Genomic DNA, 111,578 nt, shown 5'->3' on the forward strand with positions numbered 1-111,578 from the left:
CCCCCCCCTCCCCCCCCCCCCCCCCCCCCCCCCCCCCCCCCCCCCCCCCCCCCCCCCCCCCCCCCCCCCCCCCCCCCGCGGTCCGTCAGCCCTTGGCGGTGCCGTTCGCAGCCGTCAGCCGGGTGTCGGCGAGGCCGAGCTCACCGGCCTTGCTCAGCAGCTGCTCCAGAGCCCCCGAGTCGGCGCCGCCCGTCTTCATGAGCTTCATCAGCAGCGCGGACACGGTCAGGTTCTGCACGTCGGCCGTGGAGACCGAGCCGAGGACGCGGCCGAGGTCGTCGGTGAAGCTCGACGTGCCGTCCAGCCACGGCTTCGCCAGTGCCTGGGCGGTCTCGGAGTGCTGGACGAAGCCGTCGACGCTCTTGCCGAGCGCGATGGAGGACATCAGGCGGTCGAAGAAGACCGACTCCCCGCCGACGATGTTGATGTCGGCGTTCTCCAGTCCGGTCGCCAGCACCGTCGCCTGCGCCTCGGCCACCTGCCGCTGCACGTCCAGCCCGGCGAGCCGGATGTCCTTCTCCGTCTCCAGCCGCAGCCGGTACTCCTCGTGGCCACGGGACGCCTCGTCCAGCGCGGCCATCGCCGCCGCCTTCTCGGTGAGGCCGGCGGCCTCCGCCTTCAGCTTCTCGCCGACGGCCGCGGCCTCCGCGAGCGCCTTGGCCTTGGCGCCCTCGGCCTCCGCCCGCAGCCGGGCCTCGGTGGCCCCGGCCTCCGCACGGCCGGACTTCTCGATGACCTCGGCCTCCTTGTCGCGGACCTGGACGGCGGCCAGCCCTTCGGCCGCGCTCTCGGCCTGGATGCCCTCGGCGAGCCGCAGCTTGGCCCGCGCGTCGAGGTCGGCGCTCTTCAACCGGGCCTCGGCGAGCGTGAGTTCCTCAGCGGCGCGGTGGGTGGCGGCCTGTTCGGCGGCCTCCGCCGCCTTGATGTCCTTGACGAGCTTCTCCTGCGCCTCGGCTTCGGCGGCGATGATCACGGTCTGCCGCTGCCGCTCCGCCTCCTCGACCGCGCGCAGCTTCTTGATGGACTCCTCCTGCTCGGCGACCGTACGGTCCACGGCCACCCGTTCGCGGATGACGTCGGCGATCTCCCGCTTCTCCGCCTCGACCTCCTTCTCGGCGGCGATCCGCGTCAGCTGCGTCTCCCGTTCCCGGGCGATGACCTCCAGGAGGCGGTCCTTCTCGATGCGCTCGTTCTCGATGGCGATGACCCGCTCGCGGTTCTTCTGCGCGACCGCGACCTCGCGGCCCTGGTTCTCGCGCTGGATGCCGAGCTGTTCCTCGGTCTTGAGGAACGCGGACTGCGCCCGCAGCCGCTCCTCCTCCACCACCCGCGCCGTCTCGGCCTCCTCCCTCGCCCGGACGGTCTCGATCTCCCGCTTCTGCTTGGTCTCCGCGTCGACCTGCCGGCGCTCCAGCTCCAGGATCGCCTCCCGGGCGTCGACGTTCTGGCGGGTGATCTCCTTCTCCTCGGTGCGCTGCGCCTCGTTGGTGCGTACGTGCTCCACGGCCGTCAGTTCGGTGATCTTCCGGATGCCCTGCGCGTCGAGGACGTTGGCGGGGTCGAGCTGGGTCAGCGGCGTCTGCTCCAGGTAGTCGATCGCCGCGTCCTCCAGGTGGTAGCCGCTGAGGTCGACGCCGATGACCTCGATGATCCGGTACCGCAGCTCCTCGCGCTTGGTGTAGAGGTCGGTGAAGTCCATCTGCTTGCCGACGGTCTTCAGCGCCTCGGAGAACTTCGCGTGGAACAGCTCCTGCAGCGTGTTCCGGTCACTGGCCCGTGCGGTGCCGACCGCCTGGGCGACCTTGACCACGTCCTCGGCGGTCTTGTTCACCTTGACGAAGAACGAGATCCGGATGTCCGCGCGGATGTTGTCCCGGCAGATCAGCCCTTCCTTGCCGGCCCGGGTGATCTCGATGGTCTTCACCGAGATGTCCATCACCTCGGCCTTGTGCAGCACCGGCAGCACGACCTGCCCGGTGAAGGTCACGTCGACCTTGCGCATCTTGGAGACGATCAGGGCCTTGCCCTGCTCCACCTTGCGGAACAGTCGGGCCACGACGAGCAGCACGGCGGCTGCGATCAGGATGCAAACGAGCACGCCGATGCCCAGGGTGCGGTAATCCATAGGAAGTCCTCGTGGTCTGCGGAGAGTTGGCGTCTTCGCGAAGCGGCGGGGCGGCCCGTTCGGAGCGGCGGCGGCCCGTTCGGAGCGGGGGCGGCCCGTTCGGAGCGGGGGCGGCCCGTTCGGTGCGGGCAGGCACGTCCGGTGCGGGCAGGCACGTCCGGTGCGGTGTGCGTCGGCTACGGGTCAGCCGTGGTTGCGGCGACTGCCGGGGTCGTACGGGGAACTGCTCGCCGCGCCCGGTCGTCGTCGCCTGCGGTATGCGTGGCCCGGCCCGGCGGGAAGGGCACCCGGCCGTGCCGCTTTCCGGCCCGGCAGCAGCGTCGACGCTGCGCGGGGACCGGACACCGGGTGCGTGATGCCGGGGAAGGGGAGGAGCTGTACGACGGCGACGCCGACCCGTGCCATGCCCTCACCCCCGAACCGGACCGCTGGCCCCCACGCCGACGCCCGTTGCCGGGCCCTGGCATCGAGGTCATCCCCTGTTTCTGCCGCACTCATCTTGGCCCGGGCACGCTTCGCCCCGCATTGCCGTAACACGGCAATCTTTACGCCTTGTTGATGCCGGACGGCGACGCTCGCGCAGCGCCCTGGCTCAAGGGCAGCACCGCCCGCCTCAGCCGGCCGAATCGCCGCCGTCACCGCCGGAACGGGATCGGCACCTCTCCGCGACGCCTGGCCCACGCCGTCCCCCGCGTCGGGCAGCCACGTACGCGCCGCCGTCGAGCAGGCGCACGACCCGGGGCGGCCGACCGGTTCGCGTCGCACCCGGGGGCCAGGACGACGTGCTGGGGTTCTTCGCCGTCAGCAGCCGCCGGAGGGGGCCTGGGCGCCGGTGCCGATCCGCAGCGTGGCCGGGGCCGCGCAGCAGCCGCCGCCCTCGTCGCTCCGCGCGGCGTCGGGCTCGTCGAACAGGCCGGCGCCGCCGCACACGCCGGTCTCCGGCAGGGTCAGCTCGACGCGCTCGGCCGCCTCGTGGTCGCCGGCGAGGGCGGCCGTGATGGAGCGGACCTGCTCGTAGCCGGTCATGGCGAGGAAGGTGGGGGCGCGGCCGTAGGACTTCATGCCGACCAGGTAGACGCCCTGCTCCGGGTGGGACAGTTCCCGCACGCCGTGCGGGTAGACCGTGCCGCAGGAGTGGACGTTCGGGTCGATGAGCGGGGCGAGCGCGGTCGGGGCCTGGAGGCGTTCGTCGAGGCCGAGACGGAGTTCGGAGAGGAAGGAGAGGTCGGGGCGGAAGCCGGTCAGGACGATGACCTCGTCGACCGGGTCCAGGCGGCGGCCGTCCTCGGCGACCAGGACCAGCCGGTCGCCGTCCCGTTCGGCCGCTTCCGTACGGAATCCGGTGACGGCGCTCGCGTGCCCCTTCTCCACCGCCGCCTTGGCGCGCAGGCCGAGGGCGCCGCGGGCCGGGAGCTGGTCGGCCTCGCCGCCGCCGTACGTGGCGTCGCCGATGCCCCGGCGCAGGATCCACACCGCGTGCGTGTCCGCCTCTTCCCCGGCCAGGTCGGCGAGCAGGGCGAGGGCGGTGAAGGCGGAGGCGCCGGAGCCGACGACCGCCGTGCGCTTGCCGGCGTAGCGGGCCCGCACGGCCGGATCCTTGAGGTCGGGGACGCGGTAGGTGATGTGGTCGGCCGTCTTCCTCTCGCCGAGGGCGGGCAGGCCGTTCGCGCCCATCGGGCCAGGGGTGGTCCAGGTACCGGAGGCGTCGATGACGGCGCGGGCGGTGATCCGCTCCTCGACGCCGTCCGCCGTCTCGATGTGCACGGTGAACGGCTGCTCCTCGCGGCCGGAGTCGACGATCCGGTCGCGGCCGGCGCGGGCCACGCCGGTGACGGTGGCTCCGTAGCGGACCTTGCCGCCGAGGACGTCGGCGAGCGGCTGGAGGTACCGCTCGGCCCAGTCGCCGCCGGTCGGGTACGCCGTACCGTCGGGGCGGACCCAGCCGGTCGGGGCCAGCAGCTTCTCGGCGGCGGGGTCGGTGACCTCGGCCCAGGGCGAGAACAGGCGGACGTGCGCCCAGTCCCGTACGGCCGTCGCGGCCGACGCGCCGGCCTCCAGCACCAGCGGCTCGATGCCGCGCTCGACGAGGTGTGCGGCGGCGGCCAGGCCGACCGGGCCGGCTCCGACGACCACGACGGGCAGGTTCTGCTTCTCCATGGCGGTGCTTCCTTCGGTTCGTTGCTCGGGCGGTTCGTTGCTCCGGCGGTTCGTTGCCGGGCGGGCGGAGTCGGAGCGGTGGACGGCTCAACGGAGGGGGCTCAGCGGAAGGGGACGTGCGGTGCCGGCGCGAGCCGTGCACCGCGGCGCTGAGCCCGGGCCCGGCAGGCGCTGTCGCACGCCTGTGCGCAGCTGTCGCAGCAGCGGACGCCGACCAGGTGCCGGGCGGCAGAGCGGGTGAGGACGCTGCGGATCCGGGCGGCGGCCATATCCGGCTCCTTGCTTCGATATTCGTCAATGACCTGTACCGCCAGCATGGCACCTGATTCGATGACCGTCAAGATAGACATCCATCGAAACTGGGAGGTCGCGAACTATGGAACACGCAGAGGTCGCAGGGCCCTCGGACCCCCTTCGCGGGACCGGCGGGGACGCCGCACGCATCACCGGCCGGATCGCCGCCCGGCTTCGCGCCCACCGAGGCCGGTCGCCCTGGTTCGACATGTGTCAACATAGACGCATGTCGAACGTCAAGGCACTGCCGCTTATGGAACCCGAGGCCCCCGACGCCGCGGTGCCGTGCTGCCCGCCGCTGAGCGAGCGCCCCTTCACCGCCGAGGAGGCCGAGCGGACAGCCCGCATGTTCAAGGCCCTCGGAGACCCGGTACGGCTGCGTCTCTTCTCGGCCGTCGCCTCCCACGAGGGCGGCGAGGCCTGCGTGTGCGACATCTCCGACGTCGGAGTCTCCCAGCCGACCGTCTCCCACCACCTGAAGAAGCTCAAGGAGGCCGGCCTGCTGACCTCCGAGCGCCGCGGCACCTGGGTCTACTACCGGGTAGAGCCGTCGGTACTGGCGGCCATGGGACAGCTGCTGACCGTCCGGTAGCCGGCTCCGGGCGCGGCCGCCGGCCACCCGTGCGACGGCATCGGCACCCCCGCACGACAAGGGCGCGTGGACACGGCGCTGAGCGGCGTTCTCGACCGGGCGTTAGTCTGAAGGCCGGCTGCGGTGTCACTCGCAGCGCGGCGGTGGGGCTCGCCGTACCCGAACCGCGGCATCGGTGCCGCCAACAGTCCCTACTTGCGATGGTGCGTGCCCGCGTGTCCGGGCCCCGGCGAGTAGGAGACGTACGTTCATGACAGCCCGCCCGCGCTCCCAGGTGGACGAGCCCATGGATCCCGATGCCGGTCTGCGCGTACCTTCCCGACGACGCCGGACCTGGCGGGACCAGGGGCCGGTCGTGGCGGTCGTGGCTCTCGGCGGAGGCACGGGAGCGGCGGCCCGTTACGGAGCGTCACTTCTGTGGCCGGTCGCGGCCGGCGGTTTCCCCTGGACCACTCTGTGCGTGAACGCGGCCGGATGCGCGGTCCTCGGCATCTTCATGGTGGTCGTCAGCGACGTATGGGCCGCGCACCGGCTGGTACGGCCGTTCTTCGGCACCGGCGTACTCGGGGGGTTCACCACCTTCTCGGCCTACGCCGTCGACATCCAGCGGCTCGTGGACGAGGGCGAGGCGCGGAACGGACTTCTGTATCTGGCCGTGACGCCGGTGGCAGCGCTCGCGGCTGTGTGGCTCGCGGTGACGGCGACGCGCCGCGTACTCGCGCGGAGGCAGGGATGACGAGGCTGACGGGTACCGCACTGCGCGTGACGGTCTTCATCGGGGGAAACGCAACCTGGCACCACGAACCGCTCCACAGCGGGATCCGGGTGCTCCTCGACGACTGCGGGGTCATCCGGTACGTGGGCAGGGAGCAGGGCGCGTGAACTGGGTCCTGGTGATCGTCGGAGGCATGGTCGGCGCGCCGCTGCGCTATCTCACGGACCGGGCGGTGCAGCGACGGCACGACACCGTCTTCCCGTGGGGGACCTTCACCGTCAACGTCGTGGGGTGCTTCGTCCTCGGGCTCCTGTCCGGCGCCGTGCTGGCGGGCGCCGCCTCCTCCCACCTCCAGCTGCTGCTCGGCGTCGGGCTGTGCGGGGCGCTGACGACCTACTCGACGTTCTCCTACGAGACGCTGCGGCTGGCCGAGGACGGGGCGAGGTTCCTCGCCGCCGCCAACGCCGTCGCCGGTGTGGCGGCGGGGCTGGGGGCGGTGTTCGTCGGGGTGTCCTTCGCGGACGCGCTGTGGGCGTGAGTGCCGGGACGGCCCCGTCACCGTCCCGGACGTCGTCCCGGACGTCGTCGGGCATGGCCTCGGCCCCGGCCGTAGGCGTCGTCACGGGCGCCGGTGAGGCCGCGGCGACGGGCCCGTCGCCGATGTCCGGTCCTGCGGGCCGAAACGGAAGCGCAACCGACCCGGAGTTCACGGAACAAGCCGATCAGCCATGGCGAAGATCGCTACGGTAAGAGTCCGGGCGCGAGGGAGGGGACCCCAAGCCATGAGAGCGGACACGGTCGACCTGCGGCGGATCTTCGGCAGGGACGTGCGTTACACGGTGCCACTGTTCCAGAGGCCGTACGTGTGGAACCGGGACGACAACTGGTCGGCGCTGTGGGAGGACATCCGCCGCACCGTGGAGCGGGCCGAGCAGGCGGCTCTGACCGGGGAGACGGTGGCACCGCATTTCCTCGGAGCGGTTGTCTTCGACGAGACCCCGTACCTTTCGTCCAGCCTGGAAACGCGGCAGGTCATCGACGGTCAGCAGCGCCTGACGACGTTACAGCTGTTCCTGTTCGCGGCCCGCCTGTCCGCGGCGGCTCTCCACCACGAGCGCTCGGTACGGCTGCTGAGCAAGTTCCTGGAGAACGACGAGGACCTGTTCGACCGCGCCCAGCACCCCGACCACCTCTACAAGGTCTGGCCGACCAATGCGGACCGCGACGATTTCCGCGCCGTCATGCTCGGTCAGGGAGGGGGAGGCCGGCTCGCCGAAGCCGTCGCCTACTTCCAGCAGGAGATCGACGTATGGCTGGCGGAGGCCGCTGAGCCGAACGAGCGGCTGGGGATGCTGGTGCAGGCGCTGCGGGAGCAGCTTCGTCTGGTCATCATCGACCTGGAGGAGCACGACGACGCGCAGGTCGTCTTCGAGACGCTGAACAGCCGTGGCACTCCGCTGGAGCACGCGGACCTGATCAAAAACCTGCTGTTCCGCGACGCCGAACGTGCCGGCGCGGACGTCGACCGGCTCTACAAGACGTACTGGGCCTCCTTCGACCAGGACGAATGGCGCATGGAACAGACGACCGGCCGCATCACGCGAAGCCGCCTCGACGTGTTCCTGACGTACTGGCTCACGATGCGTACGCAGCGCGAGTTCACCGCCTCCGCGCTGTTCAAGGAGTTCGAGCGCTGGCTGCTCTCGTCCGCCGTGCCCACGGAAGAGGTCTTCGCCGAGCTGACGCGGTACGCCGAGATCTACAACTTCATCGACGACCATCCGCTGCACGGCGTCGAGGGACGGTTCCTGTACCGGATGAAGGTCCTTCAGACCTCCACCCCGATGCCCCTGCTCCTCTTCCTGTACGGCCTGGACGAGTCCGTGCTGCCCCTGGAGCGCCGACGGCGGGCGATCCGTGCCATCGACAGCTACCTCGTTCGCCGGGCGGTGCTCAATCTCAGCACCCGCGACTACAACAACGTCTTCCGTGACCTGGTCGCGGCCGTGTCCCGGCAACCCGACCGCGCGGACGAGGCCGTCGTCGAAGCCCTCTCGGCCATGCAGGGCCACCACCGTCACTGGCCGAGCGACCACGACTTCCGTACCTCGTTGGAACAGGACCCCCTCTACTCCCGCCTGGTCCGCCGCAGCGTACGCATCCTCCTGGAAGCTCTCGAGGACGAGCTGCGCACCGACCACACGGAACAGCTCACCGTTCCCGTCGGCGAGCAGGCCGGTGCGAAGTTGACCATCGAGCACGTCATGCCGCAGAGCTGGCGCGACAACTGGCCGCCACTCGAGAACGATCAGTCCGAAGGAGCCGACCGCGACGAACTGGTCCACACACTCGGCAACCTGACCCTGGTCACCGCCCGCCTGAACCCCACCCTGGGCAACATGGCCTGGGAGGACAAGCGGCAGTGGCTCGGCCGGCACAGCCTGCTGCGCCTCACCCACGGCACCCTGCTCAGTGCTCCGCCGGACACTGACATCAGCGAGTGGGCGACCACCTGGGACGAGCATCGGATCCGTACGCGGAGTGCGTACCTCGCCTCACTGTCCTTGCGCATCTGGCCGCATGCCGCCGCTCTGCGCACCGCGCCGTGGTCTGCCGAGCACGACAAGGAGTGACACGCGCGGTCAGTGGCCGTCGCAGGGACATCCACTCGGCCTTGCTGCCCGGTCGCAGAGGCCTGCGGGGATCACTCGGGGGCGGCCTTCGCCGACGACGAAGACGATGGAGACGACGGAGACACCCTCACCGGCGGTAGGCGGTTGCGGCGACGGCGGGCAGGAGGGCGAGGGAGAGGGCTCCGCCGGCGAGGGCGAGGACGGGGTAGCTCGCCGCGGCGACGACGAGGCCGGAGGCCATGCCGCCGGTGGCGCCGGCGATGGCGATGGAGACGTCGACCAGGCCCTGTGTCCTGGCGCGGGTGGCCGGCGGCACGGTGTCGGTGATGATCGCGGTGCCGGACACGAGGCCGAAGTTCCAGCCCAGCCCGAGCAGGGCCAGCGCGAGAGCGAGCAGGAACACGGAGTCGCCGGGGGCCGCGGCGGCGAGGATCCCGGCGGCCAGGAGGGTGAGGCCCGAGGCAGCGACGATCTTCATGCGGCCGACGCGGTCGACGAGCCAGCCGGTCAGCGGGGAGGGCAGGTACATGGCGCCGATGTGGATGCCGATGACCAGGCCGGACGCGGCGGTGGAGTGGCCGTGGTCGTGCATGTGGACCGGCGTCATCGTCATGATCGCGACCATGACGAGCTGGGTCAGGACCATCACCAGCGCCCCCAGGACGACGCCCCCCGGGGCCTTGCCGGCGGCTTGCTCCCCGGGCGACGACGCGCCGGCCGTGCTCTTCTCCCGTGCCGCGGCGACGGTGCGGGCCAGGAGCAGCGGGTCGGGGCGCAGCCAGAGGGCGAGGACGAGGGCGGCCAGGGCGTAGGCGGTGCCGGAGAGCAGGAAGAGGCCGGCGAGGTGCGGGATGCCGAGGTGTTCGGCGAGGGTGCCGGCGGGAGCGGCGAGGTTGGGGCCGGCGACGCCGCCGAGGGTGGTGGCGACCAGGACGGTGGAGACGGCGCGGGCGCGGTGGCCGGCCGGGGCGAGGTCGGCTCCGGCGTAGCGGGCCTGGAGGTTGGTGGCGGTGCCGGCGCCGTAGACGAACAGGGCGATGAACAGCAGGACGGGGTTGTCGAGGACGGCGGCGGTGATGACACCGGCGGAACCGATCGCGCCGGTGAGGTATCCGGTGGCGAGGCCGGGGCGGCGGCCGCGGGCCTGGGAGATGCGGCCGACGGTGACGGCGGCGAGCGCGGAACCGGCGGTGAACAGGGCGCTGGGCAGCCCGGCGAGACTGGTGGTGCCGAGCATGTCCTGAGCGAGCAGGGCGCCGACGGTGACGCCCGCGGCGAGACCCGCGCCGCTGAGGACCTGGGAGGCGACCAGGACGCGCAGGATGCGGCGCTGCGCCGGGGCGGGATCGGGTATGCCGGAGTCTGTGGCCGGACCGGCGTGGGCGGGAGTCGTCACGGGAGCCTTTCGCGGGGCGGGGCGGGGGGCGGGGCAGGCAGGGCGGGCGCGGCTTCCCGGCTCTCGACGGCCGGGAACCCGGGGCCCGGGCCCCGGCCGCCTCCGGACGGTGCGACGGTCCACGGGGAGGCGAGGGCCTGAGCGCGGTCGGCGATCAGGTCGGTGGCGTGCTCCGGGCCGACGGGCACACGGACCACACTGTCGGCGAAGCCGCGGCCGCCGTGATGGCCGCCGTCGGGGTCGCGGTGGTGGCCGCCGTCGGGGTCGCGGTGGGGGCCGCCGTCGGGGTCGCGGTGGGGGTCGCCGTGGTCACCCCCGCGGTGGTCGCCGAAGAAGGCGGCAGCCGGTCGGCCGGAGCGTTCATGCCAGGTCCGCGGCGTCGACGGGCAGCTCCGACAGGCGCCACTCCAGCATGCCGTCGTTGAGGCGGACCGCGCGGCGGCCGAGGTCCGTCAGCAGCCGTACGGCGTCGTAGGCCAGGACGCAGTACTCGCCACGGCAGTACACGACGATCTCGGCGTCCTGGGGCAGCTCGTCGATGCGCTCGGCCAGCTCCTCGACCGGGAGGGAGAGCGCGCCCGGAATGTGCCCCGCCCGGTACTCCTCCACCGGTCGCACGTCCAGTACGACGACGCCTCCGGCCGCCACCCGGGCGCGCAGCTCCTCCCGCGTCACCTCGGCGGCGGCGTGCTCGCCGAGGTGGGCGTCACGGGCGGCGGGGACGGTGGCCTGGTGGGCTTCGGCGACCTTGCGCAGCAGGGCGAAGAGCTGCGCGACGTCGTCACCGGCGAGCCGGTAGTGGATGCGGACCCCCTCGCGGCGGGTCGAGACGAACCCGGCCTGCTTGAGGATCTGCAGGTGCGCCGACGCGGTCGTCAGGTTCAGCCCGGCCGCCTTCGCGAGCGCGTCCACGGTCCGCTCGCCCTGGGCCAGCAGGTCCAGCAGCTCCAGCCGCTTTCCGCTGGCCAGCGCTTTGCCGCTGGCCGCGAACGCCTCGTACAGCAGCGTCTTCGTCCCGCTCTTCGTGCTCTCCGGCATGGTCATCCTCCATATATCCATGGAATACCGTAGATGAATGCGGGCGCGGTGACCACACGCCCCCACCCCCGGGCCCCGGGCCCCGGGCCCCGGGCCCCGGGAGGACGCCGTCGTGCTGATCGGGTACGGCGTCAAGGTCGCCGACACACGCCCCTGACGCTCGTCAGCGACTCCTCCCGGGCACCCCGAAGGTGCGGCCGGGCGCGGCGTACTCCACGGGGCCGGTGCAGCGCGCACCCGCCCGGGTCACCGCCTCCGCCGGTTCCAGGGACGGCCCGAGGTGGGTGACGACCAGGCGCCGCGCTCCAGAGGTGGCCGCGCTCTCGCCCGCCTGCTCCGGGGTGTGGTGCACGGCCTCGGTGCCGGCCTGGGGCGCGCGTGCGTAGTCCGCCTCGCACAGCAGCACCGTGCAGTCGTCGGCGAGCGCGGTGAGCGCCTCGCACGGGGCGGTGTCGCCGGAGTAGGCGAGGCAGGCCCCGGCCTCGGTCTCGATCCGGACCCCGAACGCGGGCATCCCGTGCGTCATTGCCCGGCTGGTCAGCGCGAGCCCGCCGACCAGGGCGCGGTGGTGGTCGCGCAGCTCGACGACCTGGAAGGCATCCTCGACCGGGCTCCGCCGGGGCCCGTTGGTGAGGAAGCCGGCGAGCCGGTCCGCGATTCCCGGCGGGCCGAAGAGGGGGACGGGCGCGCGGAGTTCGATGTCCGCGTACAGGAGGCCGTAGTACGCGGTCAGCAGGTCGGCGCAGTGGTCCGCGTGCAGATGCGAGATCCAGATTCCGTCGAGCCGGTCCAGGCTTGTGTGTTCGCGCAGCGCGCCGAGCGTGCCGCTGCCGGCGTCCATCCACAACCGGGCGCCACCGCCCTCGACCAGGTACCCCGAGCACGGGTTCCCGGCCCGGGGGTAGGGGCTCGCGCTGCCGAGGACCGTGAACCGGAGATCGTCCGTCATGTGCGCGGAGTCTACGGGCGCCGCCGCCCGGGGCCCGGCGCTCGGGCGTCCGGCGCCGCAGCGGCCGCTTCCGCCCGCGTCGTCCGGGCGGAGAGGTCGCGGGGCGCGCCTCTGACCGGGTCCGTCACATGTGTGCAGGCCTTGTGGCCGGTTTGCTCCTTGCCCCCCTCACCGGTGTCACATGTCATGGGCTGGAGCGTTGAACGAGCAGCAATCGGGGGCCGTAAGCGTGCTGGAAGGAAGAGCCGACGGCGACGGAGCCGGGAGCGAGGCCCGCATTCGGGTGCTTCTGGCCGAGGACGCTCCTTTGATCCGTCAGGCGCTGGCTGCACTGCTGTCCCAGGAGCCCGACATCGACATCGTGGCCGCGGTCGACCACGGAGACCTCATCGTCCCCACCGCGCTGCGCACACCTCCGGACGTGGCGGTGCTCGACATCGACCTGCCCGGGACGGACGGGATCACGGCGGCCGTGGAACTGCAGGCCGAGCTGCCCTCCTGCCGCACGCTCCTGCTGACCAGCGTGGCGCGGCCGGAACACGTACGTCGTGCGCTGGCGGCCAAGGTCGCCGGATTCATCCGCAAGGACGCGCCGACCGCACGGTTGGCGGAGGACATCCGTCAGGTGGCGCAGGGCCGTCGGGTGGTCGACCCGGAGTTGGTCCTCGCGGCCGCGACGGCGACGGACAATCCGCTGACACCCCGTGAGGTCTCCGTGCTGCGGCTGACGGCACAGGGGGCGTCGACCCGGGACGTGGCCGCGCAGCTCTACATCTCGGTCGGGACGGTACGGAACCATCTGGCGTCCGCCGTGGCCAAGACGCAGGCACGCAGCCGGGTGGACGCGATCAGGATCTCGACCGAGGCGGGGTGGCTCTGACCGCCGCTTCGTTTCCTACGGGCGCCTCCTCGCACCCCGCGTCGGCCTCGGACGGGTCGTGCTCGTCGTCGCTCCAGTGCCCCACCAGGTCGCGGTAGAGGGGCGACCGTTCCAGGACCTCGTGGTGTACGCCGCTCACCACCCGGCCGCCGTCGAGGACGAGGACGTGCCGGGCGCGTCGCGCGGAACTGATGCGGTGGGCGATCACGACCAGTGATCCGGGCCGCCGCGCGAACGCCTCCTCCGCACGGGCCTCGGCCGCGGGGTCGAGGTGACAGGTCGCCTCATCCAGCACGACGAGGGGGGCCGGTGACAGGTACGCGCGGGCGAGCGCGATCTGCTGGCGCTCGCCCGAGGACAGCGTGGCAGGGTCGATCAGGGCGCCGATCCCGCCGAGCCGGCTGACGAGGGGAGCCGCCCCCACCTCGTCCACGGCCGCCACCTCGGCGTGCGGCTCTAGGAACTCCGGCAGCGTCACCCAGTCGGGGACGTGGAAGCCGGGCCGGCGCCGGTCGGGTACGAGCGTGCCGTCGGGCCGCTCGACGGCGGGCTCCAGGACGCCTTTCTCCGAGACGACGTGACGTTCGACGAAACCGCCGTAGCGCACGTACAACGGGCCCTGGTTCCAGCGCAGATCGCTGAGAATGTAGGCGCCGGGCTCCCCGCCGACGACGGCATCGACACCGTCGAGCACCTCGCGCAACTCCGCCTCGTCCGCCGGATAGACGGTGACGAATTTTCCACTGCCGCCGCGGGGCGCGTATTTCATGTTCCGCAGCTGGAGGATGTGCCGGCCGCGCAGGAACTTGAACGGTATTCCCCGGGGAACGCAGAAGTCCCAGACCGCGTCGAGGATCTTCTCGGCGTTGTCCTGGCACCCGGAGGCGTGGATCTTCCAGCCCTGGGACGGCCGGCGCGTGCCTTCCGGGGTGCAGACCAGCCAGTCGTCCTGGACGACCTTCCGCCACCCTTCGGGCAGCTCCCGGTCCGCGGCGGCGAAGGAGTACTCCCCTTCGCGCACCTGCCACGGTGAGTCGAAGAACGTGCGGTCGGCCATGCAATACGCGTCGTACCGCATCCCTGTGTCCCCCCGGATCCTCGTACTCCCGCATTCGGTTTCCTCGAACGACTGGAAAGATTTCACACCCCGCACCACCGCACCAGTACACAACGCCCAAGTTGAACCGTGAAAAACGCATGGTTCGAGGTGCGCGAATCGGCCAAACTCCTTGCCCCGCAGAAGATCTGTCATCCGCAGCCGGGGCCTTCGATACGCTTTCCACGCCCGTTCAGGGAATTCCGTCCGCTTCGAGAGGCACCCGTGATACGACTCGCATGGCGGACCCTCTCGGGCCGCAGGGCAGGCTGGGCGGCTGGTTTCGTCGCGCTCGTCCTGGCACTGGTCATGACGACGGCGTGTGCCGTGCTCCTCGAGTCGAGCACCCGCGCAGCCTCCCCCACCGAGCGGTACGCGGGAACGGACGTGGTCGTCGGCGGGCAGCCCTTCGTGCCCAGGGCACAGGCACTCCTCACGGCGTTGAACGCCCTGCCGTCCGCCGAGCGCGCCGTTCCGGAGCTGTCGTTTCCCACGACGGCGGTGGACGCGTCCGGCGATCCGGTCGACGCGCCCTGGGACGGACCGTCGCTCGGGCACTCGTGGGAGAGCGCCGCCCTCGGTTCCTTCGCCCTGCGGCAGGGCCGCGCACCCGCCGACGACGCGGAGGTCGTGCTGGACGGCACCCTCGCCGGACGCCTGGGCGTCGGTGCGGGCGACAGCGTACGGCTGGCCGGCCCGGACGGGCCGCGCACGTACCGCGTCTGCGGCGTCGCCGACCCGCCCCGCCCGCTGGACCGCCAGTACGCGGTGTTCCACACACCCCGTCAGGCGGAGCGGCTCGCGGGTTCCGCCCAGCCGGTGCGTGCCATCGGCGTGCTGGCGAAGCCGGGAACGGACCCGGCGGCACTGCGGCGGCAGGTGGAGCAGCGGGTCACGGCCCTGTACGGGGAGGCCGGCGCGCCGGTCGTGGTGGCCTCCGGCGCCGGGCGGGCGGGCGCGGAGTTCTGGAACGTGCCGTCCCCGGCGTCGGTGCTCTCTTCGCTCGTCGGCACGTTCGGGGCGCTCTCGCTCTTCGTCGCGGGCTTCGTCGTCTCCGGCACCCTGTCGCTCGCGGTCGCCGGGCGGTTGACGGAGATCGGCCTGCTGCGGGCCGTGGCGGCCACCAAGGGCCAGGTCCGGCGGATGATCGCCGTCGAGGCCCTTCTGGTGACCGCGGCGGCGGCACTCGTCGGTGTACCGGGCGGCATCGGCGTGGCGCTGCTCCTGCACCGGGTGCTGCTGGACGGGGAGGTACTGCCCCCGTCGTTCGACCTGTCCGTGGGTCCGGTCGCGCCCTGGCTGACGGTCGTCCTGGCCGCGGTCGTCGCCCAGTTCGCGTCGTTCGCCGCTGCCCGGCGCGCTTCCCGGGTGCGGCCGGTGGAGGTGCTGCGCGAGTCGGCGGCGCCCGAGCCGAGGACCGGATGGCGGCGCGTGCTGCTCGGCGTGTGCGTGCTCGCCGGGGCGGGCGTCTGCCTGGGCGCGGTGGCCTCGGGTCGCCTGGACGGGGGCGGCGGGACGGCCGAGAGCATGGTGCTGGTCCTGATCCTGGGCGTCGCACTGCTGGCACCGCTGATCTGCCGCGCCGCCGGCGCCGTCCTGCTGGCTCCCGCGCAGTCGCTCCTGCCCGGGGAAGGCGCACTGGCGGCCCGCAACCTCCGGCGGCAGAACGCCCGGCTGGCGTCCGTCGTGACGCCGCTCGTGCTGGCCGTCTCCCTCACCGGCACCCTGCTCTGCGTGCCCCTGATCACGGCGGACGGTGCGCAGCGGGCGGAACGGCAGCGCGTTCTCGCCGACCATGTCGTGACGTCCGCCGGGCCGGGCATCGCACCGGGTTTCGCGGAGCGGGCCGGCCGGCTGCCCGGGGTGGTGGCGGCCTCCGGGCAGCTGTCCCTGGACGGCGAGCTGAGCCGCGCCGACACAGACACAGACGCCGACGCAGACGCAGACGCAGACGCAGACGCAGACGACACCGAGGCGCTCATCGGCGCGGGCCTGGTCGCGATGCGGGCCGACGCGGTGCCCGAACTGCTCGACCTGGGGGTCCGCGCGGGCTCCGTAGCCCGGCTCGGCGCGGGCTCCGTGGCGCTCGGTGACAGCGCCGCCCGGAACCTGGACGTGGCGGTGGGCGACCGGGTCCGCGTCGACTGGGACGACGGCACCCGGGACACGTTCCGCGTCGCGGCCGTCTACTCCCGCGACCAGGGGTTCGCCGACGCGCTGCTGCCGATCGCCCCGGCGGCCCGGCACGCGGCCGATCCGCTGCTGGACACCGTTCTCGTACGGGTCGCTGCCGGAGCCGATCGTGACAGTGTCGGACGAGGACTGGAGGCCTTGGCCGCGGAGTTCCCGGGAGCGCGGGCCGGCGGCGGGGACGCGCAGAACCCGGGCAGTGCTTCGGGCTCCACGGAGGCGGCCGGCCTGTTCGTCCTGCTGCTGCTGATCATGATCAACGCGTTCACCGCCATCGCCGTCGTCAACACCCTGGGCATGGCGACGGCGAGCCGCCGACGGGAGTTCGCCCTGCTGAGGCTGGCCGGCGCCCAGCCCGCGCAGGTGCTGCGGATGCTGGCCTGGGAGGCCGTGCTCACCTGCGTGGTCGCCCTGTCGCTGGCCACGCTGGTCTGCGCGGCGGTGCTGATGCCGCTCAGTACGGCGCTCACGGGTTCGGCCGTCCCCGCCCTGGCCGCCGGACCGTTGACCGCGCTGGCCGTCGGCACGCCCGTCGTGGCCGTCCTGACGGTCGTCCTGGTCGGCAGAACAGCCATGCGTCGTGCCTCCGGCGCGCCGGGAGGGCTGGCCGGGGCCGTCTCGTGAGCCGTTCCTCTCCTCCGCCAGGCCCGCACGCCTCCAGCCTCCGGCCCGCCAGGCGCCTCACACCGGGGCCGGCGCGGCGGCCGGTTGGGGGGCGGCGTCGAGGGACCGGACTGCGGCGCCGGTCACTGACGTCCGGAGCTCCGGTCCGGCATGGTGGCAGGCGTGGCAGGCACCGTGGACACTCCCCCGGGCGTGTCGTGGCCCGTGCACGGCAGGGCCACCGCGATCCGGAACCCACCCGTGCCGTCCGCTCCGGCACTCAGCCGGCCACCCAGCTCGGCGACCCGCTCGCGGAGGTTGCGCAGACCGCTGCCGCCCAGGCCCTGCGGTTCAGGGGGGCCGGTGTGCTCTGTCACACCGAGAGACTCCAGCAGCGCGGCAGTCGTCCGCGCCTCCCGCTCCAGGGACAGCACGCGGTACCCGGCGGACACGGCCCGTACCTCCGTCAGGGCGTGGCGTGCCAGCGCCTGCGTCCGCACCAACTCCTCCTCGGCGCGCTGGGGATCGCTTCGTACGAGCCACTGGATCCCCTCGCACTGGAGCGCCACCGCCGTCAGCGAGTAACCGCACAGGTCGTGCAGGTCGCGGGCGAAGCGCAGCCGTTCACGGTCGACTGCGCGCCGGGCCAGTTCGGCACGGGCGGCCTGCAAATCCTCGGCCAGGTCTGCGAGTCGCACCACACCGAACAGGGCCAGCCCGCCCACCGCGTGGGACACCGCCGAGTTGAGGCCTTGGCCTGTCGTCTCGCCGATGGCCAGGACGAGGGGCACCTGGAGACCGATCAGCACGGCGAAGGCGATCCACGCGTGCGGTACCGGAGTCGTCAGGAGCACCGCGGCGGCGAGCGATCCGGGGATGCCGACCCAGGTGTCCTGGAAGAAGCCGTACGGCACGTAGGTCAGGGCTCCGTGCGCGACGAGCGACCACGGCCACCACGGCTTGCGACGGCGCACGGCCGGGCGGGCGGAATGACGCAGGTGCAGCCCCAGGGTCGCCGTCAGAATGGCCGACGCCACCACCAGGTGGCGAAGTCCGTCGCGGTTGGCGGACGTTGCCGCCACCGACGCGACGAAGAACCCGACGGAGACCAGGCAGACGATGACCCGCGCGACCCGCGGGCTGTTCCCTTCCTCCCGCATGTCCCCCCTCTTGAGATGTCGCCTTGCACCTCACAGGCGAGGATACGCAACCGGCCTCCGCGGTGGAGGCGGGCTCGTCACGTCGTGGAGCCGCGCGACCGCGGTCGATGACGCGGCCGTGACGTGCACGTGCTCCCGGTCGCGTCAGCGTGGTGCTCGTGCCGTGGACCCGGGTGGCGAGGTGCCCGGTTCCTTCTCCGGTTCCGGGGCGCCGTGTTCCCCGAGCCAGCGGGCGAGTTTGCCGCGCCGGCCGATGGCGCGCAGGCGGCGTTCCGCGGCCTCCCGGGTGTGGAGGGTGGTGATGAGCAGCAGTTCGTCACCGGCGCGCAGCACGGTGTCGCGGTCGGGGACGAGGGTGGTGCCGTCGCGCACGATCAGGGTGACGACGGTGGGGGGCGGCAGGCGCAGTTCGAAGACGGCGACGCCGTGCAGGCGGGAGCCCTGCGGGATGGCCACGGTGAGCAGGTCGGCGTCCAGGACGTCGAGGGGCGCGGTTTCGACCTGGATCTCGCGCAACGCGTCGGAGCGGGTCAGCCGGAGGCGCCGGGCGGCGGCGGGCAGGGTGGGGCCCTGGACGAGGGTGAAGAGGACGACGAGGACGAACACGATGTTCAGTACGTCGCGGGCGCCCGTGACCCCTTCGACGATCGGGAAGGTGGCGAGCACGATGGGCACCGCGCCGCGCAGGCCCGCCCAGGAGATGAACGCCTGCTCGCGCCAGGGGACGCGGAAGGGGAGGAGGCAGAGGAGGACGGAGACGGGGCGGGCGGCCAGCAGCAGGACCGTGCCGACGACGAGCGCGGGGAGGATCGCGGAGGGCAGTTCGCTCGGGTCGACGAGCAGGCCGAGCATGACGAACAGGCCGATCTGGGCCAGCCAGCCGGCGCCTTCGGCGAAGGAGCGGGTGGCGGCGCGGTGCGGCAGTTCGGCGTTGCCGAGGACGAGGCCGGACAGGTAGGCGGCGATGATGCCGCTGGCGTTCACCGCTCCGGCCGCGGCGAAGGCGACGATGCCGAACCCGACCGTGGCGAGCGGGTACAGGCCGGTGGCGGGCAGCGCGATGTGCCGCAGCGCGGCGGCGCCCAGGCGGCCGGTCAGTACCCCGAGCGTGCCGCCGGCCACGAGCTGGTAGAGCAGGTTGCCGACGACCGGGCCGGGGCCGGGCAGGTCGCCGGCGGTGGTGGTGGAGAAGATCAGGACCAGGATGATGGTGGGGGCGTCGTTGAACCCTGACTCGGCCTCCACCAGCCCCGTCACCTTCTGCGGCAGGGGGAGCGAACGCAGTACGGCGAAGACCGCCGCGGCGTCGGTGGAGGACACGATGGCGCCGAGCAGCAGAGCCAGGTGCCAGTCCATGCCCAGCAGCCAGTGCGCGCCGGCGGCGGTCACCGCGACGGAGACGGCCACCCCCGCGGTGGCGAGCACGCCGGCGGGGGCGAGCAGGCGCCTGACGTCGCTCCACCGGGTGGTCAGGCCGCCCTCGACGAGGATGACCGCCAGGGCGGCGGTGCCCAGCGCCTGGGCCAGCTGCGCGTCGTCGAAGTCCAGGCCGAGCCCGTCCTCGCCGGCGACGACGCCGACCGCGAGGAACAGCAGCAGGCTGGGCAGGCCGACACGGTGGGCGGCGCGGGCGGCGGCGATGCTGGCCAGCAGCACCGTGCCGCCGATCAGCAGGGTCAGGTAGAGCTCGGGCAGGGTCATCGGCCGGGCCCCGAGCCGTCCGGGGCGGGCTGACGGGCGCCGGGGCCGCCACCAAGGCCGTCTCCGAGGCCCCTGAAGTCGACACCGAAGCCGAGGCCGAGGCGGTCGCCGAAGCCGAGGCGGTCGCCGAAGCCGCCCCCAGAGCCGCCCCCCGCATCAGGCACGCGGCGGAGGGCGCCGGTCGCCGCGTGACCGCCGGTGCGGGTCGAGGAGTTCCCCGGCGATCCCGGCGAGGACCAGGCCGGCGGCGATGAGCAGCCCGTGGGCCAGGGCGATGCCGGCGCCCAGCGCCGCCAGGGCGGTGGCGAGCAGCAGCCAGACCCGGACGCGGCGGTACTCGCGTGGCCGGAGGGGTCGGCCGGCGCCGAGGGCGCGGGCGAACCGGGGGTCGTCGCGGTGCAGGCGGGACGCGATCTCGCTGAGGCGCTGGTCGTCGGATCCGGGCACGGCGTCCTCCTCCCGGCGCGGGGCCCCGGGCAGGCGACGGTCGGGCGGGCCATCTGCTCTCCTTGCGAGGTGGGAACGTCACGATCACACCAGGGCGAAGTGGCGCAGCCGCGCATACGTGGCCGACCCGGCCCGGCCTGTCCGGGAAAGGGTGGGCGGGCCGACTCCAGCGTCGCCTCCGTCGGGCGGTGGGCACTATCCGGTACGGCACCCAAAAGCGACCGGATGCGACCTGTAGCAGCGCGGAGCGCGGGCCGTACGCGTCGTGCTCGCCGCCCCGCCGGTCACCGTCACCTTGGCCCGCCGCTTTGCCCCCACCTTGCCCCCACCTTGCCGAACCTATCGATTCTCGATAGTTTTCCATCGTGAAACGATTGAAGGAGAGGCCATGGGACAGCTGACGGTGGTCGCGCTGCGCGGCGTGGTCGGGGTGCTGCTCGCCGGCTCGGTGTTCATCCAGGCGGTGCTGATCCGGCTGCTGGCGTCCGGACCGGGTGATCCCGACGCCGCTCTCGCGGCCGTACGCACGCCGGTGTTCCTGATCGTCGTCCTGGGCGCCGCGGCGGCCCAGGTCGTCCTGGTCTGCGTCTGGCGGCTGGTGACGATGGTGCGACGCGGCACCGTGTTCTCCCTCGACGCCTTCCGGTACGTGCATGTCGTCATCGGCGCCTTCGTCGCGGCCGCGCTCCTGGTGTTCGCGCTCGGGGTCGTCCTGGCGCCGGGTGAGGCGGTCGCGCCCGGCGTCGTCCTCCTGCTGGGCGGGGTCGTCGTGGCGATCCTGGGCGTCGCGCTGGTCGTGCTCGTCCTGCGGATGCTGCTCGCCCAGGCCGTCGCGCGCGACGTCGAAGCCGCACGGATGCGGGACGAGCTGGCAGAGGTGATCTGATGCCGATCGTCGTCGACATCGACGTGATGCTGGCGAAGCGCAAGATGTCCGTGGGCGAGCTCGCGGAACGTGTCGGCATCACCCCCGCCAACCTGGCCGTACTGAAGAACGGCCGCGCCAAGGCGGTGCGCTTCACGACGCTCGCCGCGCTCTGCGACGTGCTCGAGTGCCAGCCGGGAGACCTGCTGCGTTGGGAGGGCGGGGGCGCGGACACCGTGGAGTGACACGGGTCGCGGGTGGCCTCCCGCCCCCGCCCCGGCGCAATCTGGGAGAGGATCTGCGTGCCTGTGCCCTGCGTGCCCGCGGGGGACCGACCCGGGAAGGACCGTCTCGTGATCATCTTCGGCACCAAGGGATACCTCTACCAGCTCGCGATACTGACGCTGGTGTGCGGCCAGTGCGGCAACCCCTCCGCGCACACTCTGCGCAAGCGCGTCACGAAGTTCACGCTGTTCTTCGTGCCGCTGTTCCCGTTCTCCACGAAGTACCTGACGCAGTGCACCTTCTGCGGCGCCGAGCAGAAGGTGACCAAGGAGCAGGCGGAACAGCTCCAGACGCAGGCTGTGAGCGGCGGCCAGGGAGGTCAGGGCGGCCAGACGTACGGGCAGTCGCAGCAGCAGCCGTATCAGCGGCCGTGAGGCCGGCAGCCGGTGCGCCGGCGGTCGGCTGCCTGCGCCGACAGCCGGTGCCGAGCGGCCGGCGCCGGTGACCGGTGCACGAGTGGGCCGGCGCCGGTGACCGGTGGCCGGTAGCCGGTGGCCGGTGGCCGGGTGAGTGGACGACCGACGGAGGGCAGCCGCTGAACAGGCCTTGACGCGTTGCCGGTTTCCGGCAGCCTTGACTACTCTCACGTTGCCGGACACCGCGCACGGGGCGTGAACGGCAGGGGGAGGCGCGGGGTGACGGACCAGTTGGCCGATCGGCAGGAGACGTACCTGACCGGGTACTCCGAGATCCTCGCGGAGGTCGCCGACACAGGGCGCCGGCTCAATCGGGGCGAGCTGGAGGAACGGCGGCTCTACGGTGAGCAGGCCGCGGAGGCGGGACACAGTCTGCGCAGTCTCGTACGGCTGCACCTGGACGCCACGCGCGCGTCCTGGCCCGGCGGTACGGCGGCCTCCACCACCGGCGTCGCGGACAGTGTGCTCGCCGCCGTCGCCCAGGCCGTCGACGCCTTCGCCGAGGGATACGAACGTGCCCAGCGTCTCGCTGTACGGCAGGAGGAGGCGGCACGGCGTGAGTTCATCGACGACTTGCTCTACGGGCGCAGCGATCTGGGCCGGCTCGCCGAACGGGCCGAGCGTTTCGGACTCGTCCTCTCCCGCGCCCACGCGGTCGCGGTGGCGGAGGGGCCGGAGGCGTACGACGACACCGCCCTGGTCACCCGGCTCGTCGAGACCGCGCTGATCTCCCGCTTCGGCGACCGCCGCATCCTGATCACCACCAAGAACGGGCAGCTCATCTGCATCGCGCCCGGTGACCAGGACGACGTCCTCACCTTCTTCGCCAAGCAGGCGTACGCCGCCACGGACGGCAGCCGGGTGGCCATCGGACGCCCCCAGACCGGCGCGGGCGGCGTGGTGCACAGCTACGAGGAGGCGCTGAGCACCCTGGAGCTCGCCGAGCGGCTGGAACTCGACGAGCCCGTGCTGCACGCCGCCGACCTGCTCGTCTACCCGGTACTCACCCGCGACCGGCAGGCCATGGCCGACCTCGTGCTGAGCGTGCTGGGTCCGCTGCGCGAGGCCCGCGGTGGTGCCGAGCCGCTGCTGCGGACCCTGGAGGCGTACTTCGACACCGGCTGCACCGCGGCCGCGGCGGCCCGGCGGCTGGCGCTCAGCGTCCGGGCCCTGACCTACCGGCTGGACCGCATCCACCAGCTGACCGGGGCCAACCCCGCCGACCCGGTGCACCGCTACACCCTGCAGACCGCGGTCATCGGGGCCCGGCTGCTGGGCTGGCCCGCCCAGGAGATCTGAGCGGTCCGGCCCACGCGGGGACCGGCGCCCGCCCGGGGACCAGCCCGCACGGGGGCCAGCCCGCACGGCGGCCCTCCCGGCGGTCAGCCCGGCGGTCAGCCCGTGATCTCCACCTTGCCGTTGAGCTGCGGGCCCGGCCGGTCCGCCCGGTCCGCCTGCTCCGGCCCGGCCGCCTGCTCCGGCGGCCCGTCCGTCGCCTTCGCGTCCTGCCCGGTGATGTTCTTCAGCAGGGCCGCCAGGTCGACGCCCGTGGTGGATCCCAGGAGTTCCATGCCCTGCGCCACGTTGTCGGCGACCGTGCGCGACAGCCGGCTCGCGCCGTCCGTCGAGATGACCGTCATCTTGTCCACGGCCGCGAGCGGCTCGGCCGCCTTGGCCACCACCTGCGGCAGCACCTCGACCAGCATCTGGAGCACGGCCGCGTCGCCGTACCGCCCGAACGCGTCGGCCTTCTGCCGCATCGCCTCGGCCTCCGCCGCGCCCTTGGCGCCGATCGCCGCGGCCTCCGCCTCGCCCTCCAGCCGTACGGCCTCCGCGATCGCCGCACGCCGGGAACGCTCGGCCTCACCCTGCCTGAGGCCCTCGACGGCCTCCGCCTCGGCCAGCGCGCCACGCCGCTGCTTCTCGCCCTCACCGGTGAGCCGGGCCCGCTCGGCCTCGGCCTGGGCGGCGGCGATCTCGGCCGCCCGCTCGGCCTCCGCCTGCTTCACCCGCGCCACCCGGCGGGCCTCCGACTCCTGCTCGGCGGCGTACCGCTGGGCGTCGGCGGGCTTGCGCACCTCGGTGTCCAGCTGCCGGTCCTTCAACGCGGCCTGCCGCTCGGCGACCTTCTCCTGCTCGGCGAGGATGTCCTGTTCACGGGCCGCCTCGGCGAGAGGTCCCGCCGCGTTGGCACGGGCCGACGCCTGATCGGTCTCGGCCTTGATCTCGGCCTGCTTCAGGTAGAGGGTCCGCTGCGCGACCGCGATCTCCTCCTCGGCCTTCAGCCGCGCCTGCTCGGCGGCCCGCCGGGCCACGGCCTCGGCGATGTCGGCCTCCTGCCGGGCCCGCGCCGCCTCGGGACGGCCGAGGTCCTCCAGGTAGGAGCCTTCGGTGGTGATGTCCTGGATCTGGAAGGCGTCCAGCACCAGGCCCTGCCCGGACAGGCTCGCCTCCGCCTCCTCGGCGACCTGCCCGGCGAACGCGGCCCGGTCCCGGATGACGTCCTCCACGGACATCCGGCCGACGATCGCGCGCAGCGCGCCGGACAGCACCTCCTGGGTGAAGCCGACGATGCCGTCCTGCTGCATCAGGAACCGCTGCGCCGCCGCGCGGATCGCGTCCTCCGTGCCGCCGACCTTGACGATCGCGACGCCTTCCAGGTTGGCCTTCACCCCGCGCAGGGTCACCGCGCCACGCACGGCGACCGGGATGTGCCGCGAGGAGAGGTCGAGCGTGAACCGCTGCTGCACGAACGGCACGACGAACACACCGCCGCCGACGACGACCTTCTGGCCGCTGTTGTCGGTGAACACACGGCCCGTCTCCGGATCGGTGGACTTCTTGCCGCGCCGTCCCGTGACGATGAACGCCTCACTCGGGCCGGCCACCTTGTAGCGGCTGACCACCACCAGCGCGAGCAGCACCAGGAGTACGACGACTCCCAGCACCGCGATGACGACAGGACTCATGGCAACGCCCCCGAATCACAGAGCACGGAAAGAAGGAACGGAGAGGAAGGAACCCAGAGGAGGGAACCGATCGGAGGGAACTGGGACGACGGAGCAGAGAAGGGCGGGGCCCACTCAGCGGTCCACCGGCCGCACCACGACCGACGTACCGGTCGGCACCGCCTCGACCCACACCTCGGCGCCGCGCGCCACCGGCTCCGCACTGCGCGCCGCGCACTTCAGCGGCTGGCCGGCGAGCCGGAGCAGCACCTCACCGAAACCGTCCGCGGGAATCGCGGTGACCACCTTGCCGGACGTGCCGAGCAGGTCGTCCGCACGGGGTGTGACCGCCGTCCGGTCGCGCATCAGCGCTCGGCTGAAGCGGTACGTCAGCCAGCCGGCCCCCGCTCCGGCGACCGCGCCGGCGCCGGCGGCCCCCGCGGGGCCGGTCCAGCCGGTGCCGAGGGCGATGGCGCCGCCGAAGCCGGTCATCGCCACGAACCCGGCGACGACCGGCAGTGACAGCCACCCCTCCAGGACGCCGTCCAACGCTGTGTCGAACGCGCCTTCCAGCAGTCCGTCGAAGACCAGCGACAGGGCGAGCAGCACGACCCCCGTGACACCCAGCCCGAGAAACCAGGCCATCCGTGCCGTCCCCCTCTCGCCCGTCGCTGAGCTTCGGTGAAACGAATCGTCACACGCGCCGGAGGATCGCGTCATTGCCGTGTTCCGGCAATCTTTACGCGTCTTTAATGCCGCCCTTCGCTTCTCTCCCATCTCCTCGGGGACTCCTGGAACCGCACCCGGCGCCGGTACTGTCCTCTTTCAAATGGGGACTCGAACGGGGAGCGTTCCGCACCAGGTTCCGCAGGGTGACGCGTACGCGCACATGGTGGTGTGCGGCGACGACGGACTGGCCCACCGGCTGGCCGCCGAACTGCGCGGCGTGTACCGCGAACAGGTCACCCTCGTCGTCCCGCCCTCCGGGAGCCAGGTGCGGCAGCCGGTGGTCGGGCGGGCCCGCGCGGCCTCGGCGGTGCTGCGGGGCATGGTCAGCGCGGCCGTCAACCGGTCGGGCAACGCGGACCCGGCCGGCGGCGAGCCGAACGGCACCGGCCGCGAACTGGAGGCCGCCGAGCCGACCGACGCCGTACTCGCGGAGGCCGGCGTGGACCGGGCCGCCGCGCTGGCCCTCGTGTACGACGACGACGAGACCAACATCCGCGCCGCCCTGACCGCCCGCCGCCTCAACCCCCGGCTGCGCCTGGTCCTGCGCCTGTACAACCGGCGGCTCGGCCGGCACATCGAGGAACTCCTCGACCAGAGCGCCGCGCTGGCGACCGGCGACGCTCGGTCCCCGGGGCTCGACGGTGCCGGAACCTCCACGACCGTGCTGTCCGACGCCGACACGGCCGCCCCCGCGCTGGCCGCGACCGCGCTCGTCGGCACCAGCAAGGTCGTCGAGACGGACGGGCTGCTGCTGCGCGCGGTGGAACGGCAGCCGCCCCGTCCCGGCGAGGTGGCCGATCCCGGTCTGTGCACCCTCGCGCTGCTCTCCGCGACGAGCAACGACCCGGCCGGTGCGGACGGTTCGGAGGGCAGTGGCGATCAGGGCCCGCAGCTGCTGCCCGACGCGGCGGCGGTGGAGGCGGCCACCGGGCGCGGCACCGTCGCCCTGGAGCAGGTCTCGTACTCCGGTCCCCCACTGCCCACCGCGCGTGCCGGCGTGCCCCCGTTCGGCGAGCTGTTCTCGCGGCGGCTGCGGTGGTCGCTGGCGGGCCTGGGGGCCTGCGTGGTCGCGCTCGCGGTGGCGCTGATGCTGGTCACCGGGGACCATCCGCTGCACGCCACGTACGTGACCCTGCTCGATCTCTTCTCCATCAACGAGCCCGCGCACAACGACGACACCGGCCGCCAGATCCTCCAGCTGCTCTCCGGCTTCGTCGGACTGCTGTTGCTGCCGGTACTGCTGGCCGCCGTGCTCGAGGCCCTCGGGACCTTCCGCAACGCCTCGACGGTGCGGAAGCCGCCGCGCGGGCTCGGCGGGCACGTCGTCCTGCTCGGTCTCGGCAAGATCGGCACGCGCGTGCTGACCCGGTTGCGGGAGATGGACATCCCCGTGGTGTGCGTCGAGGCCGACCCCGAGGCGCGGGGCATGGCGACCGCGCGGCGGCTGCGGGTGCCGGTGGTGCTCGGGGACGTCACCCAGGAGGGCGTCCTGGAGGCCGCGAAGATCCACCGCGCGCACTCCCTGCTCGCCCTGACCAGCGTGGACACCACCAACCTGGAAGCCGTGCTGTACGCCCGCTCCGTACGGTCCGGACTGCGGGTGGTGCTGCGCCTGTACGACGACGACTTCGCGACCGCCGTGTACCGCACCCTGCGGGCCGCGCATCCGGACGCGCTCACCCGGAGCCGCAGTGTGACCCACCTGTCCGCGCCCGCGTTCGCCGGGGCGATGATGGGCCGCCAGATCCTCGGGGCGATCCCCGTCGAGCGGCGGGTGCTGCTGTTCGCGGCGGTGGAAGTGGCCGGGCATCCGCAGCTGGAGGGGAAGACGGTCGGTGAGGCGTTCCGCGCGGGGGCGTGGCGGGTGCTGGCGCTGGAGGTCTCCGGTGAGCGCGGCGCGGCGGACACGGGGCTGGTGTGGGAGCTGCCCGACACGTACGTGCTGCGGGCCGAGGACCGGGTGGTGCTGGCGGCCACGCGGCGGGGGTTGGCGGAGCTGCTGGGGCGGCGGACGCGGCAGCGGACGGACGTGTAGGGGCGCTGCCCCCTACGGGCGTAGACCCTCTACGCCCGCGCCAGGGCTCCGTCCCGGCCCCGCCCCTCCCTCGGGGGTCCGGGAGGTCGGACCCCCCGGGCCCCCGGCCCCTGTCCACCCGCCACCCACTCGGCCGGCCGGCAGCCCCACGGACGGCTTCGGCCGACCGAGCATCTGGAACTAGCTCTGGGGCAAGTGCCTCGCCGCGAAGTCCAGTTCCAGCCGGACCTGCTTGATCCGCTCCTCCACCACCAGTGACCCGTGCCCCGCGTCGTACCGGTACACCTCGTGGACCGCGTTCCTGGACTCCAGGCGCTTGACGTAGTTCTCGACCTGGCGGATCGGGCAGCGCGGGTCGTTGACCCCCGCCGAGATGTAGACCGGGGCCTTGACCTGGTCGACGTAGGTCAGCGGGGAGGACGCCTCGAAGCGGTCGGGGACCTCTTCGGGGGTGCCGCCGAGCAGGGTGCGGTCGAGGGCCTTCAGGCCCTCCATCTCGTCGTGGTACGCGGTGACGTAGTCGGCGACGGGGACGGCGGCGATGCCCAGCGTCCACGCCTCGGGCTGGGTGCCGATGCCGAGGAGGGTGAGGTAGCCGCCCCAGGAACCGCCGGTGAGGATCAGGCGGGCGGGGTCCGCGAGGCCGGAGGTGACCGCCCACTCGCGCACCGCCGCGATGTCCTCCAGCTCGATGAGACCCACCCGGTGCTTGAGGGCGTCGGTCCACGCGCGGCCGTACCCGGTGGAACCACGGTAGTTGACGCGGACCACCGCGTACCCGTGGTCGACCCAGGCGGCGGGGCCGGCGGCGAAGGAGTCGCTGTCGTGCCAGGTGGGGCCGCCGTGGATGTCGAAGACCGTCGGGAGTGGTCCGGTCGTGCCGGCGGGCTTCTGGACCAGGGCGTGGATGCGGCCGCCCGGCCCTTCCACCCACACGTCCTCCACCGGTACCGAGCCGGGTGACTTCATGCCGGGCGGGTCCAGGACGACCCGGCCGGTCGTCGAGCGCACCGCCGACGGCTCGGCGGCCGAGGACCACAGGTACTCCACGCTGCCGTCCGGGCGGGCCGTCGCCCCGGAGACGGTGCCGGCCGGGGTCTCGATCTCCACCAGCTCGCGTTCGGCCAGGTCGTAGCGGAACAGCTCGCTGCGGGCCTCGAAGCCGTGCACGATCAGCAGGCCGCTGCCGTCCGGGTACCACTCGGCGCTGACGTCGCCGGGCAGCTCCAGGGCGAGGTCGGTCTGCTCGCCCGTCGCCACGTCCCACACCAGGGGCTCCCAGCGGCCCCGGCGCTGGTGGCCGATGAGCAGGCGGGTGTCCCCGTCGACCGGCGCGAAGCCGAGCACCTCCAGGCCCAGCTCCTCCTCGCCGCCCTTCGTGTCGTCCAGCTCGGCGACCGTCGTGCCGTCGGGGCGCAGGACGCGCAGCGCCGAGTGCATGGCGTCGCCGTGCTCGGTGTGTTCGATCGCGATCAGCGTGCCGTCGTGGGAGAGGTCGCCGACGCCCGCGGACTCGCGGTGCCGGTAGATCTCCGCCGGGGGCCCGCCCGCGTACGCGAGGTGGATCGTCGTACCGTCCTCGTCGGTCGAGCGGCCGATCACCGCCGTACGCCCGTCCCGGCCGAGGGCGAGGCCCGCCGGGTAGGAGGGGTCGAGGCCCGGTACGGCCAGCTCGTCCTCGCCGCCGGGGAAGGGCTGCCGGCGCCAGACGCCGAACTCGTCGCCGTCCTTGTCGTCGAACCACCAGATCCAGTCACCGTCGGGTGAGAGCACCCCGTCCGTAGTGCCGTTGGGCCGGTCCGTCACCTGGCGCTGCTCGCCGGTCGAGCGGTCCCAGGCGTACAGCTCGTACGTCCCCGTCGCGTTCGACACGAACAGGGAGTGGTCCGGGGCGTCCTCGGCCCAGTCGGGCAGCGACACCCGGGGCGCCCGGAACCGCCTCTCCCAGTCGGGCATGTGCTCGGTGCTCTCGTCCTGCCGGCCGTTCCGTCCCCGCCGCTGGTCCGACGACGCGGACCCGTTGCTCTCAGTCATGGCCCCATACTGCCCCGACCCGGTGGTGACGTGCGGACCAGATCCCCAGCCTGTGGAAAACTTCGCCCGCCCCGGCCCGCTCCGACGCTTTTCCACAGCCCCGCGGCCGGGTCGCGGGGCCGCGCCCCGTACCGTGGGGGGCGTGTACCGGTTTCTGCTGACGCCCCGATGGTGGGGGATCAACGTCTTCGTCGTCCTGGCCATCCCCTTCTGCATCTTCATGGGTTCGTGGCAGCTCGGCCGGTTCGAGGACCGGGTGCAGGACCACGCGACCACGACCACCGAACAGGACCCGGCCCGCCGCGAGGCGGCCCGCCCGCTGGCCCAGATGCTGCCGGTGGACAAGGCGACGGTCGGCGAGCAGACCACCGTGAGCGGCCGGTACGCCGACCAGCTGCTCGTCCCGGAGCGGAAGCTGGACGACCGGGACGGCTTCTACGTCCTCACGCTGCTGCGCACCGACTCGGGTGAGGCGCTGCCGGTCGTGCGCGGCTGGCTGCCCGGCGAGCCCGACCCGGCGAAGGCCCCGGCCCCGCCCACCGGCGAGGTCACCGTCACCGGAGCGCTGCAGGCGGCCGAGTCGCCCGGCAGCAACGGTGTCAGCGGACGTTCCGGGTGGCCGGCCGGGCAGACCGGCGCGATCAGTGCGGCGACGCTGCTGAACCTCGTGCCGTACGACGTGTACGACGCGTGGGTCACGCTCAACGAGGGCGACTCCGGGATGCGGGCCGTGCCCGTGAGCGCGCCGCAGGGCACGGGGCTGGACCTGAAGGCGTTCCAGAACCTCGGCTACACCGCCGAGTGGTTCGCCTTCGTCGGCTTCGTGATCTTCATGTGGTTCCGGCTGCTGCGCCGGGAGGTCGAACTCGCCCGCGACGCGGAACTCGGCCTGGCCCCGGAGGATGAACTGGACCCGAAGCCGGAGTCGGAGTCGGAGCCGCACCGCAGCCCGTCCGGCGTCTGACACCGGCCGCGCCGCGGAGCCGGAGCGCGGTCCCGCCGGCGCGCCACAGGCCGGGCGTGGGGGTGCAGGCCGGGCGCCCTACTCCGTAGCCGCCAGCACGCCCGTCCAGTACACCGTTCCCGCACAGGCGTTGGACACGGTGGCCGTCGCCGAGCCCGAGCCGCCCTCCGGGGTGTACGTCACCGACACGCTTCCCTCGGCCGGGCCGTCCTCGGTGACCAGCTGGGTCGTGGTGCCGGTGTCGTCGGCGCCGGTGGGGGTGCCGCCCGTGGCGGCCGTGGGCTGGGTGGGCGAGGGGTCGGGCGTGGGTCCGCCGGTGCCGCCTCCCGTGGTGCCGCCGGTGGTGGGACAGGTCTCCGAGGGCACCCAGGCGAACTGCACCTCGTACGCGGAGCCGGACGGCAGTGTCAGTGCGGCGTTCTCCAGGGACGGGTCGGGCAGTCCCGCCGCGGCGTCCCCCGCGACATGCCGTGCCGTGCCGATGTCGGCGGCGTCCGCCGCGCCCTGCGCGGTGGCGACCACGCTGCCGGGGCCGGCGACGGTGCAGCCGTCCGCGGAGACGTTGGTGACGCGGAAGGAGCCGTAGACCACACCCGTCGAGTCGGGGGCGGCGCTGCTCGCGACGGCCGCGCCGAGCTGCTTCGCCGTGCATGTGGGGATGTCGGCGGCGGCGCTGGCGGAGGGGCCGGTGCCGGGGGCGGAGCCCGTCGCGGCACCGCTCGCCCTGTCCGTGGGCTTGTCCTCGGGGCCGCTCTTCTCCTTGCCCTCGGCCGTGCCCGCGGAGCCGGCGATGCCGCTCTGCCCGCCGGCCGGGTCCTTGCCCTGGCTGGTACCGCCCTGGGCCTGTGAGGCGTGTCCCGCGACGGACGGGTCGGCCCCCGGCCCGGTGGCGTTCGAGACGTGCACGAGGGCCGGGACCGCCGTGCCGATGAAGAGTGCGGCGGCGGCCATACCGACGACGGCCTGGCGCTTGCGGGCCCGCCGTGCGGGGACCGCGCGGCGCAGGTGGTCCAGGGTGCCGTCGCTCGGCTTCACGTCCTGGACGGCCTGGTGGAGCATCCTGCGCAGGGCCAGCTCGTCGGAGCCGAGGCCGTCGAGCCTGTCAGGCCCCTGAGTGTCGGGGCCCTGTTCGGCGGGGCCGTTGTTCACAGTTCCGTTCCCAGCGTGCGTGTACTTCGAGGGTTCTTGCCCGGCGGGTCCGGCCGGCCCGGACGGCGGCTCGGCGGGTCCGGTCGGTGCGGTCCCTTCCCGGGGCCCGTGCTCGTCGCGGGCGGCGCGCCGTTCGTCGTCGCCGTCGCTCATGCCGGTGCCTCCATGGCCACCCTGAGCGCCGCGATGCCGCGTGATCCGTACGCCTTGACCGAGCCCAGGGATATCCCGAGCGTCTCGGCGACCTGCGCCTCGGTCATGTCGGCGAAGTAGCGCAGGACGAGCACCTCGCGCTGGCGGCGCTGCAGTCCCTTCATCGCCTTGATCAGGGAGTCGCGCTCCAGCTGGTCGTAGGCGCCCTCCTCCGCGCTCGCCATGTCCGGCATGGGCTTGGAGAGCAGCTTGAGGCCGAGGATGCGGCGGCGCAACGCCGAGCGCGAGAGGTTGACGACGGTCTGACGCAGGTACGCCAGGGTCTTCTCCGGGTCACGGACGCGTTTGCGCGCCGAGTGGACGCGGATGAAGGCCTCCTGGACGACGTCCTCGCAGGAGGCGGTGTCGTCGAGGAGGAGCGCGGCGAGGCCGAGCAGCGACCGGTAGTGCGTCCGGTACGTCTCGGTGAGGTGGTCGACGGTGGTACCCGCCGCCACCGTGTCCCCGTCCGCGCCGTCGCGCTGGTTCGGAATGCGGGCCGGCCGCGCTGCGGGCATCGGCGCGATCACCGGCATGCCACCGGCCGGACCGGCCACACGGGGACGGACGGGCCGGACGGGTGGCCGCACAGCGGGGCCACGCGTCGCCGCGGGGAAATCGAGTACCTCTGCCACGCCAGTTGGACACGCCCACCCCCATGAGGGTTGTACGTGCCGGGCGTCACGTTCCCGCGTCTGCCGGGCGGCCACCCGGCAGACGGTGCGTCATAGGCCCTCATCGTCCCGCTCTTCCCCTATGTCCCATGTGAACGAGCGTCCCCACGCCCGTCCTCGGCGTCCCCACGCCGACCACGCGGCACCGCGCCCTGAATGGGTGACCGCAAAGACGCTCCCCGCCCTTCGCACGGTTGCGGAGGGCGGGGAGGAAATCCTCTGATGCCACAGGTGCCGGGTACAAGTAGTCCGGACCGATTTCCGGATCACATCTCGTTCATGGATCCTACAAACGAAGTCCACAGCGGCCAGAGTTCTTCACCCTGCTTTTTCCACCCGGCGGTTTCCCAGCGCCGGTTTCCCAGCGCCGGCTTCCCACCGGCGGCTTCCCGTACGGCGTTTCCCACCCGGCGCTCCACCGGCCGTCCTGTGGTCAGACGAACTCGGCCGCCACCAGCTCCGCGATCTGCGCGGTGTTCAGCGCGGCGCCCTTGCGCAGGTTGTCCCCGCAGACGAAGAGTTCGAGCGCCGTCGGGTCGTCCAGGGCCCGCCGCACCCGGCCGACCCAGGTCGGGTCGGTGCCGACCACGTCGGCGGGGGTCGGGAACTCCCCCGCGGCCGGGTTGTCGAAGAGGACGACCCCGGGCGCGGTGGCCAGGATCTCCCGGGCCTTGTCGACGGTGACCTCGTTCTCGAAACGGGCGTGCACGGTCAGGGAGTGAGTGGTGACCACCGGCACCCGGACGCACGTCACGGCGACGGGGAGGGCCGGCAGCCCGAGGATCTTGCGGGTCTCGTCCCGCACCTTCATCTCCTCCGAGGACCAGCCGTCGTCCTTCAGCGAGCCGGCCCACGGTACGACGTTCAGCGCGACCGGTTCCGGGAACGGCCCGGTGTCGTCGCCGACGGCCCGCCGCACGTCACCGGGGCTGGTGCCCAGCCCGGTGCCGGCCACCAGGGACAGCTGCCGGCGCAGCGTCTCGACGCCTTCCCGTCCGGCACCGCTCACCGCCTGGTACGAGGAGACGACCAGCTCGCGCAGCCCGAACTCGGCGTGCAGCGCACCCAGCGCCACGATCATGGACAGCGTCGTGCAGTTGGGGTTGGCGACGATGCCGCGCGGCCGCATCCGCACCGCGTGCGGATTGACCTCGGGCACGACGAGCGGCACGTCCGGGTCCATCCGGAACGCGCCGGAGTTGTCGACCACCACCGCGCCCTTGGCGGCGGCGACCGGCGCCCACTGCGCGGCGACCTCGTCGGGCACGTCGAACATGGCGACGTCGACCCCGTCGAAGGCCTCCTCGTTGAGCGCCACCACCTCGACCTCCTCACCGCGCACGGCCAGCTTGCGGCCGGCCGAGCGCGGGGAGGCGATCAGGCGGATGTCGCCCCAGACGTCCGCGTGCTGGGACAGGATCTGGAGCATGACCGCACCGACGGCGCCGGTCGCTCCGACGACGGCCAGGGTCGGCCGCCCGGTGCGCCCGGCACCCGCGATGTCGACCATCAGCGCCCGGTGCCTCCGTAGACCACGGCCTCGTCGCTGTCGGAGTCCAGTCCGAAGGCGGTGTGCACGGCGCGGACGGCCTCGTTCACGTCGTCCTTGCGGGTGACGACCGAGATGCGGATCTCGGAGGTCGAGATGAGCTCGATGTTCACCCCGGCCTCGGAGAGCGCGGTGAAGAAGTCGGCGGTGACGCCCGGGTTGCTCTTCATGCCCGCGCCGACCAGGGAGATCTTGCCGATCTGGTCGTCGTAGCGGAGCGAGTCGAAGCCGATGCCGGAGCGGTTCTTCTCCAGCGCGTCGATGGCCTTGCGGCCCTCGGCCTTCGGCAGGGTGAAGGAGATGTCCGTGAGGCCGGTGGATGCCGCGGACACGTTCTGCACGACCATGTCGATGTTGACCTGGGCGTCGGCGATCGCCCGGAAGATCGCGGCGGCCTCGCCCGGCTTGTCCGGGACACCGACGACGGTGACCTTGGCCTCGGAGGTGTCGTGCGCGACACCGGAGATCATGGCCTGCTCCACGTGCTTTTCCCCTTGCTTGATCGGCTCGCTGCTGACCCACGTGCCCTGCAGTCCGCTGAAGCTGGACCGGACGTGGATCGGGATGTTGTACCGGCGGGCGTACTCCACACAGCGGTGGAGGAGCACCTTGGAACCGGAGGCCGCGAGCTCCAGCATGTCCTCGAAGGAGATCCAGTCGATCTTCTTCGCCTTCTTCACCACGCGCGGGTCGGCGGTGAACACGCCGTCGACGTCGGTGTAGATCTCACAGACGTCCGCGTCGAGCGCGGCGGCGAGGGCGACGGCGGTGGTGTCGGACCCGCCGCGCCCCAGCGTGGTGATGTCCTTGCTGTCCTGGCTGACGCCCTGGAAGCCGGCCACGATGGCGACGTTGCCCTCGTCCACCGAGGTGCGGATGCGGCCCGGCGTCACGTCGATGATCCGGGCCTTGTTGTGGACCGAGTCGGTGATGACTCCGGCCTGGCTGCCGGTGAACGACTGGGCCTCGTGGCCCAGGTTTTTGATCGCCATGGCCAGCAGCGCCATGGAGATACGCTCTCCGGCGGTCAGCAGCATGTCGAGTTCGCGCCCGGCAGGGATCGGCGATACCTGCTCGGCGAGATCGATCAGCTCGTCCGTCGTGTCGCCCATCGCGGAAACTACGGCGACCACCTGGTTGCCGTTCTTCTTCGCTTCCACGATCCGCTTGGCGACGCGCTTGATGCCCTCGGCATCGGCTACGGAGGAGCCTCCGTACTTCTGCACGACAAGGCCCACGTGCGCTCCTCGCTCAATCAGTCTCTTTCCGCACGTACGTATATGTACTGCGGTCGGCTCATTTTACCGAGCGTCCGGATTTCCCCCCTGCGGTATCGCATGGTGAGACCCGGGTACTCGCTCAGGCTGGCTCATGCCCATCGCGACGCGGGTCACTCGGGAAAGTGCGGTGTGTCACACGTTCACAAGCGGGACGGGTCAGTCGGCGAGCTCTTCGAGGGACTCGGTGTCGAGAGTGATGTCGACGGGGGAGGGGAGGTGCACGGGGGCGCCGAAGGCGCTGTTCGCCTGCTTGCGGTAGCGGCCGTCCTTCGGCTCGGTGAACACCGTGACCGAGCAGTCGTCCCGGTCGACGAGGAGATACACGGGGATACCGGCGGCGGCGTATGCGTCGGGCTTCTCGACTCGGTCGCGCTGGTTGGTGTCGGAGTCGTACGACGTGACCTCAACGGCCATGAGAGCTCCCTCAGCCTCGGACCATTCACCGTGGCCCTTCAAGCCACCCACCCGCACCAGCACACCGTCCGCGCGGGCTCGTCCCTTTCGGTACTTCTCCGTCTGCAGCCCACTCTCCGCGTGCAGCCACAGGTCCGGCCGCTGCTGCACGCACACCCGTTGCAGCCACGCGATCATCTCGCGGTGGTTGCCGTCCGCCATGGGCTTGACCACGACCTTTCCGCGAATGAACTCCAGCCACACGGACTCCGGGGCATGGCGTTCGAACTCCTCGAACTCCTCGACTGACATCTGGGGCCGGTGCTCGGTCCTAGGCCTAGGGCTCATGGCGTCGCCTCCTCGGCACCATGGTGCCCCGACCGGCGCCTCCTGCACGCTCACAGCGCCCGCTCCGCCCTCGGCGGCAGGCCGGCCGCCGAGCGCACCTCCGCCGCTCGGCGGGGGACGTCCACGACCTCGTACACCGCGTCGGGGACGGCCAGGAACGTGTCCGGCACGTAGCCGACGTCCAGCAGACCTGCCTCCTCGGCGGCCACGGCCGCCTCGAACCCGGCGCGGCAGTCGGGGCACATGCCGCCCTTGATCTCCGTGGTCCGCTCGTCCGCGTCGCAGTCCATGCAGGCCATGACCGCCCGGGTCACGCGGGCCCGGCGCGGGGCGGCCTTCTGGCGGATCTTCGCCTTCTTCGGGGGCATCTTGTTCTCCAGTCGGTTGCGGGCGAGTCCGCCCGGGTTGTTCACGGTCACGGGAAGGCCCTCGGTCACCGCGCGGGTGATGTCCCCGGGCGTCGCACCGCGCGACAGCCACTCCCCCGCCAGCGAGGCGAGGGACCGGCAGTCGGATTCGGACAGGGACATACGGGGGTCCGCCTCGCGGATTCCGGCGAGGGTGAGGTACGAGGTGGAGGCCTCGGAGTCGGGCTCGGACCCGGGCTTGGGCCCGGGCTTGGGCCCTGCCTGCGGGTCGGCCTCCGGTTCGGGCTGCTCGGGCTCGTCGGTGCGGGCCAGACCGGGGCGGAGGTCACCGGGCACGATCCGGCCCTTGCGCTCCCGCGCGAACTCCTCCCACCACGCGCCCGACCTGCGCGTACGCGACCAGTACGTCCGCGTGACCCACCGCATGGTGTTGTCCTCGACGGTGATGTGCTCCCTGATCCAGCGCAGGTGGCCGGCGTCGGCGAGGCGGTTGAGCGACGTGCGCACCGCCTGCTGGCCGTAGCGGGGGTGCTGTGCCGCGAGCACCTTGTGGCCCATCGCGTGACCGTCGTCGAGGTGGTCCACGAAGACGGCGATCTCCGCCTCACGCGGGCTCAGGTGTGCAAAGTCCGGGTCCGCGTGCGGGTCTTCGTCGCCCGCGAGGTGTTTTCCGTAGCCCGGATTGGCCATGGGGTGGGACGGGGAGGGCAAGGCGGGACTAGGGTTGGCGTAAGCCACGGTCGAACCCTCGATTCGTTCCGTAGGTCAGGTCCCGGATTGGTGTTGGCGCACCGCCGGGACCGACTCATTTGCCGGTCATATGCCGCGAACCTAGAGCGGCTTTACACAGCGACGCAAGCTGATCACAGACCGTCACCCTTACGAGGTACGGCGCGTCAACTCACGTACAGACTTGGTTGGTTGGGTATTTCAACCAGACCAGGAAACCAGGGGAAGAGCTCGGATCCCGAGGCTCAAGCTCCGGGCTGAACTGCGGCGATGAAGGCCGACCAGGCCGGTGCGGAGACGTGGAGTTCGGGGCCGGTGGGCGCTGTCTTGGAGTCGCGGACGCGGAGGCTCGGAGAGAACGTGACTTCGAGACAGTTCGCGCCTTCGGGATCGCTGTAGCTGGACTTGAACCACGTCGGCTGGTCAACCATGGTGATCATTAGCCATCCGCTCGATGAAGTGGGCCGACTCAGTGGGGCTGAGAGCCTGGGCGCGAATCAGGGTAAGTCGCTCGGTCACGCGCCGGACAATGGCCGAGTCGGCCGTCAAATCACTGATGAATACGCACTCCGTGTAGGCAGACCGCTCGTGGTCGCTGGTCTCCAGCAGCACCATAGGCCCCATGAGCGCGCTGGGGATGGACCGTTCGAAGGGAAGCACCTGCAAGACGACGTTGCGCAGCTCCGACGCCCTCACCAGGTGACGAAGCTGTTCGTCGTCCACCAGCGGAGAACGCAGAGCCGCCTCGTAGACGACGAAGGCGAAAGCCACTGGCACCTTGCGGTCCGTGAGCATGGACTGCCTTTCCAGCCTTCCGGCGATCCGGTGCTCCAACGTCTGTTCATCCAGTGGCGGCACGTAGCCCTCGATCAGAGCGCGCGCGTACGCCTCGGTCTGCAACAGCCCGGGAATCAACCCGACCTCGTAGGACCAGTAGCTGATCGCCTCTCGCTCCCGCTCCATGAAATTCTGCGCCCGCTTGGGGAACTTCTCCCGCTGCAAGTAGTCCTTCGCCGCGCTCAGCAACCCCTCCGCCCCGCACAACTCGTCCGCCACGTCGAGCACGCGCGACGTCGGCATCCGTACGCCCTGCTCCATCGACTTGATGGTGTCCGGCGAGTAGTTCGCGGCCTCGGCCAACTGCTCTCTGCTCACGTTGGCCTTGGTGCGCCAGCGCTTCATCTGGTTACCGCTGTAGCGCCAAGCAACAGGCGATTGAGACACAGCACGCACCTCCGACCGATACACCCCGGCGTGTATCACCCCAGTCACTACCGAGCGTAGCCCCGTCGACACCACCGTGTGACCATGACGGAGACACTGCACCGCCCCTCCTGGGTCCCGGCCACCGGACACCGACTGCACCTCGCCGGCGTGCATTTCGACGCCGTACGGATCGACGGCATCCGTGGGGAACTGGTCGCCGACTGGCTGGTCGACGCGTCGGGCGACGACGCGGGGCCGATCGTGTGCGAGGCGGGCGGCGGGCGGTGGGTGTACTTTCTGCTCGCGCCCGGTGAAGTCGCGGCGTACGACTGGCCCCTGGGTGTGCAGCACTTCGGCGGTCGTACCCGAACCGTCACGTACGTCGGCATCCCGGCGCTGGAGGGCAACACCTGGCCGCTGCGCTGGTACAGCGCGCCCACGGTGACCGCGCCGTACGTGTCCGCGACGAAATTGCGTGCGGCGCTGACGCCGAGCGTCGCATGATCGCCGTATGTCGAGACCCTCTAACGGACCACGCGCCCCGCGTTCGAACGAACTGCCCGGGGCCGCGCAGGCCGGCGACGTGGAAGGGGTGGCCCGGCTGCTGGACTCGGGAGTCCCGGTGGACGCCGTCAACGACCAGGCGCGGTCCGCGCTCGACCTGGCGGTGCAGGAGAACCACGTCGACGTGGTACGGCTGCTCCTCGCGGCCGGTGCCGATCCGGCGCTGCACGCCGGGTACTACCACGACCACACTCCGCTGACCTATGCGGCGTCGCTCGGGCACACGCCCGTCGTCGAGGCGCTGCTGGACTCCGGGGTGTCCATGCGGGCGCAGGCCGACAGGATTCCGTACACGCCGCTGGTGACGGCGGCGAGCTCGAACCACACCGGGACCGTCGACCTGCTCGCCGAGCGTGGCGCGGACCTCGAGGACAGGGCCATGAAGGGGAGGACGGCCTTGGAGTGGGCGTCCTGCTTCGGGCACGTCGAGGCGGTACGCCGGCTGCTCGGCCACGGCGCCGAGGCAACGCCCCGGGCGCTCGACTGCGCGCGTCGGCACGCGGGCCGGGACGAGGAGAAGCGGCACCGCTACGAGCGGATCGCGGACGACCTGCGCGCCGCGGGGGCCGACGGCTCCGCTACGTGACCGGCCGCAGCCCCAGCGGGCCCGCGATCTCCTGGACCATCACCCGGCCGGCCTCCGTCTCCAGGGTCTCGTCGCCGAGGTCCTGGTCGGTGTCCAGGCCGTCCAGCTCCTCCAGGGGCTGGTTCAGGCGGACGTGGGCGACGACGGACTGGAGGGCGCGCAGGGTCGCGGAGGCCGTGGAACCCCAGTTGGAGAAGTAGGAGAACTGCCACCACCACAGGGCCTCCGTGGTGCGGCCCGCCTTGTAGTGGACCATGCCGTGCCGGAGGTCGGTGATGACGTCGGTGAGGTCGTCGGAGATACGGGCCGGGACCCGGGCCCTGCGCGGCTCGTAGGGGTCGAACACCTCGGAGTAGACGTCGATCGGTTCGAGGATGCGGGCGAGGTTCTCGCGCAGGTCGTCCACGTCCAGCTCGGGGCCCGGGTCGGGCTCGTAGCGCTCGTCCGGGACGATGTCCTCGTGGGCGCCCAGCCGGCCGCCGGCCAGCATGAGCTGGGAGACCTCCAGGAGGAGGAAGGGGACCGCCGAGTCCGGTTCGTCGCCCTTGGCGACCTCGGTGACGGCGACCAGGAAGCTCTCGATCTGGTCCGCGATCTGAACGGCGAAGTCGTCGGGGTTCTGGTTGGTCGCGTGCAGAGTGGCGTCAGACATCTAGGAGTCGTCTCCCCTCGAAGGCGCGGCCGAGGGTCACCTCGTCCGCGTATTCCAGGTCGCCGCCCACCGGGAGGCCGCTGGCCAGGCGGGTGACCTTGAGGCCCATGGGCTTGATCATGCGGGCGAGGTACGTGGCCGTGGCCTCGCCCTCCAGATTCGGGTCCGTGGCCAGGATCAGCTCCGTGACCGTGCCGTCCGCGAGGCGGGCGAGCAGTTCACGGATACGGAGGTCGTCGGGGCCGACTCCGTCGATCGGGCTGATCGCGCCGCCGAGCACGTGGTAGCGCCCGCGGAACTCGCGGGTGCGCTCGATGGCCACGACGTCCTTCGGCTCCTCCACGACACAGATGACGGAAGGATCACGCCGGGTGTCGCGGCAGATGTTGCACTGCTCCTCCTGCGCGACGTTTCCGCAGGTCGCACAGAAGCGGACCTTGGCCTTCACTTCCATGAGGGCCTGGGCCAGCCGCCGTACGTCGGTCGGTTCCGCCTGAAGGATGTGGAAGGCGATCCGCTGCGCGCTCTTGGGACCGACGCCGGGCAGCCGCCCGAGTTCGTCGATGAGGTCCTGGACCACGCCTTCGTACAACGGACTGCCGTCCTTCCTGAGGTTCCTGCACTACGTACGGTAGAGGGCTTCGGCCGGTCTGAGAAAGGCGAACTCAGAAAGGCAGGCCGGGGATGCCGCTGCCACCGCCCATGCCCTGGGCGAGCGGACCCAGCTTCTGCTGCTGGAGGGCCTGCGCGTTCTCGTTGGCCGCCTGGACCGCGGCGACGACCAGGTCGGCGAGGGTCTCGGTGTCCTCCGGGTCCACCGCCTTCGGGTCGATCTGCAGGGCGCGCAGCTCGCCGGAGCCGGTGACCGTCGCCTTCACCAGACCGCCGCCCGCCTGGCCGTCGACCTCGGTCCTCGCCAGCTCCTCCTGCGCCCGGGCGAGGTCCTGCTGCATCTTCTGGGCCTGCTGAAGCAGCTGCTGCATGTTGGGCTGGCCACCACCGGGGATCACGTTCAGCTCCTGTCGCCGCTGTCGCCGCGGGGTCACCGCGGGATTTTTGCCGTTCGGCACGAGCCTACGTGGTCCGCGCGGCCCCCGCTCCAGCACTCTTTCGAGTGATGCCGAGGGGAGGCCTATATCTGATTAACGCCCCCTTCCGGGCGGAAAAGCGGCCGAACCCGGGTCTTCGCCACCCATTGGGCGGTAGGAAGGATTCCGCGCACGAGGTCTTCAGGGCGTCTTGGGGTCTTCACGGACGGCGACAGTAGGGAGTGCCGGGTGGGTCAGCCGGGGATGCAGCCCGAGGGGCCGCCGCAGGACGGGCGGGGTGGTGAGGGGGCGGCCGGGCCGCGACCGGGCGACCTGACCGGGCGGGCGTTTCCGCTCGGGGACTGGGCACTGCCCGCGGAACGGCTGGACGAGCTGTACCGGTGGGTGGAGCGGGGCGCGCTGGACACGGCGGCCTGGTACCTGGCGGACCGGGTGTGGAAGCGGCGGAGCGCCGTCGCGCTGCGGACCGGGGCCGCGGCCGGGGCTCTCGCCGGGGCGGCGCTGCCGCTGCTGGACATGTCCGGGACGGTGGGCAGGGGCGCGCCCTGGGGGTATCTGGCGCTGCTGGTCGCGGTGGCGTGCGTGGCCGCGGACCGGTACTTCGGATTCACGTCCGGCTGGATGCGGGACGTGGCGACGGCGCAGGCGGTGCAGCGGCGGCTTCAGGTGCTCCAGTTCGACTGGGCGTCGGAGAGCGTGCGCGAGGTGCTGGGACCTGCGGACGGAACGGCGAGCGAGGCGGCCGAACGGTGTCTGCTGGTGCTGCGGCGGTTCTCCGAGGACGTGACGGAGCTGGTGCGGGCGGAGACAGCGGACTGGATGGTGGACTTCCGGACCGGGTCGGCACCGCTGGAGCTGCAGGCGGGGGCGTCCGGAGGGGGACGCCCGGAAGCGGGGGCAGGGGGGCCGGGACGGTTCTCGGTGTCGTCGAACGGGCCCCGGCCGAACATGCCCCGGCAGCGGCCGCCGGAGCCCCGGTGACGGACGTCGCGGTGCGAGCAGGGGTGCGGCCGGCCCTCAGGGACCGGGGGTGTGTGCCGGCGGCGACGGCGGACGGGAGGCGGTTGCGCGGGCGGCGGGCGGCTACCGGCGTCGGTAGGTCAGCTTTTCGCCGTTGCCGGTGTTGGTGCGTTCCAGGGTGCCGTTCGGCAGGAGGGTGACCCGGGTGGGGTCGCCCGGGCGGCAGGAGGTGGCCGGGCCCGCCGTCACCCTGGACGGGCCGATGTCCAGGGGGCCGTCGGAGCCCGGGGCACCGGCCAGGTCGGCCTCGAAGACGCAGTGGTAGGTGCCGTTGCCGGCGGGGCCGTCGGCGACGAGGGACAGGACCGTGTCGCCCACGTCGCCCTGCCGGATGGTCAGCCGCCGGGGGTGGACGCCGGACTCGTTGTCGATGGTCGTCGCCCAGGTGCCCAGGTAGGCCGCCGGGATCGTGCCGTCCTCGGCCGCCGACGACGTGGGCGCCGCCGGCCGGTCGTCCCCGGTCGTCGGCGCCGGGCTGCCCGTACCGGGGCCCGGGTTCTGGGACGCACCGACCGTCGAGGGGCTCGAGCGGTCGTCGTCGGCCCGGCTCGCGCCGTCGCCGTCCCCGCTCATCAGGGCGTAGACCGAGCCTCCGGCGCCCAGCGCGACGACCAGGGCGACCACGATCAGCAGCGCGGTGGACCGGCCTCTTCGGGGCGGCTCGGCGGGCGGGCCGTACGGAGGGGGCCCGTAGGGCGGGGTCGAGCCGAGGCCGCCGTACGGCGGGTGGTACCCGGGAGGCGCGGTCCAGGCCGGTGCCGGTGCCGGGGCGTAGCCGTGGGCGGGCGGCTGGGGATGGGGGTGGGGTTGCGGGTGGGGGTGTTGCGGCTGGGGGTGTTGCGGGTGGCCGTGGGCGGGCGGAGGAGTCGGGGGGCTCTGGCCCGCGACCAGGGTGGGGAGGTGGTTCAGCGGGGTGCCGCTGCCCGGCTCACGCGGTGGCGGCGGGCCGCCGTCCGGCGGCGTCGTGCCCGGTTCGGGCCCCGGGAACCGGTCCTGGGGCCGGAGCGGGTTCCGGAACGGGAGCGGGCTAGCGTCCGCGTCCGGAGCGTCCCGCTCCGGGCCGGCCGCCGCGTCGTCGCCCCCGGCGGTCCCGGCCGCGCCCGGTGACTGCGGGTCCTCCGTGTCCAGCAGCAGCACCGCGTGCCGGCCCAGCTGGGCCACCAGCACGCCGGGCAGCCAGGGATCACGGGAACGGCCGTCGGCGACCGTGTCGTGCGCCCCCGTGCGCTCCAGGACCTCGGCGAGGGCGGGCCGTGCGGCGGGGTCCTTCCTCAGGCAGTCGCGGACGAGGTCGGCGATGCCCTCGGGCACACCGTCCAGGTCGGGTTCCTCCTGCGCGATGCGGAACATCAGCGCGTGCACGCCGCTGTCGGTGGTGCCGAAGGGCAGCTTGCCGGTGGCCGCGTAGGCGAGGACCGAGCCGAGGCAGAAGACGTCGCACGCGGGCGTGACGCGGTCGCCGCGCACCTGCTCGGGCGCCATGAAACCGGGCGAGCCGACGAGCGCGCCGGTGCGGGTCAGCCCGCCCTCGGTGACCGTCTCCAGGGCCCGTGCGATGCCGAAGTCGATGACCCGGGGGCCGTCGATGGTGACGAGCACGTTGGACGGCTTGAGGTCGCGGTGCACGATCCCGGCGGCGTGGATGTCCTGGAGCGCGTGGGCGAGCCCGGCGGCCAGGGTCCGCACCGAGCGCTCCGGCAGAGCGCCGTGGTCGTGCCCCACGACCTGCTGGAGGCTGGGGCCCGCGACGTACCCGGTGGCGACCCACGGGACGGCGGCCTCGGTGTCGGCGTCCAGCACGGGTGCCGTCCAGTACCCGCCGACCCGCCGCGCGGACCCGACCTCCTGCCGGAACCGCTCCCGGAACTCCTCCTGCGCGGCCAGCTCCTCGCGGACCAGCTTGACGGCGACCGTGCGTCCGCGGTCCGAACGGGCCAGGTAGACCTGGCCCATGCCGCCCGCACCGAGCCGGCCCAGCAGTCGATAAGCGCCGATGTGCCGCGGGTCCCCGACCCCGAGCTTCTCCATGTCGCGCCGCCTTCCCCCGCACGTGAATCCACGTGAGCAACACCACAACGATAGTGCGGGGCGGCCGTTCGGTGAGCCGGTCCGGTTCTACGGTTCCGTAACAGGCGGGCCGAGGGAGCCCAGCACCTTCGACAGGCGTTCGAGGGCCTCGACCGCCTCCGCCGGCGCCGCCTCGGACCCGTAGGAGACGGCACTGGTGCGCGTGGTCGTCGAGCAGGCCCTCCCGGGCCAGCCCGGCGGTGGCGCCGCAGAGGGCGGCGACGGGCACACCGGCGTCCAGGACGGCGCGGGCGGTACGGGCGAAGGGGGCGAGGTCGGCGGAGGTGTCCCACCGATCGGCGCCCGGCAGGATCAGCAGGGAGCTGTCCTCGGGGCGCAGGCCGGCCAGGCCAGGCCGGGCTGGACGCGCAGGCCGCCGATGCTCGTGACGGGGGCGGTGGTGGGGCCGACGGTACGGACCGCATGGACGTCGACAACCTGTCGTGGAAAGGCTCCGACCGCAGACAGGACGCCGATTCCGTTTCCGCATCGCGGACATCTACCCTCGGCCGCATGACCCCTCAGCCCAACCCCCAGGCCGGCGCCGCCGTGAAGGCCGCGGACCGCGCGCACGTCTTCCACTCCTGGTCCGCGCAGGAGCTCATCGACCCGCTCGCCGTCGCCGGCGCCGAGGGGTCGTACTTCTGGGACTACGAAGGCAAGCGCTACCTCGACTTCGCCAGCGGGCTCGTCTACACCAACATCGGCTACCAGCACCCCAAGGTCGTCGCCGCGATCCAGGAGCAGGCGGCACGGCTGACGACCTTCGCGCCCGCGTTCGCCGTCGAGGCGCGCTCGGAGGCGGCCCGGCTGATCGCCGAACGGACACCCGGCGACCTGGACAAGATCTTCTTCACCAACGCCGGCGCCGACGCCGTGGAGCACGCCGTGCGCATGGCGCGGCTGCACACCGGGCGGCCGAAGGTGCTGTCGGCGTACCGCTCGTACCACGGCGGCACCCAGCAGGCGATCAACCTCACCGGCGACCCGCGCCGCTGGGCCTCGGACAGCGGCACGGCCGGTGCCGTGCACTTCTGGGCACCCTTCCTGTACCGCTCGCGCTTCTACGCCGAGACCGAGGAGCAGGAGTGCGCGCGGGCGCTGGAGCACCTGGAGACGACGATCGCCTTCGAGGGGCCGGGGACCGTCGCCGCGGTCATCCTGGAGACGATCCCGGGCACGGCGGGGATCATGACGCCGCCGGCCGGTTACCTGGCCGGGGTCCGCGAGATCTGCGACAAGTACGGGATCGTCTTCGTCCTGGACGAGGTCATGGCCGGCTTCGGGCGGACCGGCACGTGGTTCGCGGCCGACCTGTACGACGTCGTGCCCGACCTGATGACCTTCGCCAAGGGCGTGAACTCGGGCTACGTCCCGCTGGGCGGTGTCGCGATCTCCGCGCGGATCGCCGAGACGTTCGCCGAGCGGCCCTACCCCGGCGGGCTGACCTACTCCGGGCACCCGCTGGCCTGCGCCGCGGCCGTCGCCACCATCAACGTGATGGCGGAGGAGGGCATCGTCGAGCACGCCGCCCGGCTCGGGGCCGAAGTCGTCGAGCCGGCCCTGCGGGAGCTGGCCGCACGCCACCCGAGCGTGGGCGACGTGCGCGGCACCGGCATGTTCTGGGCACTGGAACTGGTGAGGAACCGGGAGACCCGGGAGCCGCTGGTCCCCTACAACGCGACCGGGCAGGCCGCCACCCCGATGTCCGCGTTCGCCGCCTCGGCCAAGGCGCACGGTGTGTGGCCGTTCGTGAACATGAACCGGACCCACGTGGTGCCGCCGTGCAACATCTCCGAGGCCGAACTGAAGGAGGGCCTGGCGGCCCTGGACACCGCACTGTCCGTGGCGGACGAGTACACCGAGTAAGAGCTGCCCGCATACGGGCAGGGTGGGAACCCGAGCGCGTAAGGTGGCGTGCTCGTACGCAGTGGACACGCGTACGAGCATGCCCCGAACGCGACGAGGAGACGCCCGACCATGCCCGGTCCCAGCGGCACCGGTGCCGTCACGCGCAGCACCCTGCGCCAGCAGATCGCCGACGCACTCCGCGACGAGGTGCTGGCCGGGCGGCTCCAGCCGGGGCAGGAGTTCACGGTCAAGGAGATAGCCGAGCAGTACGGGGTGTCCGCGACGCCCGTGCGCGAGGCCCTGGTCGACCTGTCCGCGCAGGGACTCCTCGACGCCGACCACCACCGCGGCTTCCGCGTACACGAGTACTCGGTCGACGACTTCCGCGGCATGATCGCGGCCCGCTCCCTCGTCACCGACGGAATGTTCCTCGTCCTCATCGACGACCGCCGGGGCGGCCCGGACCCCGACGACCCGCGGATCGTCGCCGCCCTCGCCGGGGTCCGGCGGCGCGGCGAGGAGGCGCAGCGCGCCGCCGCGGCCGGCGACCTGCCCGTCCTCATCGGCTACGACCTGCGGTACTGGCGCGAGCTGGCCGTGCTCTTCGGCAACCGCTACCTCTCCGACTTCCTGCACCGGCTGCGCGTGCAGAGCTGGGTGTGCACGGTGCAGCACCTGCGCCGGCTCAGCGATCTGCGCGGCGCCCTGTGGTCCGGGCACACCGAACTGGTCGACGCCCTCGCCCGCCGCGACGCCGCGGGGGCGCGCTCGCTCGTCGACGCGTACAACGCCCACTCGCTCGCCCTCATCGAGCGACTCGCCCGGCAATGACCGGGGATGACCAACGCCCGGGGTGTCGTGGTCCGGCCCCAGATGGGTATGGGATCTGCACACAACCCGCGCCGCCCCGTACCGACACCCACCGACTACGCTTCGCTTCGCTGACCACCGTGCTGTGTGAGGAGCCCTCTTTTGGCCTGTGACCTGTGGCTGGTACCGCTCGTCGACGTCTTGTGCCACACGCCGGACAACCCGTTCGCCGAGGAACTCGCGCAATACGACAAGGTGCTCGCCGAGGCCGGACTGCCGCCGGTGCCGGTGTACCAGTACATGCCGGGACTCTCCGGCGAGGTCGCCCCGGTGGCCGGATTCGACTACGACGCGCTGCACTTCCTGCGCCGCGCCTACCTGCTCCAGGTCTGCGGGCTGCCGGTGACGCCGGTGGACGAACTCGGCGGCGACTACGAGCAGTTGCTGGAGATGTTCGAGACGACCGCCCAGCAGTCGCACCTGGTCTGGCACTACGACCACGCGGGCGCCTACGTCCCCGTCGACTTCCCGCACCCGCTCGCGAGCGATGAACTCCTCGCAGGCGGCGGCCCCTTGGGCTCCTCGCACACCCTGCTCCGGGAACTGGAGGCCGTCGGCCCGGCCCTCGGTATCGATCCGGCCAACCCTCCGGCACCGCCGCATCCGCCGCTCGCCCCGACGGAACTGGAGGAACCGGCCGCACCCGTACCGTACGAGTCCGGCCCCTTCGCCCGGGAGCGCCATGTGTGGCTGGGGCTGCACGCGGGGGCCACGCGGAGCCTGGCCCAGGGATCGATGATCGTCTTCAGCTGACCGGCCGGTCAGCGCGGCTGGGAGAGACCCGGGCGGAGCGGACCGACCGGCTACAGGACGACGTCGGCGTCCTGGAGCCCGACGCACTTGCGGTCCTGCGGGAGCCACTCCACAGCGGGTTCCAGCGCGGTGAGGACGCCGCCCACCTCCTCGCGCGGCCCGGTGTACGTGAACTCGACGGCCGGGGAGCGCCCGTACGTCCGCAGCACGCTCACGCCGTCGCGCTTGAGCCGCTCCTCGTCCAGGACCCAGTCGACACCGTCGACGGTGACGCAGAGGTTGATGTTCGGCGGCAGTTCCTCGGCGCCGCAGCGGAACACCGCCTTCTGGCCGCCCCAGGAGGCGACGCCTTCACCGAGGGCCCAGTCGCGCGTGGCGCCGGGGAGGTCGTCGGGGAGGCGGTCGACCACCTTGTCGCACTGGGCGTCGTCCGCGTGCGGGGCGGCGGAGACGCGGTGACTGTCGACATAGAGGAGCCCGCCGGTGACGGCGACGACCGCGACGGCCAGCCAGATCCACATCCGGGTGGTGGGCTTCCGCATGTTCCGATCCGCTCCGCGCTGTCCGTCCGCTGCTGGCACCCGCCAGCGTATCCGTCGGGTGGACGGCGGCGGCCGGGGCCCCGCTCGGACCCCGGCCGCCGCCGTCCACCCGCCGTTCCTACAGGAACGAGTTGATCTCGATCGTCTCGTCCCGGCCCGGGCCCACGCCGATCGCGGAGATCGGAGCGCCGGACATCTCCTCCAGCGCCTTGACGTACGCCTGGGCGTTCTTCGGCAGCTCGCCGAAGGTCTTCGCCTTGCTGATGTCCTCGCTCCAGCCCGGCAGCATCTCGTAGACCGGCTTCGCGTGGTGGAAGTCGGACTGCGAGTACGGCAGCTCCTCGACGCGCTTGCCGTCGATCTCGTACGCCACGCAGACCGGGATCTGCTCCCAGCCGGTGAGGACGTCGAGCTTGGTGAGGAAGAAGTCGGTGAGGCCGTTGACGCGGGTCGCGTAACGGGCGATCACCGCGTCGAACCAGCCGCAGCGGCGGTCACGGCCGGTGGTGACACCGCGCTCGCCGCCGATGCGGCGCAGCGCCTCGCCGTCCTCGTCGAACAACTCCGTCGGGAACGGTCCGGCGCCGACACGGGTCGTGTACGCCTTCAGGATGCCGATGACCCGGCTGATCTTCGTCGGGCCGACGCCGGCGCCCGTGCAGGCACCGCCCGCGGTCGGGTTCGACGAGGTGACGAAGGGGTACGTGCCGTGGTCGATGTCGAGCAGCGTGCCCTGGCCGCCCTCGAAGAGGACCACCTTGTCGTCGTCGAGGGCCTGGTTGAGGACCAGGACGGTGTCGGCGACGTACGGGCGGAGCTTGTCCGCGTAGCCCAGCAGCTCCTCGACCACCTGGCCCGTGGCGATCGCACGGCGGTTGTAGAGCTTGGTGAGCATCTGGTTCTTGGCGTCGAGCGCCGCCTCGACCTTCTGGGTGAGGATCGACTCGTCGTAGAGGTCCTGGACGCGGATGCCCACACGGTTGATCTTGTCGGCGTAGGTCGGGCCGATGCCGCGGCCGGTGGTGCCGATCTTGCGCTTGCCGAGGAAGCGTTCCGTCACCTTGTCGACGGTCACGTTGTACGGCGTGATGATGTGCGCGTTACCGCTGATCAGGAGCTTGGACGTGTCGACGCCGCGCTCGTTCAGCCCGCTCAGCTCGGAGAACAGGACCGACGGGTCGACAACGACGCCGTTTCCGATGACCGGCGTACAGCCGGGAGACAGGATTCCGGAAGGGAGCAGGTGGAGGGCGTACTTCTGGTCGCCCACGACTACCGTGTGGCCGGCGTTGTTGCCGCCTTGGTAGCGCACCACATAGTCGACGGAACCACCGAGCAGGTCCGTCGCCTTTCCCTTGCCTTCGTCACCCCACTGAGCACCGAGCAGCACAAGTGCGGGCACGCGCGTACACCCCTTCCGGGCGGGGCATGTCCAAGGTCGAGGGCGTACGCGGTGGGTTTCCGCCACGTACACCGCGACCGTCGTTGGCCGCCAACCGTCGGACCGGATGCCCCGGAATAGACGAAGCCCCTGGCGCAATAGCGCAAGGGGCTCTTGCACAAGGATGCTACCCGAGGAAGCGAGGCATGGCCGAGGTGGCGACTTCCGCGACATCTTCCGGAACATCTTCCGCGGTGCCCGATCAGCTCCTGGTGGTCGTCGATCCGGTCGCCCGGCGGACGGACGGAGAGTCCGTCCGGATCGCGAAAGACGTGCTCAGCGCGGGTGCGGCGAGCACGAAGGTGTGTCTGCCGGACGGTCCGGAGGAGTTCGCCCGGGCACTGCGGCGAAAGGGTTCGCGACGGCCCGTCGTGATCGGTGACGACCGCGCGCTGCTGCGGGCCGTCACCCTGCTGCACCGGCAGCGGGAGCTGGCGGACTGCGCGCTGTCGGTGGTGCCGGTGGGAGCGGTCCTGGGCCTCACCCGGGCGCTCGGTCTGCCGTCGGGCGCGGTCGCGGCGGCCCGGACGGTGCTGGACGGTGCGGAACGCCGGCTCGACCTGCTCGTCGACGACAGTGACGGGGTGGTCCTGGGAGCGGTGAGGATTCCGCCGGTCCCGGCACACGGGGGTGCGCAGGCGGGGCCGGGAGCGCCGGCTCACCCCTGGCTGCGGACCTGCCAGTCCCTCGTCCGGTCGCTGGCGTCCTCACGGCCGGCCAGGATCACGGCGCCCCTGGGGGCGGCCGGTCCGGAGCGGCTGCGGGTGGAGGTCGACGGGGTGATCCTGGTCGACCTGGACCAGCCGGTCGAGGCGGTGTCGCTGATGCCGGGTGCCGGCGGGGTGGCCGTGGTGGAGGTGCGGCCGCTGTCGGTGGGCGCGGAGGCGTCGCCGCTGACGGCGCGGGGGCGGACGGTGACCGTGTCGGGGGCGCACTTCCGGTACCGGGCCGACGCGGTGGTGTCGGGGCCGGTGGGAACGCGGACGTGGACGGTGCGGGAGGGGGCGTGGGGGCTGACGCTGCCGACGAGGTAGGGCTGGTCAGGCGGCACGGGGAGGGCTGGCCAGACGGCACGGGGAGGGCTGGTCAGACGGCACGGGGAGGGCTGGCCAGACGGCACGGGGAGGGCTGGTCAGACGGCACGGGGAGGGCTGGTCAGACGGCACGGGGAGGGCTGGCCAGGCGGCACGGGGAGGGCTGGCCAGGCGGCAGGGCTGGTCAGGGCCTCGCCGTCCGGCCGGTTGCCGGACGTCTCGCATACGCGCCCGGGTGCGGCGTGGAGGCCGGGCCCGTACGCCGCTCGTCCCTGGGAAGACGCACAGGAACGGGCCACCGCCGACGCGGTGCTCCGAGCCCCGCTCATCGTCGGTCGCTCTGCCATGACGGTCACGGTGCGCCTCCCAGCGGTGCGGGCCGGCCGCACCTCGGCGTAGTCGGCCGCACACGCGGACGTGCCCGTTCCCGGCGCCCCCGGCCGCCCCTCAGCCCCGCCCGAACCGCTCCGCCCGGTGCACGCGCCAGCGCTCCATCATCGCGGCGATCTCCCCGTCGACGAACTCGAAGAAGGCCAGCGTCTCGGCCATGCGGCGCCCCGCCGGGGTCTCGGCGCCGAGGCTGGCGACGCCTTCGCGCAGCGCGCTCCCCCAGCTCTTCAGGACGGCCTCGCGGTTGGTGAGCGCCTCGTACCACTGGTCGCTGTGCACCCGGTACCGCTCCCGGCGCGAGCCCGGTTCCCGCTCGCGCGAGACCATGTGCTGCTGCGAGAGGTAGCGCACGGCCCCGGAGACGGCGGCGGGGCTGACCCGGAGCTGCTCGCCCAGTTCCGCCGAGGTCAGCGAGCCCGAGTCGGAGGCCAGCAGCGCGGCGAAGACCCGGGCCGGCATGCGCTGCATCCCGGCCTCGACGAGCTGGGCGGCGAAGCCCTCCACGAACTTCGACACCGCCTCGGGGTCACGATCCCGTTCCGCCGGCTCCGTTGCTTCCCTCATCCTTCGATCATCCCTCACATCCTGACGCTTCCTTAACTTCACAAATTTCTGAAGGAAGCGTACTTTCGGAACCATGACGAAGGCCATCAGTGTCTCCGGGCTCCACAAGTCGTTCGGCCGGACGCACGCGCTGGACGGGCTCGACCTGGCCGTCGAGACCGGCGAGGTGCACGGCTTCCTCGGCCCCAACGGCGCCGGCAAGTCCACCACCATCCGCGTCCTGCTCGGCCTGCTGCGCGCCGACGCGGGCGCCGCGCAGGTACTCGGCCGCGACCCGTGGACGGACGCGGTGGAGGCGCACCGCCGGATCGCGTACGTCCCCGGCGACGTGACCCTGTGGCGCAACCTCTCCGGCGGCGAGGTCATCGACCTCTACGGCCGGCTGCGGGGAGGCCTGGACACCGGGCGCCGGGCCGAGCTGATCGAGAGGTTCGAACTCGACCCGACCAAGAAGGGCCGCACCTACTCCAAGGGCAACCGGCAGAAGGTGGCCCTGGTGGCCGCCTTCGCCTCCGAGGTCGACCTGCTGATCCTCGACGAGCCCACCTCGGGACTGGATCCGCTGATGGAGGGGGTCTTCCGCAGGTGCGTGGAGGAGGAACGCGAGCGCGGGCGGACGATCCTGCTCTCCTCCCACGTCCTCGGCGAGGTCGAGGAGTTGTGCGACCGGGTCAGCATCATCCGCAAGGGGCGGACCGTCGAGAGCGGCTCGCTCGCCGACCTGCGCCACCTGACGCGGACCAGCGTGAGCGCCGAACTCGCGGGCGTCCCGGGCGGGCTGGAGCTGCTGCCCGGCGTGCACGACCTCGAGGTCCGGGGACACCGGGTCCGGCTGCAGGTCGACACCGACGGGCTGGACGCCGTACTCAGGTCGCTGAGCGAGTCGGGCGTGCGGTCGCTGACGTCGACGCCGCCGACCCTGGAGGAGCTGTTCCTGCGGCACTACCGGACCGGTGAGGCCGGCGAGGCCGGTGGCACCGGTGGGGTCAGTGGGGCCGGCGAGGTGACGGTCCGATGAGCGCCGCGGCCTCCCTCGGGGTACGGACGGGCGGCGCGCGGCCGCTCGCCGGCACCGGCACGCTGCTGCGCTTCGCCCTGCGCCGCGACCGGGTGCTGATCCCGGTATGGACCGCGGTGAACGCGCTGATGGTCCTGTCCATGCCCGGCACCATCGAGGGCCTGTACGGCACCGCCGCCGAACGCGCCGACCTGATGCGGCAGACGGAGACGAACTCCTCGCTGCGCGCGATGGTCGGCCCCGTCTTCGACGACTCCCTCGGCGCGCTCACGGCCTGGCGCGTCGGTGTGTACGCCGCCGCGCTCGCCGCCGTGACGAGCCTGCTGATCGTCGTACGGCACACCCGTGACGAGGAGGAGAGCGGCCGGCAGGACATGGTCGCCTCCGGGATGGTGGGCCGCCGGGCCCCGCTGACGGCGGCCCTGCTCACGGCGGCCGTCGCCAACGGTGTCCTCGCGCTGCTGGTGATCGCCGGGCTGGCCGGGCAGGGGGCGGCCGGCGCGGTGGCCCTCGGGCTCGGGATCGCGGGCGTCGGGATGCTCTTCGCGACCATGGCGGCGATCGCCGCCCAGCTGACCGAGAGCGCGCGGCAGGCCCGGGGGCTGACGGCGGCGGTACTGGGCGGGGCGTTCGTGCTGCGCGCGGCGGGCGACTCGGCGAGGGTCGACGGTTCGTCCGTACTGACGTGGTTGTCACCGCTGGGCTGGCTGGAGAACCTGCGGGCCTTCGCGGCCGAGCGGTGGTGGGTGCTGCCGCTGATCGCCGGTGCGGCGGTGGTGCAGGCCGCGGTCGCCTACGAGCTGGCCGGACGCCGGGACCTCGGCATGAGCTTCCTGCCGGCCCGGCCGGGACCGGCCGCCGGGCGCCTGCGTACGGCCGGTGCGCTGGCCTGGCGCCTGCAGCGGGGCAGCGTGCTCGGCTGGAGCGTCGGCTTCCTCGTCGCCGGGGCCGTCTACGGATCGATGACCGAAGGCGTGGCCGACCTGGTCGGGGACAACGAGCAGGCCCGCGACATCATCGAGCGGATGGGCGGGCAGGCCGGGCTGACCGACTCGTTCGTGTCGGCGATGGTCGGGATGCTCGGGCTGATCGCCGCGCTCTACGTGGTCGCGTCGGTGCTGCGGCTGCACGGCGAGGAGACGTCCGGGCGGGCGGAACCGGTGCTCGCGGGCGCGGTGGGACGACTGCGGTGGGCCGCGGGCCACCTGGCGGTCGCCTTCGGGGGCGCGGCACTCGTCATGCTGCTCGCCGGGGCCGGATTCGCGCTCGGGTACGGACGGGACGCCGGGGCGATCCTGGGCGCGTGTCTGGTGCAGTTGCCGGCGGTGTGGGTGATCGGCGGGGCGGCTGTACTGCTGCACGGAGTGCTGCCGCGCGGTGCCGTGGCCGCATGGGGCGTCGCGGGGGCCGTGCTGCTGCTCGGCTGGGTCGGGCCGGCGCTGGATGTGCCGCGGCGGGTGCTGGAGGTGTCGCCGTACGCGCACCTGCCGAAGTTGCCGGGCGGGGAGATGAACTGGGCGCCGGTGCTGGTGCTGACGTCGATCGCCGTGGTGCTGGTGGGGGTGGGACTGGCCGGGTTGCGGCGACGGGACGTGGCGTGACCGCTGTGCCGTGCCGCAGCGGGCGGTGATCAGCCCACGGCCCGCCTCACCCGTGATCCCGGGCCCGGCGGCGGTGCCGGAAACCGGGCAGGGCGCCCGGGGCGTCCTGACGGTCATGGGACGACGGCGTGACGCGGTGACGTGTGGTGGGTGTCTGGTGTCGGCGGTGGGTGCCGCGGGGGCGGTGTTCGCCTGGGGGACGTCGGACCGCACCCAGCGGCACCTCGGTTACGCCTTCGAGAACAACGGCATGGACCTCGGCGTCGTCTGCACCGAGCTGCCCTTCGTCTTCCTCGGCGGAGCCGTCGGGCCGGCCGCGGTCTGGGCGCTGGGCGCCTGGCTGCTGGGACGGCGCCGGCGCTCAGACCTCCACTCGTAGCTCCCTCAGCCCCCGCATCACGAAGTTCGGCTTCCGTTCCGGCTCCGCCGCCAGGCGCAGCGCCGGGGCCTTCTCCAGCAGGGCCGTCATGGACGCCGCCAGCTCGATGCGGGCCAGGGGGGCGCCGATGCAGTAGTGGACACCGGCGCTGAAGGAGATGTGGGGGTTGTCGCGGCGGGTGAGGTCGAGGCGGTCCGGGGCGGTGAAGACCGCCGGGTCGTGGTTGGCGGAGCCGAACAGCATCGCCACCTCCGCGCCGCGCGGGACGGTCGTCCCGTCGATCTCGATCTCGTCCAGCACCCAGCGTTCGAAGAGCTGGAGCGGGGTGTCGTAGCGCATCAGCTCCTCGACGGCGGACGGGACGAGGGAGTGGTCGGCGCGCAGGGCCGCCAGTTGGTCCGGGTTGCGGAAGAGGGCCAGCCAGCCGTTGGTGGTGGCGTTCACCGTGGCCTCGTGACCGGCGTTCAGGAGCAGCACGCAGGTCGAGATCATCTCCTGCTCGGTGAGCCGGTCGTCGTCCTCGTCGTGGGCCGCGATCAGGCCGGAGACCAGATCGTCGCCGGGCTCGCTGCGACGGGCCGCGATCAGTCCGCGCAGGTAGTCCGAGAAGTCGAGCGACGCGCGGACCGCCCTCGCCGCCGTCTCCTCGGACGGGTTCAGCTCGTACATCCCGCAGATGTCCGCCGACCAGGGGCGCAGCGGGGCGCGGTCGGACTCCGGGATGCCCAGCATCTCGGCGATCACGGCGACCGGGAGCGGTTCGGCCACGTCCCGCAGCAGGTCGCCGCCGCCCGCCGCCACCAGCCGGGACACCAGGTCGTCCGCCAGCCCGCGCACGTACGGCTTCAGCCGCTCCACCGTGCGCGGCGTGAACGCCTTGGACACCAGGCGCCGGATACGGGTGTGGTCCGGCGGCTCCAGATCCAGCATCCCGTGGTCGTTGAGCGTGTGGAACGGCTCCTGCTCCGGCGGGGGCGCGGTGCGGCCGAACTCCTCGTGCGTGAACCGGTGCCGGTACGTCCGGCCCAGACGGCGGTCGCGCAGCAGCGCCGACACGTCCGCGTGGTGCGGGACCAGCCACTGATCGCTCGGCTCGTAGTAGAGCACGCGCCCCCGGGCCCGCAGCTCGGCGAAGGCAGGGTACGGGTCGGCGACGAACGCCGGGTCCCACGGGTCGAAGGCGAGGTCGGATGCGGCCGTCATGGACGGACAGTAAGACCTCGACCGGCCCTGTGCCCAGAGGTCCGCCCGTACGTGGGCCGCGGAGCGCGGACCGTGCCCGCCCGGCGCCCGTGTCCCCGGGTCTTGACCTCGCGCCCCCGGAGGCTTAGCTTCCTTCACCAATGTTTCGGAACGACCTCCGAAACTTTCGGAGCACAACGGAATGAGACTCCCGCATGCGATCCGTTCGTTTCGCCACCGCATCCCTCGCCGCTGCCGCCCTGTCGCTGCCGCTGGTAGCGGGGGTGGCCACGGCCGACCCGGCATCCGGCCGACACCCCGCACCGCACTCCCACGCCAAGTTCGACCGGCTGCGCGAGGCCGCCCCCGACGGCTTCTACGTGGGCACCGCCGTGGCGGGCGGCGGCCACCACCTGGAGCAGGACTACCCGGACCCGTTCACCTCGGACAAGAAGTACCGGAAGATCCTCGGGCGCCAGTTCAACTCGGTGTCCCCCGAGAACCAGATGAAGTGGGAGTTCATCCACCCGGAGCGCGACCGGTACGACTTCGCGGCGGCGGACGCCATCGTCACGTTCGCCGAACGCCACGACCAGGTCGTACGCGGTCACACGCTGCTGTGGCACAGCCAGAACCCGCAGTGGCTGGAGCAGGGCGACTTCTCCGACGACGAGCTGCGCGCGATCCTGCGCGAGCACATCACCACCGTCGTCGGCCGGTACGCCGGCCGGATCCAGCAGTGGGACGTCGCGAACGAGATCTTCGACGACCAGGGCAGGCTCCGCACGCAGGACAACATATGGATCCGCGAGCTCGGCCCCGGCATCATCGCGGACGCCTTCCGCTGGGTGCACGAGGCCGACCCGAAGGCGAAGCTGTTCTTCAACGACTACGGCGTCGAGAGCGTCAACGCCAAGAGCGACGCCTACTACGCCCTCACCCAGGACCTGCTCCGGCAGGGCGTGCCGGTGGACGGCTTCTCCGTACAGGCGCACCTGAGCACGCGGTACGGCTTCCCGGGAGACCTGGAGACCAACCTGGAGCGCTTCGACGCGCTGGGCCTGGAAACCGCCGTCACCGAGCTGGACGTACGGATGGACGTGCCGGCCGGCGGGGTGCCGACCGCCGCGCAGCAGAAGCAGCAGGCCGACTACTACCAGCGGGCCCTGTCGGCGTGCCTGGCCGTCGAGGACTGCAACTCGTTCACCATCTGGGGCTTCACCGACAAGTACTCATGGGTTCCCGTGTTCTTCGAGGGCGAGGGGTTCGCGACGGTCATGACCGACGACTTCGTCCGCAAGCCCGCCTTCCACGCCCTGCGGTCCACGCTGAGGGCGGCGGCGCGCGAGCACTGACCACCGCGGTCCGCCGCGGGGCCCGTCGCCCCGCGCCCCGCGGCGGAGACCGCCCTCTTACGACCTCGGGGGCAATTGCATCGCGGGCGGGATGCCGCTACCCGTCGAGGCGTTCGGCCGGCTGACGCAGGATGGTCTTCAGCTTCTCGGGGGCGGTCCTGCGGGGGTCGCTGAGGTAGATCTCGTGATGCAGGCCCGATGGCCGCAGGCCGTTGGCGGCGAGGTAAGTGTGGTGGAGTTCGTGCAGTAGGGGTGCCTCGTCGTCGTAGGAGCCGATGTGCAGCACCTGGGCGCTGGGGCCTTCGTGCAGGGTGAAGTGTCGGACCTGGGAGATCGCGGGGAGCTTCTTCTTGGACAGGGCGGCCTGGGTGGCGTCCCCGATCATCTCTTCGGTGATCCAGGGGGGCATGTTGATGAGCATGGTCCAGTTCCAGGTGTCCTTGGCTCCGCTGGTGAAGGCTTCGGGCCGGTCCGCCCACCACAACCCTTCCAGCGGAGCGACGACGAAATCACCGCCCGCCGTGCGCTTGCCGGCGAACTTGAGGGTGTAGGCAACCGCGTAGAGGGCCCCGACCGCGCGGGTGTAGGCGAGCGCCGTGTTGGGGTTCCCCGTGCCGTCGATGGCTATGTACTGATGCTCGGGAACGTCCACGATGGCCCACGCCGTGTTCTTGGGCGCGTAGAACTCTTTCCGCTCCCGCTTGACGTCGTACGGCGCCATGCGCACCTCACTTCCTGGAAGACGTGCATCACCCATGCGATGCCCGCTCACGACCTCGGGGCAGGTGAGCGAGGCTGACGGCGTGTCGGTTCCGGGCAGCACGATCGGTAGACGTGACGCGTGCCTTGATTCGTGCCGCCCTGTCCCATCCTGCCTTCACGGGCGTGCCACGCCACCGCTTTGCCGAACTCGTCTTCGAGCCGGCGCCCGCTCCAGCGCTTCACCGGACGCCGTGACACCTACGCCGAAACCCATGCAGCGCTCGCCGGACTCGTCTCCGGCCGCTCCGCGAGCGACCGGCCCGGCCACGCACCAGCACCGCCCTGGTGCCCGTCCGCACGGCGGCCTGCTGAGTCACCCATCAGCCGATTCCCCGGGCCGGCCTGACCTGAGCTCCATGTCCCCAAGCCCGTCACTCACCTACCGGGCGGAGAGCGCCGCTTCACGGACTCGGCGAAGGCGGCGAAGGACAGGGCAGGGACGGAGAGGGCAGGGGCGGAAAGGGCGGGGACGGAGAAGGCGGCGCGGGTGGGGGCCTGGAGTCGCGGCGGCCATGCGGGCGGCCGACTCCGCGCTCTCGACGCGGGAGTTGCCTTCGCCGCCGCTGGAACAGGTGGACTCGCGCCAGTTCCTCGCAGCTCCTTCGCCGGCCGGTGCACGGGCTCCCGCGACGCCACAGGATCCAGCGACGCGCTCATGTACGGAAGTGCGTACGGTGCGAGCTCGGTGCCGGTCAGCCCGGCGTGACCAGCCGCGCCTCGTAGGCGAAGACCGCCGCCTGGGTGCGGTCTCTGAGGCCCAGCTTCACCAGGATCCGGCTGACGTGTGTCTTGATCGTCGACTCGGCGACCATCAGGTGCTCGGCGATCTCCGAGTTGGACAGGCCCTGCGCGATCAGGACCAGCACCTCCGTCTCCCGCTCGGTCAGGTCGCCGTACGCCCCCTGCGCCGAGGACGTCGGGCGCGGGCCGTCGGACAGCTTCGAGAACTCGGTGATTAGACGCTTGGTGACCGAGGGGGCGAGGAGGGCCTCGCCGGCGGCCACCACCCGGACGCCGTCGGCCAGCTGGCGCGCCGAGGCGTCCTTGAGGAGGAAGCCGGAAGCGCCCGCCCGCAACGCCTGGTACACGTACTCGTCCAGGTCGAAGGTGGTCAGGACGAGGACCTTCGCCGCGCCGTCCGCCGCGACGATCTCCCGCGTCGCCTCGATGCCGTTCAACTCCGGCATACGGATGTCCATCAGGACGACGTCCGGGGCCAGTTCCCGGACCTTCGCCACCGCCTCCCGGCCGTTGACCGCCTCGCCGGCGACCTCGATGCCCGGCATCGCGTTCAGCAGGACCGAGAAGCCCTCGCGCACCATCATCTGGTCGTCGGCGATCAGTACGCGGATCGTCATGCTTCACCTTCGGTCTGCGCGGTGACCGGCAGGAACACCGCCACCTCGTATCCCCCGTCGTCGGTGGGGCCCGCCGTCATCTCGCCGTTCAGCATCGAGACGCGCTCGCGCATGCCGGTGATGCCGTGGCCCGCGCCGGGCGAGGGCTTCACCAAGGAGAGTTCCGGGACCGGGCCGTTGACGATGCGGAGGCCGAGGCCGCCCAGCACGTAGGAGACCTCTACCCGGGCGGTCGCGCCGGGCGCGTGCCGCAGCGAGTTGCTCAGTGCCTCCTGCACGATCCGGTACGCCGACAGCTCCACACCCGGCGACAGCTCGCGCACCGCGCCGGTCACCGTCTTGTCCACGCTCAGGCCGGCGTCGCGCACGTTGGCCAGCAGGGAGTCGAGGTCGGCGAGGGTGGGCTGCGGGGCGTCCGGGGCCTCGTAGTCCTCCGCGCGGACGACTCCGAGGACCCGGCGCAGCTCGGTCAGCGCCGCCACCGCGTTCTCCCGGATGGTGGCGAAGGCGCGCTCCAGCTCCTCCGGCGGATTCTCCACCCGGTAGGGCGCGGCCTCCGCCTGGATGGCGACCACCGACATGTGATGGGCGACCACGTCATGCAGCTCGCGGGCGATGGTGGTGCGCTCCTCCAGCAGGGTGCGCCGGGACCGCTCGTGCGCGGTGACCGTCTGCTGGGCGGTGACCTCCTGCCGCGCCTCGCGGCGAACGTGCCGGACCGCGACCATCAGCAGGGCCAGGGCGGAGAGCAGCAGCATGGGCGCGGAGGTGTTGTACTGGCCGTCGCCGATCACGGTCTCCGCGAAGAAAGCGTAGGCGGCGGTGAAGGCCCACATCCACGCGGCCGTGCGCGGCCGGGTCCGTATCGCCACGACCACCAACACCGTCACGTGGCAGATGAAGACGCCGGGCTGCCACGGCCACTCCCCCAGGCTGCCGTCCAAGAACGCGACCAGCGGTGTCGCCGCCATCGACATCCAGAAGGCGGCGACCGGCCGGACCAGTGTGGCCACCACGGGTGCCGCGCACACCAGCCCGCTCAGCAGAGCCATCGGCCCGTCCATGCGGCCCCCGGCGGAACTGACGAACATCGCGATCAGGGCGAGGGCCACCACCACCGCCTGCGGCAGGCGGGCGGCGTACCACCGCCGCTTGTCGGAGAGCCGCCGGGTCAGTCGGCCGTCCGTCCCCATGAGCGGCAGCGGACGGTAGGCGAAGGCGTCGTGGAAGAGGTCCTGGCGCAGCCCGCTCAGGACATCCATGGCCAGCCGGAACTCGGGGCTGCGCTCGCCGTCCCCGGAAGGGAGGGTCCGCGTCTGGGTCATCTCGGTCACGTTCGCAACGGTAGGCGTCACCGAGTACCGCGGTCGTCACCAGCGAGAAGGGTCCTTCGGTATCCGTCTCAGGTACTACGGGCATACCCCGCTCAGTACCCGGAGGGCCGCACCAGCCCCGACTCGTAGGCGAACACCGCCGCCTGCGTCCGGTCCCTGAGCCCCAGCTTCACCAGGATCCGGCCGACGTGCGTCTTCACCGTCTGCTCGGCGACGACCAGCCGCTGGGCGATCTCCGCGTTCGACAGGCCCTGCGCGATCAGGGCGAGCACCTCGGTCTCCCGCTCGGTCAGGTCGCCGACGCGGGTCTTCAGCGGGGTGCGCGGCCGCTCGTCCAGCCGGGAGAACTCGGCGATCAGCCGCCGGGTGATGCCCGGCGCGAGCAGCGCGTCCCCGGCCGCCACGACCCGGACCGCCTCGGCGAGCTGGTCCGCGGAGGCGTCCTTCAGCAGGAACCCGGACGCGCCGGCCCGCAGCGCCTCGTACACGTACTCGTCGAGGTCGAAGGTGGTCAGCACCAGCACTCTGATGTCCGGGGTCGCCCCGGTGATGCTGCGGGTGGCATCGATGCCGCCCAGCTCGGGCATGCGGATGTCCATCAGGACGACGTCCGGGGCCAGCTCGGCGACCTTGGCCACGGCGTCCAGGCCGTCCACCGCCTGCCCGATCACCTCGATGTCAGGCTGAGTGTTGAGCAGCACGGTGAACCCCTGCCGGACCATCTGCTGATCGTCGGCGATCAGCACGCGGATCACGCGGCCGTTGCTGCTGGTCGTCATCGGAGGTCGTCCTCGGTGGAGTCGGGAGCGGAGGAAGCGGAGGAAGCGGGAGCGGAGGAAGCGGGAGAGGAATCAGGGGCGGAGTCGTGGGCAGGTTGGTCGGGGCCGTCGGCCGGAAGGAACGCGGCCACCTGGTAGCCGCCGTCCGGCAGTGGCTGCGCCGTCAGGGTGCCGTCGAGCATCGCCACCCGCTCCCGCATGCCGAGAAGGCCGTGCCCTGCCCCGTCCGACGGTGCCGGGGCCCGCTTCGGCCGGGTGTTGGAGACCTCCACGCGCAGCCCGATCGGAAGGTGCGTGAGGTGGACTCGGGCAGTCGCGCCCGGCGCGTGCCGCAGGACGTTGCTCAGGGCCTCCTGCACGATCCTGTACGCCGACAGCTCCACACCGGGCGGCAGGGGTCTGCGCGTGCCGCTCGTCTCGGTGGTGACGGTCAGCCCGGCGGCCCGGATGTTCTCCACCAGCGCGCCGAGCCGGTCGAGGGTGGGCTGCGGGGCGTGCGGGACGGTGTCGCCCCCGTCGGGCCTCTCCAGCGCGTCGGGGTGCTCGGAACGCAGCACGCCCAGCACCCGGCGCAGCTCGGTGAGTGCCTCCAGCGCGTTCTGCCGGATGCCCGCGAGGTTCTCCTTCAGTTCGTCCGGCGGGTTCTCGACGAGGAGAGGGGCGACCTGGGCCTGGATGGAGATCACCGACATGTGGTGGGCGACCACGTCGTGCAACTCGCGCGCGATGCGGCCGCGCTCCTCCAGCAGGGTGCGCCGGGCTCTCTCCTCGGCGGTCAGCGAGGTCTGCTGCTTCAGCTCCGCGCGGGCCTCGCGACGTCCGCGCAGGGCGATTCCCAGCACCACGACGACCGCGAACAGGATGACGGCGAGCTGGCCGGTCGGCTGGTAGCCCAGCGCGCCCACCAGGCCCTGCACGACGTAGGTGGCGAGCGCGGTCAGGGCCAGCGCCTCCACGGACACCCGGGTACGGACCCGCAGGGCGAGCAGCAACAGGACGAACAGGTGCGCGATGATCCCGGCGGCCGTCCAGGGCCAGGTGAACTTCTCGCCGCCCGGGACGAATACACCTGGCCCCGGCCGGGTGAACGGGCCGCCGCCGGCGACCATCTCGGCCCGCACGGCGAAGGCCCCTACCAGCATGGCCGCCATCGACAGCCACCACGCCGGGACCGGCCGCCACAGTGCGAACACCATCGCGCCGGCCTGGCCGAGGGCGACCAGGAAGGCGAACTCGGGTTCGATACCGCCGTTGGTGCCGAGCTGGGCGGCGTCGCCGAGCAGCACGCCCAGGGCGGCCAGACAGATGACCCCGTGCGGGAACCAGAGCAGCCACACCGACGGAGGCAGCGGGTCCGCCCGCCAGGTCCACAGGTCGTCGTGCAGCACGCGCAGCATGCGTCCGATCCGACCGCCGGTGGTCATCTGCCGGATCCCCCGTCGCATCACACGGACCACCCTAGACATGACGCGCGCCCGCCGCCCTCGTCCGGCGCCGCGGACGGTGCGTCCGGACGACCCGGGAGCGGCGCCGGCCACCGCCGCGTTCGAAGGAGCGAAAGGCGGCCCAGCAGCCTGCCAGGACCAGCGCGAACACCGGGAGCCAGGCGAGCCGCGCCGCGACCCAGCCCAGGCCGTCGGGGAGCGTGTGCAGGCCGGGCAGGCGGCCTAGGAGAAGGCCGGTGGCCGTGGTCGCCATCAGCGCGGTCTGGTGCCACAGGAAGATCGTCATCGCGGAGAGGTTGACCAGCGCGACCACCGCCCATGCCACGGGCCGCCGCATCGCGCGCCGCAGCGGCTCGCGCAGCAGCAGCGCGAGGCCGCACTGCGCCAGGCCGAAGGTGACCGCGGCCAGCGTCGGCGGGTTGAGGTTCGATATTCCGGCACCGGGGACGCCGACCATCGACGCCGGATAGCCCGCCCAGGCGACGAGGCCCGCGGTCGCCGCCGCACCGCCGGCGAGCAGAACCCGGCCTGCGCGGCGGTGGTCCAGTTCGCCACGGGTCCAGGCGGCGCCGAGGGTGTAGGGGACCAGCCAGCCGGCGGCCAGGTTGATCCAGCCGAGCCAGGCGGGAGCGCCGAACCCGAAGCGCAGCAGGTCCACATGGAGGACGACGACCAGCGGCCACAGCGGGTGCAGCCGAATCAGGAGCGGCGTCGCCGCGGTCAGCGCGGCGAAGACGAGGAGGAACCACAGCGGGGACAGGGCCAGCTTCACCAGGGTGTGGACCGTCACGAACTCCGCGCCCGTCAGGAGCAGCAGCGCCACCGCCACCGTCCACAGGCCGAGGACGGCCGCGACCGGGCGGAACAGCCGGGACAACCGGGCGGACAGCCACCCGCCGTAGGAGGTGCCGCGGGACCGGGCCGCCGCGTAGCCCCGGGTGGCCACATGGCCGCCTGCCAGGAAGAACACGGCCAGGGTCTGGAAGACCCAGGAGATCGGCGACAGCCAGGGCATGTCCTGCAGCGGACTGGCCGCGCGCAGGCTGTTGCCGTCGGCGACCAGGGCCGTCACCAGCCAGTGGCCGAGGACCACGCCGAGGATGGCGAGGGCCCGCAGGGCGTCGACGGCCCGGTCCCGGTCCACCGGGGTGGCGGAGTCGAGCCGGACGGCGGCGCGGTGCAGCCCCCGCACGGGGGCGGCACGGCTCAGAACCTGCCCCGGTGCGGTGCGGCGCAGCCCCTGCCTGAGGGCGGCACGGCGCCTGAGGGCGGCACGGCGCAGCCCCCGCCGGCCGGCGGCGCCGCGCCATCGGTCCGGCGCGCCGTGCGCAGGACTCGGCGGCGTCCGTCGCGTCGCGTCAGTCATGGGTCACCTCCGCGGTCTCTCCCAGGACGATCCGGGCCAGGTTCGTCAGGGAGACGGATCCGGTGTCGAAGTAGTCGCTGTGGCCGCCGTCGCCGGCCGCGAAGACCCGGGCGCCGAAGTCCGGGGAGAGCGGATCGGTGCCGAAGCCGACGGTCGTGCCGAAGAGGCCGGCGCTCAGGTGCGGCACGTGCTCCACCCAGTCGTCGGCGCCCCGTGCCGCCCAGATCCGGGCGCTCGTGTGCAGGCCCGCGGCGGAGTCGGCACCGGTGCCGGGGCTGCCGACCAGGGCTATGTCGGCGACGTCCAGGCCGGCGGCGGCGCGGGCGCAGACGACCGAGCCGTAGGAGTGGCACAGGAGGGTGAGGGAGGTGCCGGGGCCTGTGATGCCGCGCAGGTCGTCGACCAGGGCGCGGAGCTTCGGGGCGGCCCGGTCGGCACGGCCGGTGGTGGCGACCGCGGTGCTGACGGTGCCCGGCGTCTCGTAGCCCAGCCAGGCCACGACCGCCGTGCGGGTCCCCTCGGGCGCCTCGGCGGCGAGCTGCCGGTGCAGGGCGAGCGCGGCGGCACGGAACCGGTCGTACGTGTCGAGGCTCGTGTCGGAGCCGGGGACGAGGACGGCGACGTGGTCGGCGTGGGCCAGGTCGCCGAAGACCTCCGTGGCCCGACCGGCACCCTGGCCGTCGAAGGCGAGCAGGCGCCGGGACGGGTCGGCCATCGAGCGGTCCGCCGCCGCGCGGCGCCGGTCGCCGTGGTCGGCGGCCATCCGGGACGCCTCGGCGGCGTTGGCCCGGTTGGCGGCGTACGCCTCGTCCAGCGTGCCGGCCGTCGGGGCGGCGAGCACGGCGGGGGCCGGAGCGGGGATCCCGGGGCGCGCGGCACCGGAGAGGGGGAGGACCACCGCACCGCAGATGAGCGCGGCGAGGGTGGTGCGGCGCCATCTGCTCACGCACCGCCGCCAACGTACCGCCGTCCCGGGACCCATGGCCTCTCCCCTCCAGCTCGCCCGTCCATCGGGCTTGTCTGTAGGGGAAGTTATGGATCGCGCCGGGTAGCCCGCGTCCCGCCAGGGAGCTCACCTGCGGGATAGCTCTCAGGTATTACGGGTAGGCCCAGGGCTGGAGGCAGCACCGACGACACCAAGACGCTCATCCGAGCGGGCCATGAACTTTTCCAGCGAAAAGTTCACGCTTTTCGTGCCGCCCCCTCTCTCCCCCCGCTCTCCCCCATGCTCACCAAGCCAGCTGCGCGATCTCCTCCGCCACCACCGCACACGCGTCCGCCGCCGGGTCGATCAGCGGATAGTGGCCGACGTCCTCCAGCAGCGTCACGCCCACCACCTCCCCGGCCCTCGCCGCCGCGTCGGCGTACGCCTCGGCGACCGCCTGCGGAACGTCCACGTCGGCGCGGCCCTGGACGAGAGTCGTCGCGATGCCGGTCGGCAGCAGCAGGGACGGGTCGGCGTACGGCCTGCGCTCAGCGAACAGCGCCTCACCGCCGAGGAGTTGAAGCGTCGCGCCGCCGCACACGTCGAGCTTGCCGGCCACCTCGAAGTCGGCGATCGGCGCGAGGGCGACCACACCGCGCAGAGGTGCCGGGCGGCCGGTGCGCCAGGGGGCATCGGCGGGCAGCAGGTGCCGGGCCGCCGCCCACAGGGCGAGGTGGCCGCCGGCCGAGTGGCCGGTGAGCACGACACGGCGCCCGTCGGCCTGCGGGAGATGCTGCCGCACCAGCGCCGGCAGCGCGTCCAGCGCGGCGGCCACGTCGTCGAAGGTGTCGGGCCAGCGCCCCGCGACGGGGCCGCCCCCGGCCTCACTCCCGTCCTCGCCCCCGCCCTCCGCACCACGTCGGTACTCCACACTGGCGACGGCGAGACCCCGACGGGCCAGGAAATCGGCGAACGGGCTGACGTGGCGACGGTCGTACGGCGCCCGCCATGACCCTCCGTGCAGCACCACCACGACGGGAGCGGCACCCCCCGCGCCCTCCGCTCCACGCGGCACGTAGAAGTCGATCAGCTGGTCGGGATGGTCGCCGTACACAGCGGTGCTGTCGGGGTCGACCGCCGGGTGCGAAAAGGCCGACTTCTCCTCCGCGGCGTCCCTCGCGGCAGCGGTGCCCGGTTCTGCGGCGGCATCCGGCATGCTCAACCTCTCAACGGCGAAACGATGTTGGCGGACCGGGGAATGGAATCGGCCGTTGGCGGGACGGTATCAGGCCGGTGACGTGCGCCGACATGGGGATGTGACGCTGGGTGAGGGCCGAGTCTCCCGCCCGGCCCCCACCCGCCGTCACACCAGAGTCTCCGCCAGCACCCGCGCCGCCCGCTCCACGTCCGCGAAGCCGACGTACAGCGGGGTGAAGCCGAAGCGCAGGACGTCCGGGGCGCGGAAGTCGCCGACCACACCACGTTCGATCAGCCGCTTCATGACGTCACCGGCGTCGGCACAGCGCAGCGCGACCTGGCTGCCCCGCTCGGCGTGCGCCGCCGGGGTCAGGGACTCCACCCGGCCGTCCGGGACGTACTCCCCGACGCAGCGCAGGAAGAAGTCGGTCAACGCCAGGGACTTGGCCCGCACCGCCTCCACCGACACCCCGTCCCACACCTGGAGGGCCGCCTCCAGGGCGAGCAGGGAGAGGATGTCCGGTGTGCCGACCCGGCCGCGCGACGCACCGGCCGCAGGGGCGTACCCGGGCCGCATGCCGAAGGGCTCGGCGTGCGAGTTCCAGCCCGGCAGCGGGGAGTCGAAACGGTCCTGGAGGCCGTGGCGCACATACAGGTACGCGGGCGAACCAGGGCCGCCGTTGAGGTATTTGTACGTGCAGCCGACCGCCAGGTCGACGCCGTACTCGTCGAGCCCGACCGGCAGTGCGCCCGCGCTGTGGCACAGGTCCCAGACGACGTACGCCCCCGCCCCGTGCACCGCGGCCGTGAGCGCGGGCAGGTCGTGCAGCCGGCCCGTGCGGTAGTCGACGTGGTTCAGCAGGACGGCGGCGGTGCGGTCGCCGAGCGCCGACGGCACCTCGGCCGGCGCCACCGGACGCAGCGCGCAGCCCGTCATCCGGGCCGCCGACTCGGCGATGTACCCGTCCGTGGGGAAGGTGGTGGCGTCGACGAGGATCTCGTCCCGGCCCGCACCGTCCTCGCCCGCCATGCGTACGGCGGCGACGAGTGCCTTGAAGACGTTGACGCTGGTGGAGTCACCCACCACGACCTGCCCGGCCGCCGCCCCGACCAGCGGGGCGATCCGGTCGCCGATCCGCTCGGGCGCGGTCCACCAGCCGCTCTCCTCCCAGGACCGGATGCGCAGCTCGCCCCACTGACGGCGTACGACGTCCTCCACGCGCGCGGGGACCCCGGCCGGGAGGGCACCGAGCGAGTTGCCGTCCAGGTACGTCACGTCGTCGAGCACGAACCTCTCGCGCAGCGCCGCCAGCTCGTCGGCGGCGTCCAGCTTCCCGGCCTCACCCTCGAGTTCGGACACGTCGCACACTCCAGCCTGTTCGGTCCGTTCAGACATACGACCGCGCCGTCCACAGTTCGGGGAACACGTTGTTGCGGGCCCGCTTCTCCAGCCAGGCCACCCCGGCGGAGCCGCCCGTGCCGGTCTTGGAGCCCATCGCGCGGCGGGTGGCGACCAGGTGGTCGTTGCGCCAGCGCCACACCAGCTCCGCGACGTCGGTGAGCGCCTCACCGAGGCGGGCCAGCTCGCCGTTCTGGTCACCCGCGTACACGGCCGTCCAGGCGGCCTCCACCTCGGGCGCCGCCTCGTACTTCCGGGTCAGGTCACGCTGGAGCACGGCGTCCGGAATGTCGTACCCGCGCCGGGCGAGCAGCCGGACCACCTCGTCGTACAGGCTCGGCTCGTGCAGCGCCTTCTCCAGTTCCGCGTGGACCCGCGGGGCGCCGCGGTGCGGGACGAGCATGGACGCGGACTTGTCGCCGAGCAGGAACTCCAGGCGGCGGTACATGGCCGACTGGAAGCCGGAACCCTCGCCGAGGGCACTCCGGTACGAGTTGAACTGGGCCGGGGTGAGCTGCCCCAGCGGCGTCCAGGAGGCGTTCAGCGCCTCCAGCTCCCGCACCGAGCGCTTCAGTGCGTCGGTCGCCACCTGGATCCGGTCCTCGCGCAGAGCGCGGGCGGCGGTCTCCCACTCGTGGACGATGACGGTGAACCACAGCTCCATGACCTGGGTCGTGACCAGGAAGACCATCTCTCCGGGATCGTCGGAGAGGGTGTGCTGGAGATGGGTGAGCACGTCCGCCTTGACATAGTCCTCGTACGGCGTGCTGCCCGCGAAATCGAGATTCGGGGCGTCCTGGGACATCGCTGTCTCCTGATGTGCACTCCGGGTAGCGGTCCGCCCTGCCGTTACCGACACGGGGCCCCGGTCCCCAACGTCATCCTCCGCAATCGTCGCAGCAAACCGCAAGGCCCGCCTGCGCACGGCAGACGGGCCGGGACACGACCGGATCCGGGTTCAGCCCAGTACCTCGGCCGCCGACGGGGAGGAGTCCTTCAGGAACTGGCTGCAGCGCTCGTACTCCTCCTTCTCGCCGATCGCCTGGGCGGCGCGGGCGAGGGCGTGCAGGGCGCGCAGGAAGCCGCGGTTCGGCTCGTGCTCCCAGGGCACCGGGCCGTGGCCCTTCCAGCCGCTGCGGCGCAGGGAGTCCAGACCACGGTGGTAGCCGGTACGGGCGTACGCGTACGACTCCACGACGCCGCCCCGCTCGAACGCCTCGTCGGCCAGCTGTGCCCAGGCCAGCGAGGACGTCGGGTACTTGGCGGCGACGTCGGCGGGAGAGGTCCCTCCCGCCAGCAGCTCGCGCGGCCCGGGGTCGTCGGGGAGGTGGGTCGGGGGCGGTCCCCCGAGGAGGTTCTCGTGAATGGCCATGAGCACAAGTCTGCGCCATGCCGCCGGCATACGTGCGGGGGCCCGGCACCGCGGGGGAGATCCGCCGGTACCGGGCCCGCCGTGGGCGGCGTGCGACGGCCGTTACTTGATCTTCTGGCCGGCCGAGCGCAGGTGTCCGCAGGCCTCGACGACGCGCGCGGCCATGCCGGCCTCGGCCAGCTTGCCCCAGGTGCGCGGGTCGTAGGTCTTCTTGTTGCCGACCTCGCCGTCGACCTTCAGGACGCCGGCGTAGTTGCTGAACATGTGGTCGACGACCGGACGCGTGAAGGCGTACTGGGTGTCCGTGTCGATGTTCATCTTGACCACGCCGTTCTCCAGCGCGGTCGCGATCTCCTCCGCGGAGGAGCCGGAGCCGCCGTGGAAGACGAAGTCGAACGGCTTGCTGCCGGCCGGCTGGCCGTACTTCCCGGCGATGCCCTCGTTCAGCTCCTTGAGCAGCTCGGGGCGGAGCACGACGTTGCCCGGCTTGTACACGCCGTGCACGTTGCCGAAGGACGCGGCGAGCAGGTAGCGGCCCTTCTCGCCCAGGCCCAGGGCCTCGACCGTGCGGACCGCGTCGTCGACCGTCGTGTAGAGGGAGTCGTTGATCTCGTGGGAGACGCCGTCCTCCTCGCCGCCCGTCGGGGTGATCTCCACCTCGAGGATGATCTTCGCGGCGCGGGCGCGCTCCAGCAGCTCCTGGGCGATGGAGAGGTTGTCGGCCAGCGTCTCCGCCGAGCCGTCCCACATGTGGGACTGGAACAGCGGGTTGCGGCCGGCCTTGACCCGCTCCTCGGAGACGGCCAGCAGCGGACGGACGTAGCCGTCGAGCTTGTCCTTCGGGCAGTGGTCCGTGTGCAGGGCGACGGTGACGTCGTACTTCTCGGCCACGATGTGCGCGAACTCGGCGAGGGCCACGGCGCCCGTCACCATGTCCTTGCTGTGCTGGCCGCCCAGGAACTCGGCACCGCCGGTGGAGATCTGGACGATGCCGTCGCTCTCCGCCTCCGCGAAACCGCGCAGGGCCGCGTGCAGCGTCTGGGAAGAGGTCACGTTGATGGCCGGGTAGGCGAACTTTCCTGCCTTCGCCCGGTCCAGCATCTCGTTGTAGACCTCGGGAGTTGCGATGGGCATCTGTCCGCTCCTTGTATGTGGGTGGGCGTGAAACGTGCTTACGGCCCTGACCTAGACCTGGGGGGCGACGTCATCGTCGGCCCCATCCTTCCAGACGAAGCGGGATACTCCGAGTGGACCTCGGCCCCGCCTCCACCCGGCCCTCGGGCCGGGACCGGGCTCGGCCCGAGGGCCGGACCCGGTCGCCGGACATCAGTCCAGGCCCAGCTCGTCCTTGTCGTACGCGTACAGGTAGGGCACCCCCGCGCCGTCCTGGATCTTCTCCGCGGCACCCGTCGCCCGGTCGACGATCGTCGCCACGGCCACGACCTCGGCACCCGCCTCGCGCACGGCCTCGACCGCGGTGAGCGGGGAACCGCCGGTGGTGGAGGTGTCCTCGACGACCAGCACGCGGCGGCCCTTGATGTCCGGGCCCTCGACGCGGCGCTGCAGCCCGTGCGCCTTGGCGGCCTTACGGACGACGAACGCGTCCAGGCGCTTCCCGCGGGCGGCGGCGGCGTGCAGCATGGCCGCGGCGACCGGGTCGGCGCCCATGGTCAGCCCGCCCACCGCGTCGAAGTCCAGGTCGGCGGTCAGGTCCAGCAGCACCTGCCCGACCAGCGGGGCGGCCTCACCGTCCAGGGTGATGCGGCGCAGGTCGACGTAGTAGTCGGCCTCGAGACCCGAGGAGAGGGTCACCTTGCCGTGCACCACGGCCTTGTCCTTGATCTGCTGCAGCAGCGCGCCGCGTGCGCCTGGCGGCGTTACTTCGTTGACGTCCGTCATGCCGTCCAGCTTAGAGCCGGGTCCAGCTCCAGGTGGTCGTGGCCTCCAGCGGCTCCAGGGGTGTGACCAGGCGCGGGAGGGTGTTCAGGCCGTTGGGCGGACCGGTCTGCGGCTCCACGCAGACGGCGGCCTCCTGCTCGTCGTACACCACGGCCCACTGCTCCGGACTGGTCACCTTCAGCTCCAGCCGCTCCGGCCAGGTGAGGGTGACGTCGACGCCGTCCGGCATGCCGAAGCAGTCGTCCCAGGGGCCCGGCTTCGGGTCGACACGGTTGCCGGTGGGCAGGTGGTCGTCGCCGCGCTCCTCCTGCCAGGCGGGGTCGAAGGCGATCGCCACGTCCGCGCCGTCGAGGGTCCGGTTGAACCACGGGTGCCAGCCGATCTGCGCCGGGAAGGACGACTCGTACGTCTCCACGGACATCGCCAGCGTCAGCGCGTCCCCGGCGAGGGCGATCACCTGGGTGACGCGGCCGGGGTAGGGCCAGGGGTCGGTGAGGTCGTACGTGATGACGGCCTCGTTCGCGGTGACGCGGGCGGTGCGCCAGGCGGCGTCGCGGGCGGTGCCGTGGATGGCGTGCGGCGGGGAGTTCAGCGGCATCCGATGGACGACCGCACCGTCCCGGAAGCGGCCCTCGCGGATCCGGCCGCACCAGGGGACCATCGGGAAGCAGCCGTAGCGCTCGCCCTGACGGAGCAGTTCCGTGCCGCCGACGCGCAGCCCGCCGATCCGGCCGCCGTTGCCCGGCAGCACGGTCGCCTCCGCGTCACCCGCGGTCAGCGTGATGGGTTCGTTGCTCACGCCACGAGCCTACTGGGGCGATCAAGGGAACCCCCGGTACGTCCGGCACGGCGGGGCCCGGCGGCTGGGCCGCGGCGGCTCAGCGGCGCCTGCGCAGCACGCGGCCCACCACGATCGCCGACGCCACGATCAGTGCCGCCGCGGGGGCGGCCCAGCGCAGGGGAGCACCGACCGCGCTCGCCTGGGGCGCGGGGACGGGGGCGTACCGGCCGCGCGGCGGGGCGTGGTCCACCTCCTCGGCGCTGCGGCCGATCATCGTGCGGCGCGCGTGCGCGGCCTCGGCGGGGGGCTCGGGGGCGGCGGGCGTTTCGGGGACGGCGGGGGGCTCGGGGGCGGCGGGGGGCTCGGGCGCGGCGGGCGTTTCGGGAACGGCAGGGATCTTGGGGGCGGCGGGGGTTTCGGGCGCGGCGGGGGCCGACGGGGCTTCCGGGACGTCCGGCTCGACGTCGGCGCCCCCGGCGCCCCCGGCGCCTTCACCCGGGTCGGCGTCCCCGAGGGGAGGCGGGGGAACCTCGGTGTCGAGGACGGGGGTGTGCCGCGGCTCCGCCTCCGCGGCAGGCCGCTCCTTCGCCCCCTCCTCCGCCGCCGCCGTACCCAGGTTCTCCGCGAACCGGGTCAGCAGCCGGGCCGCGGCCGACGCCACCGACTCCCGCGGCAGCTCCGTGACGCGGCCGTCCGCGGTGGCCGTCCCGGCGCAGGCCAGGGTGGAACCGCCGTCGGCGTCCCGCACACGCAGGGTGAGAGCGAGCGTGACCGTGCCCGTGCCGCGCGACTCGGTGGCGTCGCCCTCGACGGCGTACGACCCGTCCTCCCGCACGGACAGGCGCAGGGAGCCCCGATAGGTGATGGAGTGACTGCCGACGCGCATCTTCAGCCGTCCCGCGACGGGCTCGGCACCGGCGTCCTGCTGGAGCCCCGGAACCGCCCGGGCGACCCGGGCCGGGTCGGCCAGCACGTCCCTGAGCCGCTCGGCCGGAACCGGAACGAACACCTCATGCTCCATGTCAGCGCAGCCTACCCAGCGGGCGCCCGATACACCCCCCGGCTGCGCAAAGTCACCCGCGGCCTGCCCTGTCCCCCGTGCCTCCGGGCGGTCCCCGGCGGCGGGCCACGCGCCGACCGCCCGGGGCCCGCCACTGTCGGCGCCGGCCCCGACCCCCGCCCGCCCCGGTCCCGGCACGCTCAGTACCGCGGATGCACCAGCGTCGACGGCGGCAGGCCGGGGATCCGGGTGCGGGACGCGGCGCGGGCGTCCCGGGCCAGGGACCGGGACGTCAGGGTGCGCGGGCGGGGGGCCGTCGGCTCGAGGCGCAGGGCGGGGGCCGTACGGGCGGCCAGGAGGAAGCCCCAGTCGCGGGGGGCGTGCGAGGTGGCGGCCGTACGGTCGGGGCCCGGTGCGAAACCCGTGTCGCGGGCGTCGACGCGGTAGGGGGCGGCCCGCAGACCGGCCGCGTGGAGCGTGGCCTCCACCGTCCAGAAGGCGTCGAGGCGTGCGGAGACCGGGCCGGCGTGCACGACCAGCCGCCCGTCAGGGGCGAGCACCCGCCGGAGCAGGCCGTAGAACTCCTGCGAGTACAGCTTCGTGCTGGCCGTGATGCCCGGATCGGGCAGGTCCGAGATCACCACGTCGTACATCGCGGTGGGCGTCGAGCGCAGCCGTCGGAAGGCGTCCGCCGTGATGACGTGGACGCGCGGATCGCTGAAGGCGTGCTCGTTCAGCGCGGACAGGCCCGGGTCGTGCCGGGCCAGCCGGGTCAGCCCGGGGTCGACCTCGACGACGTCGACGCGGCGCACGTCCGGGTGGCGCAGCACCTCCCGCGCGGCGAGGCCGTCACCGCCGCCGAGGATCAGCACGCGTGTGTGCGTGCCGCTCATCGCGGGGTGCACCAGCGCCTCGTGGTAACGCCGCTCGTCGCTGCCGCTGACCCGCAGCCGGCCGTCCAGGAACAGGTCGAGGGGCCGGCCGTCGGCGTCGCCGGTGAGGACCACCTCCTGCACGTCGGTCTGGACGGCCACGCGGACGTCCTGGCCGTACACGGCGTGCCGGGCGGCGCGTTCGAAGTCGTCGGCGAGGACTGTCGCCGCGGCGAGGAACGCGAGCACGACGACGTTGGCGGCCAGCAGCAGCCAGCGGGCCCGGCGGGTCATGTCCCACCGGAACAGGCCGAGGACCAGGGCGGCGCCGACGACCGCGTTGACGATGCCGGTGAGCAGCGCGCCGGTCAGCTGGCCGAGGAAGGGCAGCAGCACGAAAGGGAAGGCGAGGCCGCCGACGAGCGCGCCGACGTAGTCCGCGGCGAACAGGTCGGCGACGGCGCCACCCGCGTCCTGGCGGCGAATGCGCTGGATCAGCTCCATCAGCAACGGCACCTCGGCGCCGATCAGCACCCCGATGGCGAGCGAGAAGGCGACCAGGAGGAAGCGCGGTCCGTCCGCCCACAGGCCGCCCCAGCCACCGGTCCAGGCGAAGACGGCGTACAGCACCATCGCACTGGAGCCGCCGACGAGCGCGAGGACGGCCTCGACCGCGCCGAAGCCGGCCGCCGCGAACCGGCGCAGCCGTTTGGCGGCGAGTGAGCCGAGGCCCATGGCGAAGACCATGACGGACAGGACGACGGACGCCTGGGTGACCGAGTCGCCGATCAGGTACGAGGCGAGAGCGACGAGTTCGAGCTCGTAGACGAGCCCACAGGCCGCGCAGACGAAGACGCCCGCCAGCACCAGGAACCGCCCGGTGGCCGGCCGTACGGGCAGCCGCGCCGGCGCCCCGGGACCGCCCGGGGGCCCGCCGGAGGTGTCCGGGGAGCCGCCGGGGCCGCCCCAGGACGGCGGAGAGCCGGGCGGGGCGGGCGCGTGCGGTTCGATCACGGAGTGACGTTACGTCACTCCCTCACTGCACTTCGTCACCCACACGTGTGGAACTGGCGTTCCCATGGGCCACCGCAGGTTCGTCCCGCCCGGGCGCGGGCCCGGGCGGCGCGCCCGGGCGCCCCCACCCGCTCACACCCCGGACGGACTGAGCTCCGACGTCGGCACCCGGACACCCACCCGGGTCCGCGTCGCCACAAGGTGGCCGTCCTGCGGATAGGCGTGCCAGGTCCGCCAGTGCACCTGCCCTTCGTGCCGCTGGGCCAGCAGCGCGGTGAAGGCGTGCGGGCTGCCGGGGAAGACGCCGACCAGCCCGTGCGGATGGTCGGCGACCAGGGCCAGCAGTTCCTGGGCGCGGCCGGCGAAGGAACCCGGCGTCAGCACCTCGACCCGGGCGGCGAACTCGTACTCCCAGTCGCCCACCCGCTTGGCGACGCCCAGCGGCAGAGGGGTGCTGCTGCCCGGAATGCAGGCCACCGTCTCCGAACAGCTGCCCTGCTCCTCCTCGAGCAGGACTTGGTGAGAGGCCCCCAGAAGTCTCAACTGCATTTTGGCGCCAGTCAGTTCGAGATCAAGACTGGCGAGCGCGGGCAGCGGCTCGCGCCCCAGGGCCCAGGCGAGATCGGCTGCGCGCGTGTCGGTGTAGGCGGTTTTCAGGGTCGTGAGCATGGATCGGCTCCGCAAGCACACAAGGAGAGGAAGGTGTGGGGCCTGCGCATCCCGAGCACTGCCGGGGATACGGCCCGCTCAGCCCAGTCGGCCGGTCAGGAGGGGGGTCAACAGGTCGTCCGAGGAGCTGCGTTGGTGATGGAGAGGGAATCATGAACTGTGGCGCCGCCACAGCGTTTTTACCCAACTTCGCGGCGTTTCCATCCCTCAGGGGGCTCCACAGCTCAACTGTTCAACCCCGGCGCACAACCCGCCTACGAGGCGTGCGCCGGTGCGTGGCAGCGCCCACCGGGTGTGTTTCCCGGTGGGCGCTTGTGATGGGCGCGGGGCCCGGTCCCAGGAACGGGCCCCGTGTCGGGGATGCGGTTCCCCCTGCCGGAGCTCAGCTGCCCCGTGTCAGCTGCCTCCACCGCATCCGCCGCCGCCCCCTCCCCCGCAGGACGACGACCCGCCTCCGCAGGACGAGCCGCCTCCGCAGGAGTGGCCTGAGTCGTGGCCGCCGGAGGACGAATCGCTGCCTTCCCTGCCGGAGGACGACCCGCTGCCTCCCCCGTCGGCCCACCAGCTGTTGCTGCTGCCGCCGCCGCCCGCGCCCGACGACCCCGAGCGCCGGCCCCGTGCCCGGCTCGCGGACGAACCGCTCTGCGCGCCGGAGCTCCGTGCTCCGGCCACCAGTCCGCCGATCACCAGGGCGGCGAACACGATCAGGATGATGCCGATGACCATGGCGTCACCCTCCTTCCGCTTACCGGGCTCGCACCCGGAGTCCCCCGAAGCAACCCCCCGTTGGGCGCCCCGCTCTCTGTATGGAGCTCGACGTGGAGCTCGACGTCGCACTCGACGTGGAGTTCGACGCGAGCCGGTCCAGGTTCGATGCCACCTGGGTCAAGCCCGATCAAGCTCGGTAAAGCTCGGCGAAGCTCGGTCGAGCTCGGCGAAGCTTGGTGAAGCTCATCGCGTGAACGGGAGATGCCCCTCGCCGCCACGCCCCAAAGCAGAGTTGAGGAACATCTGAGGGCCCCTCAACGAAAATGGCCCCTGACCTGCACCGGAGTGCGAGTCAGGGGCCGTCGGCGGTTCACTGGGCCGTCTGTGGGCCGTGATCCCCTTCCGGGCCGTACCGGAACACGGAGTCGGTGGCCCGTCGAGCGCGTTCGCGGCTGTCGGGCATCAAGCCCCGGCTGCGCTCCGCTCCGCCGGGCGCGCTTCCCGGCTCCGCTCCGGGCGACGCTCCTGCCTTCGGCCCGCTCCGCCCGCACTGCGCCGGCGCGCGCCCACTGCTGGGTAGGAGCGGAGGCCATGAGGCGAGCACCGCACAGAGCAGCACACGGTCACAGACGATGCCTCCGGCGGGGGATCGGCCGGCACCGGGATGGAGGGGGCGCCGTCGCCGACCGCGGGCACGTAGGGGTGTGCGTGGGGTGCTCCCATCCCGACCACTGTCGACCCAGGCAAAGCCGAGCAGACGCGGTCCGGGGCGTGTGGGTCGACGGCGGACGGGATGGAAGCTGGGGTGAGTGGTGGGCGAGTCGCTCCACTAGGTCACCCATTCGACCGAATGGCTCCTACTGGGCGTAGGGCCCGGCAGAAGAGCTCTACCGCCCTCCAGTAGGAGTTGTGGCGCCCGCCGGGGTTGCGCACCTCTCCGGAGTCACGCGTATTGGGAGCAAGACCCATCTTATGGGTTATCCAAGGAGGAACTATGCGTCGCATGACTATCGGTGCTCTCCTGACCGCCGCTCTCCTCGCGGGACCTGCTGTGGTCACCGCAGAAGCGCAGACACCGGTGGTGGCCCAGGCAGCCACCGCGCAGGCCACCCAGAGTCAAGCGCAGGAAGATGACAACAAGGACGATGACGATGGAGGGTGGGGTCTTTGGGGTCTCGCCGGCCTCCTGGGTCTGCTCGGTCTCATCCCTCGCCGACGTAAGACACATGACACGGGAACCCGTCGCGGCACAGGGACCGGTGGCGCGCACCCGAATGATCGTCTCTGAGTCAGACGCCCGTCAGGACTATCCCCTGATCGACATCAGTGTCTGACACCATCGATCTGATAAGGATGAGGCCAGACCTTGTCCTTGTCAGGCATGGTGCGCCCACGGACATGTGGACCACGCTGAGGGTGCCGATCGCCGCAGCTCACCTGGGGACATTGGGAGGGCTTCCCCGGCACCGCCGTTCAGTGGAGGTGCCGACCGCTGGCCTCACGGAGGATGAGAGGGGCGGGGATCTACGGCCTGCAACATAGCCCCGAGGTGGCTCCCGGGGGCCTTTGTGCCCGCCCCTCTTGACCGCGGACCTCGAAGGTTCTCTGACCGGTCTCTATCCACCAGGCAATCTAACAAGTGGCTGTGACAGCACTCCGGCTCCAGGAGGAGCGACGATGCCTCGCTCCTGCCCAGGTAGCTGGGGTAGCTGGGCCAGTCAGGCAATCTCGCCTCGCCGATCAGGCTTGCACTGCCTAGCTTCGGATCATGGACTGGAAGCCGGACTTCCCCCGCTGGAAGCAGGTGTACGAGGTCATCGAGCAACGGATTGCCGATGGCGAGTACCCGGCGTCCTCGCGATTCAGGGCGAGTTCGGCATCGCGCAGCTGACGCCCCGGCGTGTCCTCACGGAGCTCCGGGCGGCAGGGCTGGCGCAAATGCAACCGGGCATCGGAACGTTCGTCGCCGAGCTGCCGAAGCCGTAGCGGTAGCGGTAGTCGCTCGGCGGGGCCGTTCTGACCACGGGTTTCGCGAAAGGCGGGCCCTCTCCCCATGTAGGCACGGGGCCGTCCCTGGACCGTGCGAGGGGGGGTCGACGTCGACCGACGATGACAGACGTCGACTGACCACCCGCAGGTCAGAGGGGGTGCCTGGAACAACGCCGCAGGTGACCAAGCCCGAAGGTGAGTTGAGGAACTCCAGAGCTTCGGCGCAGGATGACCGCCATGACCCCCATGAGCTCCAGCGCACGCCCCTTCCTCAACCGCCGGCTCGCCGAGTTCGGGACGACGATCTTCGCCGAGATGTCCGCCCTGGCCGCACGGACCGGGGCGATCAACCTGGGCCAGGGCTTCCCCGACACCGACGGTCCCGAGGAGATCCGGGAGGCCGCCGTACGGGCACTGCGCGACGGGCGCGGAAACCAGTACCCGCCGGGCCCCGGCGTCCCCGAGCTGCGTGCCGCCGTCGCCGCGCACCAGCACCACCGGTACGGCCTGTCCTACGACCCGGACACCGAGGTCCTCGTCACCGCCGGCGCCACGGAGGCCATCGCCGCCTCCCTGCTCGCCCTCCTGGAACCCGGCGACGAGGTCGTCGCGCTGGAGCCGTACTACGACTCGTACGCGGCCTGCATCGCGATGGCGGGCGGCACGCGCGTGCCCGTCACGCTGCGCCCGCACTCCGCGGACGGGCAGGCAGCCTTCCGGCTGGACCTCGACGAGCTGCGCGACGCGGTCACCGACCGCACCCGCCTGCTCCTGCTGAACACCCCGCACAACCCGACCGGCACGGTCCTGACCCGCGGTGAACTGGCCGCGATCGCCGAGCTGGCCGTGGAACGGGACCTGCTGGTGGTGACCGACGAGGTCTACGAGCACCTGGTCTTCGACACGGCCGAGCACATCCCCCTGGCGAGCTTCCCGGGGATGCGCGACCGCACGGTGACCATCGGGTCGGCCGGCAAGACGTTCTCGTTCACGGGCTGGAAGGTCGGCTGGATCACCGCCGTTCCCGCCCTGGTCACGGCGGTCCGCTCGGCCAAGCAGTACCTGACGTACGTGGCCTCCGGCCCCTTCCAGTACGCCGTCGCCGAGGCCCTCGCGCTGCCCGACTCGTTCTTCGCCGCCTACCGCGAGGACATGCGGGCCAAGCGGGACCTGCTGGCGACGGGCCTGGCGGAGGCGGGCTTCGGTGTCTACCGCCCCGCCGGGACGTACTTCGTCACCACCGACATCCGCCCCCTCGGCGAGAGCGACGGCTTCGCCTTCTGCCGCGCCCTGCCGGAACGCGCCGGCGTCGTCGCCGTCCCCAACGCGGTCTTCTACGACCACCGGGCGGCGGGCGCCCCCTTCGTCCGGTTCGCGTTCTGCAAGCGTACGCCGGTGCTGGAGGAGGCGGTGGGACGGCTGAAGACGCTGGCCGGATGAGCCACGGCGCAACGACGTGAGCCCGGCTCCCCGGAATGCCGGGGCGCCGGGCTCACCCGCGTACGGGGCGGACTATTCGCCGTCCTCGTCCGTCGGCTTCTCCGACTCGTTGACCTCCTGCTCGAGGCCGAGCTGCTCCACGAGCCACCGGTCGAACTCGATGGCGGCCCGGACCCAGCTGACCGTCGAGGTGACGAAGTGCTCCAGGCTGACACCCATGCCGATCAGCATCTGGGCCTCGCCGATCAGGCGGACCGTGCCGTCGTCGTGGGTGTGGGAGTACACCTTGGGCCACAGGGTGCGCCGGTTCCAGTCGTCGACCGACTCCAGCAGCTGCGGCTTCTCGTCGATCTGGTGGGGCCGGTCGTAGAACGTCCGCACCGAGAAGACCTGCTGGTCACCCTCACCGCGGAACATGAAGTACGTACGGAACTGCTCCCACGGCGCCGCGAGGTCGCCCTCGTCGTCGACGACATACTTCAGCTCCATCTGGTCGAGGAGCTGCTTCACAAGATCCTGATCCGGGACGACGGGGCCCGCCGGTTCTTGCGGCTGCGGCTCGGGCTGCTTGCCCCCGAAGTTCGGAATCGAGGACGGGTCGATGGTCACCGTGAATTTCCCTTCGTACGGATCTGGCCATCCTCCCCCATGCGGGGAGGGGCGTGGCAAGCCCGCCGGGGGCCTGTCAGCCTTGGGCTGACATGATCCGGCCGGACGGGTGGACGTGCGGCGGACAGAGGCCGGGCGCGAGACGGACGCGGAACGCGCCTGCGGGGCCCGGAGGCGGCGAGGGGGTGCCGCGGGGGCGGATCGGGTGGGGACAGTCCGCGGCGCTCGTGTCGCTGTCGGCGCTGGTCCTGCTTCCGCTCCCCGCCGTTCTCGTGGGCCTCGTCCTGTCCGGACCGGACGACCGGGACGGCGTCGGCCGGGCGTCCGGCCTCGTCCCCTGCTCCGAGGCGCCGGCGTTCGGCGGGGCCACCCTGCCGGACGGCGCCCGGCCGGTCGGCACGTGCACCCTCCGGGGTTTCCAGGACACTCATGGCAGCGCGTCCTTCCGCATGCCGCGCACGGGTGTCCGGAACCGGCTCGCGCACACCTCCCCGGACGCCCCCGGACCCGGGACCGCGTTCTGCGCGGACGACGACGCGGATCTGTGGCCGGATCCGGACTCCGCACGCGGGGTCTGCCGGAGGGCGTGGGCGCCCACGCCGTCCGCGTGAGCGTGGGGGACGGCGTGGGGGACGAGGACGCCGGAGCCGCCCTGGTGCGGTTCTCCGCGTTCGCCGTGTGAGGCGCGGCGGCCCGCCACCCGCCAGGGGTGACGGGCCGGGTCGGCCCGGTGCGACGGGCGGGCCGGCCGGGCCCGTCCGCCGCACCGGCCCTACAGCGTCTTTCCGCTCGCCGGTCCCACGATCAGGTCGTCGCCGACACGGTCCACGCGGACCGTGTCGCCGTCCTTGATCTCGCCGGAGAGGATCTCCCGGGCGAGCCGGTCGCCGATCGCGGTCTGCACGAGGCGGCGCAGCGGGCGGGCGCCGTACGCCGGGTCGTTGCCCTCCTCCGCCAGCCAGGCCAGGGCCTCGTCGGTGACCTCCAGGGTGAGACGGCGCTCGGCGAGGCGGCGGGCCAGGGCGTCGGTCTGGAGCCGCGCGATCCGGCTCAGCTCCTCCTTGTCCAGCGCCGAGAAGACCACGAGGTCGTCGAGGCGGTTGAGGAACTCCGGCTTGAAGGACGCCCGGACCACCTCCAGGACCTGCTGCTTCTTCTCCGCCTCACCGGTCGTCCGGTCGACCAGATACTGGCTGCCGAGGTTGGAGGTGAGGACCAGGATGGTGTTGCGGAAGTCGACGGTACGGCCCTGCCCGTCGGTGAGGCGCCCGTCGTCCAGGACCTGGAGCAGGATGTCGAAGACCTCGGGGTGCGCCTTCTCCACCTCGTCGAGCAGCACGACGGTGTACGGCCGGCGCCGCACGGCCTCGGTGAGCTGGCCGCCCTCCTCGTACCCGACGTATCCGGGCGGGGCGCCGACCAGCCGGGCGACGCTGTGCTTCTCGCTGTACTCCGACATGTCGATGCGGACCATGGCCCGCTCGTCGTCGAAGAGGAAGTCGGCGAGCGCCTTGGCCAGCTCGGTCTTGCCGACGCCGGTGGGGCCGAGGAAGAGGAAGGAGCCGGTGGGCCGGTCGGGGTCGGCGATCCCGGCGCGGCTGCGGCGTACGGCGTCGGAGACGGCCTCCACGGCCTCCCGCTGCCCGATGAGCCGCTTGCCCAGCTCGTCCTCCATCCGCAGCAGCTTCTGCGTCTCGCCCTCCAGCAGCCGTCCGGCGGGGATGCCGGTCCAGGAGGCGACGACGTCCGCGATGTCGTCGGCGCCGACCTCCTCCTTGACCATGGTGTCCTTCGCGACCTCTTCCTCGGCCTCGGAGGCGGCCTCCAGGTCGCGCTCCAGGGTCGGGATCTCGCCGTACAGGAGCTTGGAGGCGGTGTCGAAGTCGCCGTCGCGCTGGGCGCGTTCGGCCTGCCCGCGCAGTTCGTCGAGCTTCTCCTTCAGCTCGCCGACGCGGTTGAGGGACTGCTTCTCCTTCTCCCAGCGGGCGGTGAGTCCGCGCAGCTCCTCCTCCTTGTCGGCGAGGTCGCGGCGCAGTCGTTCCAGGCGCTCCAGGGAGGCGGCGTCGGTCTCCTTGCCGATGGCCAGCTCCTCCATCTTCAGCCGGTCGACGGCGCGCTGGAGTTCGTCGATCTCGACGGGGGAGGAGTCGATCTCCATGCGCAGCCGCGAGGCGGCCTCGTCGACGAGGTCGATGGCCTTGTCGGGCAGGAAGCGGGAGGTGATGTACCGGTCGGACAGCGTGGCGGCGGCCACCAGCGCGCTGTCGGCGATCTGCACCTTGTGGTGCGCCTCGTACCGCCCCTTGAGCCCGCGCAGGATCGCGATGGAGTCCTCGACGGTCGGCTCGGCGACCAGCACCTGCTGGAAGCGCCGCTCCAGCGCCGGGTCCTTCTCGATCCGCTCCCGGTACTCGTCGAGCGTGGTCGCACCGACCATGCGCAGCTCACCGCGCGCGAGCATGGGCTTGAGCATGTTCCCGGCGTCCATGGCGGAGTCGCCGCCGGCCCCGGCGCCCACGACGGTGTGCAGCTCGTCGATGAAGGTGATGATCTGCCCGTCGGAGTCCTTGATCTCGGCGAGGACGGTCTTCAGCCGCTCCTCGAACTCGCCCCGGTACTTGGCCCCGGCGACCATCGCGCCGAGGTCCAGCGCGACCAGCCGCTTGTTCTTGAGCGACTCGGGCACGTCCCCCTTGACGATCCGCTGGGCGAGCCCCTCGACGACGGCGGTCTTGCCGACGCCGGGCTCGCCGATGAGGACGGGGTTGTTCTTGGTGCGGCGGGACAGCACCTGCACGACGCGCCGGATCTCCTGGTCCCGTCCGATGACGGGATCGAGCTTGCCCTCCCGGGCGGCGGCGGTGAAGTCGGTGCCGAACTTCTCCAGGGCCTTGTACTGGCCCTCGGGGTCGGCGGTGGTCACCCTGCGCCCTCCCCTCGCCTTGCGGAAGGCCTCCTGCAACTTCTTCGCACTGGCACCCTGCCCCTCCAGTACCTCACCGGCCGCGCCGCCCTTCGCGGCGATGCCGAGGAGCAGGTGCTCGGTGGAGAGGTACTCGTCCCCGAGATCCTTGGCGCGGGCCTGGGCGTCGGCGACCACCGCGAGCATCTCACGGCTGGGCTGCGGCGGCGCGACCGTGGACCCGGTCACGCTGGGCAGCCCGGCGACGATGCGCTCGGCTCCGGCGCGCACGGCCGCGAGGTCGGCCTCCACGGCGACGAGCAGGTCGGTGATGTTCTCGTTGTCCTGCCCCTGGAGCAGAGCCAGGAGCAGGTGGGCGGGGGTGAGGTCGGCGTTCCCCTCGGTCACGGCCCGGTTGCTGGCCGCGTTGATCGCGTCCCGGCTCCGGTTGGTCAGCTCGGCGTCCACGTTCTGGCTCTCCTCCTCGCGTCGGCCGTCGGCGGTCCGGCCGTGTCTCCCAGTGCTGACTCAGACAACGTACACAAAGTTGAGTCTATTCCACTCAAGGAGAACGGGCGCGAGTCCCCCGGTGGCACCAGGGTCGTCCCGCACGACTGCCGGAGGCGCGACGCGAGGGCCTTTTCAGCCAGTCCCGGAACCCTGTGATACCGCGAAATGTCCACGCAAACGACAGCGGCGTCACCGTGTTCAGGTCACGGTGACGCCGCTGCCGGGGGGAAGCACCTGAGCGATCTGTTACGACGGGGGAATCGCGTCAGGCACTGCGGGGGGTGGCCGAGATGGTCCTCACTTCGGGGACCTCCGGCTGGGTGAGCCGGTGGTCCCTCTGGTCCAGGTTCACAAAGATCATTCCGTACCGGATGGCACACCGCACGGGCTGCGGCGCCCCTCGCGGCCGCCGGAGGCACCGGTACGCCCGTACGTCGCCGTCCTCGTCCAGCGTGACGACGACCGGCTCACCGAAGACGGTCACCATCAGGGAGTCACCGGGGTGGGGGACCGCGGTGACCAGGTCGATGAAGTGCCAGCCGGAGCGGTAGGCGGTGGCCATCTCGCGCCGGAAGGAGCGGTCGTCGGGTGGCGTCGTCATGTCACGACCACGCACTGTCGTCCGTGGTGGCTTCTCCGTCCCCGCCGGTGGGCGATGCGTTCACCATCGCCAGTGACCAGGCGCTGTCCGCTCGAGCGTCACCCTTCTCGACGGAGAGGCCACTCAGTGTTCCGAAGGCCACAACGGCGGAGAAGGCGGCGACAAGCACCGAGCGAAGCATTCTCTTAGACATAGTCGGCTTCGTCCTCACTTGAAGGTCCCCTCTTCCCCCGTCGGATAAGACGATGGCTCATTCAGGCACGTCATGGCCACACAATCGGTGCATCATGTTCCTGCACGTTCAGGACCCTGGGGGGTGGAGACTTGACAACAAATCAGGCCAAAACGATACATCCCCATGCCATTACTGAACTGTGTGAGGAGGGCGGACGCCTCTACTCGAACGCCCTGCGGACCGGACGTATTGCCCGCGGGGAGGCGGAGTCCGTCCCCTGCCTGATGGAGTTCGCGCTCCTCCACCCCGATCCCGACGACGCGAACTGGCTGCTCCCGGTGTCCCCCGCGGTCGCCCTCGCCCGACGGCTGAATCCCATCGAGTACGAGATCTCCGAACGCAGGCGCACCTCGATCGAGCTGGCCGCGGCCTTCGAGCCCTTCATGGCCATCAGCGCACAGGGCGCGGCACCGACGCACTCGATCACCGTGCTGGAGGGTCTCGACCGCATCAACGCCGCCCTCGACCTGGCCACCGACCAGTGCCTGAGCGAGATGCTCACGGTCCAGCCGAGCGCACGGCACCCCGAGCGCAGGCTCATCGAAGCCCTGGAACGCGACAGGACGCTGATAGAGCGGGGGGTGCGGATCCGGACCCTCTACCAGCACACGGCGCGGTACAGCCCCGAACGCCTGGCCTACGTGGACCAGTTCCCGAACGGGAAGGCCGAGTACCGCACCATCGACGAACTGGTCGAACGCCTCATCATCTGCGACGAGGCCGTGGCCTTCATCCCCGTCCGGGACGACCGGCAGGTCGCCCTGGAGATCCGGCACCCGGGCCTGGTCCGCTACCTGACCAAGGTGTTCGAGTTCATCTGGAGCCGAGCGGTCCCCCTCACCGCCGGCGCCCCCTACGAAACGGCTCCCGACGGCATCACCGACATCCAGCACTCGATCGCCAAGCTCCTCGTGGAAGGACACGTCGACGAGGCCATCGCCCGCCGCCTGGGCATGAACGTGCGCACGTGCCGAGCCCACATCGCGAAACTGGCGACGGTCCTCGGCAGCGGCAGCCGCGCCCAGCTCGGCTACCTCATAGCCCAGTCGGGGATCCTGGAACAGGGACAGCAAGGAGCCGTGAGGGAAGGCCATCCGTGACCGAGGAGACGTACGACCGGCAGACGGCGGCCGACCCCTCCGTCCCGCACCCCGCGCACGGCCCGGAGGACCTGTGCGCCGTGGGGACGGAGGTGTACGTCCGGGCCCTGCGGGAAGGACGGCTGCGCGCGTCAGCCGCACAGCCGGCCCCCTGCCTCACCGCTCACGGCCTGCTGCGGCCCGCGCTTGACGACCTGGAGTGGCTGGAGCCGGTGGCACCCGCCGTGGCCCTGCACCGGCTGCTGCGCGCTTCGGAGGACCGCGTCGCCGACGAACGCCGGCGTTCCGAGCAACTGGCCGCGAACTTCGAACCGCTGATGCGGGTGAGCGGGCGGTACGACACCCCGCCGGCCGACCCCCTGATCACCGTGCACAGCGACAAGGAACACATCAGCTCCGTTCTCGACGCGGCCATGAACGCCGCCACCGAGGTCCTGGCCATTCAGCCGCACAACAGCTACGCGCCGTCCAAGACCCGCTACAGGGACGCCGCGCTGCGGCGCGACCAGGACCTGCTGGACCGCGGCGGCCGCATCCGGGCCATCTACCAGCACACCCTGCGCCACGCGCCACCGATCCTCGCGCGCTACGAACAGCTTCGCGGTGACGTCCAGGCCCGCACCCTGGACGAGGTCACGGACCGCCTGATCCTCATCGACCGGGCCGTGGCCTTCATCCCCGCCAACGAGGACCGCAGCCTCGCGCTGGAGGTACGCCAGCCGGCCCTCGTCTCCTATCTCACCACTACGTTCGACCGCCTCTGGCGCCTGGCCACCCCCATGCACCCCCAAGCCGTCCACCAGCCCACCCTCAACGGCATCACCCCCCGCCAGCGAGCCATAGCCGCACTCCTCGTCGAAGGGCACACCGACACCGTCATAGCCGACCGCCTCGGCATGAACGTCCGCACCGCCCGCGTCCACATCGCCAAACTCGCCGCCACCCTCGGCAGTGAGAGCCGGGCGCAGCTCGGCTACCTCATCGGGCGGTCGGGGATTCTGGACCGGGAACCCTGACGGCGGCGGGAGGCGGCGTGCTCCGCGGGGAGCCGTCCAGGCCGACCTGGGCTATGCGCACCCCCAGCTGCGTCCGGCTGGCCGCGCCCAGGGTCTCCGAGAGACGGGCGATGTGGGAACGGGCCGTGCGGACGCTGATGCCCAGCCGTTCCGCGATCACCGCGTCCTGATGCCCCTCCGCCAGGAGCGCCGCGATGGAATGCTCGCGGTGGGAGATGCCCTCGAAGCCGGTGTCGGGGAGGGGGGCGGTCAGGGGGATCGCGAGGCGCCACAGGCGTTCGAAGACCGTGACCAGGTAGGCGATCAGGGCGGGGTGGCGCAGCTCCAGGGCCATCGTGCGGTCGGTGTTGGCGGGGATGAAGGCCACCGTGCGGTCGAAGAGGATGAGGCGGTCGACGACCTCGTCCAGGGTGCGGGCCTCCACCGTGTCGCCCATCAGGTCCAGGTAGTTGAGCAGGCCCTGCCCGTGCCGGGCCACGTGCGTGTACAGGTCCCGCATCCGCACCCCGCGCCCGCGCAGTGCCAGCGCGCGGTGCAGTCCCTCCGACAGTTCGTCCTCACGCCGGATGCCGCCGGGCTGGACGGTGAGCACCTCCGTCGTGCACGCCTGCGTCGCCTCGTCCATCGCCGCCTGGATGCGGGCCAGGCCGTCGAGGACCCGGATCGCCGCGCCCCCGGACGCGGCCGGCGTCTGGATCTGCCGTCCGAGGCCCGCGTACCGCTCGAAGGCCTCCACCGCGGAGCCCACCCGCCGCTGACTGGCGCTCACCTCGTCGTGGACCCCGCGCAGCAGCCGGGTCATGACCTCCTGCGGGGAGGTCGGCACCAGCCAGTCCATGTCGTCCGGGTCGGGGTGCAGCAGGGCCAGTTCCAGCAGGCAGGGCACCGGCTCGGCGTCCCGGCGCGGCACCCGGCCGCGCCGTACGGCCCGGGAGTACATGCGGTCCCCGGCCGCGCACAGCCGGTCGGCACCGTGTGGATGCTCATCCGCCCCGTGCCCGGCCATCGCCCATCCCACCCCCGGTTCCGGCTCCTTCCGCAGCGCAACTATGCGCGGCCGGGACCGGGTCCGCAACACGGCTCCGCAGGGAACGACGGCCGGAAAACGCTGGTTGCAGCCGCTGTGCCCGGCGCGGTGTGCCGGGACCGGAGCGGTGTGCCGGGGCCGGAGCGGTGTGCCGGGACCGGCGCGGGACTACTTCAGCCCGATCTCCGCGCAGTCCTCCGCGTACTTGGCGGTGCAGATGTCGGAGACCTTGTAGAAGCCGTCCGCGACGACGGTCTGCTCGATGTTCTCCCGCGTCAGGGCGACGACGGGGACGAGCTGCGCGGGGATGCCCTTGTGGGTGGGGCTGTCGACCTTGTCGCGGGCGAGCGCGTCGAACTGGATGTCCCGGCCCTGGACCCGCGCCACGGCCATCTCCGCGGCGCTCTCGGCCTCCTGCGGGTAGGACTTGTACACGCTCATGTACTGCTCGCCGGTGACGATCCGCTGCACCGCGGCGAGTTCCGCGTCCTGGCCGGTGATCGGCGGCAGGTCGGTGACGCCCGCGTCCTCCAGGGCCTTGATGATGCCGCCCGCCATGCTGTCGTTGGCGGAGTAGACGCCCGCGATGTTCTTCTTGCCGATCTTCTCGATCGCCTCGATCATGTTCGCCTCGGCGTTCTGCGCCTTCCAGTCCTTGGTGTCGAAGGACTGGGCGATCGTCACCTTGCCGTTCAGCTGGGCCAGCGCCCCCGCCTTGAACTGCTTGGCGTTCGGATCGGTGGGCGAGCCGTTCATCATGACGATCTTGGCGGAGCTGCGCGCGTCGCTGCCGAGCGCCTCGACGAGGGAGCGGCCCTGGACCTCGCCGACCAGCTCGTTGTCGAAGGAGATGTAGGCGTCGATCGGGCCCTCGGCCAGCCGGTCGTAGGCGATGACCGGGATGCCGGCGTCCTTGGCCTTCTGCACGCTGTCCCCGACGGCCTTCGCGTCGACCGCGTCCAGGACGATCACGTCGACCTTGTCGTCGATCATCTGCTGCATCTGGGCGGCCTGCTTGGCGGGGCTCGCCTCGGCGTTGGCGTACTTGACGTTGCCCTCGTCGCGCGTGAGGTCGGCGATCTTCGCCTTGAAGAAGGGGTAGTCGAACTGCTCGTAGCGCGTGTTCTCCTTCTCCGGAAGCAGCAGTCCCACAGTGATGTCGTTGCCCTTGGTCGGGCTCGCCGCGTCACTGCTCTCCGACGCGTCCAGCGCACCGCAGGCGGCCAGCGAGAAGGTCATCATGGACGCGGCCACGGATATGGCGATACGACGGGCACGGCTGTTCACTGCGCTTACCTTCCGACACACGGGTGTTGTGGTGACCCAGGTGAGGGAAGCCAACGCTGTCTTCACGAAATCGTCAAGAAGTACTAGACCAATGAGACATCACCGTTGCGAACAGGCCCGGAGGTTCGGTCGAACTCCCGGGCCCGTCACAGCCGTTCTGCCTGGTACGGCCGGTCAGTCCGAGGACTGACCGCGCCGCTTCGGCCGCCACACCACCAGGGCGCTGGTCTGCTGTACCTCTTGGTACGGGACCAGGTCGCGGCGGTACGAGGCGTGCACCGCGGCTTCGCGCTGGCGCATCGCCGACGCCGCGCCGTCGAGGGCGTCCTGCAGCTCCGCCATGCGGGCCTGGAGCGCGGCGACCTGGTTCTCCAGTTCGATGATGCGCTTGATTCCGGCCAGGTTGATGCCCTCGTCCTGCGACAGCTGCTGCACCGTGCGGAGCAGTTCGATGTCGCGGGCCGAGTAGCGCCGGCCGCGGCCGGCCGTGCGGTCCGGGGAGACCAGGCCGAGGCGGTCGTACTGGCGCAGGGTCTGCGGGTGCAGGCCGGAGAGCTGGGCCGCCACCGAGATGACGTAGACCGGGGTGTCCTCGGTCAGTTCATACGGATTGCGTCGACGACCGTCCATCCCGTCAAGCTCCCTTCGCGGCCTGGAACAGCTCCGCCCGCGGGTCCTCGTCCGCGGTCGCCTCGCGATACGCCTCCAGCGCATCACGAGCCTTCCCCGAAAGGTCCCTCGGAACACTCACCTCGACGGTGACCAGAAGGTCACCGCGGGTGCCGTCCTTGCGGACCGCGCCCTTGCCCCTGGCCCGCATGGTGCGGCCGCCCGGGGTGCCCGCCGGCAGCTTCAGCGTGACGGGCGGGCCGCCCAGCGTCGGGACCCGGACCTCGCCGCCGAGGGCGGCCTCTGCGTACGTCACCGGGACGGTGACGGTGAGGTTGTCGCCCCGGCGCCCGAAGACGGGGTGCTCCTTGACGTGCACGACCACGTACAGGTCGCCCGCCGGGCCGCCCCGCTCGCCCGGCGTGCCCTTGCCGCGCAGCCGGATGCGCTGCCCGTCCGACACCCCGGCCGGGATGCGGACCTGCATCGTCCGCGAGGACTTGGCGCGTCCGGAGCCCTTGCAGACGTCGCAGGGGTCCTCGGCGATCAGGCCGCGGCCCTTGCAGTCCGGGCACGGGTCGGTGAGCGAGAAGCCACCGCCCGAGCCCCGGGCGACCTGGCCGGTGCCGACGCAGGTCGGGCACACGCGCGGCGTGCCGTTCTTGTCGCCGGTGCCCGAACAGGCCTTGCAGGGCGCCTGCGAGGACATCCGCAGCGGGACCGTCGCGCCCTCGATGGCCTCCGTGAAGCTCAGCGTGACCTCGGACTCGATGTCCTGGCCGCGCCGCGGCTGGGTCCGGGTGCCGGTGCCACCGGCGCCGGTGCGGTTGAACAGGCCCCCGAAGACGTCACCGAGCCCGCCGCCGAAGCCGCCGGCGCCCTGGCCTCCGCCCTGGGCGCCGCCCCCGAAGAGGTCGCCCAGGTCGAAGTTGAACGTTCCGCCGCCGCCCGCGCCCGGCCCCGGGCGGAAACCGCCGTTGCCGAAGAGGGCGCGGGCCTCGTCGTACTCCTTGCGCTTCTTGGGGTCACCGAGGATGTCGTTGGCCTCGGAGATCTCCTTGAAGCGCTCCTCCGCCCTGACGTTTCCCTTGTTGGCGTCCGGGTGGTTCTCGCGGGCGAGTTTCCGGTACGCCTTCTTGATCTCGGCCTCGGTGGCGTCCTTGGGGACGCCGAGAACCTTGTAGTAGTCCTTCTCGATGAAGTCCTTGGTACTCATCCCCGACGTCCCTCCTCTCGCGCCTCTTTCGTCACTTCGAGCTCAGCCCTCGTCCGGGCCACCGCTCTCCTTGGTGCCGGCGTTCCCCGCGTTGTCCGCGGAGTCGGAGCCGTCGGCGGCCTCGGTGCTCTCCTCGGCCGTTTTGACCGTCTGCGCTCCGGGCTGCGGCTCGGCGACCGCCACCCGCGCGGGGCGGATGGTGCGCTCGCCGATCCGGTACCCGGGCTGCAGGATCGCCACGCACGTCGTCTCGGTGACGTCCGGTGCGTAGGAGTGCATCAGGGCCTCGTGGATCGTCGGGTCGAAGGGCTCGCCCTCCTTGCCGAACTGCTGGAGGCCCATCTTCGCGATGGTCGTCTCCAGCGACTCCGCGACGGACTTGAAGCCGCCGACGAGTTCGCCGTGCTCCCGGGCCCGACCGATGTCGTCGAGTACGGGAAGCAGCTCGGACAGGAGGTTCGCGACGGCGACCTCCTTGACCGCGACGCGGTCCCGCTCGACCCGGCGGCGGTAGTTCTGGTACTCGGCCTGGAGCCGCTGGAGGTCCGACGTGCGCTCGTTCAGCGCCGTGCGCAACTGGTCCAGCTGGGCCAGCAGGCCCGCGTTCTCGCTTGCGTCCCCGGCCGGGGCCGCCCCCTCTTCGGAGGCGGCCTTCGGCTCGGCGTCGTCGGGAGTGGCGCCGGAGGGGACGTCGGGCTTCTCCTCGAAACCCGGGGTCTCCTCCGTCACGCGGCACCGTCCTTGCGCTCGTCGTCCACGATCTCGGCGTCGACGACGTCGTCGTCCTTGTCACCGGAGGCGGCACCGGCACCCGCGCCCGGGGCCTCGCCACCGGCGGCCTGCGCGCCCTGGGCGTCGGCGTACATGGCCTGGCCCAGCTTCTGCGAGACGGCGGCGACCTTCTCGGTGGCGGTGCGGATCTCGGCGGTGTCCTCGCCCTTGAGCTTCTCCTTCAGCTCGGCGACGGCACCCTCGACCTCGGTCTTGACCTCGCCCGGGACCTTGTCCTCGTTGTCCTTGAGGAACTTCTCCGTCTGGTAGACGAGCTGCTCGCCCTGGTTGCGGGACTCGGCGGCCTCGCGGCGGGCGTGGTCCTCCTCCGCGTACTTCTCGGCCTCCTGGCGCATCCGGTCGACCTCGTCCTTCGGCAGCGAGGAGCCGCCGGTGACGGTCATCTTCTGCTCCTTGCCGGTGCCGAGGTCCTTCGCCGTGACGTGCATGATGCCGTTGGCGTCGATGTCGAAGGCGACCTCGATCTGCGGGACGCCGCGGGGCGCCGGCGGCAGACCGGTCAGCTCGAACATGCCGAGCTTCTTGTTGTACGCCGCGATCTCGCGCTCGCCCTGGTAGACCTGGATCTGCACGGAGGGCTGGTTGTCCTCGGCGGTGGTGAAGATCTCCGAACGCTTCGTCGGGATCGTCGTGTTCCGCTCGATCAGCTTGGTCATGATGCCGCCCTTGGTCTCGATGCCGAGGGACAGCGGGGTGACGTCGAGGAGCAGGACGTCCTTGACCTCGCCCTTGAGGACACCGGCCTGCAGGGCGGCGCCGATGGCGACGACCTCGTCCGGGTTGACGCCCTTGTTGGCGTCCTTGCCGCCGGTCAGCTCCTTGACGAGCTCGGCGACGGCGGGCATGCGGGTGGAGCCGCCGACGAGGACGACGTGGTCGATCTCGGACAGCTGGATGCCGGCGTCCTTGATGACGTTGTGGAACGGCGTCTTGCAGCGCTCCAGCAGGTCGGACGTCAGCTGCTGGAACTGGGCGCGGGTGAGCTTCTCGTCCAGGTGCAGCGGGCCCTCGGCGGACGCGGTGATGTAGGGCAGGTTGATCGAGGTCTCGGTGGACGAGGACAGCTCGATCTTGGCCTTCTCGGCGGCCTCGCGCAGGCGCTGGAGCGCCATCTTGTCCTTGCCGAGGTCCACGCCGTGGCCGGACTGGAACTGCTTGACCAGGTAGTCGACGACGCGCTGGTCCCAGTCGTCACCACCGAGGTTGTTGTCACCGTTGGTGGCCTTCACCTCGACGACACCGTCGCCGATCTCCAGCAGCGAGACGTCGAACGTACCGCCACCGAGGTCGAAGACCAGGATGACCTGCTCGTCCTTGTCCAGGCCGTACGCCAGCGCGGCGGCGGTCGGCTCGTTGACGATGCGCAGGACGTTGAGGCCCGCGATCTCACCGGCCTCCTTGGTGGCCTGGCGCTCGGCGTCGTTGAAGTACGCCGGGACGGTGATGACCGCGTCGGTCACCTTCTCGCCCAGGTAGGACTCGGCGTCCCGCTTCAGCTTCTGCAGCACGAAGGCGCTGATCTGCTGCGGGTTGAAGTCCTTGCCGTCCAGGTTGACCTTCCAGTCGGTGCCCATGTGGCGCTTGACCGAGCGGATGGTCCTGTCGACGTTCGTGACCGCCTGGCGCTTGGCCACCTCGCCGACCAGCACCTCGCCGTTCTTGGCGAAGGCGACGACGGACGGCGTGGTCCTGGCGCCCTCGGCGTTGGTGATGACGGTGGGCTCGCCGCCCTCCAGAACGCTGACGACGGAGTTAGTCGTGCCCAGGTCGATGCCGACCGCACGTGCCATGGTGAATAACCTCCAGCTGACTTGAGTGGAACAGGCTCAAGTGTGCACGACACCCCCCGCGCGGTCAACAGAGGTGAGTCGGGCTCACTCAACTCTTATCCGTTCCTTACGCGCAACGACGCGCTGACCTGGTCTTTCTCGGCCCGCCTGGCCTGCCGAACCGGAAAAATCGACGCCCGGGAGGGCGCACGAGCCGGGGCACCAGTCACCCCGGCGAGCCCCTGGGGCTCCACCCACCGCTCCGGCCGGAGCTGCGCCCGGGACTGCCCCGGCGCCTTCGCCCCCGCCCGGGGACGCTCCCGCACCTGCGCCCGGGGCTGCGCCTCGCCCTGCGGGAGGGAGGGCACCTGCCCCTGCGCCCCGGCCGGCGCCCGGACCGCCCCCTGGCCCTGCACCCGGGCCGACGCCTGGCCCTGCGCCTGTTCTCGCATCCGGACCTGCGTCTGCCCTCGCACCTGACCCCTCACCCGGACCTTCGCCCGGCCCCATACCCGGGCCCACCCCCGCGCCCGCGCCCACCTCCGCGCCCGGGGCCGGGCCTGTGCCCGTGTGCGCGCCTGCTCCTGCGCATACCCATGGAGCTCCGCGCGAGTCCCGTGCGGTGACGTGCGGGCGACCCGGGTGTCCGCCCCCGCGCGCCGCTTCGGCGGTTCGTACACCCGCACCCGCAGCAGCGCCGCCACCCCGGCGGCCGCTGAGCCCGCCAGCCACAGCGCCGCCGTCCCCTCCACCCAGCGGGTGTGCACGAGCACGCCCACGAGCACCCCGCAGAACGCGGCCGCGCCGAGGACCACCACCGCGCCCTGCGGAGTGAGCCCGAGCCGCCGCAGCCGGTGCGGGAGGTGGTCGGGCCCGCCGCGCAGCAGGGGTCGCCCGGCCAGCCGGCGCGAGAGGAGTACGAGGACGGCGTCGGCGGTCGCCACAGCGGTCAGCGCGAACAGCACCGCCACACCGGCCCCGGGCGCGTGCCCCGCCCGGGTGAACACGGCCGCCCCGGCGAGCAGGAAGCCCGCGAACAGCGACCCGCACGCCCCGAGCGCGATCCGCGCGGGATGCCGGTTGTGCAGCAGGAACCCTGCCAGAGCGGCGGCCAGCGCGCTCAGCATGACCGCCAGCCCGTCCATCAGCTCCGCAGCGGCACAGGCGCCGATACCGAAGGCGGTCACCACACCCACCGTGCCGGCCACCCCATCGGCGTGGTCGAGCCCCCGGAAGGCGGCGGTGACCAGCGCCATCCAGCCCACGGCAAGCGCCCCCGGCAGCGGACCGGTCTCGCCGTACGGCACCACGCACGCCGCCGCGACAGCCGTACCGGCGACCAGCCACCGGAGCCGCAACCGCCAGACGTCGGCGGCCAGGCCGAGCGCGCCGACGGCGGCCCCGGCCACGAGCAGCCGGCCGACCCCGGCACCGAGCGGCACGACGCCGGCGCGGTCCCCGGCCCACGCGACCAGCCCGGTGACGAGGACCACGGCCGCACCCCCGAGCAGGGGGACGGGCCGCTGCCGTCGCCGGTCGACGAGGGAGAGGCGCAGGGCCGGCCCCCTCAGCAGCGCGGTGAGCAGGGTGGCGAGGAGAAAGGAGGCAGTGGCTGCAGCGATCCCGTAGAGCACGGGCACAACCTATGCCGGAATCAGGCTGAATATCATGATTTGCGACGAATGGCGCGTCCGACTCAGCGAGACCACCGGACCCGGCGACCGGACCCCGGGGCCAGGGTTGCCGTCGGGGTCGGCCGGCCGGGGGACGCCACCCGTCGGCCCGGGGGCCCACCCGTCGGCCCGGGGGTGCCCGCCGACCCTGGGGGTGCCACCCACCGGCCCCTGGGGGGCGCCCCCGTCGGCCGCGGACGGCGTCGGCCCGGTCAGGGTTGCCTCAGCGACGCAGATCACCGCACGTCCGGCTACAGTGCGGCAGAGGATGGGGGTAGTCTCAGACGGACTGAATAAGTTACCGCTTAGTAATACGACCCTCGCAACCTCGCAGGCCCGAGGAGCCCCCAAATGCAACTCGCCGCGATCATCGTGTCGCTGGTCCTGATCGTGGTCGGCGTCGCACTGTTCGGCCGCGCCGTCCTGCAGATCTACAACTCGATGCGGCTGGGCCAGCCGGTGCCGGCCGGCACGCGGACCAATGACCCCGCGCAGCGCACCCTCACCGTGGTCAGGGAGTTCCTCGGCCACACCCGGATGAACCGCTGGGGCGTCGTCGGGGTGGCGCACTGGTTCGTGGCGGTGGGCTTCTTCTCCCTGCTGCTGACGATCGTCAACGCGATCGGCCAGCTGTTCCAGGCCGACTGGATCCTGCCGGTCATCGGCGACTGGGCGCCGTACAACGTCTTCGTCGAGTTCATCGGCACGATGACGGTGCTCGGCATCCTGGCCCTGATCGCGATCCGCCAGGTGAGCAAGCCGAACAAGCCGGGCCGCAAGTCCCGCTTCGCCGGTTCCAACTTCGGCCAGGCGTACTTCGTCGAGGCCGTCATCCTCATCGTCGGCGTCTGCATCTTCATGCTGCACGCCCTGGAGGGCGCCCTCCACCACGTGGACGGCTACGAGGCGTCGTTCTTCATCTCGTACCCGGTCGTCTCCGCGCTCCAGGACCTGGACGTCTCCACGCTCCAGAACCTCGTCTACCTCTTCGCCGGCCTGAAGATCGCGACCTCCTTCATCTGGATGATCACGGTCGCCCTGAAGACCGACATGGGCGTGGCCTGGCACCGCTTCCTCGCCTTCCCCAACATCTGGTTCAAGCGCGACGCGAAGGGCGGCACCGCGCTGGGCGAGCTGCTGCCGATGACGTCGGGCGGCAAGCCGATCGACTTCACCGACCCCGGCGACGACGACGTCTTCGGCGTCTCCCAGGTCGAGCACTTCTCCTGGAAGGGCCTGCTCGACTTCTCCACCTGCACCGAGTGCGGCCGCTGCCAGTCGCAGTGCCCCGCCTGGAACACGGGCAAGCCCCTCTCCCCCAAGCTCCTGATCATGTCCCTGCGCGACCACGCGCACGCCAAGGCCCCCTACCTGCTGGCCGGCGGCGGCAAGACCATGGAGGGCGAGGAGAAGGCGTCGGCCGAGGCGTTGAAGGACGTGCCCGCGGCAGCGCTGGCCGAGGCCGAGCGCCCGCTGGTCGGCACCCTCGAGGAGAACGGCGTCATCGACCCGGACGTCCTGTGGTCCTGCACCACCTGCGGCGCCTGCGTCGAGCAGTGCCCGGTGGACATCGAGCACGTCGACCACATCGTCGACATGCGCCGCTACCAGGTCATGATCGAGTCGGCGTTCCCGTCCGAGGCGGGCACGATGCTCAAGAACCTGGAGAAGAAGGGCAACCCCTGGGGCCTGGCGAAGAAGCAGCGCCTGGAGTGGCTCAAGGAGCTCGACTTCGAGGTCCCGGTCGTCGGCAAGGACATCGAGGACCTCACCGAGGTCGAGTACCTGTACTGGGTCGGCTGCGCCGGCGCCCTGGAGGACCGCGCCAAGAAGACCACCAAGGCCTTCGCCGAACTCCTCCACATCGCGGGCGTCAAGTTCGCGATCATGGGCGGCGACGAGAAGTGCACCGGTGACTCCGCCCGCCGCCTCGGCAACGAGCCCCTGTTCCAGGAGCTCGGCATGGAGAACGTCATGTCCCTCAACGCCGCCTTCGGCGAGGAGATGGACGACGACGGCAAGGTCCTGCCCGAGTCGGCGAAGCCCAAGTCGGCGAAGAAGATCGTCGCCACCTGCCCGCACTGCCTCAACACCCTGGGCAACGAGTACCCGCAGCTCGGCGGCGACTACGAGGTCATCCACCACACCCAGCTGCTCCAGCACCTGGTGGACGAGGGCAGGCTGCTCCCAGTGACCCCGGTCGAGGGCATCATCACGTACCACGACCCGTGCTACCTGGGCCGGCACAACAAGATCTACACGCCGCCGCGCGAGATCATCGCCGCCGTCCCGGGCGTCCGCAACGAGGAGATGCACCGCCACAAGGAGCGCGGCTTCTGCTGCGGCGCCGGCGGCGCGCGGATGTGGATGGAGGAGCGGATCGGCAAGCGCATCAACAACGAGCGCGTCGACGAGGCCCTGTCCGTCAACCCCGACATCGTCTCCACCGCCTGCCCCTTCTGCCTCGTCATGCTCACCGACTCCGTCAACGGCAAGAAGAACGACGGCAAGGCCAAGGAGTCCATCCAGGTCGTCGACGTCGCCCAGCTCCTGCTGGACTCCGTCAGGACCCCGGCCGACCCGGCGGACGAGCCGGAGGCCGAGAGCGAGCCGACGCCCGAGCCGGTGAAGTAACCGGCCCGCGCCCTTCCCCTCGCAGACACCCCCAGGCTCCGTCCGGACCTGGGGGTGTCGCCGTACACCGGACACGCGCGTCATGGCCCGTACGCGCCCGCCGCCGCCGACCTCCCGGGGGAACCCCGCGGGGGCAACCCGCCGAAAGCCCTCGGGGCCCTCGGGGGCCCTCGGGGTACACCCGTAGGGGATGTCACAGCTCGGCCGCAAAGGCCGCCCCGGAAGGCCGGGTCCGGCACGTCACTCTCCGGGACCAGGTACGTTCGAAGGCGTGGCTGGATTCAGGATCGGACGCGGCCGGGACAACGGCGCTCCTCACGCGCGACCGCAGAACCCTCCGTACGGACAGCAGGCGCCCCAGGGACCGTCGTACGGCGGTCCCGCGACGCCTCGGCAGCCGTACCCGCAGCAGCCGTACGGGGGTGGCGGCCCCGGCCCCGGCGGCCCGTGGCCCCAGCCCCACGGTGGGGGACACGGTGAGCCGGAGTACTTCGGCGACGGCGGCGGCTACCCCCAGGGCGGCCCGCACCACCCGCCGGGGGGCCAGGCCCCGTACGACCCGTACGCGGCCAACAATCCGGGTCACACCCAGGCGTTCACGGTCGGCGACGACCCCTACAACCAGGGCGGGACCTACCGCGCCGGTGCCGCCCCGGCGCCCGGCCCGGTCGGTCCCCGCCTGCACTGGAAGGCCCTGCTGAGGGGGGTCGTCCTCGCCCCCGACCAGACCTTCCTCCAGATGCGGGACTACGCGATGTGGGTCCCCGCGCTCGTCGTCACGTTCCTCTACGGCCTGCTGGCGGTCTTCGGCTTCGACGGCGCCCGCGAGGAGGCGATCAACGCCACCCTCTCGAACGCGATCCCGATCGTCCTGACCACGGCCGTGGCGATGGTGCTGAGCGCGTTCATCCTGGGCGTGGTCACCCACACCATGGCCCGCCAGCTCGGCGGCGACGGCGCGTGGCAGCCCACGGTCGGCCTCTCCATGCTGATCATGTCGATCACGGACGCGCCGCGCCTGGTCGTCGCGATGTTCGCCGGCGGCGACGCCTCCTTCGTCCAGATCCTCGGCTGGGCCACCTGGGTCGCGGCCGGCGCCCTGCTGACCCTGATGGTCAGCCGCTCCCACGACCTGCCCTGGCCGAAGGCGCTCGGCGCTGCCGCGATCCAGCTGATCGCACTGCTGTCGATCGTGAAGCTGGGCACCTTCTGACGAGCCGGCCGGCACGACGAGCCGGCCGGCACGCGGAGACCGCACACGTAGGGCCCCCGGCGAGACACGCCGGGGGCCCTACGCACGTCTTCCGGACTTCCGGAGACCAGGCACCTTCCGAAGAGCAGGCGCCCTCCGGGGGCCGTCAGGCGTCGAGCACCTGCCCGGCCCGCCGCACGACAGGTTCCTGAACCGACCAGGGGAAGTTGATCCACTCGTCGGTCCGCTTCCACACGTACTCGCACTGGACGAGCGAGTGGGACTTCTCATAGATCACGGCGCTGCGGACCTCGGCGACGGTGTCCAGGCAGAAGTCCCGCACCAGCTTGAGCGTCTTGCCGGTGTCGGCGACGTCGTCGGTGATGAGGACCTTCTTCCGGGAGAAGTCGATGACGTTGGGCACGGGCGCGAGCATGACGGGCATCTCGAGCGTGGTGCCGACCCCGGTGTAGAACTCCACGTTCACGAGGTGGATGTTCTTGCAGTCGAGGGCGTAGGCCAGTCCACCCGCCACGAAGACCCCGCCACGCGCGATGGAGAGCACTATGTCGGGCTCGTACCCGTCGTCGGCGACGGCCTGCGCGAGCTCGCGCACGGCGACGCCGAACTGCTCGTAGGTCAGATTCTCCCGAACGTCACTCATGCGCGTGTCCCGCCTGCGTTCTCGCTGCTCATACCTGGGTCCGATGGAAGTTGAGGAAGGACCGCGAGGCCGTCGGCCCCCGCTGCCCCTGGTAACGGGACCCGTACCGCTCGCTCCCGTACGGGTGCTCGGCCGGCGACGTGAGCCGGAACATGCACAGCTGCCCGATCTTCATGCCCGGCCACAGCTTGATGGGCAGGGTCGCGAGATTGCTGAGCTCGAGCGTCACGTGTCCGGAGAAACCGGGGTCGATGAACCCGGCGGTGGAGTGCGTGACGAGCCCGAGCCGCCCGAGCGAGCTCTTCCCCTCCAACCGCGAGGCGAGATCGTCGGGCAGTGAGACGACCTCGTACGTACTGGCCAGCACGAACTCACCGGGGTGCAGGATGAACGGCTCGTCCCCCTCCGGCTCCACGAGCCGGGTCAGGTCCGCCTGCTCCACGGAGGGGTCGATGTGCGGGTACCGGTGATTCTCGAACACCCGGAAGTAGCGGTCGAGGCGCACGTCGATACTCGACGGCTGCACCATGGAGTCGTCGAAGGGATCGATGCGGACCCGCCCGGAATCGATCTCGGCCCGGATGTCCTTGTCTGAGAGAAGCACGCACCGAGGATACGCAAGGCGCGCGGAGCAGCGACAATCGCCGCCGCGCCGCGCGCCCGGTCCTACTGGAGTCCTGCTGGGGGTCCCCCCGGCGGGAGGCCGGCTACCGCTTTCCGGAACCCACCGGCACGGCACTCCGCAGCCGCGCACACCGCGGACATCGGACGAGCCGGCCGGGGCCGAGTCGCTCGGCCTGCTGCATCGGGAACGAGGCGGCGGTGAACACGTGCCCATCGGCACAGCGGAGGACGGTGCGATCCATCAAGTCCTTCAAGTCCCTTCCCCAAGAGCCGCGTCTGGCTTACTACCCTGACGACAAAAGCCACAGTACGGGATCAAAGAGACGTCTCTCCAGGCGGCACTCCGACCCCTCCCGGACCGCCCCGAGGCCCCCACCGTACGCCCCAACTCCGGCCCCCCGCAGCCGCATCACCCCGCCGAAACGCCCACCGGCCCCACGGCGCGAACACCGGGGGCCGGAGATGAGGTAGAGTGAGCAAGCGTCCAGGCACCGACCGTGATCGGCGTCTTGTGCGGGTGTAGTTTAGTGGTAGAACATCAGCTTCCCAAGCTGAGAGTGCGAGTTCGATTCTCGTCACCCGCTCCAACAGAAACCCCCAGGTCATCGACCCGGGGGTTCTTTGTTGTCTGGACCAGTGGGCGGGCTGCGCACCACAACCGCACCATAAGGACGCGCTACCCGGTGGCGGGACGGTCCTTGTGGTGCGCACCGTCGTCGCCGGTGTGGTTCTTCGCACGCTCGGCACGCACCATGTCGTCGAGCCCCGAAGCCACATCACGTTGCCGCTCCTCGTCGGAGCGCTGATAGATCAGCGCGGCCTTCTCGGACGACTGGCCGGCGCGGACCACCGTGTCCTTGAGGGTGGCCCCCGAACGGGTCGAGAGCGTGTGCCCGGTGTGCCGGAGATCGTAGAAGCGGAACCCCTCCGGGAGACCCGCGACCGTGCGGGCCCGTCGCCACTTCCGCCCGAACGAGGTGCGCCGGAAAGGTGCGCCCTTCTCACCGACGAAGACCAGACCGTCCGGCTCCTTCTCGGCGAACCACGCGAGGTGCTGCCTCACCTCCTGGTGCAGACAGCTGCATCGGACGGTCCCGCTGCCAGCGCTTGTGATCCGACCGCTTCCGCCTCCGAACCCCCGGCTCCACCAGCCCTTGCCGGACCAGGACCCGATAGACGGTCATCCGCGACGGCACCGGCGTCACGGTTCCGGACCGCTCCAGCACAAACGCGATCCGCCGCGGACCACACTTCGGGTGCTTGCGCCGCAGCTCACACACCACCGCTTCCACCTCGGCAGACGCCTGATGCGGACACGACGCCGGCCTGCGCGACCGGTCCGCCAACCCGGCCAGGCCGGAGGCCTCATACCGGCACTCCCAGCCGCTGACCGTCTGCCGCGACACCCCCAGCGACGCGGCCACCTCCGTCACCGTCGCACCCGCCAGCACCGCAAGCACCGCCCGGTGTCTCTGCTCGACAACCGACAACCGACAACCGACAACAACACTACCGCCCGCAAAATAGCTGATCTTTCGGCGACGGCCCCTTATACCGTCGGGACCGACCCGTCTTCAGCGGATTCGTCGATGCAACGCTCCTGGATCCAGCCGCGCATCCAGTAGCGGTACCCGAACTGCTGCTCTGCATCACCCAACCGATCAAACGGGCAGGCGCCAGAGGATTTCCCAGCTCTATACGCGTCCTGGCCTGAGCGGATCAGGGTCAGAGCGGCCTGTCTGTTCAGCTGCACCTTACAATCCCCCTTCGAACGACGTCCAACGCCGCCCATTCTTTTGCGCTGCATCGATGGAAGTTCCGCAACCACAAAACGGATCGAGTACCAAACGCCAGGCTTACTACTCGAAGCGATGATCCGCTCAAGCAATGTAAGAGGCTTTTGTGTCGGATAATCCAACCACTCAACGGCCTGAGAGTTCAGCGGAGGGATATCGACCCAAGCATCCCCCATGGGGACGCCAGGCTGCTCCGCCAGGTACAGCTTGCGGCGAATTCGCGCCCCTTCCTCTGCGTTTGACGGGACATGCTCCGCTGAGGCTTGACTGACTCGCTGCGCCCGGGCTCCGCACAGCAGCCAACTTCACTAGATGAGGTCCCCCAAGTTCACGAGCACGGCACCAGCTGCTCGCTCGTCAGGGGGCTCAGCGAGGTCTCGCGCCGTTCGGACCATAGCCATGATTCGATCTGGCAACCGTCTAATCTTACGAGAACTAACGTCGGTCAGGCCCCGATAGTGAGGAAGGGTCAACGACTCTGGATCGGCGGCAGCTATTTTGTCAAGGAGTCTCTGTTCAGCTGCGTCTAGATCCGCCAGGGACCTTTGATCCATTTCCTCGAACGGATATCCATCTCCCAGGATATCTACACGCGAATCGTGACTTACCCGCGCCAGGGGTGCACTGCTGAGCGCCCCTCGCGATCCGACAGGCGAACGCTCATAACCTCTGTCATTTGCACGTTTTTCCCCACTCTTTTGGCGTCGGACTACCTCTTGAGGCATCTCCGTAGCCTCAGTTAGCCAGTCACCAAGTCCGCGGATATGGAGACTTCGCGTTTCGGCGTGAGCGATATCAAGCCATGTACCGTCATGGCTTCCACTTCAGCTTGCGTCGAACGACCAGATGAGGCCGACTTCTTCACGGGACACCGCGAGCAGGCCGAAGTCCCAGGCGTACTGGGACAGCGGCCAGCAGCCGGTGACCTTCTTGTAGAAGTCGGGGTGGCCGTCGTCGTATCGGGTGTTCGTGAGGAACTGCGAGCCCTGCGGGAAGCGCGACAGGATCACCTGCGCGTGTTCTTCCATGCCCGTCCTGCGGTCGTCGAAGCAGTACTGCCGCGACACGTCCATGCCGTCCGTCGCCAGCATGACGAGCAGCCGTACGACGGCGGACCGCGGGATCTCGAACAGCCGGCTGCGCCACTCCGCGGCCCCTGCCTCATCCGCCGGCGGGACCCGGAACGGGAAGCCAGGATCCTCCTCCAGTTCCACTTCTCCCTGCTCAGAATCCCGGCCCCGCCAGCCACGGGGGTCGGCCACCTCGCGGTGCATCACCGCGGACACATCGGGCAGCCAGTCCCCATGTGTGCGCGGGCCGACACCGATGAAGGAGTATCGGTTGCGGTACATCTCCACAGCCGCCGCCCACGTATCGGCATCGAGGTGCGCCTGCGGACCGCTCTGACGCGCGGGCTCGGTTTCGCTGTCCATCCGGGTCTCTCTCATCAGCCATCAGGCCGCACCCCAGTTCCGCAGCACCGCCCTGTGCGCCGCGGCGTAGTTGATCTCCCCGTTGACCACGACGTCGTGCAGCCACGCCTGAGCCGCCTGTAGGTCCGCCGCGGACCGGTCCCACTCGCCCACCACCGACCTGCCGACCTGCCGACCTGCCGACCTGCCGACCGGGCAGGAGACCGTTGAGCCAGAGCCGAGTCCGCACGGCGAGCACCGCCTCTACAAGGCGTCGCGGCTCAGACCTTCTCCGCACTCAGGCGCGGATGCTCGGCAGTGAGCAGCCCGATGTCTTCCACGTCCGAAGTCAGAATCGTCACCCGGCCAGGATGCTGCAAGGCGGTCGCGCACAGCATGGCGTCGATGGCGTACTTATGGCCGTGCAGCCCCGCTGCCCGCAGCAAGGCGGCAGCGGATTGCGCGACGGCTTGGGTCACCGGCTCGACGCTCAGGCGGGACAGGGTCCACTTCAGTGCGGCATCGTTGATCTTGGGATGGATCACCTCGACCAACACGGCCGCCGAGGTGATCACGGGCAGGTCCGCGTCGCGAGCCGCCGTCAGCCACTCGTGGATTTCCCGATCCCGGTGTACGGCCTTCGCCAGGCCCTCGCTGTCCAGGACCAGGACACCGCTCACGCGGCCGCCCCGGCGTTCGTGGCGCCTCCGGTCAGCCGGGCACGCTTGGCCGCCACGGCCTCGGGATCGGCCGGACCGTGCACCTTGTCGAAATCTGCGATCAGCTCGTCCAGATGGTCGCGTTCGATCTGCCGCTGGGCCGCCTTCTCCAGGTAAGCCGAGACGCCTCGCTTGCCGACCCGCTCACGGATGGCCTGCAGGGTTCCGGCGGTCAAGGTGACGGAGATACCGCTGGTGGGGCCGTCGCCGGGCGGGAAGTCAACGTCGTCGTCAGTCACACTCCGAGTATGCCATTCGACATAGCACAGCGGGCGGAGAGTGCACCGCGCGGCTCTGATCGAATGACAGAGGCCCCGGCGCCAGGCGCCCGTGGATGCAGTGCGGCCGCAACGCCCCGTCCAACAGCTGATCCCCGCACTGGACGGACCGTGTGCAGCCGTCTCCCCGGTGGCGCCGGCCTACCGCTTTCCGAGGTCCCGTGCCCTCCGCATGCCCGTGAGAACGGAAAGCCACGGTCGACGACGGTGCGTTCCGACACGCACGATCGCCTCGAGGGTCAGGTATCAATGCTGGTCAGAGCCATGGAGCCTGTGCGAGCGCCGTCGCTTCCCAAGCTGAGAGTGCGAGTTCGATTCTCGTCACCCGCTCCATGAAGAAGGCCCAGGTCATCGACCCGGGCCTTTTTGCTGTTCTCGGCGATCACCCGCCGCGTGCCAGATTCGTGCCAGAAGGCTTGTCCGACACCTCCCGGGAACGCGGGCTCGAACACCGCCACGTCCATTCTTGTCCTCCGGGTGCCTGTCAGGCGAGGTACCTGCTCCGCCCATCAGCCCGGCACCGGCAGACACACGCCCTCACCAGGCGCTACTACCGGAGCCAGAAGACCGGACGGTAGCGCCGCAAGTCTCCGTTCGGCCGTCCGCTCCTGTAGAGGAGTCACAACTGCCGGCACGGGCAACAGAGCGTTCGCATGGCTGATGAGAGGCAACCGCGAGCCGAGTTCTGCGCAGAACGCCGCACGAGCGAACGCAGTACGCTGAGTCGCGCGGGACCAGGCCCGCCGCACAGTGTCCGGGAGGCGTGTCATGACTGCCGAGATGGTGGCCCCGGCGTGGATGCACGAGCAGATCACGGCGGAGGAGTACGAGTCGTGGTCCGAGGAGCAGTGCGCCGGCATCGAGATCGTGGATGGAATGGTCGTCGTGAGTCCCAGCGCGTCCAAGCGGCACAATCGGCTGGCCCGGCTCCTGGCGAATGCCCTGGACGCCGCCGCAGGCCCGGACTGGAACGCCGACACTGATTTCGACGTCCGACTGCAGGACGTCCCGCTGACCAATCGCCGCCCCGACGTCATCGTCTACCGTGCGGACACGATCGACATCACACCCACCCGGCCCGAGCACGTACTGCTCGTGGCCGAGGTCGTGTCGCCGGGCTCGGAAACCACCGACCGGATCGTGAAGGCGGACCAGTACGCCAAGGCCGGGATCGGCTTCTACTGGCGGATCGAGCAAGCCGCGACGGGTGCACCGCTGGTGTATACGTACCTGCTCGACCCCGCGACGAGGACGTACCGCGAGGGGGACGTGTTCGCCGGCGTCTTGAAGGTCACCGCCCCCTTCGCGGCGGAGATCGACCTCGGCCAGATTTGAATGGGTCGCGGGCAGAGGGGATGCTCGGCCTGCGGCGTTGCGCCCCCTAAGCTGAGAGTGCGAGTTTGATTCTCGTCACCCGCTCCATGCAGAAGGCCCAGGTCAGAGACCCGGGCCTTTTTGCTGTGTTCCGCGATCACTCGCCGCGTGCCAGATTCGTGCCAGAAGGCCTACCGGGTTCCTTCTCCGTGGCAGCGGCCCGCGCCTTCCGCACGGTGGCGTCCAGCCCGGCGGCGACCTCTTGTCCCTCGTCGTCGGAGTGCTGAGGGATCGGTGCCGCCTTCTCACCGGAAGAGGCGGCCGTGCCGCATGGGCTCGTGGACGTTGTAGCGGCGTCCCGTGCTCACGACAGGAGTGTCATGACACCGTAACCGCGCTTTCCCCGGGGTCGCCGCACCGTTCAGGATGGTGATCGACACGGCAGAGACCAGCCGGAACGACCAGTCCGGCCCGGCCACATCACCATCAGCAGGGGGAGTCCCGCCATGCTTCGCACGCACCGCCGCAAGTCCGTCCTCGCCGCCGCGGCCCTGGTGGCCACGACGATGCTGCTGACCGCCTGTCAGGGAGAGGACACGGAGGACGCCGGCAAGTCGACCGGGGCCACGGCCTCGGACTCGGCCGCCAAGGGGAAGTCCGACGACGGCGGGAGTGGCACCGGCGCCGGTTCCGGCAGTGAGTCCCAGTCGGGCGAGAAGGGCTCGAAGAGCGGCACGGTGTCGGGCAAGTGGGTCGGCACGGTCTCCTACCTCGCCCCCGGGAAGTACACCGTCACGGACGCGAACGACGCGGAGCAGGCGTTCTTCACCTCCGAGGACACCGACATCCAGGGTGCGGGCAAGATCTGCGGTGACGCGGACGGCCAGGCCGCCACGCCGTGCACCGAGGAGGAGCTCGAAGCCGCGGCCAAGAAGGGGTTCGGGGCGACGGTCGACGTCAAGGACGGAGTGGCTGTCAGCATCATCGAGGACCACACCGACAGCGGCACCGGCGCCGGCAACGGTACGGGCGAGGGCGAGAGGTCGGGGCTCTTCTCCGGCACGCTCGGGTACATGGCCCCGGGCAAGTACTCCCTCAGCCGCGACGGTAACGAGCGTGCGTTCTTCACCGGCACCGACACCGTCATCAACGGCGCCGGCTGGGTCTGCGGTGACGCGGAGACCGTCACGCCCTGCACCGAGGAAGACCTCGAAGCCGCGGCCAAGAAGGGCGGCATCGCTGTCGCCGTCCAGGTCGAGGACGGGGTCGCCGTCACCATCGACGAGGAGCACAACTGATCGCGGAGCCGAGCGGGGGAACGGGTCGACGCGGTCTTCACTACGCTCCGCGACGGCACCGTCCACGGACTCCGCGTTCCACGTCCCGCCCGAGGGGTACGCGGCCCGTCCTGCCCCGTTCACTCGGCAAGGGAGCAAAGGGAAGCGCCGGGGCGACCGAGGTCTTCGAGCCGCCCCGGTCCGGGGGAGTCAGTACGCCGAGTGCAGCGGGATCGGGCTCGGAGACCACCGACCGGATCGTGAAGGCGGACCAGTACGCCACGGCCGGGATCGGCTTCTACTGGCGGACGAGCTGGCCGCGACGGGCACACCGCTGGTGTATACGTACCTGCTCGACCCCGCGACGAGGACGTACCGCGAAGGGGACGTGTTCGCCGGCACCCTGAAGGTCACCGCCCCCTTCGCAGCGGAGATCGACCCCGGCCGGATCTGAACCGGCCGCCGGGCAGTCAGAGGGACTGCTCAGCCCCCGCTCCGTGCAGAAGGCCCAGGTCGTCGACCCGGGCCTTGCTTGTTGCCCAGGCCCATTGGCGGATGAGGGGGCGGTGTGGCCCCCACGTGCCCCAGTGGGGGGACCGTGACCGCCACGGCGCGGCTGCCCCGGCCCAGGGCGTCCGGTTTGCCTCCGTCCTCGGCGCTCACCCCGCAGCCGGCTCCCGGCACCACGGTGAGGGCCGCTTCGTCACGATCGAGCCGCGTGCCGTCACCGCAGCTCCGTCTGCTCATGCCTGCCGCCGGGCGGCGGTGACCGTCGACCGGTCGGTCGGTGCCGGTGGGTGGGGCACGGACCGGGTGAGTTCCTGCTCCAGTGCGTCCAGGGCTCGGCGGGCGTCATCGATACGTCGGCGCAGGGGCAGGTGGTCTCCAGTCGGCGGGTCGGCGTGTGGCGACTCGGCCGGTGGTTCGTCCTGGTCCATGTGGCGGGCTTCGTCGAGGGAGGTGATGACGACGCCGATGAGGACGTTGACGAGGACGAACGAGGCGAGCAGGACGTAGGAGGCGTAGTAGAGGAGGCTCCAGCGCGAGATGTCCAGGCCGGCGTGGACGGCGTCCCCGATGCCGTCCAGGGTCATCAGCAGGAAGAGGGTGAGCGCGGCGCGGCCGAGGGAACCGTAGTGCTCCGGGTCGTGCCGGCCGAAGAAGACCCAGCCCACCATCGCGTACACGTACAGCAGCAGAGCCCCGACGAGCAGGAAACTCAGGGTGCCCGGCAGACTGCGGGCCACCGCGACGAGCATGACGCGCAGCTGCGGCAGGAAGCGGGCGGTGCGCAGCACGCGGGCCAGGCGCAGCAGCCGCAGGACGGTGCTGTTCTCGCGCAGGAAGGGCAGGAAGGCACACAGGACGACGGCCAGGTCGAACAGGTTCCAGGGGTCCTTGAAGAAGGCGCGGGGCCGGTCGGCGTGGGCCGCCATGCGCAGCAGGACCTCGAGGGTGAAGGCGGCGAGGCAGGTGTGCTCGGCCGTGCGTAACCAGTGGTGCCAGTCGGCGGCCACTCCGGAGTACGTCTCGATGCCGAGCAAGGCGGCGTTCACGAGGATCAGGACGAACACGGTGGCGGCGAACCACCGGGCCTCCGTGACGGCTCGGCATCGTAGGGCCAGGGCCGTACGGACCGTGCGAACTGGGTGCTCGGGCATCCTGCTGCCTTGTCTCCTCGCGTGCGCGGCGTCCAGCCCGGATCGGCTCCGGCGGGCAGGGTCCGGACGTCGGCGATCCGGCTCCGGAATCGATTTCTACAGCACTGTAGTTTCTGACGGGCGAGTGGTGCCGGTGAGCCGTCGGCCGCGTCCGGAGGGATACGCGCGAGCGCCCCAGGGCGACCCGGGGCGCTCGGGCATCAGGCGGCTGTTCAGGCCGGGCGGGGCTGGAGGTAGCGGGCCAGCAGGTCGTCCAGGCTCACCATGCCGACGAGCCCGCCGGAGCCGTCGCGGACCACCGCGAGGGTGGCCCGGCGTCGGCGCAGCAGTTCGATCGCTTCGGCCACCGTGGTCTCCTCACGGAGTTCGGGCACGGGGCGGGCCAGGGCACGGGCGGTGGTGGGCCGGCCTTGGGAGCGGGCGACCAGGACGTCGCGGGCGTGCACCGAGCCGAGCACGACGTTGCCCTCGCGGACCAGGAGCCGAGTGCGGTCAGTGGCGGTGGCGAGGGCCAGGATCCGTTCCGCGTCGGCGTCGGCGTCGACCGCGGTGATCGCGGCGGCCGGGATCCGGAGCTCGCGCACCGGGGTTTCCGGCTCGGTGAGCGAACGGGTGAGCAGTGCGGAGTCGGTCTCGTTGATGAGGCCGAGCCGTTCGGACTCCTCCACCAGGTGAGTGAGCTGCTCGCGGTTGTGGACGGAGGCCAGCTCGTCGCGCGGGGTCACCCGGCAGAGCCGGACGAGCGCGTTGCTGACCCGGTTGAGGACCCGGATGAGCGGGCGTACGGCGGTGGCGACGCCCCGGAAGGCCGGGGCGAGCAGCATCGCGGAGCGCTCGGGGTGGGCGATGGCCCACGATTTGGGCGCCATCTCGCCGAGCACCATGTGCAGGAAGACGACCACGATCATCGCCACCGCGAAGGCGATGCCGTAGCTGAGCGCACTGGGCAGGCCGAGCTCGTGCAGCAGCGGGTCGAGTTCGTGGGAGATCGCGGGCTTGGAGACCGAGCCGAGGCCCAGCGTGCACACGGTGATGCCGAGCTGGGCGCCGGCCAGCATCAGGGACAGCTCACGCATCCCCGCCAGTGCGGCCTTGGCGCCGCGCCGCCCTTCGGCGACCGCCTGTTCCATGCGGTGCCGTTTGGCGGCCACCAGGGCGAACTCGGCAGCGACGAAGAATCCGCTGCCGATGAGCAGCAGTACGGTGACGAAGAGCGCCATCGGGAAACTCATGCCTGCTCCTCCGCCTCGTCGGCCAGCCGCTCGATCCGGACCCGCTCCGGAACGTGCCGGTCCAGGGTGCGTACGTCGATCAGGACGCTTCCACCGGTGGGAAGCTCCACGGTGAGCCGGTCACCGATGGTGGGGAAGCGGCCGAGCCGGTCGACGATCAGACCGGCCACGGTGTCGTAGTCGTCCTCCTCGGGCAGCTCGATGCCGGTGGCCTCGGCCACCTCGTCCAGACGGCGCCCGGCGTCCACCAGCCAGCCGCCTCCGTCCGTCACCGCGATGGCGATGACGGTGTCCGACTCGTCGGCGATGTCACCCACCAGCTCCTCGGCGACGTCCTCGTAGGTGACGACACCCGCCACCCCGCCGTGCTCGTCGAGGACCACGGCGAACTCGTCGTCCCGCTCCCGCATCCGCTCCACGGCGGCCGGCAGGGGCAAGGTGTCCGGCAGGAGCAGCGGCCCCCGGGCCAGCGAACCGGCCGTGCCGGAGGTCAGCCGGGCAGCGGCCAGGCCCATCAGTTCTCGCACCCCGAGAACACCGGCGACGTCGTCCGGGTGGTCTCCGAGCACGGGGTAATTGGAGTGGCCGTACCGTCCGACGAGCTCGATGGCCTCGGCCGCGGTGGCGTCCTTGCGGACGAAGACCGCGTCGACGCGCGGCACCATCACTTCGCGCAGCGTCCGCTCGGAGAACTCCAGTACGTGGTCGACCAGCTCGGCCGTCTGGCGGGGCAGCTGTCCCTGGTCGTGGGACTCGCCGATCAGGTGGCCCAGCTCCTCCAGCGTGGCGCCGTGGTGCAGTTCCTCGACCGGCTCGATACCGATCTTGCGCAGCAGCCCGTTCGCCGCGCCGTCGAAGACGCGCACCACCGGGCCGACCACCTTCAGGTAGGCCAGCGTGGAGCCGGCCAGTGCCTTGGCCAGCTGTTCCGGGACGGCGATGGCGAGGTTCTTCGGTGCCAGCTCGCCCAGCACCATCTGCACGACGGTGGCGAGCACGAACGCGAGCACCACCGAGATGCCGGTGACGGCGCCGTCGGGAACACCGAGACCGGACAGCACCGGCTTCAGCAGCGCGGAGACGGCCGGCTCGGCGATGAATCCGACGACCAGTCCGGTCACCGTGATGCCGAGCTGGGCGCCCGAGAGCATGAACGACAGCCGCTCGAGCACCTTCAGCGCACGGCCGGCCTTCTTGTCGCCCTCGTCGGCCTCGCGGGCGAGGGCGAGCCGGTCGGCCGAGACGTAGGCGAACTCCTGGGCGACGAAGTAGCCGGTTCCCGCGGTCAGCACGAACACGGCCAGCACACCGAGCCAGGCCTCCACGGCACTCATCCCTCACCACCCCGCCGCGGGCCGTGCTCAGCACACCGGGTGCGCAATGGACGAGGACCGAGCCCCGAAGGGTCCGTCGATCTGGCGGACAAGCGCCGGCTCCTTACCTGTGGGTGCAGACAGCAGAACGGTTCTGGCTGAAACCAGGCTGCCACCTGCGGCATGCGTCCCCTCACTTCCGGCACACCAGCACCAGTGAACGGCCTTCGCGCCAAGCAGCCTCTGGTCAGCCCAGGGGCGGATTTCGGCCTTTCCCGGCGAGGCGTCCCGCAGGGCGCTCTTCACCCGCCGAGGCAACTCTATGCTTCTACTCGTTTGTAGAAACAGGCCCTGGGCCGACCCGGGCCGCGCACCTCTGGAGACGACACACATGGCCTCGATCGACCTGGACAAGGTGCTGGACAAGGCGTGGGCGGACAAGAGCCTGCAGGAGATACTCGCCGCTCCCGTGGGAGCGCTGAAGGGGGTCTCCGACCGCGACGGCGAGCTGCTCCAGGAGGCGTTCGGAGTCAAGACCGTCGCGGACCTGGCCGAGCTGAAGTACGTCCGTTGGGCCCAGGCCCTCGCCGCCCTCGAGGCGGCCAAGTAGCCGGCCGGTCAACGGCTGTGGTGGCGGGCGCCCCCCCCGGGGGGGGGGGGCCCCCCCCCCCCCCCGCGCTCCACAGGGCGGTGCGCCGGCCTGGACCGCCGGGCTACGGAGCAGCCTCCAGCGCGGGAATCCTGCGTCA

100 protein-coding genes, 1 tRNA gene and 5 pseudogenes are annotated in these 111,578 nt (G+C 71.7%); 37 read left to right on the forward strand and 69 right to left on the reverse strand.

The window, feature by feature from the left end; all coding sequences use genetic code 11:
- Window positions 1-85 precede the first annotated feature (85 nt).
- The 3 genes from ACP4IX_RS25985 to ACP4IX_RS25995 form a co-directional block, all read right to left on the reverse strand.
- A complete protein-coding gene (locus ACP4IX_RS25985) occupies window positions 86-2,125 on the reverse strand; it encodes a flotillin family protein (protein WP_426556852.1) in 2,040 nt (679 codons plus the stop codon).
- A gap of 801 nt (window positions 2,126-2,926) precedes the next feature.
- Window positions 2,927-4,282, reverse strand: coding sequence for an NAD(P)-binding domain-containing protein (locus ACP4IX_RS25990; RefSeq protein WP_426520754.1), 1,356 nt, complete (start codon window positions 4,280-4,282; stop codon window positions 2,927-2,929).
- Window positions 4,283-4,383: 101 nt separating this feature from the next.
- Window positions 4,384-4,623 (reverse strand): hypothetical protein, encoded by a 240-nt coding sequence (locus tag ACP4IX_RS25995; RefSeq protein WP_426556854.1) that lies wholly within the window; start codon window positions 4,621-4,623, stop codon window positions 4,384-4,386.
- A gap of 179 nt (window positions 4,624-4,802) precedes the next feature.
- Here ACP4IX_RS25995 and ACP4IX_RS26000 point away from each other — a divergent pair, with 179 nt between their 5' ends.
- The 5 genes and pseudogenes from ACP4IX_RS26000 to ACP4IX_RS26020 all read left to right on the forward strand — a co-directional run bounded on the left by ACP4IX_RS26000 (window position 4,803) and on the right by ACP4IX_RS26020 (window position 8,516).
- The gene (locus ACP4IX_RS26000; RefSeq protein ID WP_426520758.1) at window positions 4,803-5,168 is read left to right on the forward strand and encodes an ArsR/SmtB family transcription factor; all 366 of its coding nucleotides are present in this window, start codon (window positions 4,803-4,805) and stop codon (window positions 5,166-5,168) included.
- Between the two features lie 250 nt (window positions 5,169-5,418).
- The gene (gene crcB / locus ACP4IX_RS26005; protein WP_426556856.1) at window positions 5,419-5,904 is read left to right on the forward strand and encodes a fluoride efflux transporter CrcB; all 486 of its coding nucleotides are present in this window, start codon (window positions 5,419-5,421) and stop codon (window positions 5,902-5,904) included.
- Window positions 5,901-5,990, forward strand: a pseudogene (locus tag ACP4IX_RS26010) (DUF190 domain-containing protein); the annotation flags it as partial. The gene crcB (ACP4IX_RS26005) and the pseudogene ACP4IX_RS26010, both read left to right, overlap by 4 nt.
- Before the next feature lie 56 nt (window positions 5,991-6,046).
- Window positions 6,047-6,421 (forward strand): fluoride efflux transporter CrcB, encoded by a 375-nt coding sequence (gene crcB, locus ACP4IX_RS26015; protein WP_426556858.1) that lies wholly within the window; start codon window positions 6,047-6,049, stop codon window positions 6,419-6,421.
- A 244-nt stretch (window positions 6,422-6,665) separates the two neighbouring features.
- Complete coding sequence (locus ACP4IX_RS26020; protein WP_426556860.1) at window positions 6,666-8,516, forward strand: DUF262 domain-containing protein; 1,851 nt, start codon at window positions 6,666-6,668, stop codon at window positions 8,514-8,516.
- Between the two features lie 127 nt (window positions 8,517-8,643).
- Here ACP4IX_RS26020 and ACP4IX_RS26025 read toward each other — a convergent pair whose 3' ends face one another.
- From ACP4IX_RS26025 to ACP4IX_RS26035, 3 genes are all read right to left on the reverse strand, one after another.
- Complete coding sequence (locus ACP4IX_RS26025; RefSeq protein ID WP_426556862.1) at window positions 8,644-9,912, reverse strand: MFS transporter; 1,269 nt, start codon at window positions 9,910-9,912, stop codon at window positions 8,644-8,646.
- 360 nt (window positions 9,913-10,272) lie between these two features.
- Entirely contained in the window at window positions 10,273-10,950 is a 678-nt protein-coding gene (locus ACP4IX_RS26030) for an ArsR/SmtB family transcription factor (protein ID WP_426520768.1), read from the reverse strand.
- A gap of 163 nt (window positions 10,951-11,113) precedes the next feature.
- A complete protein-coding gene (locus ACP4IX_RS26035; protein ID WP_426520770.1) occupies window positions 11,114-11,899 on the reverse strand; it encodes an MBL fold metallo-hydrolase in 786 nt (261 codons plus the stop codon).
- A gap of 229 nt (window positions 11,900-12,128) precedes the next feature.
- Between ACP4IX_RS26035 and ACP4IX_RS26040 the strand changes: the two genes are divergently transcribed.
- A complete protein-coding gene (locus tag ACP4IX_RS26040; RefSeq protein ID WP_426556864.1) occupies window positions 12,129-12,779 on the forward strand; it encodes a response regulator transcription factor in 651 nt (216 codons plus the stop codon).
- Here ACP4IX_RS26040 and ACP4IX_RS26045 read toward each other — a convergent pair.
- Window positions 12,748-13,836 (reverse strand): ATP-binding cassette domain-containing protein, encoded by a 1,089-nt coding sequence (locus ACP4IX_RS26045; RefSeq protein ID WP_426556866.1) that lies wholly within the window; start codon window positions 13,834-13,836, stop codon window positions 12,748-12,750. The genes ACP4IX_RS26040 and ACP4IX_RS26045 overlap by 32 nt on opposite strands.
- A gap of 264 nt (window positions 13,837-14,100) precedes the next feature.
- On the opposite strand from ACP4IX_RS26045, the gene ACP4IX_RS26050 reads away from it, so the two are divergent.
- Window positions 14,101-16,689 carry an ABC transporter permease gene (locus tag ACP4IX_RS26050; protein ID WP_426556867.1) on the forward strand — a complete coding sequence of 863 codons (2,589 nt, stop codon included), beginning with the start codon at window positions 14,101-14,103 and terminating at the stop codon, window positions 16,687-16,689.
- Between the two features lie 122 nt (window positions 16,690-16,811).
- Here the strand turns inward: ACP4IX_RS26050 and ACP4IX_RS26055 are convergent, their stop codons facing one another.
- The 3 genes from ACP4IX_RS26055 to ACP4IX_RS26065 form a co-directional block, all read right to left on the reverse strand.
- Window positions 16,812-17,828 carry a sensor histidine kinase gene (locus ACP4IX_RS26055; protein WP_426556868.1) on the reverse strand — a complete coding sequence of 339 codons (1,017 nt, stop codon included), beginning with the start codon at window positions 17,826-17,828 and terminating at the stop codon, window positions 16,812-16,814.
- A 144-nt stretch (window positions 17,829-17,972) separates the two neighbouring features.
- Window positions 17,973-19,529, reverse strand: a complete 1,557-nt coding sequence (locus ACP4IX_RS26060) for a potassium/proton antiporter (RefSeq protein WP_426556870.1) — start codon at window positions 19,527-19,529, stop codon at window positions 17,973-17,975.
- 156 nt (window positions 19,530-19,685) lie between these two features.
- Window positions 19,686-19,976 (reverse strand): DUF3040 domain-containing protein, encoded by a 291-nt coding sequence (locus ACP4IX_RS26065; protein WP_426556872.1) that lies wholly within the window; start codon window positions 19,974-19,976, stop codon window positions 19,686-19,688.
- 388 nt (window positions 19,977-20,364) lie between these two features.
- Between ACP4IX_RS26065 and ACP4IX_RS26070 the strand changes: the two genes are divergently transcribed.
- The 4 genes from ACP4IX_RS26070 to ACP4IX_RS26085 all read left to right on the forward strand — a co-directional run bounded on the left by ACP4IX_RS26070 (window position 20,365) and on the right by ACP4IX_RS26085 (window position 22,841).
- Window positions 20,365-20,862 carry a DUF2975 domain-containing protein gene (locus ACP4IX_RS26070; protein ID WP_426520789.1) on the forward strand — a complete coding sequence of 166 codons (498 nt, stop codon included), beginning with the start codon at window positions 20,365-20,367 and terminating at the stop codon, window positions 20,860-20,862.
- Complete coding sequence (locus tag ACP4IX_RS26075) at window positions 20,862-21,086, forward strand: helix-turn-helix domain-containing protein (protein WP_426520791.1); 225 nt, start codon at window positions 20,862-20,864, stop codon at window positions 21,084-21,086. The genes ACP4IX_RS26070 and ACP4IX_RS26075 overlap by 1 nt, the downstream gene beginning before the upstream one ends.
- Window positions 21,087-21,194: 108 nt before the next feature.
- Window positions 21,195-21,500, forward strand: a complete 306-nt coding sequence (locus ACP4IX_RS26080) for a zinc-ribbon domain-containing protein (RefSeq protein ID WP_426520793.1) — start codon at window positions 21,195-21,197, stop codon at window positions 21,498-21,500.
- A gap of 261 nt (window positions 21,501-21,761) precedes the next feature.
- Complete coding sequence (locus ACP4IX_RS26085; RefSeq protein WP_426556874.1) at window positions 21,762-22,841, forward strand: PucR family transcriptional regulator; 1,080 nt, start codon at window positions 21,762-21,764, stop codon at window positions 22,839-22,841.
- A gap of 95 nt (window positions 22,842-22,936) precedes the next feature.
- On the opposite strand, the gene ACP4IX_RS26090 is transcribed toward ACP4IX_RS26085, so the two are convergent.
- Window positions 22,937-24,511, reverse strand: coding sequence for a flotillin family protein (locus ACP4IX_RS26090; RefSeq protein ID WP_426520797.1), 1,575 nt, complete (start codon window positions 24,509-24,511; stop codon window positions 22,937-22,939).
- A 114-nt stretch (window positions 24,512-24,625) separates the two neighbouring features.
- On the reverse strand, window positions 24,626-25,135 hold the full coding sequence (locus ACP4IX_RS26095) for a hypothetical protein (RefSeq protein WP_426520799.1): 510 nt from the start codon (window positions 25,133-25,135) through the stop codon (window positions 24,626-24,628).
- 244 nt (window positions 25,136-25,379) lie between these two features.
- Here ACP4IX_RS26095 and ACP4IX_RS26100 point away from each other — a divergent pair, with 244 nt between their 5' ends.
- The gene (locus ACP4IX_RS26100; protein ID WP_426556937.1) at window positions 25,380-27,254 is read left to right on the forward strand and encodes an NAD-binding protein; all 1,875 of its coding nucleotides are present in this window, start codon (window positions 25,380-25,382) and stop codon (window positions 27,252-27,254) included.
- Between the two features lie 180 nt (window positions 27,255-27,434).
- Here ACP4IX_RS26100 and ACP4IX_RS26105 read toward each other — a convergent pair whose 3' ends face one another.
- Window positions 27,435-29,288, reverse strand: coding sequence for a S9 family peptidase (locus ACP4IX_RS26105; RefSeq protein WP_426520801.1), 1,854 nt, complete (start codon window positions 29,286-29,288; stop codon window positions 27,435-27,437).
- A gap of 142 nt (window positions 29,289-29,430) precedes the next feature.
- Between ACP4IX_RS26105 and ACP4IX_RS26110 the strand changes: the two genes are divergently transcribed.
- Window positions 29,431-30,252 (forward strand): SURF1 family protein, encoded by an 822-nt coding sequence (locus ACP4IX_RS26110; RefSeq protein ID WP_426556876.1) that lies wholly within the window; start codon window positions 29,431-29,433, stop codon window positions 30,250-30,252.
- A 78-nt stretch (window positions 30,253-30,330) separates the two neighbouring features.
- Here ACP4IX_RS26110 and ACP4IX_RS26115 read toward each other — a convergent pair whose 3' ends face one another.
- The 8 genes from ACP4IX_RS26115 to ACP4IX_RS26150 all read right to left on the reverse strand — a co-directional run bounded on the left by ACP4IX_RS26115 (window position 30,331) and on the right by ACP4IX_RS26150 (window position 38,116).
- The gene (locus ACP4IX_RS26115; protein WP_426556878.1) at window positions 30,331-31,554 is read right to left on the reverse strand and encodes a hypothetical protein; all 1,224 of its coding nucleotides are present in this window, start codon (window positions 31,552-31,554) and stop codon (window positions 30,331-30,333) included.
- Window positions 31,551-32,129 (reverse strand): SigE family RNA polymerase sigma factor, encoded by a 579-nt coding sequence (locus ACP4IX_RS26120; protein WP_426556939.1) that lies wholly within the window; start codon window positions 32,127-32,129, stop codon window positions 31,551-31,553. The genes ACP4IX_RS26115 and ACP4IX_RS26120 overlap by 4 nt, the downstream gene beginning before the upstream one ends.
- A gap of 571 nt (window positions 32,130-32,700) precedes the next feature.
- On the reverse strand, window positions 32,701-33,777 hold the full coding sequence (locus ACP4IX_RS26125; protein ID WP_426556880.1) for an aspartate-semialdehyde dehydrogenase: 1,077 nt from the start codon (window positions 33,775-33,777) through the stop codon (window positions 32,701-32,703).
- Entirely contained in the window at window positions 33,777-35,054 is a 1,278-nt protein-coding gene (locus tag ACP4IX_RS26130) for an aspartate kinase (RefSeq protein ID WP_426520809.1), read from the reverse strand. Before ACP4IX_RS26130 ends, ACP4IX_RS26125 begins: the two co-directional genes overlap by 1 nt.
- A gap of 198 nt (window positions 35,055-35,252) precedes the next feature.
- Window positions 35,253-35,837 carry a Uma2 family endonuclease gene (locus ACP4IX_RS26135; protein WP_426556882.1) on the reverse strand — a complete coding sequence of 195 codons (585 nt, stop codon included), beginning with the start codon at window positions 35,835-35,837 and terminating at the stop codon, window positions 35,253-35,255.
- 50 nt (window positions 35,838-35,887) lie between these two features.
- Window positions 35,888-36,895, reverse strand: coding sequence for a hypothetical protein (locus tag ACP4IX_RS26140; protein WP_426556884.1), 1,008 nt, complete (start codon window positions 36,893-36,895; stop codon window positions 35,888-35,890).
- Between the two features lie 284 nt (window positions 36,896-37,179).
- Window positions 37,180-37,374: a DUF397 domain-containing protein gene (locus ACP4IX_RS26145; RefSeq protein ID WP_426520817.1), complete on the reverse strand. Its 195-nt coding sequence runs from the start codon at window positions 37,372-37,374 to the stop codon at window positions 37,180-37,182.
- Window positions 37,358-38,116 (reverse strand): helix-turn-helix domain-containing protein, encoded by a 759-nt coding sequence (locus ACP4IX_RS26150; protein WP_426520819.1) that lies wholly within the window; start codon window positions 38,114-38,116, stop codon window positions 37,358-37,360. The genes ACP4IX_RS26145 and ACP4IX_RS26150 overlap by 17 nt, the downstream gene beginning before the upstream one ends.
- A 126-nt stretch (window positions 38,117-38,242) precedes the next feature.
- Between ACP4IX_RS26150 and ACP4IX_RS26155 the strand changes: the two genes are divergently transcribed.
- Entirely contained in the window at window positions 38,243-38,644 is a 402-nt protein-coding gene (locus ACP4IX_RS26155) for a hypothetical protein (RefSeq protein WP_426520821.1), read from the forward strand.
- Between the two features lie 7 nt (window positions 38,645-38,651).
- The gene (locus ACP4IX_RS26160; RefSeq protein WP_426556886.1) at window positions 38,652-39,290 is read left to right on the forward strand and encodes an ankyrin repeat domain-containing protein; all 639 of its coding nucleotides are present in this window, start codon (window positions 38,652-38,654) and stop codon (window positions 39,288-39,290) included.
- Here the strand turns inward: ACP4IX_RS26160 and ACP4IX_RS26165 are convergent.
- The 3 genes from ACP4IX_RS26165 to ACP4IX_RS26175 form a co-directional block, all read right to left on the reverse strand.
- A complete protein-coding gene (locus ACP4IX_RS26165) occupies window positions 39,283-39,942 on the reverse strand; it encodes a DUF5063 domain-containing protein (RefSeq protein ID WP_426556888.1) in 660 nt (219 codons plus the stop codon). The two genes, ACP4IX_RS26160 and ACP4IX_RS26165, sit on opposite strands and share 8 nt — an antisense overlap.
- Window positions 39,935-40,534 carry a recombination mediator RecR gene (gene recR / locus ACP4IX_RS26170; protein WP_007451877.1) on the reverse strand — a complete coding sequence of 200 codons (600 nt, stop codon included), beginning with the start codon at window positions 40,532-40,534 and terminating at the stop codon, window positions 39,935-39,937. The genes ACP4IX_RS26165 and recR overlap by 8 nt, the downstream gene beginning before the upstream one ends.
- Window positions 40,535-40,607: 73 nt before the next feature.
- Window positions 40,608-40,952, reverse strand: coding sequence for a YbaB/EbfC family nucleoid-associated protein (locus tag ACP4IX_RS26175; protein ID WP_426521091.1), 345 nt, complete (start codon window positions 40,950-40,952; stop codon window positions 40,608-40,610).
- A 267-nt stretch (window positions 40,953-41,219) separates the two neighbouring features.
- On the opposite strand from ACP4IX_RS26175, the gene ACP4IX_RS26180 reads away from it, so the two are divergent.
- Window positions 41,220-41,972 (forward strand): SLATT domain-containing protein, encoded by a 753-nt coding sequence (locus tag ACP4IX_RS26180; RefSeq protein ID WP_426520827.1) that lies wholly within the window; start codon window positions 41,220-41,222, stop codon window positions 41,970-41,972.
- Window positions 41,973-42,074: 102 nt separating this feature from the next.
- Here ACP4IX_RS26180 and ACP4IX_RS26185 read toward each other — a convergent pair whose 3' ends face one another.
- Window positions 42,075-44,039 (reverse strand): serine/threonine-protein kinase, encoded by a 1,965-nt coding sequence (locus ACP4IX_RS26185; RefSeq protein WP_426556890.1) that lies wholly within the window; start codon window positions 44,037-44,039, stop codon window positions 42,075-42,077.
- A 151-nt stretch (window positions 44,040-44,190) separates the two neighbouring features.
- A pseudogene (locus ACP4IX_RS26190) lies at window positions 44,191-44,504 on the reverse strand (DJ-1/PfpI family protein); the annotation flags it as partial.
- Window positions 44,505-44,591: 87 nt separating this feature from the next.
- Here ACP4IX_RS26190 and ACP4IX_RS26195 point away from each other — a divergent pair.
- The 3 genes from ACP4IX_RS26195 (at window position 44,592) to ACP4IX_RS26205 (ending at window position 47,552) form a co-directional block, all read left to right on the forward strand.
- Window positions 44,592-45,947, forward strand: coding sequence for an aspartate aminotransferase family protein (locus ACP4IX_RS26195; protein ID WP_426521093.1), 1,356 nt, complete (start codon window positions 44,592-44,594; stop codon window positions 45,945-45,947).
- 111 nt (window positions 45,948-46,058) lie between these two features.
- Complete coding sequence (locus ACP4IX_RS26200) at window positions 46,059-46,760, forward strand: GntR family transcriptional regulator (protein ID WP_426556892.1); 702 nt, start codon at window positions 46,059-46,061, stop codon at window positions 46,758-46,760.
- 141 nt (window positions 46,761-46,901) lie between these two features.
- Window positions 46,902-47,552 (forward strand): hypothetical protein, encoded by a 651-nt coding sequence (locus tag ACP4IX_RS26205; protein ID WP_426520833.1) that lies wholly within the window; start codon window positions 46,902-46,904, stop codon window positions 47,550-47,552.
- 50 nt (window positions 47,553-47,602) lie between these two features.
- Here the strand turns inward: ACP4IX_RS26205 and ACP4IX_RS26210 are convergent, their stop codons facing one another.
- Window positions 47,603-48,094: a DUF3515 family protein gene (locus tag ACP4IX_RS26210; RefSeq protein ID WP_426520835.1), complete on the reverse strand. Its 492-nt coding sequence runs from the start codon at window positions 48,092-48,094 to the stop codon at window positions 47,603-47,605.
- A 118-nt stretch (window positions 48,095-48,212) separates the two neighbouring features.
- Window positions 48,213-49,496 carry an adenylosuccinate synthase gene (locus ACP4IX_RS26215; protein WP_426520837.1) on the reverse strand — a complete coding sequence of 428 codons (1,284 nt, stop codon included), beginning with the start codon at window positions 49,494-49,496 and terminating at the stop codon, window positions 48,213-48,215.
- A gap of 185 nt (window positions 49,497-49,681) precedes the next feature.
- Here ACP4IX_RS26215 and ACP4IX_RS26220 point away from each other — a divergent pair, with 185 nt between their 5' ends.
- Complete coding sequence (locus ACP4IX_RS26220; RefSeq protein WP_426520839.1) at window positions 49,682-50,569, forward strand: diacylglycerol kinase; 888 nt, start codon at window positions 49,682-49,684, stop codon at window positions 50,567-50,569.
- A 447-nt stretch (window positions 50,570-51,016) separates the two neighbouring features.
- Here ACP4IX_RS26220 and ACP4IX_RS26225 read toward each other — a convergent pair whose 3' ends face one another.
- Window positions 51,017-51,523, reverse strand: a complete 507-nt coding sequence (locus ACP4IX_RS26225) for a GbsR/MarR family transcriptional regulator (protein WP_426556894.1) — start codon at window positions 51,521-51,523, stop codon at window positions 51,017-51,019.
- A gap of 73 nt (window positions 51,524-51,596) precedes the next feature.
- Here ACP4IX_RS26225 and ACP4IX_RS26230 point away from each other — a divergent pair, with 73 nt between their 5' ends.
- The 3 genes from ACP4IX_RS26230 (at window position 51,597) to ACP4IX_RS26240 (ending at window position 54,521) form a co-directional block, all read left to right on the forward strand.
- On the forward strand, window positions 51,597-52,541 hold the full coding sequence (locus tag ACP4IX_RS26230; protein ID WP_426556896.1) for an ATP-binding cassette domain-containing protein: 945 nt from the start codon (window positions 51,597-51,599) through the stop codon (window positions 52,539-52,541).
- Window positions 52,538-54,142, forward strand: coding sequence for an ABC transporter permease (locus tag ACP4IX_RS26235; RefSeq protein WP_426556898.1), 1,605 nt, complete (start codon window positions 52,538-52,540; stop codon window positions 54,140-54,142). The genes ACP4IX_RS26230 and ACP4IX_RS26235 overlap by 4 nt, the downstream gene beginning before the upstream one ends.
- Before the next feature lie 115 nt (window positions 54,143-54,257).
- The gene (locus ACP4IX_RS26240) at window positions 54,258-54,521 is read left to right on the forward strand and encodes a hypothetical protein (protein WP_426556900.1); all 264 of its coding nucleotides are present in this window, start codon (window positions 54,258-54,260) and stop codon (window positions 54,519-54,521) included.
- Here the strand turns inward: ACP4IX_RS26240 and ACP4IX_RS26245 are convergent.
- Window positions 54,504-55,724, reverse strand: a complete 1,221-nt coding sequence (locus tag ACP4IX_RS26245; protein ID WP_426556901.1) for a cytochrome P450 — start codon at window positions 55,722-55,724, stop codon at window positions 54,504-54,506. The genes ACP4IX_RS26240 and ACP4IX_RS26245 overlap by 18 nt on opposite strands.
- Before the next feature lie 194 nt (window positions 55,725-55,918).
- Between ACP4IX_RS26245 and ACP4IX_RS26250 the strand changes: the two genes are divergently transcribed.
- The gene (locus ACP4IX_RS26250) at window positions 55,919-57,058 is read left to right on the forward strand and encodes an endo-1,4-beta-xylanase (RefSeq protein ID WP_426556903.1); all 1,140 of its coding nucleotides are present in this window, start codon (window positions 55,919-55,921) and stop codon (window positions 57,056-57,058) included.
- A gap of 97 nt (window positions 57,059-57,155) precedes the next feature.
- On the opposite strand, the gene ACP4IX_RS26255 is transcribed toward ACP4IX_RS26250, so the two are convergent.
- From ACP4IX_RS26255 to ACP4IX_RS26340, 18 genes are all read right to left on the reverse strand, one after another.
- A complete protein-coding gene (locus ACP4IX_RS26255) occupies window positions 57,156-57,779 on the reverse strand; it encodes a GyrI-like domain-containing protein (RefSeq protein ID WP_426556905.1) in 624 nt (207 codons plus the stop codon).
- A 733-nt stretch (window positions 57,780-58,512) separates the two neighbouring features.
- Complete coding sequence (locus ACP4IX_RS26260; RefSeq protein ID WP_426520855.1) at window positions 58,513-59,178, reverse strand: response regulator; 666 nt, start codon at window positions 59,176-59,178, stop codon at window positions 58,513-58,515.
- Window positions 59,175-60,512, reverse strand: coding sequence for a sensor histidine kinase (locus ACP4IX_RS26265; protein WP_426520857.1), 1,338 nt, complete (start codon window positions 60,510-60,512; stop codon window positions 59,175-59,177). Before ACP4IX_RS26265 ends, ACP4IX_RS26260 begins: the two co-directional genes overlap by 4 nt.
- Before the next feature lie 92 nt (window positions 60,513-60,604).
- The gene (locus ACP4IX_RS26270) at window positions 60,605-61,291 is read right to left on the reverse strand and encodes a response regulator (RefSeq protein ID WP_426520859.1); all 687 of its coding nucleotides are present in this window, start codon (window positions 61,289-61,291) and stop codon (window positions 60,605-60,607) included.
- Window positions 61,288-62,757, reverse strand: a complete 1,470-nt coding sequence (locus ACP4IX_RS26275; RefSeq protein WP_426556907.1) for a sensor histidine kinase — start codon at window positions 62,755-62,757, stop codon at window positions 61,288-61,290. Before ACP4IX_RS26275 ends, ACP4IX_RS26270 begins: the two co-directional genes overlap by 4 nt.
- On the reverse strand, window positions 62,750-64,102 hold the full coding sequence (locus tag ACP4IX_RS26280) for an acyltransferase family protein (protein ID WP_426556909.1): 1,353 nt from the start codon (window positions 64,100-64,102) through the stop codon (window positions 62,750-62,752). The genes ACP4IX_RS26275 and ACP4IX_RS26280 overlap by 8 nt, the downstream gene beginning before the upstream one ends.
- Window positions 64,095-65,084 carry an alpha/beta hydrolase gene (locus ACP4IX_RS26285; protein ID WP_426556911.1) on the reverse strand — a complete coding sequence of 330 codons (990 nt, stop codon included), beginning with the start codon at window positions 65,082-65,084 and terminating at the stop codon, window positions 64,095-64,097. The genes ACP4IX_RS26280 and ACP4IX_RS26285 overlap by 8 nt, the downstream gene beginning before the upstream one ends.
- 247 nt (window positions 65,085-65,331) lie before the next feature.
- Complete coding sequence (locus ACP4IX_RS26290) at window positions 65,332-66,243, reverse strand: alpha/beta hydrolase (RefSeq protein ID WP_426556912.1); 912 nt, start codon at window positions 66,241-66,243, stop codon at window positions 65,332-65,334.
- A gap of 147 nt (window positions 66,244-66,390) precedes the next feature.
- Window positions 66,391-67,620, reverse strand: coding sequence for a kynureninase (gene kynU / locus ACP4IX_RS26295; RefSeq protein ID WP_426520869.1), 1,230 nt, complete (start codon window positions 67,618-67,620; stop codon window positions 66,391-66,393).
- Complete coding sequence (locus tag ACP4IX_RS26300) at window positions 67,613-68,428, reverse strand: tryptophan 2,3-dioxygenase (protein WP_426520871.1); 816 nt, start codon at window positions 68,426-68,428, stop codon at window positions 67,613-67,615. Before ACP4IX_RS26300 ends, kynU begins: the two co-directional genes overlap by 8 nt.
- 153 nt (window positions 68,429-68,581) lie before the next feature.
- Entirely contained in the window at window positions 68,582-68,995 is a 414-nt protein-coding gene (locus ACP4IX_RS26305; RefSeq protein WP_426556914.1) for a DUF3151 domain-containing protein, read from the reverse strand.
- A gap of 102 nt (window positions 68,996-69,097) precedes the next feature.
- A complete protein-coding gene (fbaA, locus tag ACP4IX_RS26310; protein WP_426520875.1) occupies window positions 69,098-70,129 on the reverse strand; it encodes a class II fructose-bisphosphate aldolase in 1,032 nt (343 codons plus the stop codon).
- A 192-nt stretch (window positions 70,130-70,321) separates the two neighbouring features.
- Window positions 70,322-70,894, reverse strand: a complete 573-nt coding sequence (pyrE, locus tag ACP4IX_RS26315; protein ID WP_426520877.1) for an orotate phosphoribosyltransferase — start codon at window positions 70,892-70,894, stop codon at window positions 70,322-70,324.
- 10 nt (window positions 70,895-70,904) lie between these two features.
- Entirely contained in the window at window positions 70,905-71,693 is a 789-nt protein-coding gene (locus ACP4IX_RS26320; RefSeq protein WP_426520879.1) for an aldose 1-epimerase, read from the reverse strand.
- Between the two features lie 79 nt (window positions 71,694-71,772).
- Window positions 71,773-72,696, reverse strand: coding sequence for an SRPBCC domain-containing protein (locus ACP4IX_RS26325; protein WP_426556916.1), 924 nt, complete (start codon window positions 72,694-72,696; stop codon window positions 71,773-71,775).
- Between the two features lie 179 nt (window positions 72,697-72,875).
- A complete protein-coding gene (locus ACP4IX_RS26330; protein WP_426520883.1) occupies window positions 72,876-74,561 on the reverse strand; it encodes a polyamine aminopropyltransferase in 1,686 nt (561 codons plus the stop codon).
- A gap of 132 nt (window positions 74,562-74,693) precedes the next feature.
- On the reverse strand, window positions 74,694-75,230 hold the full coding sequence (locus ACP4IX_RS26335; RefSeq protein ID WP_426520885.1) for a DUF2617 family protein: 537 nt from the start codon (window positions 75,228-75,230) through the stop codon (window positions 74,694-74,696).
- Between the two features lie 396 nt (window positions 75,231-75,626).
- Window positions 75,627-75,956, reverse strand: coding sequence for a hypothetical protein (locus ACP4IX_RS26340; RefSeq protein ID WP_426556918.1), 330 nt, complete (start codon window positions 75,954-75,956; stop codon window positions 75,627-75,629).
- Between the two features lie 985 nt (window positions 75,957-76,941).
- Here ACP4IX_RS26340 and ACP4IX_RS26345 point away from each other — a divergent pair.
- The 3 genes from ACP4IX_RS26345 (at window position 76,942) to ACP4IX_RS26355 (ending at window position 79,367) form a co-directional block, all read left to right on the forward strand.
- Window positions 76,942-77,226, forward strand: coding sequence for a WGxxGxxG family protein (locus ACP4IX_RS26345; RefSeq protein WP_426521095.1), 285 nt, complete (start codon window positions 76,942-76,944; stop codon window positions 77,224-77,226).
- A gap of 480 nt (window positions 77,227-77,706) precedes the next feature.
- Entirely contained in the window at window positions 77,707-77,829 is a 123-nt protein-coding gene (locus tag ACP4IX_RS26350; protein WP_426556920.1) for a hypothetical protein, read from the forward strand.
- Window positions 77,830-78,164: 335 nt separating this feature from the next.
- Window positions 78,165-79,367: a pyridoxal phosphate-dependent aminotransferase gene (locus ACP4IX_RS26355; RefSeq protein WP_426520891.1), complete on the forward strand. Its 1,203-nt coding sequence runs from the start codon at window positions 78,165-78,167 to the stop codon at window positions 79,365-79,367.
- Between the two features lie 72 nt (window positions 79,368-79,439).
- Here ACP4IX_RS26355 and ACP4IX_RS26360 read toward each other — a convergent pair whose 3' ends face one another.
- Complete coding sequence (locus ACP4IX_RS26360) at window positions 79,440-79,976, reverse strand: YbjN domain-containing protein (RefSeq protein ID WP_426520893.1); 537 nt, start codon at window positions 79,974-79,976, stop codon at window positions 79,440-79,442.
- Window positions 79,977-80,161: 185 nt separating this feature from the next.
- Between ACP4IX_RS26360 and ACP4IX_RS26365 the strand changes: the two genes are divergently transcribed.
- Window positions 80,162-80,587, forward strand: coding sequence for a hypothetical protein (locus ACP4IX_RS26365; RefSeq protein WP_426520895.1), 426 nt, complete (start codon window positions 80,162-80,164; stop codon window positions 80,585-80,587).
- Between the two features lie 161 nt (window positions 80,588-80,748).
- On the opposite strand, the gene clpB is transcribed toward ACP4IX_RS26365, so the two are convergent.
- Both clpB and ACP4IX_RS26375 read right to left on the reverse strand, forming a co-directional pair.
- Window positions 80,749-83,346 (reverse strand): ATP-dependent chaperone ClpB, encoded by a 2,598-nt coding sequence (gene clpB / locus ACP4IX_RS26370; RefSeq protein ID WP_426520897.1) that lies wholly within the window; start codon window positions 83,344-83,346, stop codon window positions 80,749-80,751.
- A 307-nt stretch (window positions 83,347-83,653) separates the two neighbouring features.
- Window positions 83,654-83,989: a hypothetical protein gene (locus ACP4IX_RS26375; RefSeq protein ID WP_426520899.1), complete on the reverse strand. Its 336-nt coding sequence runs from the start codon at window positions 83,987-83,989 to the stop codon at window positions 83,654-83,656.
- Window positions 83,990-84,352: 363 nt separating this feature from the next.
- Here ACP4IX_RS26375 and ACP4IX_RS26380 point away from each other — a divergent pair, with 363 nt between their 5' ends.
- Window positions 84,353-85,324 (forward strand): helix-turn-helix transcriptional regulator, encoded by a 972-nt coding sequence (locus ACP4IX_RS26380; protein WP_426521097.1) that lies wholly within the window; start codon window positions 84,353-84,355, stop codon window positions 85,322-85,324.
- Window positions 85,321-86,340, forward strand: coding sequence for a helix-turn-helix transcriptional regulator (locus ACP4IX_RS26385; RefSeq protein ID WP_426520901.1), 1,020 nt, complete (start codon window positions 85,321-85,323; stop codon window positions 86,338-86,340). Before ACP4IX_RS26380 ends, ACP4IX_RS26385 begins: the two co-directional genes overlap by 4 nt.
- Here the strand turns inward: ACP4IX_RS26385 and ACP4IX_RS26390 are convergent.
- The 7 genes from ACP4IX_RS26390 to ACP4IX_RS26420 form a co-directional block, all read right to left on the reverse strand.
- Entirely contained in the window at window positions 86,303-87,346 is a 1,044-nt protein-coding gene (locus ACP4IX_RS26390; protein ID WP_426521099.1) for a LuxR C-terminal-related transcriptional regulator, read from the reverse strand. The genes ACP4IX_RS26385 and ACP4IX_RS26390 overlap by 38 nt on opposite strands.
- 189 nt (window positions 87,347-87,535) lie before the next feature.
- A complete protein-coding gene (locus tag ACP4IX_RS26395; protein WP_426520903.1) occupies window positions 87,536-88,654 on the reverse strand; it encodes a sugar ABC transporter substrate-binding protein in 1,119 nt (372 codons plus the stop codon).
- Window positions 88,655-88,828: 174 nt separating this feature from the next.
- Window positions 88,829-89,284: a heat shock protein transcriptional repressor HspR gene (locus tag ACP4IX_RS26400; RefSeq protein ID WP_426556922.1), complete on the reverse strand. Its 456-nt coding sequence runs from the start codon at window positions 89,282-89,284 to the stop codon at window positions 88,829-88,831.
- Between the two features lie 4 nt (window positions 89,285-89,288).
- On the reverse strand, window positions 89,289-90,479 hold the full coding sequence (dnaJ, locus tag ACP4IX_RS26405) for a molecular chaperone DnaJ (protein WP_426520907.1): 1,191 nt from the start codon (window positions 90,477-90,479) through the stop codon (window positions 89,289-89,291).
- Window positions 90,480-90,521: 42 nt separating this feature from the next.
- Window positions 90,522-91,208 carry a nucleotide exchange factor GrpE gene (gene grpE, locus ACP4IX_RS26410; RefSeq protein WP_426556924.1) on the reverse strand — a complete coding sequence of 229 codons (687 nt, stop codon included), beginning with the start codon at window positions 91,206-91,208 and terminating at the stop codon, window positions 90,522-90,524.
- Entirely contained in the window at window positions 91,205-93,061 is a 1,857-nt protein-coding gene (gene dnaK / locus ACP4IX_RS26415; RefSeq protein ID WP_426520911.1) for a molecular chaperone DnaK, read from the reverse strand. Before dnaK ends, grpE begins: the two co-directional genes overlap by 4 nt.
- A 95-nt stretch (window positions 93,062-93,156) precedes the next feature.
- Window positions 93,157-94,674 (reverse strand): MraY family glycosyltransferase, encoded by a 1,518-nt coding sequence (locus ACP4IX_RS26420; RefSeq protein ID WP_426556926.1) that lies wholly within the window; start codon window positions 94,672-94,674, stop codon window positions 93,157-93,159.
- Window positions 94,675-95,064: 390 nt separating this feature from the next.
- Between ACP4IX_RS26420 and ACP4IX_RS26425 the strand changes: the two genes are divergently transcribed.
- The gene (locus ACP4IX_RS26425) at window positions 95,065-97,347 is read left to right on the forward strand and encodes a (Fe-S)-binding protein (protein ID WP_426556928.1); all 2,283 of its coding nucleotides are present in this window, start codon (window positions 95,065-95,067) and stop codon (window positions 97,345-97,347) included.
- A gap of 190 nt (window positions 97,348-97,537) precedes the next feature.
- Entirely contained in the window at window positions 97,538-98,560 is a 1,023-nt protein-coding gene (locus ACP4IX_RS26430; RefSeq protein WP_426520917.1) for a YIP1 family protein, read from the forward strand.
- Window positions 98,561-98,705: 145 nt separating this feature from the next.
- Here the strand turns inward: ACP4IX_RS26430 and ACP4IX_RS26435 are convergent, their stop codons facing one another.
- Window positions 98,706-99,203: a phosphoribosyltransferase gene (locus tag ACP4IX_RS26435; protein WP_426520919.1), complete on the reverse strand. Its 498-nt coding sequence runs from the start codon at window positions 99,201-99,203 to the stop codon at window positions 98,706-98,708.
- 28 nt (window positions 99,204-99,231) lie between these two features.
- Entirely contained in the window at window positions 99,232-99,807 is a 576-nt protein-coding gene (gene dcd / locus ACP4IX_RS26440) for a dCTP deaminase (RefSeq protein ID WP_055418772.1), read from the reverse strand.
- Window positions 99,808-100,340: 533 nt separating this feature from the next.
- On the opposite strand from dcd, the gene ACP4IX_RS26445 reads away from it, so the two are divergent.
- Window positions 100,341-100,414 (forward strand) — tRNA-Gly (locus tag ACP4IX_RS26445).
- An 89-nt stretch (window positions 100,415-100,503) separates the two neighbouring features.
- On the opposite strand, the pseudogene ACP4IX_RS26450 reads toward ACP4IX_RS26445, so the two are convergent.
- The 6 genes and pseudogenes from ACP4IX_RS26450 to ACP4IX_RS26475 form a co-directional block, all read right to left on the reverse strand.
- A pseudogene (locus ACP4IX_RS26450) lies at window positions 100,504-100,902 on the reverse strand (tyrosine-type recombinase/integrase); the annotation flags it as partial.
- 1 nt (window position 100,903) lies between these two features.
- Window positions 100,904-101,317, reverse strand: a pseudogene (locus ACP4IX_RS26455) (helix-turn-helix domain-containing protein); the annotation flags it as partial.
- A 1,130-nt stretch (window positions 101,318-102,447) separates the two neighbouring features.
- Window positions 102,448-103,056 carry a hypothetical protein gene (locus tag ACP4IX_RS26460; protein ID WP_426520922.1) on the reverse strand — a complete coding sequence of 203 codons (609 nt, stop codon included), beginning with the start codon at window positions 103,054-103,056 and terminating at the stop codon, window positions 102,448-102,450.
- A 21-nt stretch (window positions 103,057-103,077) separates the two neighbouring features.
- Window positions 103,078-103,212 carry a hypothetical protein gene (locus ACP4IX_RS26465; RefSeq protein WP_426520924.1) on the reverse strand — a complete coding sequence of 45 codons (135 nt, stop codon included), beginning with the start codon at window positions 103,210-103,212 and terminating at the stop codon, window positions 103,078-103,080.
- A 104-nt stretch (window positions 103,213-103,316) separates the two neighbouring features.
- Window positions 103,317-103,715, reverse strand: coding sequence for a PIN domain-containing protein (locus ACP4IX_RS26470; protein ID WP_318213686.1), 399 nt, complete (start codon window positions 103,713-103,715; stop codon window positions 103,317-103,319).
- The gene (locus tag ACP4IX_RS26475) at window positions 103,712-103,993 is read right to left on the reverse strand and encodes a hypothetical protein (RefSeq protein WP_426520926.1); all 282 of its coding nucleotides are present in this window, start codon (window positions 103,991-103,993) and stop codon (window positions 103,712-103,714) included. The genes ACP4IX_RS26470 and ACP4IX_RS26475 overlap by 4 nt, the downstream gene beginning before the upstream one ends.
- An 807-nt stretch (window positions 103,994-104,800) precedes the next feature.
- Between ACP4IX_RS26475 and ACP4IX_RS26480 the strand changes: the two genes are divergently transcribed.
- The 3 genes and pseudogenes from ACP4IX_RS26480 to ACP4IX_RS26490 form a co-directional block, all read left to right on the forward strand.
- Window positions 104,801-105,367, forward strand: a complete 567-nt coding sequence (locus ACP4IX_RS26480) for a Uma2 family endonuclease (protein WP_426520928.1) — start codon at window positions 104,801-104,803, stop codon at window positions 105,365-105,367.
- A 485-nt stretch (window positions 105,368-105,852) separates the two neighbouring features.
- Window positions 105,853-106,644: a hypothetical protein gene (locus tag ACP4IX_RS26485; protein ID WP_426556930.1), complete on the forward strand. Its 792-nt coding sequence runs from the start codon at window positions 105,853-105,855 to the stop codon at window positions 106,642-106,644.
- A 215-nt stretch (window positions 106,645-106,859) separates the two neighbouring features.
- Window positions 106,860-107,077: pseudogene (locus ACP4IX_RS26490) on the forward strand (Uma2 family endonuclease); the annotation flags it as partial.
- Between the two features lie 289 nt (window positions 107,078-107,366).
- Here ACP4IX_RS26490 and ACP4IX_RS26495 read toward each other — a convergent pair.
- From ACP4IX_RS26495 to ACP4IX_RS26505, 3 genes are all read right to left on the reverse strand, one after another.
- Entirely contained in the window at window positions 107,367-108,284 is a 918-nt protein-coding gene (locus ACP4IX_RS26495) for an ion transporter (RefSeq protein WP_426556932.1), read from the reverse strand.
- 212 nt (window positions 108,285-108,496) lie between these two features.
- Window positions 108,497-109,516 (reverse strand): hemolysin family protein, encoded by a 1,020-nt coding sequence (locus tag ACP4IX_RS26500; RefSeq protein WP_426556934.1) that lies wholly within the window; start codon window positions 109,514-109,516, stop codon window positions 108,497-108,499.
- Complete coding sequence (locus ACP4IX_RS26505; RefSeq protein ID WP_426556936.1) at window positions 109,513-110,850, reverse strand: hemolysin family protein; 1,338 nt, start codon at window positions 110,848-110,850, stop codon at window positions 109,513-109,515. Before ACP4IX_RS26505 ends, ACP4IX_RS26500 begins: the two co-directional genes overlap by 4 nt.
- Window positions 110,851-111,220: 370 nt before the next feature.
- Between ACP4IX_RS26505 and ACP4IX_RS26510 the strand changes: the two genes are divergently transcribed.
- Entirely contained in the window at window positions 111,221-111,439 is a 219-nt protein-coding gene (locus ACP4IX_RS26510; protein ID WP_100048811.1) for a hypothetical protein, read from the forward strand.
- The last annotated feature ends 139 nt before the right edge of the window (window positions 111,440-111,578 follow it).

The sequence above is a fragment of the Streptomyces sp. WG5 genome, from assembly GCF_049974565.1.
Lineage (GTDB): Bacteria > Actinomycetota > Actinomycetes > Streptomycetales > Streptomycetaceae > Streptomyces.

Coding starts and splice junctions, on each gene's coding strand:
- ACP4IX_RS26230 (WP_426556896.1), top strand. CDS start 51,597: ATGACGAAGGCCATCAGTGTCTCCGGGCTCCACAAGTCGTTCGGCCGG.
- dnaK (WP_426520911.1), bottom strand. CDS start 93,061: ATGGCACGTGCGGTCGGCATCGACCTGGGCACGACTAACTCCGTCGTC.
- ACP4IX_RS26235 (WP_426556898.1), top strand. CDS start 52,538: ATGAGCGCCGCGGCCTCCCTCGGGGTACGGACGGGCGGCGCGCGGCCG.
- ACP4IX_RS26200 (WP_426556892.1), top strand. CDS start 46,059: ATGCCCGGTCCCAGCGGCACCGGTGCCGTCACGCGCAGCACCCTGCGC.
- ACP4IX_RS26425 (WP_426556928.1), top strand. CDS start 95,065: ATGCAACTCGCCGCGATCATCGTGTCGCTGGTCCTGATCGTGGTCGGC.
- ACP4IX_RS26500 (WP_426556934.1), bottom strand. CDS start 109,516: ATGAGTTTCCCGATGGCGCTCTTCGTCACCGTACTGCTGCTCATCGGC.
- ACP4IX_RS26000 (WP_426520758.1), top strand. CDS start 4,803: ATGTCGAACGTCAAGGCACTGCCGCTTATGGAACCCGAGGCCCCCGAC.
- ACP4IX_RS26115 (WP_426556878.1), bottom strand. CDS start 31,554: ATGAGCGACGGCGACGACGAACGGCGCGCCGCCCGCGACGAGCACGGG.
- ACP4IX_RS26495 (WP_426556932.1), bottom strand. CDS start 108,284: ATGCCCGAGCACCCAGTTCGCACGGTCCGTACGGCCCTGGCCCTACGA.
- ACP4IX_RS26210 (WP_426520835.1), bottom strand. CDS start 48,094: ATGCGGAAGCCCACCACCCGGATGTGGATCTGGCTGGCCGTCGCGGTC.
- ACP4IX_RS26095 (WP_426520799.1), bottom strand. CDS start 25,135: ATGGCCTGGTTTCTCGGGCTGGGTGTCACGGGGGTCGTGCTGCTCGCC.
- ACP4IX_RS26400 (WP_426556922.1), bottom strand. CDS start 89,284: ATGGACGGTCGTCGACGCAATCCGTATGAACTGACCGAGGACACCCCG.
- ACP4IX_RS26435 (WP_426520919.1), bottom strand. CDS start 99,203: ATGAGTGACGTTCGGGAGAATCTGACCTACGAGCAGTTCGGCGTCGCC.
- ACP4IX_RS26300 (WP_426520871.1), bottom strand. CDS start 68,428: ATGTCCCAGGACGCCCCGAATCTCGATTTCGCGGGCAGCACGCCGTAC.
- ACP4IX_RS26070 (WP_426520789.1), top strand. CDS start 20,365: ATGGGACAGCTGACGGTGGTCGCGCTGCGCGGCGTGGTCGGGGTGCTG.
- ACP4IX_RS26165 (WP_426556888.1), bottom strand. CDS start 39,942: ATGTCTGACGCCACTCTGCACGCGACCAACCAGAACCCCGACGACTTC.
- ACP4IX_RS26335 (WP_426520885.1), bottom strand. CDS start 75,230: ATGCTCACGACCCTGAAAACCGCCTACACCGACACGCGCGCAGCCGAT.
- ACP4IX_RS26225 (WP_426556894.1), bottom strand. CDS start 51,523: ATGAGGGAAGCAACGGAGCCGGCGGAACGGGATCGTGACCCCGAGGCG.
- ACP4IX_RS25985 (WP_426556852.1), bottom strand. CDS start 2,125: ATGGATTACCGCACCCTGGGCATCGGCGTGCTCGTTTGCATCCTGATC.
- ACP4IX_RS26060 (WP_426556870.1), bottom strand. CDS start 19,529: ATGACCCTGCCCGAGCTCTACCTGACCCTGCTGATCGGCGGCACGGTG.
- ACP4IX_RS26155 (WP_426520821.1), top strand. CDS start 38,243: ATGACGGAGACACTGCACCGCCCCTCCTGGGTCCCGGCCACCGGACAC.
- ACP4IX_RS26430 (WP_426520917.1), top strand. CDS start 97,538: ATGTCACAGCTCGGCCGCAAAGGCCGCCCCGGAAGGCCGGGTCCGGCA.
- ACP4IX_RS26280 (WP_426556909.1), bottom strand. CDS start 64,102: ATGACTGACGCGACGCGACGGACGCCGCCGAGTCCTGCGCACGGCGCG.
- ACP4IX_RS25990 (WP_426520754.1), bottom strand. CDS start 4,282: ATGGAGAAGCAGAACCTGCCCGTCGTGGTCGTCGGAGCCGGCCCGGTC.
- kynU (WP_426520869.1), bottom strand. CDS start 67,620: ATGTCTGAACGGACCGAACAGGCTGGAGTGTGCGACGTGTCCGAACTC.
- ACP4IX_RS26275 (WP_426556907.1), bottom strand. CDS start 62,757: ATGTCTAGGGTGGTCCGTGTGATGCGACGGGGGATCCGGCAGATGACC.
- ACP4IX_RS26285 (WP_426556911.1), bottom strand. CDS start 65,084: ATGGGTCCCGGGACGGCGGTACGTTGGCGGCGGTGCGTGAGCAGATGG.
- ACP4IX_RS26270 (WP_426520859.1), bottom strand. CDS start 61,291: ATGACGACCAGCAGCAACGGCCGCGTGATCCGCGTGCTGATCGCCGAC.
- ACP4IX_RS26120 (WP_426556939.1), bottom strand. CDS start 32,129: ATGCCGGTGATCGCGCCGATGCCCGCAGCGCGGCCGGCCCGCATTCCG.
- ACP4IX_RS26340 (WP_426556918.1), bottom strand. CDS start 75,956: ATGGTCATCGGCATCATCCTGATCGTGTTCGCCGCCCTGGTGATCGGC.
- ACP4IX_RS26460 (WP_426520922.1), bottom strand. CDS start 103,056: ATGGACAGCGAAACCGAGCCCGCGCGTCAGAGCGGTCCGCAGGCGCAC.
- ACP4IX_RS26150 (WP_426520819.1), bottom strand. CDS start 38,116: ATGAAGCGCTGGCGCACCAAGGCCAACGTGAGCAGAGAGCAGTTGGCC.
- ACP4IX_RS26220 (WP_426520839.1), top strand. CDS start 49,682: ATGGCCGAGGTGGCGACTTCCGCGACATCTTCCGGAACATCTTCCGCG.
- ACP4IX_RS26075 (WP_426520791.1), top strand. CDS start 20,862: ATGCCGATCGTCGTCGACATCGACGTGATGCTGGCGAAGCGCAAGATG.
- ACP4IX_RS26290 (WP_426556912.1), bottom strand. CDS start 66,243: ATGCCGGATGCCGCCGCAGAACCGGGCACCGCTGCCGCGAGGGACGCC.
- ACP4IX_RS26185 (WP_426556890.1), bottom strand. CDS start 44,039: ATGGAGAAGCTCGGGGTCGGGGACCCGCGGCACATCGGCGCTTATCGA.
- ACP4IX_RS26245 (WP_426556901.1), bottom strand. CDS start 55,724: ATGACGGCCGCATCCGACCTCGCCTTCGACCCGTGGGACCCGGCGTTC.
- ACP4IX_RS26510 (WP_100048811.1), top strand. CDS start 111,221: ATGGCCTCGATCGACCTGGACAAGGTGCTGGACAAGGCGTGGGCGGAC.
- ACP4IX_RS26160 (WP_426556886.1), top strand. CDS start 38,652: ATGTCGAGACCCTCTAACGGACCACGCGCCCCGCGTTCGAACGAACTG.
- ACP4IX_RS26480 (WP_426520928.1), top strand. CDS start 104,801: ATGACTGCCGAGATGGTGGCCCCGGCGTGGATGCACGAGCAGATCACG.
- dnaJ (WP_426520907.1), bottom strand. CDS start 90,479: ATGAGTACCAAGGACTTCATCGAGAAGGACTACTACAAGGTTCTCGGC.
- ACP4IX_RS26100 (WP_426556937.1), top strand. CDS start 25,380: ATGGTGGTGTGCGGCGACGACGGACTGGCCCACCGGCTGGCCGCCGAA.
- ACP4IX_RS26375 (WP_426520899.1), bottom strand. CDS start 83,989: ATGACGACGCCACCCGACGACCGCTCCTTCCGGCGCGAGATGGCCACC.
- ACP4IX_RS26485 (WP_426556930.1), top strand. CDS start 105,853: ATGCTTCGCACGCACCGCCGCAAGTCCGTCCTCGCCGCCGCGGCCCTG.
- ACP4IX_RS26345 (WP_426521095.1), top strand. CDS start 76,942: ATGACTATCGGTGCTCTCCTGACCGCCGCTCTCCTCGCGGGACCTGCT.
- ACP4IX_RS26140 (WP_426556884.1), bottom strand. CDS start 36,895: ATGGCCAATCCGGGCTACGGAAAACACCTCGCGGGCGACGAAGACCCG.
- ACP4IX_RS26030 (WP_426520768.1), bottom strand. CDS start 10,950: ATGCCGGAGAGCACGAAGAGCGGGACGAAGACGCTGCTGTACGAGGCG.
- ACP4IX_RS26105 (WP_426520801.1), bottom strand. CDS start 29,288: ATGACTGAGAGCAACGGGTCCGCGTCGTCGGACCAGCGGCGGGGACGG.
- ACP4IX_RS26020 (WP_426556860.1), top strand. CDS start 6,666: ATGAGAGCGGACACGGTCGACCTGCGGCGGATCTTCGGCAGGGACGTG.
- ACP4IX_RS26325 (WP_426556916.1), bottom strand. CDS start 72,696: ATGGAGCATGAGGTGTTCGTTCCGGTTCCGGCCGAGCGGCTCAGGGAC.
- ACP4IX_RS26145 (WP_426520817.1), bottom strand. CDS start 37,374: ATGATCACCATGGTTGACCAGCCGACGTGGTTCAAGTCCAGCTACAGC.
- ACP4IX_RS26240 (WP_426556900.1), top strand. CDS start 54,258: ATGGGACGACGGCGTGACGCGGTGACGTGTGGTGGGTGTCTGGTGTCG.
- ACP4IX_RS26045 (WP_426556866.1), bottom strand. CDS start 13,836: ATGGCCGACCGCACGTTCTTCGACTCACCGTGGCAGGTGCGCGAAGGG.
- ACP4IX_RS26305 (WP_426556914.1), bottom strand. CDS start 68,995: ATGGCCATTCACGAGAACCTCCTCGGGGGACCGCCCCCGACCCACCTC.
- pyrE (WP_426520877.1), bottom strand. CDS start 70,894: ATGACGGACGTCAACGAAGTAACGCCGCCAGGCGCACGCGGCGCGCTG.
- crcB (WP_426556856.1), top strand. CDS start 5,419: ATGACAGCCCGCCCGCGCTCCCAGGTGGACGAGCCCATGGATCCCGAT.
- ACP4IX_RS26350 (WP_426556920.1), top strand. CDS start 77,707: ATGGACTGGAAGCCGGACTTCCCCCGCTGGAAGCAGGTGTACGAGGTC.
- ACP4IX_RS26255 (WP_426556905.1), bottom strand. CDS start 57,779: ATGGCGCCGTACGACGTCAAGCGGGAGCGGAAAGAGTTCTACGCGCCC.
- ACP4IX_RS26135 (WP_426556882.1), bottom strand. CDS start 35,837: ATGAGCCCTAGGCCTAGGACCGAGCACCGGCCCCAGATGTCAGTCGAG.
- ACP4IX_RS26055 (WP_426556868.1), bottom strand. CDS start 17,828: ATGCGGGAGGAAGGGAACAGCCCGCGGGTCGCGCGGGTCATCGTCTGC.
- ACP4IX_RS26250 (WP_426556903.1), top strand. CDS start 55,919: ATGCGATCCGTTCGTTTCGCCACCGCATCCCTCGCCGCTGCCGCCCTG.
- ACP4IX_RS26125 (WP_426556880.1), bottom strand. CDS start 33,777: ATGGTCGACATCGCGGGTGCCGGGCGCACCGGGCGGCCGACCCTGGCC.
- ACP4IX_RS26035 (WP_426520770.1), bottom strand. CDS start 11,899: ATGACGGACGATCTCCGGTTCACGGTCCTCGGCAGCGCGAGCCCCTAC.
- ACP4IX_RS26505 (WP_426556936.1), bottom strand. CDS start 110,850: ATGAGTGCCGTGGAGGCCTGGCTCGGTGTGCTGGCCGTGTTCGTGCTG.
- ACP4IX_RS26195 (WP_426521093.1), top strand. CDS start 44,592: ATGACCCCTCAGCCCAACCCCCAGGCCGGCGCCGCCGTGAAGGCCGCG.
- ACP4IX_RS26390 (WP_426521099.1), bottom strand. CDS start 87,346: ATGGCCGGGCACGGGGCGGATGAGCATCCACACGGTGCCGACCGGCTG.
- ACP4IX_RS26355 (WP_426520891.1), top strand. CDS start 78,165: ATGACCCCCATGAGCTCCAGCGCACGCCCCTTCCTCAACCGCCGGCTC.
- ACP4IX_RS26090 (WP_426520797.1), bottom strand. CDS start 24,511: ATGAGTCCTGTCGTCATCGCGGTGCTGGGAGTCGTCGTACTCCTGGTG.
- ACP4IX_RS26260 (WP_426520855.1), bottom strand. CDS start 59,178: ATGACGATCCGCGTACTGATCGCCGACGACCAGATGATGGTGCGCGAG.
- fbaA (WP_426520875.1), bottom strand. CDS start 70,129: ATGCCCATCGCAACTCCCGAGGTCTACAACGAGATGCTGGACCGGGCG.